This is a genomic window from Sorangium sp. So ce204 (genome assembly GCF_051526795.1).
GTDB classification, from domain to species: Bacteria; Myxococcota_A; Polyangia; order Polyangiales; family Polyangiaceae; genus Sorangium; species Sorangium cellulosum_B.
The window spans coordinates 9521703-9637045 of sequence record NZ_CP150317.1 but is presented as its reverse complement, the minus strand read 5'-3'; the positions used below and the strand labels follow the sequence as shown (position 1 = coordinate 9637045).

98 protein-coding genes and 3 pseudogenes (2 of these 101 cut by a window edge) are annotated in these 115343 nt (G+C 70.4%); 56 read left to right on the top strand and 45 right to left on the bottom strand.

Annotation, left to right across the window (positions count from 1 at the left end):
- On the top strand, positions 1-77 hold the 3' portion of the coding sequence (locus WMF22_RS36155) for a matrixin family metalloprotease (protein WP_438032701.1). The gene continues 913 nt to the left of window position 1, outside the view; only the last 77 of its 990 coding nucleotides appear in the window; the start codon falls outside the window, past its left edge; the stop codon is at positions 75-77.
- A 5-nt stretch (positions 78-82) separates the two neighbouring features.
- Here the strand turns inward: WMF22_RS36155 and WMF22_RS36150 are convergent, their stop codons facing one another.
- Positions 83-574 (bottom strand): hypothetical protein, encoded by a 492-nt coding sequence (locus WMF22_RS36150; protein ID WP_438032700.1) that lies wholly within the window; start codon positions 572-574, stop codon positions 83-85.
- The gene (locus tag WMF22_RS36145) at positions 571-705 is read right to left on the bottom strand and encodes a hypothetical protein (RefSeq protein WP_437294507.1); all 135 of its coding nucleotides are present in this window, start codon (positions 703-705) and stop codon (positions 571-573) included. The genes WMF22_RS36150 and WMF22_RS36145 overlap by 4 nt, the downstream gene beginning before the upstream one ends.
- A gap of 164 nt (positions 706-869) precedes the next feature.
- Here WMF22_RS36145 and WMF22_RS36140 point away from each other — a divergent pair, with 164 nt between their 5' ends.
- Positions 870-2132, top strand: coding sequence for a peptide-N-glycosidase F-related protein (locus tag WMF22_RS36140; protein ID WP_438032699.1), 1263 nt, complete (start codon positions 870-872; stop codon positions 2130-2132).
- Between the two features lie 43 nt (positions 2133-2175).
- Here the strand turns inward: WMF22_RS36140 and WMF22_RS36135 are convergent, their stop codons facing one another.
- The 7 genes from WMF22_RS36135 to WMF22_RS36105 form a co-directional block, all read right to left on the bottom strand.
- Positions 2176-3561, bottom strand: coding sequence for a WD40/YVTN/BNR-like repeat-containing protein (locus tag WMF22_RS36135; RefSeq protein WP_438032698.1), 1386 nt, complete (start codon positions 3559-3561; stop codon positions 2176-2178).
- Between the two features lie 14 nt (positions 3562-3575).
- Positions 3576-5348: an RICIN domain-containing protein gene (locus WMF22_RS36130; protein ID WP_438032697.1), complete on the bottom strand. Its 1773-nt coding sequence runs from the start codon at positions 5346-5348 to the stop codon at positions 3576-3578.
- A gap of 630 nt (positions 5349-5978) precedes the next feature.
- Entirely contained in the window at positions 5979-7124 is a 1146-nt protein-coding gene (locus WMF22_RS36125; protein WP_438032696.1) for a metallophosphoesterase, read from the bottom strand.
- Positions 7100-7378, bottom strand: a complete 279-nt coding sequence (locus WMF22_RS36120) for a hypothetical protein (RefSeq protein WP_438032695.1) — start codon at positions 7376-7378, stop codon at positions 7100-7102. Before WMF22_RS36120 ends, WMF22_RS36125 begins: the two co-directional genes overlap by 25 nt.
- Positions 7379-7511: 133 nt before the next feature.
- Positions 7512-8054: a barstar family protein gene (locus tag WMF22_RS36115; protein WP_438032694.1), complete on the bottom strand. Its 543-nt coding sequence runs from the start codon at positions 8052-8054 to the stop codon at positions 7512-7514.
- Positions 8023-8748, bottom strand: a complete 726-nt coding sequence (locus WMF22_RS36110; protein WP_438032693.1) for an SMI1/KNR4 family protein — start codon at positions 8746-8748, stop codon at positions 8023-8025. Before WMF22_RS36110 ends, WMF22_RS36115 begins: the two co-directional genes overlap by 32 nt.
- Positions 8749-8766: 18 nt before the next feature.
- Positions 8767-9594, bottom strand: a complete 828-nt coding sequence (locus tag WMF22_RS36105; RefSeq protein WP_437294499.1) for a hypothetical protein — start codon at positions 9592-9594, stop codon at positions 8767-8769.
- A gap of 637 nt (positions 9595-10231) precedes the next feature.
- Here WMF22_RS36105 and WMF22_RS36100 point away from each other — a divergent pair.
- The 9 genes from WMF22_RS36100 to WMF22_RS36060 all read left to right on the top strand — a co-directional run bounded on the left by WMF22_RS36100 (position 10232) and on the right by WMF22_RS36060 (position 20957).
- The gene (locus WMF22_RS36100) at positions 10232-11461 is read left to right on the top strand and encodes an efflux RND transporter periplasmic adaptor subunit (protein ID WP_437294498.1); all 1230 of its coding nucleotides are present in this window, start codon (positions 10232-10234) and stop codon (positions 11459-11461) included.
- Complete coding sequence (locus tag WMF22_RS36095) at positions 11458-12156, top strand: ABC transporter ATP-binding protein (RefSeq protein WP_438032692.1); 699 nt, start codon at positions 11458-11460, stop codon at positions 12154-12156. Before WMF22_RS36100 ends, WMF22_RS36095 begins: the two co-directional genes overlap by 4 nt.
- Complete coding sequence (locus WMF22_RS36090) at positions 12153-13319, top strand: ABC transporter permease (protein WP_437294496.1); 1167 nt, start codon at positions 12153-12155, stop codon at positions 13317-13319. The genes WMF22_RS36095 and WMF22_RS36090 overlap by 4 nt, the downstream gene beginning before the upstream one ends.
- 50 nt (positions 13320-13369) lie before the next feature.
- A complete protein-coding gene (locus WMF22_RS36085; protein WP_437294495.1) occupies positions 13370-14536 on the top strand; it encodes an ABC transporter permease in 1167 nt (388 codons plus the stop codon).
- A 199-nt stretch (positions 14537-14735) separates the two neighbouring features.
- Positions 14736-15623 carry a putative glycoside hydrolase gene (locus WMF22_RS36080; RefSeq protein WP_437294494.1) on the top strand — a complete coding sequence of 296 codons (888 nt, stop codon included), beginning with the start codon at positions 14736-14738 and terminating at the stop codon, positions 15621-15623.
- Positions 15624-16350: 727 nt separating this feature from the next.
- Positions 16351-16698, top strand: coding sequence for a hypothetical protein (locus WMF22_RS36075; RefSeq protein WP_438032691.1), 348 nt, complete (start codon positions 16351-16353; stop codon positions 16696-16698).
- Between the two features lie 1352 nt (positions 16699-18050).
- Positions 18051-18674: a hypothetical protein gene (locus WMF22_RS36070; protein ID WP_438032690.1), complete on the top strand. Its 624-nt coding sequence runs from the start codon at positions 18051-18053 to the stop codon at positions 18672-18674.
- A gap of 119 nt (positions 18675-18793) precedes the next feature.
- Positions 18794-20149: a DDE-type integrase/transposase/recombinase gene (locus WMF22_RS36065; RefSeq protein ID WP_438032689.1), complete on the top strand. Its 1356-nt coding sequence runs from the start codon at positions 18794-18796 to the stop codon at positions 20147-20149.
- Positions 20139-20957: an ExeA family protein gene (locus WMF22_RS36060; protein WP_438032688.1), complete on the top strand. Its 819-nt coding sequence runs from the start codon at positions 20139-20141 to the stop codon at positions 20955-20957. The genes WMF22_RS36065 and WMF22_RS36060 overlap by 11 nt, the downstream gene beginning before the upstream one ends.
- A gap of 341 nt (positions 20958-21298) precedes the next feature.
- Here WMF22_RS36060 and WMF22_RS36055 read toward each other — a convergent pair whose 3' ends face one another.
- Positions 21299-22777, bottom strand: coding sequence for an RICIN domain-containing protein (locus WMF22_RS36055; protein WP_437294486.1), 1479 nt, complete (start codon positions 22775-22777; stop codon positions 21299-21301).
- 140 nt (positions 22778-22917) lie between these two features.
- On the opposite strand from WMF22_RS36055, the pseudogene WMF22_RS36050 reads away from it, so the two are divergent.
- Both WMF22_RS36050 and WMF22_RS36045 read left to right on the top strand, forming a co-directional pair.
- Positions 22918-23034, top strand: a pseudogene (locus WMF22_RS36050) (hypothetical protein); the annotation flags it as partial.
- A 458-nt stretch (positions 23035-23492) separates the two neighbouring features.
- Positions 23493-23753, top strand: a complete 261-nt coding sequence (locus WMF22_RS36045; protein ID WP_437294485.1) for a hypothetical protein — start codon at positions 23493-23495, stop codon at positions 23751-23753.
- 153 nt (positions 23754-23906) lie between these two features.
- Here the strand turns inward: WMF22_RS36045 and WMF22_RS36040 are convergent, their stop codons facing one another.
- Positions 23907-24752, bottom strand: a complete 846-nt coding sequence (locus WMF22_RS36040; RefSeq protein WP_438032687.1) for a DDE-type integrase/transposase/recombinase — start codon at positions 24750-24752, stop codon at positions 23907-23909.
- A 185-nt stretch (positions 24753-24937) separates the two neighbouring features.
- On the opposite strand from WMF22_RS36040, the pseudogene WMF22_RS36035 reads away from it, so the two are divergent.
- A pseudogene (locus WMF22_RS36035) lies at positions 24938-25060 on the top strand (hypothetical protein); the annotation flags it as partial.
- Between the two features lie 41 nt (positions 25061-25101).
- Positions 25102-25368, top strand: a complete 267-nt coding sequence (locus WMF22_RS36030) for a hypothetical protein (RefSeq protein ID WP_437301704.1) — start codon at positions 25102-25104, stop codon at positions 25366-25368.
- 184 nt (positions 25369-25552) lie between these two features.
- Here the strand turns inward: WMF22_RS36030 and WMF22_RS36025 are convergent, their stop codons facing one another.
- Positions 25553-26548: a TetR/AcrR family transcriptional regulator gene (locus tag WMF22_RS36025; protein WP_438032686.1), complete on the bottom strand. Its 996-nt coding sequence runs from the start codon at positions 26546-26548 to the stop codon at positions 25553-25555.
- Positions 26549-26610: 62 nt separating this feature from the next.
- Between WMF22_RS36025 and WMF22_RS36020 the strand changes: the two genes are divergently transcribed.
- Positions 26611-28011 (top strand): hypothetical protein, encoded by a 1401-nt coding sequence (locus WMF22_RS36020; RefSeq protein ID WP_437294482.1) that lies wholly within the window; start codon positions 26611-26613, stop codon positions 28009-28011.
- Between the two features lie 134 nt (positions 28012-28145).
- On the opposite strand, the gene WMF22_RS36015 is transcribed toward WMF22_RS36020, so the two are convergent.
- The 6 genes from WMF22_RS36015 to WMF22_RS35990 form a co-directional block, all read right to left on the bottom strand.
- A complete protein-coding gene (locus tag WMF22_RS36015; protein ID WP_438032685.1) occupies positions 28146-29954 on the bottom strand; it encodes an FAD-dependent monooxygenase in 1809 nt (602 codons plus the stop codon).
- Complete coding sequence (locus WMF22_RS36010) at positions 29951-30403, bottom strand: hypothetical protein (protein WP_438032684.1); 453 nt, start codon at positions 30401-30403, stop codon at positions 29951-29953. Before WMF22_RS36010 ends, WMF22_RS36015 begins: the two co-directional genes overlap by 4 nt.
- A gap of 330 nt (positions 30404-30733) precedes the next feature.
- A complete protein-coding gene (locus WMF22_RS36005) occupies positions 30734-32104 on the bottom strand; it encodes an endo-1,4-beta-xylanase (RefSeq protein WP_438032683.1) in 1371 nt (456 codons plus the stop codon).
- 441 nt (positions 32105-32545) lie between these two features.
- Entirely contained in the window at positions 32546-33784 is a 1239-nt protein-coding gene (locus WMF22_RS36000; RefSeq protein ID WP_438032682.1) for a winged helix DNA-binding domain-containing protein, read from the bottom strand.
- A gap of 97 nt (positions 33785-33881) precedes the next feature.
- Complete coding sequence (locus WMF22_RS35995; protein ID WP_438032681.1) at positions 33882-37154, bottom strand: outer membrane protein assembly factor BamB family protein; 3273 nt, start codon at positions 37152-37154, stop codon at positions 33882-33884.
- A 71-nt stretch (positions 37155-37225) separates the two neighbouring features.
- Entirely contained in the window at positions 37226-38863 is a 1638-nt protein-coding gene (locus tag WMF22_RS35990; protein WP_438032680.1) for a hypothetical protein, read from the bottom strand.
- A gap of 349 nt (positions 38864-39212) precedes the next feature.
- Between WMF22_RS35990 and WMF22_RS35985 the strand changes: the two genes are divergently transcribed.
- The gene (locus WMF22_RS35985) at positions 39213-40160 is read left to right on the top strand and encodes a glycosyltransferase family 2 protein (protein WP_437294475.1); all 948 of its coding nucleotides are present in this window, start codon (positions 39213-39215) and stop codon (positions 40158-40160) included.
- Positions 40161-40192: 32 nt separating this feature from the next.
- On the opposite strand, the gene WMF22_RS35980 is transcribed toward WMF22_RS35985, so the two are convergent.
- Positions 40193-41131, bottom strand: a complete 939-nt coding sequence (locus WMF22_RS35980; protein ID WP_437294474.1) for a UDP-glucuronic acid decarboxylase family protein — start codon at positions 41129-41131, stop codon at positions 40193-40195.
- Between the two features lie 104 nt (positions 41132-41235).
- On the opposite strand from WMF22_RS35980, the gene WMF22_RS35975 reads away from it, so the two are divergent.
- The 3 genes from WMF22_RS35975 (at position 41236) to WMF22_RS35965 (ending at position 44064) form a co-directional block, all read left to right on the top strand.
- Positions 41236-42324, top strand: a complete 1089-nt coding sequence (locus tag WMF22_RS35975; protein ID WP_438032679.1) for a radical SAM protein — start codon at positions 41236-41238, stop codon at positions 42322-42324.
- Positions 42317-43114, top strand: a complete 798-nt coding sequence (locus tag WMF22_RS35970; protein WP_438032678.1) for an SDR family NAD(P)-dependent oxidoreductase — start codon at positions 42317-42319, stop codon at positions 43112-43114. The genes WMF22_RS35975 and WMF22_RS35970 overlap by 8 nt, the downstream gene beginning before the upstream one ends.
- A 62-nt stretch (positions 43115-43176) precedes the next feature.
- The gene (locus tag WMF22_RS35965) at positions 43177-44064 is read left to right on the top strand and encodes a sugar transferase (RefSeq protein WP_437294471.1); all 888 of its coding nucleotides are present in this window, start codon (positions 43177-43179) and stop codon (positions 44062-44064) included.
- Between the two features lie 58 nt (positions 44065-44122).
- On the opposite strand, the gene WMF22_RS35960 is transcribed toward WMF22_RS35965, so the two are convergent.
- A complete protein-coding gene (locus WMF22_RS35960; RefSeq protein ID WP_437294470.1) occupies positions 44123-45388 on the bottom strand; it encodes an oligosaccharide flippase family protein in 1266 nt (421 codons plus the stop codon).
- A gap of 152 nt (positions 45389-45540) precedes the next feature.
- Between WMF22_RS35960 and WMF22_RS35955 the strand changes: the two genes are divergently transcribed.
- From WMF22_RS35955 to WMF22_RS35930, 6 genes are read left to right on the top strand one after another with little or no spacing between them, the layout of a single operon-like run.
- Positions 45541-46956: a radical SAM protein gene (locus WMF22_RS35955; RefSeq protein ID WP_437294469.1), complete on the top strand. Its 1416-nt coding sequence runs from the start codon at positions 45541-45543 to the stop codon at positions 46954-46956.
- Positions 46953-47732 (top strand): WecB/TagA/CpsF family glycosyltransferase, encoded by a 780-nt coding sequence (locus WMF22_RS35950; protein WP_438032677.1) that lies wholly within the window; start codon positions 46953-46955, stop codon positions 47730-47732. The genes WMF22_RS35955 and WMF22_RS35950 overlap by 4 nt, the downstream gene beginning before the upstream one ends.
- Positions 47729-48895 (top strand): DegT/DnrJ/EryC1/StrS family aminotransferase, encoded by a 1167-nt coding sequence (locus tag WMF22_RS35945; protein WP_437294467.1) that lies wholly within the window; start codon positions 47729-47731, stop codon positions 48893-48895. Before WMF22_RS35950 ends, WMF22_RS35945 begins: the two co-directional genes overlap by 4 nt.
- A 24-nt stretch (positions 48896-48919) precedes the next feature.
- Positions 48920-49546: a YdcF family protein gene (locus WMF22_RS35940; protein ID WP_438032676.1), complete on the top strand. Its 627-nt coding sequence runs from the start codon at positions 48920-48922 to the stop codon at positions 49544-49546.
- Positions 49547-49548: 2 nt separating this feature from the next.
- Positions 49549-49956, top strand: coding sequence for a hypothetical protein (locus WMF22_RS35935; protein ID WP_437294465.1), 408 nt, complete (start codon positions 49549-49551; stop codon positions 49954-49956).
- A complete protein-coding gene (locus WMF22_RS35930) occupies positions 49956-51218 on the top strand; it encodes an MFS transporter (protein ID WP_437294464.1) in 1263 nt (420 codons plus the stop codon). The genes WMF22_RS35935 and WMF22_RS35930 overlap by 1 nt, the downstream gene beginning before the upstream one ends.
- Positions 51219-51233: 15 nt before the next feature.
- On the opposite strand, the gene WMF22_RS35925 is transcribed toward WMF22_RS35930, so the two are convergent.
- On the bottom strand, positions 51234-52115 hold the full coding sequence (locus tag WMF22_RS35925) for an NAD-dependent epimerase/dehydratase family protein (RefSeq protein WP_437294463.1): 882 nt from the start codon (positions 52113-52115) through the stop codon (positions 51234-51236).
- 92 nt (positions 52116-52207) lie between these two features.
- Between WMF22_RS35925 and WMF22_RS35920 the strand changes: the two genes are divergently transcribed.
- From WMF22_RS35920 to WMF22_RS35905, 4 genes are all read left to right on the top strand, one after another.
- Positions 52208-53143 carry an AraC family transcriptional regulator gene (locus WMF22_RS35920; RefSeq protein WP_438032675.1) on the top strand — a complete coding sequence of 312 codons (936 nt, stop codon included), beginning with the start codon at positions 52208-52210 and terminating at the stop codon, positions 53141-53143.
- A 389-nt stretch (positions 53144-53532) separates the two neighbouring features.
- Positions 53533-56328 (top strand): protein kinase domain-containing protein, encoded by a 2796-nt coding sequence (locus WMF22_RS35915; RefSeq protein ID WP_438032674.1) that lies wholly within the window; start codon positions 53533-53535, stop codon positions 56326-56328.
- 180 nt (positions 56329-56508) lie between these two features.
- Positions 56509-57216: a hypothetical protein gene (locus WMF22_RS35910; RefSeq protein ID WP_438032673.1), complete on the top strand. Its 708-nt coding sequence runs from the start codon at positions 56509-56511 to the stop codon at positions 57214-57216.
- On the top strand, positions 57213-57947 hold the full coding sequence (locus tag WMF22_RS35905) for a ferritin-like domain-containing protein (protein ID WP_438032672.1): 735 nt from the start codon (positions 57213-57215) through the stop codon (positions 57945-57947). The genes WMF22_RS35910 and WMF22_RS35905 overlap by 4 nt, the downstream gene beginning before the upstream one ends.
- 85 nt (positions 57948-58032) lie before the next feature.
- Here the strand turns inward: WMF22_RS35905 and WMF22_RS35900 are convergent, their stop codons facing one another.
- The gene (locus WMF22_RS35900) at positions 58033-58695 is read right to left on the bottom strand and encodes a TetR/AcrR family transcriptional regulator (RefSeq protein WP_438032671.1); all 663 of its coding nucleotides are present in this window, start codon (positions 58693-58695) and stop codon (positions 58033-58035) included.
- Positions 58696-58795: 100 nt separating this feature from the next.
- Here WMF22_RS35900 and WMF22_RS35895 point away from each other — a divergent pair, with 100 nt between their 5' ends.
- The 4 genes from WMF22_RS35895 to WMF22_RS35880 all read left to right on the top strand — a co-directional run bounded on the left by WMF22_RS35895 (position 58796) and on the right by WMF22_RS35880 (position 66833).
- Positions 58796-60148, top strand: a complete 1353-nt coding sequence (locus WMF22_RS35895) for an alpha/beta hydrolase family protein (RefSeq protein WP_438032670.1) — start codon at positions 58796-58798, stop codon at positions 60146-60148.
- Positions 60145-61191, top strand: a complete 1047-nt coding sequence (locus WMF22_RS35890; protein ID WP_438032669.1) for a DUF6268 family outer membrane beta-barrel protein — start codon at positions 60145-60147, stop codon at positions 61189-61191. The genes WMF22_RS35895 and WMF22_RS35890 overlap by 4 nt, the downstream gene beginning before the upstream one ends.
- A gap of 108 nt (positions 61192-61299) precedes the next feature.
- The gene (locus tag WMF22_RS35885; protein WP_438032668.1) at positions 61300-64125 is read left to right on the top strand and encodes a serine/threonine-protein kinase; all 2826 of its coding nucleotides are present in this window, start codon (positions 61300-61302) and stop codon (positions 64123-64125) included.
- A 503-nt stretch (positions 64126-64628) separates the two neighbouring features.
- Positions 64629-66833: a PKD domain-containing protein gene (locus WMF22_RS35880; RefSeq protein WP_438032667.1), complete on the top strand. Its 2205-nt coding sequence runs from the start codon at positions 64629-64631 to the stop codon at positions 66831-66833.
- Between the two features lie 127 nt (positions 66834-66960).
- Here the strand turns inward: WMF22_RS35880 and WMF22_RS35875 are convergent, their stop codons facing one another.
- A complete protein-coding gene (locus WMF22_RS35875) occupies positions 66961-68943 on the bottom strand; it encodes a thrombospondin type 3 repeat-containing protein (RefSeq protein ID WP_438032666.1) in 1983 nt (660 codons plus the stop codon).
- 259 nt (positions 68944-69202) lie between these two features.
- Positions 69203-69376: pseudogene (locus tag WMF22_RS35870) on the bottom strand (helix-turn-helix domain-containing protein); the annotation flags it as partial.
- Positions 69377-69503: 127 nt separating this feature from the next.
- Here WMF22_RS35870 and WMF22_RS35865 point away from each other — a divergent pair.
- Together WMF22_RS35865 and WMF22_RS35860 are read left to right on the top strand one after the other, a co-directional pair.
- Positions 69504-70859: a sigma 54-interacting transcriptional regulator gene (locus WMF22_RS35865; RefSeq protein ID WP_437974088.1), complete on the top strand. Its 1356-nt coding sequence runs from the start codon at positions 69504-69506 to the stop codon at positions 70857-70859.
- Positions 70840-72741 carry a serine/threonine-protein kinase gene (locus WMF22_RS35860; RefSeq protein WP_438032665.1) on the top strand — a complete coding sequence of 634 codons (1902 nt, stop codon included), beginning with the start codon at positions 70840-70842 and terminating at the stop codon, positions 72739-72741. The genes WMF22_RS35865 and WMF22_RS35860 overlap by 20 nt, the downstream gene beginning before the upstream one ends.
- 10 nt (positions 72742-72751) lie before the next feature.
- Here WMF22_RS35860 and WMF22_RS35855 read toward each other — a convergent pair whose 3' ends face one another.
- Genes WMF22_RS35855 through WMF22_RS35845 form a run of 3 tightly spaced genes read right to left on the bottom strand, consistent with a single transcriptional unit; the run spans position 72752 to position 75137 of the window.
- On the bottom strand, positions 72752-73861 hold the full coding sequence (locus tag WMF22_RS35855) for an Ig-like domain-containing protein (RefSeq protein WP_437294450.1): 1110 nt from the start codon (positions 73859-73861) through the stop codon (positions 72752-72754).
- A complete protein-coding gene (locus tag WMF22_RS35850) occupies positions 73858-74502 on the bottom strand; it encodes a hypothetical protein (RefSeq protein WP_437294449.1) in 645 nt (214 codons plus the stop codon). Before WMF22_RS35850 ends, WMF22_RS35855 begins: the two co-directional genes overlap by 4 nt.
- On the bottom strand, positions 74475-75137 hold the full coding sequence (locus tag WMF22_RS35845) for a hypothetical protein (RefSeq protein ID WP_438032664.1): 663 nt from the start codon (positions 75135-75137) through the stop codon (positions 74475-74477). Before WMF22_RS35845 ends, WMF22_RS35850 begins: the two co-directional genes overlap by 28 nt.
- A 1376-nt stretch (positions 75138-76513) precedes the next feature.
- Between WMF22_RS35845 and WMF22_RS35840 the strand changes: the two genes are divergently transcribed.
- On the top strand, positions 76514-76933 hold the full coding sequence (locus WMF22_RS35840) for an outer membrane protein assembly factor BamB family protein (protein WP_437294447.1): 420 nt from the start codon (positions 76514-76516) through the stop codon (positions 76931-76933).
- A 13-nt stretch (positions 76934-76946) separates the two neighbouring features.
- Here the strand turns inward: WMF22_RS35840 and WMF22_RS35835 are convergent, their stop codons facing one another.
- Entirely contained in the window at positions 76947-77186 is a 240-nt protein-coding gene (locus tag WMF22_RS35835; RefSeq protein ID WP_438032663.1) for a hypothetical protein, read from the bottom strand.
- Positions 77187-77295: 109 nt separating this feature from the next.
- Between WMF22_RS35835 and WMF22_RS35830 the strand changes: the two genes are divergently transcribed.
- Entirely contained in the window at positions 77296-78663 is a 1368-nt protein-coding gene (locus WMF22_RS35830) for a TAXI family TRAP transporter solute-binding subunit (RefSeq protein WP_438032662.1), read from the top strand.
- A 37-nt stretch (positions 78664-78700) separates the two neighbouring features.
- Here WMF22_RS35830 and WMF22_RS35825 read toward each other — a convergent pair whose 3' ends face one another.
- From WMF22_RS35825 to WMF22_RS35815, 3 genes are all read right to left on the bottom strand, one after another.
- On the bottom strand, positions 78701-79420 hold the full coding sequence (locus WMF22_RS35825) for a helix-turn-helix domain-containing protein (protein ID WP_438032661.1): 720 nt from the start codon (positions 79418-79420) through the stop codon (positions 78701-78703).
- A 166-nt stretch (positions 79421-79586) separates the two neighbouring features.
- Positions 79587-80270 carry an RDD family protein gene (locus WMF22_RS35820; protein ID WP_437301653.1) on the bottom strand — a complete coding sequence of 228 codons (684 nt, stop codon included), beginning with the start codon at positions 80268-80270 and terminating at the stop codon, positions 79587-79589.
- A gap of 271 nt (positions 80271-80541) precedes the next feature.
- Positions 80542-82128, bottom strand: a complete 1587-nt coding sequence (locus tag WMF22_RS35815) for a sigma 54-interacting transcriptional regulator (protein ID WP_437294444.1) — start codon at positions 82126-82128, stop codon at positions 80542-80544.
- Between the two features lie 414 nt (positions 82129-82542).
- Between WMF22_RS35815 and WMF22_RS35810 the strand changes: the two genes are divergently transcribed.
- Positions 82543-83772, top strand: a complete 1230-nt coding sequence (locus WMF22_RS35810; RefSeq protein WP_438032660.1) for a serine hydrolase domain-containing protein — start codon at positions 82543-82545, stop codon at positions 83770-83772.
- A 30-nt stretch (positions 83773-83802) separates the two neighbouring features.
- Here WMF22_RS35810 and WMF22_RS35805 read toward each other — a convergent pair whose 3' ends face one another.
- The 3 genes from WMF22_RS35805 to WMF22_RS35795 all read right to left on the bottom strand — a co-directional run bounded on the left by WMF22_RS35805 (position 83803) and on the right by WMF22_RS35795 (position 86659).
- On the bottom strand, positions 83803-84765 hold the full coding sequence (locus WMF22_RS35805) for an NAD(P)-dependent alcohol dehydrogenase (protein WP_438032659.1): 963 nt from the start codon (positions 84763-84765) through the stop codon (positions 83803-83805).
- A 60-nt stretch (positions 84766-84825) separates the two neighbouring features.
- Entirely contained in the window at positions 84826-85812 is a 987-nt protein-coding gene (locus WMF22_RS35800) for a hypothetical protein (RefSeq protein WP_437294441.1), read from the bottom strand.
- Between the two features lie 112 nt (positions 85813-85924).
- On the bottom strand, positions 85925-86659 hold the full coding sequence (locus WMF22_RS35795) for an iron-containing redox enzyme family protein (RefSeq protein ID WP_437294440.1): 735 nt from the start codon (positions 86657-86659) through the stop codon (positions 85925-85927).
- A 208-nt stretch (positions 86660-86867) separates the two neighbouring features.
- Here WMF22_RS35795 and WMF22_RS35790 point away from each other — a divergent pair, with 208 nt between their 5' ends.
- From WMF22_RS35790 to WMF22_RS35755, 8 genes are all read left to right on the top strand, one after another.
- The gene (locus tag WMF22_RS35790) at positions 86868-87632 is read left to right on the top strand and encodes a DUF1287 domain-containing protein (RefSeq protein WP_437294439.1); all 765 of its coding nucleotides are present in this window, start codon (positions 86868-86870) and stop codon (positions 87630-87632) included.
- A 773-nt stretch (positions 87633-88405) separates the two neighbouring features.
- Complete coding sequence (locus WMF22_RS35785; protein ID WP_438032658.1) at positions 88406-89296, top strand: hypothetical protein; 891 nt, start codon at positions 88406-88408, stop codon at positions 89294-89296.
- 233 nt (positions 89297-89529) lie between these two features.
- Positions 89530-90117 carry a dihydrofolate reductase family protein gene (locus WMF22_RS35780; protein WP_438032657.1) on the top strand — a complete coding sequence of 196 codons (588 nt, stop codon included), beginning with the start codon at positions 89530-89532 and terminating at the stop codon, positions 90115-90117.
- The gene (locus WMF22_RS35775) at positions 90114-91121 is read left to right on the top strand and encodes an RNA polymerase sigma factor (protein ID WP_437294436.1); all 1008 of its coding nucleotides are present in this window, start codon (positions 90114-90116) and stop codon (positions 91119-91121) included. Before WMF22_RS35780 ends, WMF22_RS35775 begins: the two co-directional genes overlap by 4 nt.
- 47 nt (positions 91122-91168) lie before the next feature.
- Positions 91169-92437: a hypothetical protein gene (locus tag WMF22_RS35770; RefSeq protein ID WP_438032656.1), complete on the top strand. Its 1269-nt coding sequence runs from the start codon at positions 91169-91171 to the stop codon at positions 92435-92437.
- A 169-nt stretch (positions 92438-92606) separates the two neighbouring features.
- On the top strand, positions 92607-93140 hold the full coding sequence (locus WMF22_RS35765) for a hypothetical protein (RefSeq protein WP_438032655.1): 534 nt from the start codon (positions 92607-92609) through the stop codon (positions 93138-93140).
- Between the two features lie 49 nt (positions 93141-93189).
- Positions 93190-94200, top strand: a complete 1011-nt coding sequence (locus WMF22_RS35760; RefSeq protein ID WP_438032654.1) for a cupin-like domain-containing protein — start codon at positions 93190-93192, stop codon at positions 94198-94200.
- Positions 94201-94344: 144 nt separating this feature from the next.
- Complete coding sequence (locus WMF22_RS35755; protein ID WP_437294432.1) at positions 94345-96444, top strand: ATP-binding protein; 2100 nt, start codon at positions 94345-94347, stop codon at positions 96442-96444.
- Between the two features lie 41 nt (positions 96445-96485).
- Here the strand turns inward: WMF22_RS35755 and WMF22_RS35750 are convergent, their stop codons facing one another.
- From WMF22_RS35750 to WMF22_RS35710, 9 genes are all read right to left on the bottom strand, one after another.
- On the bottom strand, positions 96486-98027 hold the full coding sequence (locus WMF22_RS35750) for a hypothetical protein (RefSeq protein WP_437294431.1): 1542 nt from the start codon (positions 98025-98027) through the stop codon (positions 96486-96488).
- A 39-nt stretch (positions 98028-98066) separates the two neighbouring features.
- Positions 98067-99695 carry a hypothetical protein gene (locus tag WMF22_RS35745; RefSeq protein ID WP_437294430.1) on the bottom strand — a complete coding sequence of 543 codons (1629 nt, stop codon included), beginning with the start codon at positions 99693-99695 and terminating at the stop codon, positions 98067-98069.
- 491 nt (positions 99696-100186) lie between these two features.
- A complete protein-coding gene (locus tag WMF22_RS35740; RefSeq protein WP_438032653.1) occupies positions 100187-101407 on the bottom strand; it encodes a cytochrome P450 in 1221 nt (406 codons plus the stop codon).
- 440 nt (positions 101408-101847) lie between these two features.
- A complete protein-coding gene (locus WMF22_RS35735) occupies positions 101848-103626 on the bottom strand; it encodes an RCC1 domain-containing protein (protein ID WP_438032652.1) in 1779 nt (592 codons plus the stop codon).
- 149 nt (positions 103627-103775) lie between these two features.
- Positions 103776-105440, bottom strand: a complete 1665-nt coding sequence (tnpC, locus tag WMF22_RS35730; RefSeq protein WP_438032196.1) for an IS66 family transposase — start codon at positions 105438-105440, stop codon at positions 103776-103778.
- A complete protein-coding gene (gene tnpB, locus WMF22_RS35725; RefSeq protein WP_437294488.1) occupies positions 105437-105859 on the bottom strand; it encodes an IS66 family insertion sequence element accessory protein TnpB in 423 nt (140 codons plus the stop codon). The genes tnpC and tnpB (WMF22_RS35725) overlap by 4 nt, the downstream gene beginning before the upstream one ends.
- Complete coding sequence (gene tnpA, locus WMF22_RS35720; protein ID WP_437294489.1) at positions 105853-106182, bottom strand: IS66 family insertion sequence element accessory protein TnpA; 330 nt, start codon at positions 106180-106182, stop codon at positions 105853-105855. The genes tnpB (WMF22_RS35725) and tnpA (WMF22_RS35720) overlap by 7 nt, the downstream gene beginning before the upstream one ends.
- 51 nt (positions 106183-106233) lie before the next feature.
- Complete coding sequence (locus WMF22_RS35715) at positions 106234-106512, bottom strand: hypothetical protein (RefSeq protein ID WP_438032651.1); 279 nt, start codon at positions 106510-106512, stop codon at positions 106234-106236.
- Between the two features lie 212 nt (positions 106513-106724).
- Entirely contained in the window at positions 106725-107366 is a 642-nt protein-coding gene (locus WMF22_RS35710) for a hypothetical protein (RefSeq protein ID WP_438032650.1), read from the bottom strand.
- A gap of 109 nt (positions 107367-107475) precedes the next feature.
- Between WMF22_RS35710 and WMF22_RS35705 the strand changes: the two genes are divergently transcribed.
- Positions 107476-107997, top strand: coding sequence for a hypothetical protein (locus tag WMF22_RS35705; RefSeq protein ID WP_438032649.1), 522 nt, complete (start codon positions 107476-107478; stop codon positions 107995-107997).
- Between the two features lie 91 nt (positions 107998-108088).
- On the opposite strand, the gene WMF22_RS35700 is transcribed toward WMF22_RS35705, so the two are convergent.
- Together WMF22_RS35700 and WMF22_RS35695 are read right to left on the bottom strand one after the other, a co-directional pair.
- Entirely contained in the window at positions 108089-108385 is a 297-nt protein-coding gene (locus WMF22_RS35700; protein WP_438032648.1) for a hypothetical protein, read from the bottom strand.
- Between the two features lie 104 nt (positions 108386-108489).
- Positions 108490-108897: a DUF6968 family protein gene (locus WMF22_RS35695; protein ID WP_438032647.1), complete on the bottom strand. Its 408-nt coding sequence runs from the start codon at positions 108895-108897 to the stop codon at positions 108490-108492.
- A 644-nt stretch (positions 108898-109541) separates the two neighbouring features.
- Between WMF22_RS35695 and WMF22_RS35690 the strand changes: the two genes are divergently transcribed.
- From WMF22_RS35690 to WMF22_RS35655, 8 genes are all read left to right on the top strand, one after another.
- The gene (locus tag WMF22_RS35690) at positions 109542-109943 is read left to right on the top strand and encodes a hypothetical protein (protein ID WP_438032646.1); all 402 of its coding nucleotides are present in this window, start codon (positions 109542-109544) and stop codon (positions 109941-109943) included.
- Positions 109944-110302: 359 nt separating this feature from the next.
- Entirely contained in the window at positions 110303-110614 is a 312-nt protein-coding gene (gene tnpA / locus WMF22_RS35685; RefSeq protein WP_437294422.1) for an IS66 family insertion sequence element accessory protein TnpA, read from the top strand.
- Positions 110611-110910: an IS66 family insertion sequence element accessory protein TnpB gene (gene tnpB, locus WMF22_RS35680; protein ID WP_437294421.1), complete on the top strand. Its 300-nt coding sequence runs from the start codon at positions 110611-110613 to the stop codon at positions 110908-110910. Before tnpA (WMF22_RS35685) ends, tnpB (WMF22_RS35680) begins: the two co-directional genes overlap by 4 nt.
- A gap of 102 nt (positions 110911-111012) precedes the next feature.
- Entirely contained in the window at positions 111013-111921 is a 909-nt protein-coding gene (locus WMF22_RS35675) for a pirin family protein (RefSeq protein ID WP_438032645.1), read from the top strand.
- 96 nt (positions 111922-112017) lie between these two features.
- Positions 112018-112413, top strand: a complete 396-nt coding sequence (locus WMF22_RS35670; protein WP_438032644.1) for a GFA family protein — start codon at positions 112018-112020, stop codon at positions 112411-112413.
- Between the two features lie 105 nt (positions 112414-112518).
- The gene (locus WMF22_RS35665) at positions 112519-112893 is read left to right on the top strand and encodes a BlaI/MecI/CopY family transcriptional regulator (RefSeq protein WP_012239228.1); all 375 of its coding nucleotides are present in this window, start codon (positions 112519-112521) and stop codon (positions 112891-112893) included.
- Positions 112890-114320, top strand: a complete 1431-nt coding sequence (locus tag WMF22_RS35660) for a M56 family metallopeptidase (RefSeq protein WP_438032643.1) — start codon at positions 112890-112892, stop codon at positions 114318-114320. Before WMF22_RS35665 ends, WMF22_RS35660 begins: the two co-directional genes overlap by 4 nt.
- Before the next feature lie 198 nt (positions 114321-114518).
- On the top strand, positions 114519-115343 hold the 5' portion of the coding sequence (locus WMF22_RS35655) for a hypothetical protein (RefSeq protein ID WP_438032642.1). Its footprint extends 243 nt past the window's final position; the window shows 825 of its 1068 coding nt (coding positions 1-825); the start codon lies at positions 114519-114521; its stop codon lies off the right edge, out of view.

The window sequence follows — 115343 nt, the reverse complement described above, 5'->3', positions numbered from 1 at the left end:
CGCGCCTCCGCGCCGGCGAGCGCGGCCGGCCGAGCCTCGGGCGGGATCGTCCCACGAACGGGAGAGCGAGGTCGTAGGCCAGCTACTGGTATGCCCTTCTCAATACATCAACCAGACCTTCGATCAGCGCCGCGGCGTCGATTGCACCAGCATTACTTGCGTATCGCGAGCGAATTCGCCGGGCCTCATCCACCAATTCCATGATGCGGCGGAACGCATGCTTTCGATCCTCCACGTCGCGGAGCATGTCATCCAGGGTCTTTTGCCACGCATCCAGACGCTCGGCGTCTGAACGGCGGTGCATCCTTGCGCTATCCGCGAGCGCACTATCACCGCTGGCCTCGTCAACCTCGGCATCCCGATCCCACTGCGCAATTTCATCGGTCAGAAGACCAATCGCGGCTTGCATCCGGCGTGAGCGTGCCAGGCGGATGGCAACATCTTCCTTGTAGTCTTCGGCGAACTTCTCGATAGCGACGACACACCGAGCCAAGATTTCTGCGTTCAAATTTGCCTTGTCGCTCTGATCCATCAGGCCCTCGCGAGTCTGGTCGTACCACCGCTCCACGTTCACGTCTGCTCGATGGGGACGAAGCGGTCAAAAAATCCTTCCTCGGCGAGATGCTTTATCGCGTTCTCCATGTTGGTGCGGGTCACCTCGTCGAGGACAATCATCCCGGGCTCGGCGACGTGAAGTTTATCCACGGGCATCGGCTTCGCCGGGAGGATCTCGACGTGAGCCGGGCGCTCGTCACGCTGGATAATTCCAGCCCCGGAGGGCGATGCTCGGCCTGGTACGCGCCCCCGACTCTCTACCTCCGCCGCCGCTCCAGCACGACATCGAGCCGGCGATCTGATAAATTCGACGAATGAACCTGCGTCGCGCGATCCCATACCTCTGTCCGCTGGCCCTGCTCGCCGCGTGCACGGATGAACAGCGCTCTGACGCGGGCACCGGCGGAGGCGCCGCGACCTCCGAGAGCAACGGGAGCACGACCGCAGCGACCGGGACCAGCGCAGGCAGCGGCGGCACGGGCGGCGGTGGCGTTGCGGCCAGCGGCAGCGGCAGCGGTGGTGGCAGCGGCGGCAGCGGCGACGAGCCGTCCGGGGAGCCCGAGGAGGTCCCGGTGCTGGAGGACATCACGTTCTACGACGGCTACGCCGAGACCGTCGACGAGCCGATCCCGGCCGGCGTGATCCGCCACAACAACTCGCTGGTTGCGACCAGGTTGACCGACGAGCTGCTCGCCAAGATCCAGACCACCCTGAAGGTCCGCGTGATCGTGGGAGCGCTGTGCGACAACTACGACCGGCTCGGCTCGGTCAACCTGGCGCTGGTCCCCAAGGGCGCTCAGACCTACGTTCCCGGCCAGGTCGACCGGATCGAGGTCGCACGGTTCGTCACGCCGTTCATGGACATGAACAAGCAGCCGAAGGCGGTCCCCTACGAATGGGAGGCCAGCAACCTCGTGCCGATCTTGAAGGACCCCGACCTCCTGGCCGAACACGATCTCTGGTTCGAACTGGGCATCTTCGGCGTGCCTTACGCCGCGAACGACGAGGTCCCCGGGTGCGCTGGTCGCAACGACACGCAGCTCGGATCGCTGCTGCTATACACCGACAGCACGCGGGAGGCCCAGGACTTCAACGTCCTGTTGCCGCTGGCGATCGGCGAAGAGTTCAACAACTATGCGACGGGCGCCAGCGACAAGGTCGGCACGACCCGCAAGACCGTCAGCTTCGAATTGCCCGCGGATACACAGGACGCACAGCTCGTCTTGATCACGTCGAATCACGGCGCCAACCAGGGCGGCGAGGAGTATGTTCGCCGCGAGCATTACGTGTACGCCGACGGCGAGCTGGCATTGCAGTACAAGCCCGGGCGCACCTCGTGCGAGCCGTTTCGCAAGTACAACACCCAGGGCAACGGCATCTACGGGGCGTCCCCGCGGTCGGACAAAGAGTGGCAGTCGTTCAGCAACTGGTGCCCTGGCGACGTGATCGACACCCGGATCGTCCCGTGGGGCGCCGCGAGCGCCGGCACGCACGAGTTCGTGATCGACGTCCCCGACGCGGCCTTCGCCGGCGGGGAGGGCAATATCCCGTTCTCGCTCTACGTGCAGGCGCGTTAGGGGCTCCAAACGCCAGCACCCGACGCGGGAACAGCCCGGGCCGTCACCGCGCTCCCGGCGCCTGAGCGCGGCGGCGTCCGTGTCGCCGCGCCCGCAGGAGCGCGCCGCCGGCCGCGGCGAGGCAGCTCAGCAGCGCCCCGGCGCGCCCCCCGCCCGACGCCCCGCAGGAGCAGCCGCCGCCGGCGCTCGGCTCGGCTGCGCCCGCCCCGGCCTCGCCCCCGCCGGCGCTCGCCGCGCCCCCGCCCGCGCCCGCGGCGCCGCCCGGGCCGGCGCCGGCCTCGCACGAGGCCCCGGCGCCGACGAAGCGCGCTGTCGCCCGCCAGAGCCCGGGGCAGGTCCGGCCGGTCGAGCTGTCGCCCCCGCAGGCCTCCGGCGGGCCGCAGAGCCGGTCGAGCGTCATGAGCGGCGAGAACGTCCTGCCCCCGTCCGTGGAAACGCCGGCGGAGAAGCCGTCCACGGGCTCGTCGGCGCAGGCGAAGAGGCCCCGCGCCGTCCAGGTCAGGCAGCGGACGCCGAGCTGCGCAACCTGGGTGAACTCCAGCGTATCCGTCGGCGCCACCCACAGGCCGTCCAGATCGCTGCCGGCCGCGATCTCGGTCCCGTCGGGCGAGAGGGCGAGGCCGAGCAGGCTCGCCGCCTGGAACACCTCGCGCCACGTGGCGCCCCCGTCCCGCGAGACAAGCAGGGCGTCCGCGCCGTCGCCGTCGCGGCGCACGTACACAACGTCAGGGTCTTCCGGGTCCACGGCGCCGAGGTACGGCAGGTTGCGATCGTCGCTGCCAGGGACGTCGAGCTCCTCCCACGTCGCGCCGCGATCGTCCGAGCGCCGCACGATCCCCTCGAACGTGGGGCCGTTGCGCCGCCCGCTCACGTAGATGCGCCGCGGATCGCTCGGCGCGCTGTCCAGGGTCACGCCGAGGAACGTGCTCGGGAAGTCGACCCCGGCCTGCGCCCAGGTCCGTCCGTCGTCCTTCGATTCCCAGACCTGCGTCAAGATCGCGTCGCTGGCCATGACGCTGGAGCCGAGCAGGAGGACGCTCGCGGGATCCGCGCGATCGATCGACAGATCGACGATGTTGCGCTCGGCGAGCGCGCCCTCGGCGATATGCCAGTCGCAGCCGCGGTCGTGCGTCGCGCTGAGCCCGTCGAAGAGCCCGGCGAGGATCGAGCCGTCGGCGGTGACGACGAGCATCGGGTCCTCGAAGCCGCTGTAGCCGATGGCCGCTTCACAGATCCACGACCAGCGCTCGCCGCCGTCGTGGGTGGTGAGGACGCCGTAGGTCGCGCGGACGACGATGTGCTCGGGATCGGCGGGATCGACGAGGATCTGGCCGGCGGTGGGGTATCGGCCGTTGGCGCGCGCGGGCGTGGCGGCGGAGAGGGCGAGGCCCGCGGCGGCGGCCGCGAGCCCGAGGGTGATGCGGTTCATCGAAGCGAGGTTCGCTACTGCCGCCGGAACTGCTGGTTCGTCCCGTTGTTGCACGTGTACTGGGCGAGCCTGGCGCCGTCCGCGGTGCTGGCGCTGTAGACGTCCACGCACTTTCCGCTGTTGACCGAGCGCAGCGAGACGACGCCGTTGCCGCGATCGATGAGATCCCACTTCTGGCTGTTCTTGCCGCTGTTGCAGTCCGCCTGCGTGATGTTCGCCCCGTTGTACCGGCTGGACCCCTGCACGTCGAGGCACTTTCCGCTGTTCACGTTCTTCACGGTCGCCGTGCTGCCGCTGATGATCTCGACTTGCCACTGCTGGTCGCCCGCCCCGGTGCACGGCCGCTGGACGACGCTGGCGCCGCTGTTCAGGCTCGCCGCGTTGACGCTCATGCATTTGCCGGAATGGAGGGCCGAAAGGGTCTGGCCAGTAGTTCCGCCGGTGCCGCCGCCGGGGTCGCCGCCCGGATCGCCGCCGGGGTCGGTCGTGCCGCCCCCCAGGCCGGAGATCTGGATCTGCGCGCCCGTGGCCGACACGGAGAGGAGCTTCAGCGTCGCGTTCGTCCCGAAGAGCTGATGAGAAGCGCCGACGGCGAGCGGCGCGTCCCTGAAGTTCCCGCCGGGGATCATGTCGAGCAGGTGCGCCCGGCCGCTCTCCCGCGACTGCGTGAAGAACGCATGGATGAGCACGCCCTTCGTGGAGAGGTTGCGCGAGTCGACGACGTTCGTCGCCGCCGGCTGGCGGAACTCGATCTGGTACATGATGTCGTTCGGGCCCTTGACGCGGAGGAGCTGGGTCCCGGTGCTCGCCTCGGTCATCGGGGCGAGCGTATACGTCCCGTCGGCGGTGACCGTCTGGGCCTGCGACGACGGGATCCACCCGAGGTTCACCTTGTAGTTGGCGTTGAAGTGCTGCTTCCCGCCGTTGCCCATCGGGTCGAACGGATCGCCGTACTCGTCGAAGGAGCAGTCGTTGCTCATCGTCACCGTCGCCCCGGCGTTGCGGCACGTCCGCGACGAGGCGTGCCACAGGCCGAAGTTGTGGCCGAGCTCGTGCACGACGACCTCGGGCCAGAGGCCGGCGATCCAGGTTGCGTTGCCGGGCTGCGCGCCCATGCCGGCGTACCCGCAATCCATCTTCCCCCAGATCATGTAGTGCTGGTACGCGTTCAGATCGAAGCCGGCGTTCCGCGCCGCGGTCCTGGCCTCGTTCTGCCATCGGTTGTAGTCGTCGCACTTGCCGAAGGTGATGTTGAACGGGCCGGCGACGTCGTACTCGAGCTGCATCTTGCCGAACGACGAGCCCGCCAGGTGGGTCGCCGCGCCGGCCATGGTGTTGCGCACGTCCTGCTCCGTGCCCAGCGTCTGGCCGCCGTCGAACTGCACGCGCAGCACCAGGACGCGCTTCGTCCCGGTCGTGACGAGCGCGTTCGTCAGCTCGCCGATGCCCTCGGCAGGCCGCATCGTGGCGACCACGATCGTGCCGTCGCCGGTCTCGGTGCCGAACACGTCCACGGGGGAGCCGCTCGCCGTGCGCCAGTCGATCGACGGCTCGGCGCCCGGCGCCGCGTCCGCCATCGAGCCCAGGTCGAGGCGCACGAACACCCCATCTTCCCGCTCCAGCATGTACCGCGCTTCGCCATTGGCGACGGCGACGGTCAGCGTCCCCGAGGCGGTCGGGGCCAGCCCCTCGCCCTCGTCACCGGCGTCGAGGATCAGACAGCCGGGCGCGAACGCGCACGCTGCGGTGAGGGCAGCCGTGGTGAGGTGTGACTTGAAGCGCTTCATTGGATCTTCCTTTCCTGGCTCGGTCCGATGCGCCCATCTCCCCCGGTGTCGGAGAGCGCCGCACCATCCCCCTCAGGAGCCAGGGCGCGGCGAGACGGAGCGCTGTCAAGGAGAGGCCGCAAGCGCCGCCAGCCTCTCCGCTGCTGATGTAACTTGACGGCCAATCCGCTCGCGGATCCGCGCGACGATCGCTCGCGATCGCCGCGCCGTGCTGCCGTCCTCGCACCCTCGCGAGTGTCTTTGCCTTCAGAGCAAATCCGCGGCCACAGTCGTGCTATCGGCTTGACACGGGCAGCGCGCCTCTCCGGGTGAAACAATCACGTGAGGACGGCCCGTGATCCAATCCGATATGATGTTTGCGCGACTGGCGTGGATCGCGAGGGATCCTGAATGGACATGAAAACACCACCCCAGTGAGACCACGTGAGTTGGTGGATGAGCTCTTGTGCTCGGCGGATCGAGCGAACTCGGCCGGCGTTCTGCGCGATTTGCCGCGAGGGTGGCAATCCGTGGTCGCGGGTGAGCGCGTGAGTTCTCCGGTGAGGGCGCGGGCGGCGATGTGGGTAGATTGGCGCGCTCGCGGCGCTCTCTGCCGGCCGTCGCTTCGTCCGGAGCTCCGCGGGGCGGGCTTCACGCGGGGACGATCAGCTCGGCGAGCGGGAGCAGAGCGTAATCGGCGGCCGCGGTAACCCGCATCTCCCCGTCGATCAGGTAGAGGTCGGCCGCTCCGGGTCGATCGTCCAGGATCCCGAGGTCATACACGACGACATCGCCGTCGACGCGCAGCGTGCGGATTCCTCCGACCTCCTTCTGGTGCGCTGCCGCCGTGAGCCAGTCATGACCGAGCTCCGCCTTGCACTTCCTGTGACCGGTGTGACCGGCGACCTGTCGCAGGCCGCGCGGGAGCGAACGCGGCTCGAAGCGCCGCGGTCGCGCCGGATCGAGCTCCCATGCCGGATCGCCACCCGCGCGATCGACGTGCGCAGGTCGATGGTAGAGGAGGCCGCCGCCTTCGTTGCCTGCGGCGCCCGCGACGTGGAGAGGCTCGAGCAAAAGTGGCGTGCGCGCGCCGCTCTGCCATTCCGTGCGCCGCGCGTCGACCGCGGCGCGCAACTGTCGATCGAGGGCCGCCGCCAGCCGGTGCGGGTCGCGCTCGTCCGGCATGCCCAGCATCGCGAGCTCGCGCGTGGTCACGCCCGCGTGGGTCAGGAGCACAGCGCGGCCGTCGGGCAGCACGCCTGAGAGCGCGAGATGAAAGCGGCCGCGGAGCAGCAGCTCGATGACGAGCTCGCGCTGGGACTCGCTGAACGACGCGTAATCGCGCGCCGCGAGCCCCGGGGTCGCCACATCGGGAAACCGCGCTGCGAACTCGTCGCGCTGGCGCCGGGCGGCGGCCTCGGCGCCTTCACGCCGCCTGGTCTCCTTGATCGAGCGCCCGAGCGCGCGCGCCGCAGCGAACCGGACGTCGTCGAGGCCGGCGAGCTCCATGACCCGCGCCGCGTCATGGTTGCCGAACAGGAGCCGCACCTGCGCGGGATCGTGGCTGGCCAGCCAGCGCAGCGTGCGGAGCCCCTCCGCGCCCGCGCCCACCGGATCATCGAGGTCATAGTCGAAGTGATCACCGATCGACACGAGCACGACGTCGTCGGCGAGCCGGCCGCCCGCGCCGAGCAACGCGTGCGACGCGAGCACGGCCATCACCTTGGCCATCGGCGCCTGCGGGTCGCCCATCACGAAGATGCGCCGGGGCGTCACCATTTGCTGAGGCGCGGCCATGGCGCGAATTTTAGCATGTTTTCAAGTTCGGGCAAACGCTCGTTGATTGTCACGCTGTACGGCCGCCTCCCGCTGCTGGCCTTGAGCATCCGGAGCTCAGCCGCCTCGGCCATGGCCTGGGTGAGGAGCCGCTCGTGCAGCGTCAGGCGCTCGGGCGTCGGCTCTCTCACCCGTCTGGTGCAGCGGGCGAAGGAGGGGAGAGCAGTGACCATCGGGTCAACGGATCTCTTGTGCGTCATCGGCTTAAACGCCATTGCGCGCCGCTTTCGTCACGCATGAGGACACCTTGGCCGTCGCGGGGCGGCGCGTCACCGGATTCTCTGCTCGGCGTGGACAACGGACTCCTTCACGCCTTCGCCGTCAGTCCCTGGCCTCGACGCGAAGGTCCTATTCGTCCGCCTCGGCTCGGCCCAGCAGCTGGCAGTCACGGCAGAAGTGTCGTTCCACCTTGAGGAGGGTCGCAAAGAATTCATGGCGGAAGCTCATCGGGCCGATGGCGATATGAAGCGGCACCTCGCGGCCTTCGGAGGGCTCGGCTCGCGTCCCGAGGAGATCGAGCAACGTTGCGAACGAGAGCGCATCGCCGGCGATGAGATGCGCCGGCTCGCAATATAACACGAGATGACCACGTTGGAGTTGGCTCGGCGACCGCGGCCGATGCGGCCAACGCATGTTCATGATATAATCTGCGGTGCCATCCCAGTTTCGCTTGAAGCCCGGGTCGTCATGGTGAGGCAACTCGAACGCTCGAGCGATCTCTGTCAATGCTTCCGCTTCATTCGTCATTCGATCGCCGCGAAGCGCAATGAAATGATACGCTAGATCGCGCGCGATCTGCCGCAGCGCTGTCTCCACGTACTCGAGCCGTGCGCCATCGCGGAATATATGAATGTCCCGCTCAGCGGAACCTTGAAAATGGGTGAGATCCATGGGCGTCGAATCGTCTCTCTACGCTGATGTTCATCAGTCGCCTGGAAACGTCGTTCACCGCAGCCTCGTCCATGCCAGCCACACGCACCCAGGCTGTCTCGCCGGCGATCTGACGGAAGGCGAGCGTCGCTGAAGAAGATTCCGCGCAGATCGTCACGGAGTCAGAGAAATCGAGCTCGAGGAGCCCGGCCGAGCGCACCACCGCGCGAACATCCTCTGACAGGTTCGTTTGATCGGTGCTGTTGTGCATGACCGCGTGAGGTAGCCAGCGCTGGCGATGCGCCATGTAGGCGTTTTGATAAAGGAGGTTCCTGAAGGATTTTGCCCAGAGCGAGGACTTCTCGCCCTCGCCCCCTTCGAAGACGCGGCCGAGCCCGTCATGCTCGAGATAGACCTGTTCAATGACGGCGCAGCCTACCGCGATGACGATGCAGTCCTCCGGTACTGAGTTCTCTCCAGTCGCCACGCTCTCTCGATAGAAGGAGAGGAGACTCGGGACGTCCGTGCTGATGCCCTTCTGGCCGAAGAGTTGACCGTCGTCGTGGCCCATGACGGAGAGAAAATACCTGTAATCGGGAGGCAGCGGATGGCCGGCGGTCTGCTCAAGGGAATCGATCTCGTCTGGCGTCGCGCCACGGATGCGTCGAGCAAATCCGGGGTTGTGCTGCTCGATGTAGGAAATGATCTTTTCCATCGGCGCGCGCAGCCTGAGCTAGGCCGCCCTGGAGCGATCCACGCGGAGCTCGATCCACGGAGAGGTCTGCTCGGCCAGGGTGCGGTAGGTGAGCGCCGCGGCGCCGACGAAGAAGAGCGCGAGCGCGGCCGGCCCGATGTCGATGCTCCCGGCCGAGTCGGCGGCGCCGAGCATGCTCGCGTGGAACGCGCGGAACAGGCCGAGGTGAAGCGCCGCGAGCGCCCCGCCGAGCGCGAGCGCCCAGGAGCGGTGGAACCGCGCGCGCTGGGCGTGGTGGGCGATGACCGTCTCGGAAGCGACGCAGAGGCTGCCGTGCGCGGGCGCCCGGAGCACCCAGGCCCGCGCGGCGTCGCGGTAGCCCGTGCCGGCGGCGCTCGCGTCGATCTCGCGGCGCACCGAGCCCGCGATGTAGATCGTGTCGCCGGGGCGGACCTCGGACACGTAGGCGGGCGCGCCACCACGTCTCGTCGGGACGAAGGTGGTGTCCAGGGTCAGCCTGCTGCTCGCCGGCTCGACCCGCACGGTGGCGCCCGAGGCGAGCCGGAGCGAGAACGCGCGCGCCCGCGTCTGCCACGCGCTCGGCGCGGCGCCCGCCTGGCCGCCGCACGGGATCTCGACCGCGATCACCGCGTCTCCCGGCGCGGCGTCCTCCGCGCTCACCTCGCCGCGCAGGAGCGCAAACCCCTCGCGTATCGCGCCGGGTGACGCCGAAGGGCTCCGCGCATACGCGGCGATCTGCGAGCGCCGCCGGTGGTGGAGGCAGCGCCCGATCGCGATGGCGACCGCGACACCCAGCACCACCCCGGCGACCCCGTAGACGATGAAAAGGCTCGCGACAAAACCCATCGTGACAGCGTAGACGTGCGGCGTCGGGGCGTCGAGACAGGGTGTTGGTCCCGGGAGCCCCTGGAGCGCAAGGCGCGCATCTCGCACCCTGGCCGCGGCCCCGCGCCCCGCGCCCCGCGCCGACACAGACAGCGCCGCACAGCGCCGCAGGCACCCATCCCACCCCGTGTGTGGCGCGGAGCCCACCTTCCGCCTGCTCCATCGCGCGGATCGGTGATTGGCACTTCCGCCGTCGCGCGGCGCCGTCGTTCGGGATCGCTAGTTCGATAAATGCTTATACTTTCGATATCTTGTGGCGGTTTCCCTCTGCTCGCTCCGCTCCGGGGCCATCGCTGGAGCGATGCGCCGGTGCGCCAGCCAACGGACGTGAGGCCCGCCGCGCGCTTCGAAGGCCCGAGCGCCGCTGCACGCCAGGGAGCGCACAGCCACGGGTGAGGCGCAGGGGGCACAGCCGCGCGGTGCATTGCGGTCTGGACGGGCGGATTGCCACGGCGGGAGGCGATTTCGATACGAAGCAAGCGCCGCTCCAGGGCCGGGCGCGAGGCCGCATCCTGCATGTCGGGCGCGGGTGGCGCCGCGCGTCAGAAATAGGCGATAGAACTTCAACGCGACGCCGGAAGCGTGTTAAGGAGACGCCGTGTCCGACCAGCTCAGCTCGGATCTCGCCTCGCTGCGGATCCAGCGGGACGTCGATCCCGATCGGCGGAGCCCGCTCCGCACCGTCCTCGTCGCCGTGGTCGTGCTCGCGGCGGTCGGCGGCGCCGCCGCGTTCGCCGTGCCGAAGGCGCAGAGCGCGCTCTTCAAGACCGAGGTCACCACCACGGAGGTCGCGCTGGTCTCGCCGGCGCAGGCGTCGATCTCCGTGACGTCGACCGGGTACGTGGTCCCGCAGGTGGTGTCCAAGGTCGGGGCCAAGTTCCCCGGCCGGATCGCGCGGGTGCACGTCAAGGAAGGCGATGTGGTGAAGCAGGGCGACCTGCTCGTGGAGCTCGACGACGCCGACCAGAAGAGCCTCGTGGCCGCGGCCCAGGCCAAGGTCGCGGCGGCGCGGGCGCGCGCCTCGGCCTCCCGGGCGAGCATCGGCGAGGTGGAGCAGCAGCTCGCGCGGGAGCGGCTGCTCGTCGAGCGCCAGGTGACCGGCCGCGCGTCGATGGATGACCTCACCGCGCGCATGCACTCGCTCACCCAGTCGGCGGCGGCGGCCGACGCCGAGGTCAAGGCCGCCGCGGCCGACGTCGAGAGCCTCCGGGTCACGCTGGCCGACCGGAAGATCGTCGCGCCGATCGGCGGCACGATCATGTCGAAGCCGCCGGAGGTGGGCGAGGTCGTCGGCCTCGAGCTGCCGCACCTCGTCGAGATCGCCGACTTCTCGTCGCTCGTCGTCGAGACCGATGTCCCGGAGACGCGCCTCTACCTCGTCGAGCCCGGCAAGCCGTGCGAGGTGGTCCTCGACGCGTACCCCTCGAAGCGGCACCGCTGCACGACGCTCGAGATCGGCAAGCGGGTGAACCGCGCCAAGGCGACCGTCCCGGTGAAGGTGAAGTTCGTCGGAGAGCCGAAGGAGGCGCTGCCGGAGATGAGCGCGCGGGTCAGCTTCCTCGCCGAGGCGCTGTCCGAGGAGGCGATGAAGGAGCCGCCGAAGCGGGTCGTCCCGGAGGCCGCGGTGGTCGAGCGGGGCGGCGCCAAGGTGGTGTTCGTGGTCAACGAGGGCCAGGTGAAGATGGTGCCCATCAAGGTGGGCGGCCCCGCGCCCGGCGGGCTGGAGCTGCTCGACGGCCCGACCCCGGGGGCGCGCCTCGTGGCGAGGCCGTCCCCCGAGCTCGCGGACGGTCAGAAGATCAAAGAGAAGGAAAAGGGGAGCGAATGACCGAGGGGTATCGCGACGGGAAGCCGAAGCCCATTGTCGAGCTGCAGGGGGTCGGCAAGAGCTATTTCCGCGACAAGGAGCCGATCGTGGTGCTCGGCAACATCACGCTCGACATCCCGGAGGGGTCGTACGAGGCGCTGATGGGGCCCTCGGGCTCGGGCAAGTCGACGCTGCTGAACCTGATCGCCGGGCTCGATCGCCCGACGCGCGGCTCGGCGCGCGTGGCGGGGCAGGACCTCACGCGGATGAGCGACGGCGAGCTGGCGCGCTTCCGCTCCAGGACGATGGGCTTCATCTTCCAGGCCTACAACCTGATGCCGGTGCTCACCGCGGTCGAGAACGTCGAGCTGCCGCTCCTGCTCACGAACCTGTCCTCGTCCGAGCGGCGGAAGCGCGCGCAGACGGCCCTGCGCGTCGTCGGGCTCGAGGAGCGGATGGGCCACTATCCCCGGCAGCTCTCCGGCGGCCAGGAGCAGCGGGTCGCGATCGCGCGGGCGATCGTGAACGACCCGACGATCATCGTGGCGGACGAGCCGACCGGCGATCTCGATCGCAAGAGCGCCGACGAGATCCTGGCGCTCCTGGAGAGGCTCAACAAGGAGTTCAAGAAGACCATCCTGATGGTCACGCACGATCCGCAGGCCGCCGAGCGCGCGACGGTGACGCGCCGGCTCGACAAGGGGAACCTGTCATGAACCTCGTCTCCGTCGCCGCCAGGAACGTCCTTCGCAACAAGTTCAGGACGCTGCTGACCGTGATCGGCGCGGTGGTGGCGGTGCTCGCGTTCGTGCTCCTCCGGACGGTGCTCTCGGCGTGGAACGTCGCCGCCGACCACGCCGCGAAGGACCGGATCGCGACGCGGCACAAGATCTCGTTCATCCTCCCCTTGCCGAAGCGCTACATGGACACGGTCCGCGAGGTCCCCGGCGTGACGGAGGGGTCCTTCATGAGCTGGTTCGGCGCCAAGGACCCGCGCGACGCCAACAACTTCTTCGCCTCGATGGCCGTCGAGTCGAAGACCTTCTTCAAGGTCTACGACGAGATGGTCGTCTCGCCCGAGGACATGGAGCGGTGGCTGGGCGACAGGAAGGGCGCCATCGTGGGCGACGTCCTCGCGACCCGGCTCAAGGTGAAGCCGGGCGACACGGTGACGCTGGAGGGGACGATCTACCCCGGAAACTGGCAGTTCACCGTCTCGGGGATCTACACGGCGACGCGCAAGTCGATCGACAGGTCGCAGTTCATCTTTCACTACGACTACCTGAACGAGTCGCTCCCCGAGCGGCAGCGTGACCAGATCGGCTGGATGACCGCCCGGATCGACGACCCGTCGCGGAGCGCGGACATCAGCGCGGCGATCGACAAGATCTTCGACGAGAAGGACGTCCAGACGGCGACGATGAGCGAGCGGGCGATGAACCTGTCGTTCATGGCGATGATGTCGGCCGTGCTGACGGCGCTCAACGTCGTGTCCATCATCATCCTTCTCATCATGATGATGATCCTCGGCAACACGATCGCCATGGGCGTCCGGGAGCGGACGCGGGAGTACGGCGTGCTGCGCGCGCTCGGGTTCGAGCCGAAGCACGTGAGGATCTTCATCATCGGGGAGGCGGCGACCATCGGGCTCCTGGCCGGGTTCCTCGGGCTCGTTGTCTCGTATCCGATCGTCGAGCTCGGGCTGGGCCGGTGGCTGGAGGAGGACATGGGCGCCTGGTTCCCTTACTTCCGGATCGAGCCTTCGACGATGGTCATGGCGGTGCTGCTCTCGATGGGGCTGTCGCTCGTCGCGTCGCTCATCCCGGCGTACAACGCATCGAAACTCTCGGTCACCGACGCGCTCCGGCGCGTGGCGTGAGCGACCCACGCAGCCTGTCTTCGACACCCTGAAAGCGGGAGAGAGCGCTCATGATCCCCGTCGCCTACAACGTTCGAAATCTGGTGGTGCGCAAGACGACGACCCTCGCGACGGCGTCCGGTCTCGGCCTCGTGGTGTTCGTGTTCGCTTCGGTGCTGATGCTCGCGAACAGCGTGGAGCGCACCCTGGGGCGCACCGCGCGGGACGACGTCGCGATCGTGATGCGGAAGGGCTCCGACGCCGAGATGGTGAGCAGCATCGAGGAGCAGCAGATCGGCGTGATCCTCGCGAGCGCCGAGGTGGCGAAGCGGCAGGACGGCAAGCCGGACGGGGTGGGGGAGGTGGTGGCGGTCATCCTCCTCGAGAAGCTCGGCACGGACGGCATCTCCAACGTGCAGGTGCGCGGGGTGCCCGACGACGTGCTCGCGTTCCGCTCGCAGGTGAAGATCATCGAGGGCCGGCCGGCGCAGCCGGGCACGGACGAGGTGATCGTGGGCAAGGCGATCAGCGGCCGCTTCAAGGGCCTGTCGATCGGCCAGTCGTTCGAGCTGCGAAAGAACCGGCCGGTGAAGGTCGTGGGGGTGTTCGAGGACGGCGGCTCCTCGTCGGAGTCCGAGGTCTGGGCCGACCTGCACACGACGCGCTCGGCGTTCGGCCGCGAGGGGGGCGTCTCCGCGGTGCGGGCGCGGCTCGCCTCGGCCAGCAAGTTCGACGCGTTCGAGGCGTCGATCGAGCAGAACCGGAACCTCGGGCTCGAGGTGATGCGCGAGAGCGTCTATTACGAGAAGCAGTCCGAGGGGACGAGCATGTTCATCAAGGTGATGGGCGTGCTCATCGCGGTGTTCTTCTCGATCGGCGCGATGATCGGCGCGATGATCACGATGCACTCGTCGATCGCCAACCGGCAGCGCGAGATAGGCACGCTGCGGGCGCTCGGCTTCTCGCGGTTCAGCATCCTCGTGTCGTTCCTCATCGAGTCGGTCCTCCTCGCGCTGGCGGGCGGGGCGCTCGGCGTGCTCGCCGCGCTCGGGATGAGGTTCGTGCGCTTCTCGACCGTCAATTTCGCGAGCTGGTCGGAGGTCGTGTTCACGTTCGAGCCGACGCCCGGGATCCTGCTGACGTCGGTGGCGATCGCGGCGGTGATGGGCCTGCTCGGCGGGTTTTTCCCGGCGCTCCGCGCTGCGCGGATCAGCCCGATCCAGGCGATGCGGGGGTGACCCGGGGCGCGGGGGGCGAGGCATCTCCCGCAAATTCTTCGGAAAGTTCACAGGGAGGCGGGGAGACGGGGAGGTAAATCCTCAAATACTCCCTGTCTCCCCGCCTCCCTGTTCAATTTCCCCGCTGAAAAGGGCTGCGAAGGGTGTTCCGGCGCTCCCTTGGCCGGGGACGTGCTCTCCCCTCGCCGGGGGGAACAGCATGCCCATGGTCACCAAGGCGATTTACGTGAACTTCGCGGCCGGGAGGAACGTGGAGCGGCTGAATCGGCTCTCCTCCCTGGTCCAGCGGACAGAGCTGAACTCCCTGGTGATCGACATCCGGTCGGAGGGGGGCGCGCTCCTCTTCGAGCGTGACGAGGTGACCAGGGCCCAGCTGGGCGCCCTCCGCGACGCCGGCATCTACCTCATCGCCCGGCTCGTCGCGTTCAAGGGCGGCCCGCGGGGCTGGTACGACCCGGGCTCGCAGCCGCGATGGCACGAGATCGCGGAGATCTCGCTCCGGGCGTACGACGCCGGCTTCGACGAGGTGAACTACGATTATGTGCGTTATGGCGCCGCGCGCGAGCCGCGGTCGCGGACGCCGATCGAGGAGAGGGCGCCGACGATCCGCGCTTTCTTCGAGTTCCTCCGCGCGGAGGTCGGCAATGCCGCGTCTCGCCCGATCTCCGCGGATGTCTTCGGGTTCACGCTGCTCGGGCCGCAGGACGGGATAGGCCAGCGGCTGGAGGACGCCGTGGAGCTCTTCGACTACGTGATGCCGATGCCGTACCCGTCGCACTGGGGCCCTGGCAGCTTCGGCTTCGCGAACCCCGCGCATCACCCCTACGAGACCCTGTATGCCTCGCTCTCGGCCGGCTGGCGCAGGGTGGCAGCGCTCCCCGGGCGCATCGGGCTGCTGCGCAGCTGGATCCAGGCGTTCGATCTGGACAGCTCGCGCCCCATGCAGCGGTACGAGTACACGCCGTGGCACATCCGGGAGCAGATCCGCGCGAACGACGACACCGGCTGCGCGGGCTACGCGGCGTGGAACCCCCGCAGCCACTACGACGAGAGCGCGTTCGTCGGCGCGCCGCGGGACACTGTGTGAGAGCGCGGCCGCGACCGCCCTCGCCACGCCCGCAGCGGGGCCATCCGGCGGCTTTGCCGCGGCTGGTCACGCGAACGGCTGGACGAGCTGCTGCCCGACGCGTGGGCGAGAGCGTCGCTCGCGGCTCCGGCCGCCGGCGACGCCGACGCGCCCTGAACGACGCGGACCTCAATCCTCGCCGCCGGGGTTCCGGGGGAGAGCACCTCGCCGGCCCTCTCGTGTCCGCCCGCGTCTGCCCGGACCATCGGTAGGCGCCGCCCCGCGCCCAGCATCGTCGACCCCGGTGAGAGCCGCAAGGGGTCGTGCCCATGGCGATGGCTGGGCGCTTACGGCGTGGCAGCGGCGGTGCCGGACCTCCACCGCGCCTTCGAGCGCGCTGTGCGTAGGCAAATCAAGCCGGATCGCAGCGCGAGGAAGTGTAGCGCAGCAAACCGAAAGGGTGGGACCGCGAGCGTCGTGATGGCTCGGTCCTGGGTCGAAAGAGCGTGGTCCGGGCGGCACCGAGCGTGCTACGGGGGCGCATCGGCGTGCTAACCCGATTGATATTCTAGAAGAAAATGCTAGCAAGTTCAAAGCAACTGATTCCATTGAGGATCAATTGACAAAATCGGACTTAATTGACAAAACGAAGGCAGAGGCATCGAGATGTAGAATCATAAAAATCCGCTAATATACGTACCCAAGCTGGACGCTCCGAAAGTTGTCCCTACATGTAAATCATTAAATTATGAGAATTTTCAGCGCAGCACCTGATGGCAATGAGTCGGCAGACTTGGAGCCCGCACGTTATTTTAATTTAGCAATTGAACAAATCAAGCAGATCACGGAGTGGATGAAAACGGCTGACAGGGCAGCTCAGCCGCTGTTAGTGCACCTGGACATATTCCTCTACCTTGCCAAGAAATACCCAGACATGGCAGAGCACCGTGTACTTAGCCTAAATATGCCCGATATCAAAACCACTTTTTACGATTGGTATGAACGCTGCCATAAAAAGATTCCAAAGCAATTCAGGGAAGAAATCAAGCTTTCCGCAGACGATCTTTTCAAAAGCATTGGAAGTCTCGCGGCCTAACGATGTGGGACACTAATCCCTGGGATAACGACAGGGCAGCAGATTGGTTCGCCAATCTAATGCATCTCACGCGCTTCCCCGACCAAATAAGAGCAACCCTGCTTCTTTGTGAACAGGAAGATGCTTGTGGCGAAAACACTGCATTGCTAAGGGCTGCGGTCTATTGTGTTTTGCAGTTTTGCCGCGTCTACATTTGGCCCATTGAACATCTTGATAATGATTTAGAGTTAGCTATAAAGGCTACTCATAAAATACTATCAGACGAAAGATATTGTTATTCTGAAAAGATTACTGTCCAGATCCAAGCAGAGCTCAAAGAGTTGGAGCTTCGAAGAAAAGTATAGCAGCTTTGCAGGGCGGGCTACGCTTCAAGCCAACCCGCACTATAATTACGATCTCGCGTGGTCCGGGCGGCGCCGAGCGCGCTAAGGGGCGCATCGGCGTGCCGTGCGCACACGTGTCCGTCCGAGCATTGGTCTGGCCCGGGAGGCGCGTCGCGAGACGCTATGCGGCGTCACCGGGCGCCTTGCGGCGCAGAACGGTGCTCTTCCAGTACGGCGGTCCTCGGTTGGGAGAGCGTGCTGGAACATCGGTCGGCTCGCCGAGCGCGGAGAGAAAGCGGGCGATCTTCCTTGGCTCGGTCACCACGGCGGTAGCCGCTCCGCAGACCGTGTCTTTCCCCTGGCCAGATTCGGTTACACGCTACGCGACGCCAGATGAGGGCCGTGCCCTCGCCGAGCGAAGAGGAGCGAGCGATGCCAGGAAGCAGGGAGCTGGTACAGCTGCGTGCAGAGCTGTCGAGGTATCGAGAGCAGAAGAGCCGTGGGAAATTCCCGAGCGAGCTGCGGGAGCGAGCCGAGGCGTACGCCAAGGCGCGCTCCCGCTCGGGGGCAACACCGACCGAGATCGCCACGGAGCTCGGTGTCCACAAGATGACTGCCTATTGCCGCGCACTCTCGTTGATGCCGAAGCTCCTCTCATCGAGCATGCTTCTTGATGGCGAGGAGCCCTGCCCGGCGAAGCTGGCCATCATGGATCGTGCTCGCTCCGCACGGGCAACGGGGGCGATGGCGTCCGGCGAGTCGCGGCGCCGTGCATTCCGTTCAGCTGCTCAAAATTCTCACCACGGACCCCTCCCAGCACACCTGCGTCGGCCGAAGACGCCACTGATGCCCGATCGCAGCCCCTTCCGTTCAGCCATCGAAGATTTCCAGCTATCGTTGCTCGCACGCCCGACTCACGACGGGGTAGGTCCACCCGAGGAGCGGAGCAGCGGCGCGGGGCCGGCCACAAAATAGGCGACGAGGAGACCTGATCTTGGCCGACAGTCTCCTCGTCGTGCTCCGGTTCCCGTGCCCAGGAATCGAAGCGGTCGCAGTGTCGTCCAGAGCGCCATCGACATCAAGCGCTGGCAGCAGCAAACGCCCACGGTCGTCGAAGCGCGACCTGCGCGGTGCCCAGCCTGCGGCGTCGCCAGCTGCCCCCTCGGCGGCGCCATCCGGCTCCAGGGCCACGGCAAGCGCGAGCGGCAGGTCTGGGGCCCGTCAGGGCCGGACCAGCGGCCCGAGATGCTCACGGTGACCGCCCGCCGCTATCGCTGCGTCTCGTGCGGCGCCGTGCTCCTCGTCGTTCCTCGCGGCGTGCTCGGCCGGCGCCTGTACAGCGCCTCCGCCATCGGCTTCGCCCTCGCGCTCTGGGGCCTTGTACTCGCGACCGCGGCCGAGGTCCGGCGCCGCGTGGCCCCCGCGGGGATCGTCGGCGACAGCGCGGTCACCGGCTGGACCACGCTGCGCAGATGGGTGCGCGATGTCGCGCAACGACGCATCTTTGCTGAAGCCCCCGACCCCGTTCCACGCGCTTCGCTCCGCCAGCGCGCAGCCAGCGCCGCGGTAGCGCTCGCGGCGAGCGCGGACCCGACGACCCGGGCGCTGCCGATCGAGCACCGCGCCTTCCTCGGCGCCGCGCACGCGGCGTGACGGCATCTGCCCCTTCGGAGCCCGAATCGTAGCGCCCACCTGAGAGGATCGCTGCCGAAAACGCGGCGGATCCCGGACAAGGACCGCGCGCCGGCAAGGCGCAGAAAGGACCCCTTGCAATGGCCCTCGGCCCCACCGATCACGCCGAGACCGTGGCGATCTATCGCGCCACGGTCATCGGCCCTCTCATGCACCGCGTGCTCACCCACGGCCAGCTCGCCGTCGAGCTGCGCGCCCTGAGCGAGCAGCGGTTTCGACCGCCGGGCGCGCACAGCACGCGCACCTACGCCGTGCCCACGCTCGAGCGCTGGCTGTACGCGTATCGCTCCGCTGGCCTCGACGGGTTGCGCCCGCAGCCACGCAGCGATCGCGGCTTCGCGCAGGAGCTGTCGGAGGAGCTTCGCAGTCTGCTGCTCGACATCCGGCGCGAGCACCCCGACGCCTCGGTGCCGCTCATCCTCAAGACACTCGTCGACGAGGGGCGGCTTGAAGCGGGCAAGGTCTCCGAGCCCACCGTGCGGCGATTGTATGCGGCGTACGGCCTTCGCCGCCGCGCCGCGCGCGCCGAGGGGGAGCCCAAGACGCGGCTTCGCTGGCAGGCCGAGCGTCCCGGCGCGCTCTGGCACGGCGACGTCTGCCACGTGACGGGCTGCACTGTTGGAGGCAAAGCGATGCCGATCCGCATCCATGGGCTGCTCGACGACGCCTCTCGCTACGTCATCGCCCTCGAGGCGCACACGACCGAGAAGGAGGTCGACATGCTCGGCATGACCGTCGACGCCCTGCGCCGCCACGGCAAGCCCGACGCGCTCTACCTCGATAACGGCTCCACCTACCGCGGCGATGTCCTCAAGACCGCATGCGCGAGGCTCGGCATCGCGCTGCTGCATGCAAAGCCCTACGACCCGCAGGCGCGCGGCAAGATGGAGCGTTTCTGGCGCACGCTGCGCGAAGGGTGTCTCAACTATCTCGGCGCCGTGGCGTCGCTCGTCGACATCAACACGACGCTCCGCGCCTTCCTCGACAGGCGCTATCACCCGGCGCCGCACGCGGGCCTGCTCGGCAAGACCCCGGCCAAGGTCTACGCGGCCCGCCCCGCCGCAGAGGGCGTCGTCGACGAAAAGGCGCTGCGCGTCGCGCTCACCGAGCGGACCAGGCGCCGCGTCTCAGGTGACAACATCGTCTCCGTCGACGGCGTCGCCTGGCAGCTCGACCAAGGCTACCTCGCCGGCCAGATCGTCTCCGTCGCCCGGTGCTTCGTCGCGCCCGGCGAGCCGCCGTGGGTCGAGCACGAGGGCAAGCGCCTGGTACTGCATCCGGTCGACCCGCAGCGCAATGCGCGGCGCAAGCGGCTGCCGTGCGGCGGGCCTGCGCTGGACAAGCCGACACGCCCGGTGGACTTCAACCCCGCGCGGACGCTCGGCCTGTCCACGGGCTCTGGCGAGGACACGAGCGAGCGCGGAGGTGCAACGTGAGCGAGTCCTACGTCCGCTTCTTCACCCTCTCCGCCGCCCCCTTCTCCAAGGAGATCCAGGACGGCGACCTGTGGCTGCCGCCCTCCAAGGAGCAGCTCGTCGAGGAGGTGTGCGAGGCCGTGCACGAGCCCAAGTGCTGCTGGTCGGCGAGCCCGGCGCCGGCAAGACGTGTGTGCTGCGGGCCGTGCGTCATCGGCTGCCTCAGGCAGGCTTCAGGCTGACCTACTGCCACAACGCTACGCTCGGCCGCCGCGACTTCTATCGCCAGCTCTGCCACGCCCTCGGCCTCAACCCCGCTGCGACCGCAGCGGCCGTCTTCTACGCGGTCAGCGCCCATATCGAGACTCTCGGTCGCGAGCGCATTCATCCGGTTTTCCTGCTGGATGAAGCGCACCTGCTCCACCAAGACACGCTCGATCATCTCCATATCTTGTTAAATTATGAATGGGACAGCCGCGCTCTATTGTCGCTGATCCTGGTAGGACTCTCTGACCTTCAAGACCGGCTCGAGCTGCGCAAAAATCGCTCGCTGTACTCGCGTATCGAGCGGCGTCTCTCGATCGGCGCGATGGTCCCCGACGATACCGGCGAGTACGTCCGGCTACGGATGAGCCGTGCCGGCGCCGACCGCGACGTCTTCACCGCGGACGCTCTGACGCTGCTCCACGAGGCGGCTGGCTCGAGCCTGCGCGAGATCGACCGCATGGCCACCGCCGCGCTGCGCGAGGCGGCGCGACGGAAGAAGAGACTCGTCGAGCGTGACGTGATGGCGCGCATCGTCGGCGACCTGGGGACGGACGGCAGCTGACGCTGACCGACACGACGGGCGCCCCCCTCGGCGCTGGCGAAGAAACACCTCGCCGGCGCCGACGGCCACCAACCATGATGGCCATTGCGAGCTGCCCTGCGGCGCGCGTCCGAACGATGGCCATCGCTCTCCTTGACCGCAACCGCGCACGCCCTCGATGGCCATCAAGCTGCCTGCTCGGCGGACCATCGGCCAGCCTGAGCGTCAACAACCGATGTGTAGCTGATTATCCGGATGTCTGACCTCAATTCAGCGGGGTACTGGGATCAAGGCCCCACTGAGGCATGGGATCGGTCTTCGCAGCTTCGGGCCGCCGGTTAGACGCGGCATTGGCTCTAGGGTTAGTCGGGGGCGCCGACTCGCTTCCACCGCTGGTTGGCGGTGTCCTTGCAGGTGTTCTGGATGGCCTTCGGGCCCTCGGTGGCCGGATCGTAGGCCATGGTCAGGCACTTGCCGCTGTGCCGGGCGGTGAGCCGGAAGTAGCCTCCGGGGAACTCGGTGATCTTCCACTGCTGGTTATCGCCGGTGCCGCAGGGCGCCTGTGTCACCCGTACGTCGTTGGCGGTGGACGACGACGGCACGGTGAGGCACTTGTGGCTGTGCCGGGCGACGATCCGGTGGTAGCCGGCTCCCAGGTGGAGCACTTGCCAGTGCTGGTTCGAGGCCGCGGCGGTGCCGCAGGCTCGCTGGATCACCCCTACCCCGTCGTCCCTCGAGCGGTCGTCCTTGAGTATGGGGCCATCGGTAAAGCGCCGCACAGCCAGGCACTGGTCGTTGTGCTGGGCTCGCAGCTGCTCGTACGCGTGTCCGGAGCCGACGCCGCTCACCTCGCCGGTTGTGGTGTTGATGGAGACCCGCGGGTGCCAGCGCATCGACAGCGACCTGTCGGTCGGGAACTGGAGCGGCAGCCAGACGTGCTCGCTGTCTTTGATGCTGCCGTCCCAGGCGTCCCCATGCCGGTCGCCCATGTAGAGATAGGAGGTCGTGTTGCTGCCCTGGATCGGCAGGATGTACGTGGGCTGCGAGCCGTAGGTGATGCTGTCGCCGAGGTTCGCCATGTCGCTCCAAGGGCCTTTGATGCTGGTCGCGGTGGCGTACTTGGCCTGGTTGGGCTGCCAGGCGGTGATGCCCGAGGTCACCAGGAAGTAGACATCGTTGCGCTTGAACATCGTCTGCGCTTCCCGTCTGACGTTGGGAAGAGTGAGCTCCCTGGCGTCGACATAGAGGTAGTCGGGTTTCAGGCGGTAGATGGTGAGGTCCTGCTGCTCTTTACCGGTCGTCGAGATCAGGTACGCCGTGCGGTCGCGATCATTGTCCTGGAACACGCTCACGTCGAAGGATCTCTCCCCGAGGGGTCGGAAGTGGCGCCGGTATGAGTAGTCCCCGTCCACCGTGGGCGACGTGGCGATCGCGACCTGGTTGTCGGTCAAGGGCGCTGGGTGGTTCTCCTTGCGCATGAAGAGTACGTATTGCCTGGTGCGGGGGTTGTATATGACCTTGGGCCGCTGGAGATTCTCCACTCCGGGGGCCGAGGTCTCGGTCAGCACGTGCCTGCGAAACTCCCAGCTATGCAGGTCAGTCGAGCGGTACACCGAGATGTACTTGAAGCGGTTCTTGGGGTAGGGGTTCGCGCCGAACCAGTAGTAGTAGCTGCCCACCTTGATCATGCCGCCGTCGTGCCCACGCACCACGTTGCCGGCCAGGTCGGTGAACTGCACGCCGTTGGTGACCGTGACCGGGGCGGCGACGGCCTCGCGGCCAGCGGCCTTTAAGAGAAATAACAGGCCGACGCAAGCTGCAACGGCCAATCGGACCATCATGTGCGGTGCTCTACGCATAGGTACGTCCCTTCATTAAGTCTCTTTGACAAGCGCGTGGCGCAGGGTTCCTTCGCATAGGATCTTCTTTTCTCCTTGCATGAGACGATAACCCGAACAGGTGACGTCCCGCCCGGGGGGAGTGGATGTGTCGGCTCGTCATCGAGGGGGTTCCGAGGGAGCGGCGCCGTCGCGTCATCGGAGTCGACGCCGTGCAAGCGCTGGGCCCGCCAGAGGAGGATGAGCGGGCTCAGGGCTGAACGCGCCGGACCCGCTCTGCGCGATCGGGGCCCTGCGTCCCCAGGAGACCCAGCGCTTGCTGGAGAGACCCACCTGTGGGCTCCGGAAAGGCGCTGGGTACCTGTACCCTGTTACAGCGCCCCGGGGCCTCGGCGCCTCGCGCGCCCTCTCCGCCGGGCGCCTTTGCGGAACGCAGGCATGCGCGATCCCGGGCCGCTGCGCCCCGCGGCTTGGCGAGGCAGGTCGCCCCTGCTTCGGCCTTCAAGGGGGGCCCGGTGCATGCCGAGGCGCAGGATCCGGCAGCGAACGATGGGCGTCCGGTGATGCCTCCACGCCTCATCCTGTTGCCCTCGACGACGACTTTAGTCCTCATCTGTGCGCCTCGAGACGTAGCTATCTCCCTGGTATGACCCCTCCGCAGCGTGCCCCGAGGCGACGGGGCGGCTGGAGGACGTCCCGACCACCAACGAGGGGACAAATGAGCTTCTTGAACAGGATCAGGCTGGCATTCTCCGGCACATTCCAGGCAGATGTATCGACGGTCAACAACGACGTCGGCCACTTCGACGACGCGAAGTTCAAGTCGTCCTACCAGAGCCAGCGGATCGTGAACCTGTCGGACCCGCAGGACGTGAAGCTCCACGCCAAGGTCCTGAAGCTCGCCTTCTCGCTCCCCGTCACGGACCCGAACTACATGCCGGTGACACAGGGTCATGGGGCCACCCAGGCCCCCTGGTAGGCTCTGGCGGAGAGGAGGGGCCACGACGTTCACGAACAGGTCCCGCGGCACCGGCGGTTACCTCGACGAGGGCGGGCCAGGCGCGCCGCGGGGAGCGAGGGGGTCAGAGGCGGCGCGGCCCCGGGTGCGACGTCTTCGCCGGGACCGCAGCGGTCATCGACGCTTGGTGCGTGGATGGGTGGGCGGCTTGCCGTAGGCGACGTGGTTCTCGACACGCGCCTTGTCTTTGGGCGACCTGACGCGTGCGGCATCGACGAACAGCCCGCGCGTCTGTGTGTAGTCGAGGAAGGCCGGCACGAGCACGACGGCGAGCTCGTCGGCGCGCAGCACGATGGCCTTCATGTTGTCCGGCAGGATCACTCGTGCCATCGCACCGAAGAACTTCCACGCCGTGTCCAGGCCCGCGCACACCGCCGTGGTGGTCTGCTCGAACGACGGCCACACGAACTGGTAGCGGCTGTACGCGAGCGTCACCACGAGCACCCACAGATTGCGAACCCGCTGCGTTGCTGGGTCGAACAGTCCACCCATCAGGCCGAAGTCGACCTGCGCGATCCCGCCGGACTCGGTGTCCGCGACGCGAACCGTCGGCGTCTTCTTGCGCCACGCGAGCTCCTCCATGGCAAAGCGCCGGAGCGTGCCGTAGCTCGCGCTGACGCCGTGATCGCGCTTGAGCAGCACGTGGATCTTCGTCAGCTTCAGCGGCCGGGGCTGGGCGAGCCAGGCCTCGATACGTGCGCGATGCGTGCCGTTCTCTTTCCACTCCTCGCTCGTGTCGGGCACGGGGCGCGCCTGCACGCGCTGGGCGATCGCGTGGATCTCCTCGTCCGTCGGCTCGCGGTCACACGGCAGTGGCAACGTCGTTGCAGCCTCGAAGTACCTGCCGACCGTCTTGCGATCGAACCCTGTCGCGCGCGCCACATGACGCGCGCTCTGCCCCGCCGCACGACGGCGGAACATTTCCTTGATGTCAACCATGATCAGCTCTCGGTAGGGCATCGGCCTCCTTCCGACGGCGACCCGCGCCGTCATCGGAAGGAGCCCGTCTCAGATCCCGACCTCGGCGTCCCGAGCTGGCCCCATGAGGCTGCAAAAAACCTCGGAAGCTGGCCCCATGACCCTGAAAAAAACTGGGTCACGCCCCCGCGCGGGTGGCCCCATCCTCCTGGATTTGGGGTGGCCCCATGACCCTGAAAAAAACGCCGGCAGGTGGCCCCATGAGGCTGAAAACTGGCAGGCTGAGGGTGATCATCGAGCAGGGCGAGGGAACGAGCACGTCGCCCGACGAGCCGGACAGGGGCCTCGCGCACTACTACCGTTCGAGGAGATCGTCTATGCGCGCAAGCTCGTGGCCGACCCTTCCGAGCCCGCCGGCTACTCGTACTCGGGCGCCCCCGTGCCGCTGGATCCGGCCGGAATCTGGGACATCTACCCCAGCTCACCCGTCCGGTGCGGCCGGCACCCCGAGCAGCAGTCCGATCGCCTCGTGAACGACCCGAGCCGCCACGTCATCCCCGAGGGTGACGGCACGGCTCAGGGTGCTGGCGAGCGAGGCGATCACCGCAGCCCGCCGCGACGACTCGGTCACGGCGAGCTCCCCATGCCCGGGGCTTGACACTTGGGCCCGGGTTGGGCCCACGCCTTCCGAGGGGCTGCGATCCGTCGTCACGCCCTCCCCAAATCCCGGGGCATCCGACGGATCGCGACGGTTCGCCCCCGCGGAATCGTCCCGCCAGAGAAACCGGTCGATGACGAGCGGTCGCCGGAAACCTCCGGCGGCAGGCGCACAGGGGCGGCGATCACCGCCCGTCGGACGCGTTGCGCGCCCGGTAAGCGCGCTGCTGGCACGCCCGCGAGCAGTAAGCCCGCGGCCGCCCCGTGGCAGGCTGGGCGATCTCGCGGCCGCACTGCGCGCACGTCGGCCCCTCGTCACGCCGGGGGGCGTCGCCGGGAGTTTCGTCACCAGCGCGCGCCGGGGGTCGTGACGTTTCGGGACTTTCGTCACACCGACCGGAGCGCGACCGGACGAGCGCCTCGATGCCGTCGAGCACGCGCTGGAGGCCGAACAGGAACACGTCCTCCGTGAACGGGTGGTCGTCGAACGCGCCCGAGCGCATCAGCTTCGCCATCGTCGGGTGGCGCCCCGGGTCGAAGAGCTTGTCCCAGAAGTACGCGCGCTCGGACCACCACTGCTCGTCGGTGACGCCGGTCTCCTGCTCGGCCTCGACCGCGTCCACCGAGAGCCTCGCCGCGCCTCGGACGTACCCGTCGACGAGGTGGACGGCGGCGAGCACCTCGCGGGGGGTGAGGCCGATCCCGCAGACCGCGCGGAGCTCCGCGTCGTACGCCGCCATCCCGTTCGGCCCCATCACGGGGCGCACCGGCGTCACGTGCAAGAACCACGGGTGGCGGTGGTAGAGCGCCCAGTCGGCGAGCGCCGCCGCCTCGAGCTTGGCCCGCCATCCCCCGGGGACGCTGTCCACGAGGGGCAGCTCCCCCGCCACGGTGTCCAGCATGAGATCCAGGAGCTCGGCCTTGCCCGGCACGTACCGGTACAGCGACATCGTGGTGAACCCGAGCTTCCCGGCGACCCGCTGCATCGACAGCGCCGAGAGCCCCTCGCCGTCGGCGAGCTCGACCGCGGCCCGCACGATCTGATCGAGGCTCAGGCCGGGCCTGGGCCCCCGGCTCGGCCGCTTCCTGACCCCCCAGAGGAGCTTGAGGCTGCGCACGGCGTCGCCGCCCCCGCTGTACTCCGTCGCAGTTTTTCGCCGTCTCTTTGGTTTGACAGCCATCCTTCAACTGCGTATACCACACACAGTACAGTGTACGACGTAAACAGTTGCTGGAGGTCCGCTTGAAGCAGCACGACGAGAGGCCATCGAGGCGAACGACGCGAACGACGCGAACGACGACCCTGCTCCTCCACGCGCGTGGCCTCGCGGCCTCCGTGCCGCTCCTCGCGCTTTCCCTCGGATGCGCGGCGCAGGAAGCGGAGACGGCGCAGGAGCCGACGTTCTGGCAGGACGTCGCGCCGATAACGGCGTCCAAGTGCACCGCGTGTCACCAGGAGGGCGGGCTCGCGCCCTTCCGCCTCGACGACTACATCTCGGCGAAGGCGCGCGCCGGCGCGATCGACGACGCGGTGCGGGGCGGCCATATGCCCCCTTTCCTTGTGAAGCACGACGGCTCGTGCGGCGACTTCAAGGACGACGAGACGCTCACGGACGAGGAGCTCGACGTCATCCATCGCTGGGCGACCGGGGCGCGCGCCGAGGGCGATCGCGCGGGCGCGCCGCCCACCCCGCCCGTGCCCACGCTCGAGGGCGGGGTCGACTACATGACGCCGCCGATCACCCCCGTGGTCGACCCCGCCGATCCCCTCGCGGCCCACGACGAGTGGAGGTGCTTCCCCGTGGACCCGAGCCTCGACGCGGACCGCTTCATCACCGGATATCAGGTGACGCCCGGGGTCCGGTCCATCGTTCATCACGTCACGGTCTATCGGGTGACCCCCTCGGAGGCGTCGCTGGCGGAGGGCAAGACGAACCAGGACGTGATGACGGAGCTCGACGAGGCCTCGCCGGACCGGCCCGGCTGGGAGTGCTTCGGCGGACCGGCCGACGAGTTGCCGTTCCAGCCGCTGTTCGCCTGGGCGCCCGGGCAGGACGTGGTCGAGTTCCCCGGCGGCACCGGGGCGCCGGTCTCCGCGAAGGACGTCTTCGTCGTCCAGGTGCATTACAACATCCATGACCACGCGGGCGCCTCCGCCGAGGACTCGACGCGCCTCCGGCTCCGCTACGAGGACACCGTGGAGCGGCGCGCCGTGTTCGTCGGGGACGACGGCTTCATGACGACCCTCTTCGAGCCGGACGGCCCGGACACGCTGCCGCCCGGCCAGCAGGACGCCGCCTACACATGGCGCAGGACGCGGGCGGAGCTCGCGCTCGACCCGGCGCTGCCCTCGATCGAGGTTCTCGGCGTGATGCCGCACATGCACGAGCGCGGGCGCACCTTCGACCTGCGCGTGGGGTCGGGGACGCAGGAGAGCTGCATCGCGCGCGTGGACGACTGGGACGTCCACTGGCAGAGCGTCTATTGGTATCGCAAGCGGCCGCTGCTCGACCCGAGCTCCTCGCTCGAGGTGACATGCACCTTCGACACGCGCGACGCCGAGGCCCCGGTGCTGCCGGGGTGGGGCACGCAGAACGAGATGTGCAACCTGAACCTCCTGGTCGCGCTGCCGATGACACCGTGACGTCGCGACCGCCCCTCGCCCGCGGTCTCCCGGAGGAGCGCAGGGCGCCACGACGCCCGCTTCCTTTCTGCGGCTTTGCGTCTTTGCGTTGAAATCTCTCTCCGGATCCCTGGCAGGACTCCTGGTGGGTGAAACTAGACCCCGTAGACTTGCTCCACGATCGACGCGATGAGCTCCACGGACAGCGTCACGCCGCGCTGCTGGCGCCACGCGACATGCCCGTCCGGCCGGATCAGGAGCGCGCCGTCCTGCTCGATCTGCGAGAGCGCGTGCACCGCGGCCTGGTGACAGGCAGGGATGTCGGCCGCGCCGAGCCTGAACAGCCGGACGCCGTGGCGCGCCTCGACCTCCTCCAGCGCTTCGAGATCAGCGGGCAGCGCCTCGACGGCCGCGCCGAGCAGCAGGATCGAAGCGCCGTAGTCGATCATGGAGCGGCTGCCGCGCTGTCTCCTGTTGCCGTCCAGCCAGAAATGGGGGAATCGCGCGCCCGGCCGCGTCGACGGGAGGTACGAGGACACCCGATCGTCGACCTCCGGCGGCCTCGTGCCGTCGCCGAGGAGCGCGCCCTCTTCGTACGTGTAGCCGAGGTCGAGCCCGATCCGGTCGAAATGGGACCGCTGCTGCGCGATGGCCGCGAGGACGCGCTCTCGCACCGAGGGATCGCGATGGTACCGCGAGAGGATGCTCTCGCCGTAGTGCTGGACCTGCCGCTCGGTCCAGGCGCGGAGCGGGGCAGGCAGCGCGCGCATCGTGGAGCTCGCCAGCTTCTCGTTGACCCACTGAGCTTCCTCGACCTCGATCCCGAACGCCTCCGCGACCTCGCTCATCCTCTCGAAGTTGAGCCGGCTCTCGTCGCAGTTCGTCTCGATGACCGGGCGGCGCTCGGCCTCGTAGCTGTCGAGCAGGCCGGGCGCGGCCCGCCGCTCGATCACCATGGCGAGCTTCCAGGCCAGGTTGTGCGCGTCGCCGATGCCGGAGTTCATGCCGAGCCCGCCCGTGGGCGGGAAGCGATGGGCGGCGTCGCCGACCAGGAAGACGCGCCCGCTGCGGAAGCGCTCCGCCACCTGCGCTGTCATGCGCCAGTGGCTCATCGAGGTGATCTCGATATCGACGTCGTCCCGCCCGAGCGCCGCCTTGATCTTCTTCTGCATCACCTCGGGCGTGTACTCCTCGATCTTCTCGTGCGGCGTCGCCACGGGGAGGTGAAAGACCCAGCGCTTCTCGACGTGGTGGGCGATGAACACGCTGCCCGGCGCCTTGGGGGAGAAGATGAAGTAGAGCTTGCCCCGGGTGCGGACCACGCGGCGCAGATCCGCCTGAAAATAGGCGTTGACGACGTCGAGCAGCTTGTCCGGGCCCTTCATCTCGATCCCGAGGGCCTTGCGGCTCCGGCTCCCCGCGCCGTCCGAGCAGATGACGTACTGGCTCCGGACAGCGAAGGTCTCGCCCGTCGTCCGGTCGGTGATCCGGCTCGTGACGCCGTCCGCGTCCTGCTCGAAGGACTCCCACTGGTGGTGATGGAGCGCCTGGATCCGCGGCGAGGCCGCGACGCGCTCGCGGAGGAGCTTCTCCAGCTCGACCTGCGAGAGGTTGAGGTAGGGCATGGGCGCCTCGAGGTGCTCTCGGTACTTGCGCCCGACGCCGTTGGCTCGCAGATCGATGCAGCCGAACTCCTCGCCGATCGTGCCGCAGAACAGGATCTTGGCGGCGTCCTCCTCCGGCGACGCCTCCGCGGACAGCTCGCGATGACCGAGCCCCAGCTCGTGGAGGATCTCGATCGAGCGCGCCGAGAGCTCGTGGGCCTTGGGGTGATTCTCGAGGCCCGGCCGGCGCTCGATGAGCACACAGTCGACGCCGCGCCTGGCGAGGCACAGGGCGCTCACCATCCCCGAGGGGCCAGCGCCGATGATGAGGACGGGAGCAGAGACGGTGCGATGGCTCATGTGGCGGCCCCTTTCTTGTGGCACAGGGAGACGCCGGCGAAGAGCAGGGCTGCGGACGTGCCCAGGTGCAGCATGTTCGGCGGGAGGAAGCCGAGCAGGACCCGGCCACCGGCGTCGAACTCGGCGCCGGCGGCGCTCGTGAAGGCGGCGGCCAGGATGAATCCGCCAATATGGAGGGCACCCAGGAAGGCGCCTGTCCGGACACGCTCCACGGTGCGCGGCGTGGCCGTCCAGAAGAGGTAGATGGAGGCGAGCGCGCCGAGGGCGCCGGCGCTGATCTGCCAGAGCAGGTGGAACCTCGCGTGTCCGGGCCAGTCAGGGTTCCCGAGGTGATGCGGGTCGAGGATGTCGATCAGCCCGGTCAACAGGCCGTAAGCGACGGCCGACACGATGCAGAGGGCCTTGCCCACGGCCCACGCCGTGGAGGATGGCGCGTGTTCGGAGCTCATGGCAGAGGGATAAAGCACGGGAATCACGTGCACAATGGCCATGAGTGGCCATGGGGTGGCCGGAAGTGGCCACGCCCGTAGAGCGACGGTCACCCGCTTCGGATACGGGCCCACCTCGGCGTTTTCGGTGCTCAGCGCACCGGAGTGCGCTTGCGCGCCGAAAACGCCGATCTGGGCCCGTCTCCTGTGCGGGTGACCGCCGCTCTGCTCGGCATTGTGCAGAGGTGGGGGGAAACCGCTGTAGGAGGGGGGAAGCTCAGGTCATCGTCGGCTGTGCGGGCGCGCCAGGGCGAGCCGTGAGAGGCCGGCTCGTCTGGCTTTCATGACCCCTCAGAAGCGCACCACGGCGTCGTAGGCGGGCTTGGGGTTGTGGTTGACGTCGAAGAGCAGGGGGAAGTCCTTGCGCCCCGAGCTGAACTCCGACAGCCATGTGTTGTCGTCCGCGATGCCCCAGAAGGTGACGCCCGTGATGACGGACTTGTACTTCCGGAACAGCTCGAAGAACTCCCGGTAGCGCGCGGCCTGCTTGGCCTTCAGCGCGTCGGTGAAGGTCGCGGTCGTGTAGAACGTGCTCTGGTTGTACGTCACGCCGGGGATGTACAGCGAGAGGTCGAGCTCCGTGACCTGCACGTCCAGGCCGAGCGACGAATAGAGCTTGATCGCCTCCTCCATGTTGGCCACGTTCTGGTGATACGCCTGGTTCGTGGTCACCGTGGAGGGCTCGATGTTGAGGTGGGCTTGCAGCCCGACGCCGTGGACCGGCACGCCCTGATCGAGCAGGCCCTTGAGCATGTTGTAGATGCCCTGCTGCTTCGCGGGGATGTAGTTGTAAAAGTCGTTGTAGAACAGCTTGGCGTCTGGATCGGCCTCGTGCGCGGCCTTGAAGGCCTCCGCGATGTAACTCTCGCCGAGGATCTCGTGCCAGCGGCTCCTCTGGCCATCGGCCAGGTTGCCCGTGCGGTACGAGCCGTCCTCCATCATGGCCTCGTTCACGACGTCCCACGCGTAGACCTTGCCCCGGAAGTGACGCACGACGTTGCTGATGTGGTTTTTCATGCGTGTCAGCAGGGTCTGCCTCGACACGGTGCCGCCAGAGCCGTTCGAGAACAGCCATGCCGGGTTCTGGCTGTGCCAGACCAGGGCGTGCCCGCGGACCTTCATCTTGTTCGTGACCGCGAAGTTCACGATGCGATCCGCCGCGTCGTAGGTGAAGCTGTTCTCGTTCCTCTGGAGCGACTCGAACTTCATCTCGTTCTCGGCGGTGATGCTGTTGAAGTGCGTCTTCAGCAGCGCGGCGTGCGTCATGTACGACTGCGAATCCACCGCTGCCCCGATCGGGAAGAGGCTCGCGTACTTCTCCGCGAGGTTCTTGGGGGGGCCTTCATCGGGCATGCCGCCCGTGCCCTCGCCGCCTGTCCCCGCGCCGCCCGTGCCTCCGGACGTAGCGCTGTCCGTGCCGCCGCCTCCACCCTCGTTCGTCTCACCCCCACCGGCCGACGTGCCGCCGCTGCCTCCAGCGTTGCTGCCGCCCGCGCCACCCCCGGCGCTCGCCGATGTTCCGCCCGTTTGAGCCGTGCTCGCGGTGCTGCTGGTGGTGGTGGTGGCGCCCGTGGTCGCATCGTCGTCCGGAGCCGACGTGGACGAGGTGCAGGACCAGAGCAGGCAGCTGAGCAAACCAATCGAAATCAGATTCTTGCGCATCGGTGCGATCCCTTGGACGCGCACCCTACCCGATTGATGCCGGCGACAGCGAGTCAGGGCGTCCAGTACCGTTTGTTTGGTAATTCTAATTACAAAGTGTCTTGGTGTAGGTGTTCTTTTCTCCTTCCGCGCGCGGGTGAACCCGGACGGGATCCAGCGTTCTCGTGAATGTGCTGTCGCGCTGGCACAACAGAGCGGGCTGGGTGGAGGAGGCACGCGCGCGAGGGATGAGTTGCGAGGACGATGGCGATCGGTCCGCGGCTCGCGCCTGCTGACAACGGCAGCCGTCGGCGGCCTGAAGCATCCCCTCGAATTTCGGGAGAGCTCACAGGGAGGCGGGGAGAAGGGGAGTGAAATCCCACAAATCTCCCCGTCTCCCCGCCTCCCTGTTCAATTTTTCGCAAAGTGCCAATAAAGTGAGGGATTTGTCAGCTGGCGACCTCATCTCCTGGCCTTCGCCCGCGCTGCAGGCGCCTTCGCGGCTCCACCGCTCTTCGCCTTCGCCCGCGCCGCAGGCGCCTTCGCGGCTCCACCGCTCTTCGCCTTCGCCCGCGCCGCAGGCGCCTTCGCGGCGCCCGCCTTCCCGAAGCGCACCTCGAACGTGCTGGCGTCCTCCTCCATGAATCGGAGGAGCGCCTCACCTTCCTCGGCGAGCTGCTCGCGCGCCGCCTTGCCGAGCGCCTCGAACGGCTCGAGCACGAGCGCGGCCGTGGCCTTCTTCCGCTCGATCGTCCATGTGCCGGCCACGAACCCGTCCACGAGGAACGTCGGCAGGATGCGCAGGTTGGCGGACAGGACGATCCGCGGGCGATGCTCGTCCGCGATGACCCGCGTGCGGTCGTCGTGCGCCAGCAGGAGGTTGTCGTAATCGGGGAGAAACCGGGCCGGCGCGGCGGTGTCCGCGGGCGGCCGCGGCGCGTCGGGCAGGTCGAAGAGCTCCCGGCCGCGCTCGTCGCGGAACACGCAGAGCTGCTCTCGCAGGGCGTGGAGCACCTCCTTGACGCGGGTCAGCCCGGACCACGTTTGCACGTCGGCCGCTGTCGCCGGGCCGAACGACGCGAGGTAACGGAGCACGAGCGCCTGCGGCGCGCCGCTGTCGCGGAGCGGTTTGCCGAGCCAGGACACCGCCGGGGCGAAGTCCGCCGTTCCCGGATATCCCCACGGGGTCTCGCCGGGCACCTGGACGACCGGCAGGTGCATGCGAACCGCGAGCGCCATGGCCCGCACGTCGCCGCCGGCGTGGAGCTCGGCCAGGTGATCGCGCAGCTCGTCCATGGTCCGCGGCTCCGCGTCGAAGTACGCGCGCGCCTCGGCGACCAGCCCGGCGATGTCGAGGGCGTCCGCGCGCTCGCGGAGGACCGACCGCATCCCGGCGTGGAGCACCGGCGCGATGACCGGGTGCAGAGCCAGGTAGTCCCTTGCGCTCACGAGGTGCAGCGTGCCGCGCAGGAACGGCGCCCGGACGACCTCGCGGCGCACGACGAGCTGGACGAGCTGCTCGCGCCGGAACGCCGCGATCCGGGACCAGAGCCCGATGAACGGCGGCCGAGCCAGCTGGGCCTGGAGGGCGATCAGCCGCTCGATCCCGTGGACGGCCGAGGTCTGCTCCCGCGCGAGCAGCATCTGTCGCGCGAGCGTGGCCCGGTTGAGGTCTCTTCGTGTCAGCGTCGGGGCGGGCATGCAGCCCGCGAGCTTACTCGAAACGAGGTTCGCGCTCCACGGGCCGCATGGGGCTATCCGCCACCTGGAGGACCTGGCCCGTGATGGAACGGTGTCGTCAGGGATTGAACGTGGCGACGAAGATATCGTCACGCCCCGCGTAAGGGATCGGGCCCGTGCCGAAGTCCACTGGCGTGTCCGTCGAGCCGACGATCGCGACCGTGCCGTTCGGAGACAGGACGATGTCCTCCACTGTAATGTGGGAGGTACTGCTCGAAATCGGCTCGAAGTCGACCGACCAGAGCTCTGTCCCGCTCTCGTCGAGCTTCGCGAGCCCGCCGGCCCCTGCGACGAACATTCCGCCGGAAGGATCGAGCAATATCCTTTCGTAGAAGGGAACCGAGCGGCTGAAGACAACCTCCCCTGCAGCGTCCAGCTTGAGCAGCACGGTTGTCAAACTCTCGCCGTCGCCAAAGTCGACGGTTCCATCCGTGATACCTGTCACGAGGACTTCGTCCGCCGCATTGACCGCCAGTGAGTAGGCCCACCGCACTGGGTCAAGCGAACTGGAAGCGAACTCCCGTCGCCACAGCAGAGCGCCCGTCGGATCAAGCTTGGACACGGTAAAATCCCCCCAGCCGAGGTTCATGCCGTTGTGGAATGTTCCGGTCGACACGAGCACATTGCCGGCGCTGTCGACCGCGAGGCCGCCCCCTCCCCGCCCGGTGTCGTAGTATCCTGGCAAGCCTGTTGTCCATAGGAGGGCGGCACCTCCGGCGCTCACCTTTGCCAGATGGTAGAACTCCTCGATGAGGTAGAGCATGTACACATTGCCCGCGCCATCGACGGCCGTCCGCTGCACTCTCCAAGGAGTGAATACGGGGACTCCGACAAAAAAGCCGTTGCTCCACACGTGATTGCCTTCGGGATCGAATTGGGCCGCGAACAGCGCGGAGCCTTCGGCTGGCGGAATCCGGCCCCCGCCGAAATCCGGGCCTGGCTTGAAGGGCATTAGATCGCCGCCGTAGACGCCGGTAAGAAAGATGTTTCCGCTTCCGTCGACGGTCATGGTTGCGCTTCCATCGAAAAACTCGGTCCCGAAGCGCCTGCTCCAGAGCGCCGCGCCAGCGGGATCGAGCTTGAGGAGGAAGATGTCCGATCCCCCTGCGCTCGTGAGAGGTCCGGCGCCGAAGTCGACCGTTCCTGCGAAGTCACCCGAAACGTAGTAGTTGCCCGAGGCGTCGCTCACGATGGACCTGCCATGATCGTAGCCAGGGCCGCCGTATCCCCGTGCCCACGGCGGGAGCCGAGGGCAATGAGGCACACCGTCGCAGCTCTCGTCCACGGGCGTGGCGCAGCGCTCTGCAGCGGGAGTCATGTCACCTGTGCAGGGGCCGTACCCGAGACCATCGGAGCGACAGGCCTGCGTCCCGGTAGCGCACTGGCCGATGCCAACGGTCCCGGCGGGGCCGGTGTAGCAGACGAGGACCGAGCCCGGCGTGCACGAGCCTGGCATGCCGCCGCCGCCGCCCTCACCGGAGCTGCCACCCGCGCCGCTGCCGCCCGCGCCGCCGCCGCCGCCCGCAGCTTCGCAATCGCCCTCGCCTTCGTCGCAGACATGGTTGAACGTGGCGACGAAGACATCGCGATCCGCCGTATAGGGGATCGGGCCGGTCCCGAGGTCCGCCGGTCCGAGCATGCTTCCGGTGATCGCGACCGTGCCATTCGGTGAGATCGCGACATCCTCCACGAGAGGATCGAAGTCGACCGACCACAGCTCCGTTCCGCTCGCGTCGAGCTTGGCAAGGCCGTGCCCGGCGGCGAACAATCCACCCGCGTGATCCAGGCTGATCTTGTCGCCGAAGCGAACCGAGCGGCTGAGGAGATGCTGGCCTGCAGCATCCAGCTTCACGAGCACGGGCCCTTCGGGAAGCACGCCGCCGCCGAAGTCGATGGTCCCGTCCGTGAAGGCCGTCACGACGATCTCGTCCGCCGCGTCGACCACCACCGAGGCGGCCGCTGCCACCGCGGATCCGCCGGTCGAGCTGGACGCGAACGATCGTCGCCACAACAGGACACCTGCCGGCGCGAACTTGGAGACGGTGAGCTCGAGCGGACCGGGGTGCAGCTCGGTCGTTGGGCTCTCGTTCGCCACGAGCACGTTGCCGGCGCTGTCGATCGCGAGGCTCGCTGCTCCATTGACGACGTCTCCTGACAGAGTCTCTCGCCAGGAGAGAGCGACACCTCCGGCGCTCACCTTCGCTAGATAGGTGGTATCGTGGAGAGTGTAGGTGTGATCGGTGAGGCTGTAGAGCACGTATGCATCGCCGGCGACATCGACGGCGACCTGCGCTACCTTCCCGGGGAAGGCGCCAAGTACGCCGGCCTGGAACCCGTTGCTCCAGATGTGGTTGCCTTCGGGATCGAATTGAACGATGAAGAGCGCGGCGCCCTCAGCGGCCGTGATGGGATTCCCTCCGAAGTCTGGGCCTGGTTCCCAAGGATATACATAGCCGCCGTAGAGGCCAGCGAGGAAGATGTTTCCGCTTGCATCGATGGTCATGGTGGCGCTCTCGTCTTCGAGCTCGGTCCCGAAGCGCCTGCTCCAGATCACCGAGCCAGAGGGATCGAGCTTGAGCAGGAAGATGTCCGACTCCCCTGCGCTGGTCAGAGGTCCGGCGCCGAAGTCGATGGTTCCTTCGAAGTCGCCCGAGACGTAATAGTTGCCCGAGGCGTCGCTCACGATGGACAGGCCGTTGTCCTGACCTGGACCGCCGTATCCCCGCGCCCACGGCGGGAGCCGAGGGCAATGGGGCACGCCGTCGCAGCTCTCGTCCACCGGCGTGACGCAACGCTCTGCGACGGGCGTCACGTCACCTGTACAGGGGCCGTAGCCGAGGCCATCGGAGCGACAGGTCTGCGTTCCGGTTTCACATGCCCCGATGCCAACGGTCCCGGTGGGGCCGGAGTAGCATGCGAGGACCGAGCCGGGGACGCACGTGCCTGGCACGCCGCCGCTGCCGCCGTCACCGATGCTGCCGCCCGCGCCGCCGCCGCCTACGCTGCCACCGCTCTCACCGGTGCTACCGCCCGCGCCGCCGCTGCCCGCCACGCTGCCGCCGCCGCCCGTACCGTCGCTTCCGCTGCCGCTCACGGAGTCGCAGCCGCCTGCGCTACCATCGCGGAGCGCGCCATGAGCGCTTTCCGCTCCAGCGCCGCCGTCGTCCACCGCGCCTCCACGCACAGCCGGCTCGCACGCCGTGGAGGCCATGACGGCCGCGATGATCGAGGCGGTCGAAGCGCCTCGGTTGGGCTTGAATGACACTGAAGCCATTCCCTCAAAGTCTCTTGTCATGCCCTCTTCGTTGCTCGGCGGAGGCCGCTCGTTCATGCTGGACGAGCGGCTCGCGCCGGAACGCCGCGAGCCGCGATCAGAGCCCGATGAAAGGCGGCCGCGCCACGTCAGAATCGATAAAGGACGTTGTCCTTGTCGCCAGCGACATAGATCGTCCCGGACGGGCCCACGGCGACGCCGCTCAACGCATAGGTCGGCACCGTCCCCGTGATCGCCTCGAGCCCCACCTTGAGGTGCTTCTTCACGATCCAGGTGTCCCCCGTCGACGGGTCGACGCGCAGCAGGCGGCGCTTCCCGACCTCCACGACGAGCAGGGTGCCGTCCAGATCGACCGCCATCCCCTCCGGCTGATCGAGGCCGTCGGCCACCACGAGCGGCGGAGAGAGCGTCACGCCCCCTGCCGCCACCTGGAGGATCTGGCCCGTGGCCCAGTCGGCGGCCCAGAGGTCGCCTCCCGACACCGCGAGCCCCGAGGGCACGGTCATCGGCGCGAGCGTCACGGGGCCGCCAGCCGTCTGGCGGGCGACGCGCGCGGCGCCCGGCCCCGCGCCGAGCTCGGCCACCACGAGATCTCCCTGGAACCGGACCGCGTTGAGCGGCGAGACGAAGTTGCTGTACGTCTCGAGGACCGTCGCCGTCGCCGGGTCGTAGGTCTGAACCACGCTGCTGAACCACGCTGTCAGGATCAAGTTCGAGCCGTCCGCCGACACCGTGGCAGGCGCGTGAAACTCCGACTGTCCGAGGAACGACCGCTCGACGCTCAGCAGAGCGCCTGTGTCTCCATCGAACTTCCGCAGCGACGCCAGATCGCCCACATAGACCGACTCGACTCCTCCTTCGGTCGTCACGGCCACGCCGCCGGGCATGATCATGCCGCCCGGCATGATCGTGCGCTCCTGGCCGTTCGGCCTGATCCGGACGATGAAGCCGTCGCTGGCGCTCGACACGTAAAGATTGCCCTGCGGGTCGAAGGCGAGGTTGTCGAGCCCGGGCGTGAGCTCCGCGATGACCTCCGTCTCGCCCGTCTCGATGTCGACCCGCACCACCTCGCCGTTCTGATCGACCACGTGGAGCCGGCCGAGGCCGTCGAACTTGGCCGCCGCGGGGATGAAGAAGCCGTCCGCGACCGTCTGGAGGTCGCACTCCACCTCCGGGTCGACAGCGCCGGTGCAGGAGTCCACATCGATGCTGATCACCCTGCCTTGCGTCCAGATCGGCCCGTACAGCCTGCCGTCGGGCCCCCAGTCCATGCCGTTCAGGAAGCCGAGGTTGCTCGCGATGTGGCGCGGCGGATCCGACAGCTCCGGATCGACCTCGTAGAGCCCGTCACCGAAGAAGTCGAGCGCCACGAAGAGCCGCCCCGTATCGGAGAACGTGATGGGGTTGACGCCCGGCGCGACGAACTGCTGGGTGATCTGGCCGGACGGCGCGTGGCGCACGACATTGCCAGGGATGAGCGACGTCCAGTAGAGCGAGCCATCCGGGCCGAACGTGAGGTCGTCCGGGCCATCGATCCGGTCCGACGCGTCGAGCCGATCCACGATGGCTCCGCTCTTGCGGTTCACGATGGCGATCTCATTGCCAAGGAAGCTCGCGACGTACAGCCGACCATCCGGCCCCACATTCATCCCATTGGTGCCGTGCATCGGCGACCCCTCGGCGAGGACCGGCCGCTTCGCATGCGCCGGCGGCGAGGCTCCCAGAAGCACCGTGCCAGCGAGCACGAACGCAAAAAGCCTGTGCATAAGCTCTCCCTTCAGCGCCGCACCTGGACCGGCACACCCAAGGATCACGATGACGTCGGGCGCGAACCCAGCGCGACGGCGCGAACCTCCGGCGGACTTTGTAGTCACGCGGGGTTGTTCTGACGCTAACATAATCAAGAGACTTCCCCAAGCATAAAATTCGAGCAATGGATGCGGGCGCGCCGGCATCGTCAGCGTCGTTGGCGTCGCCGGCGTCGCCGGCGTCGCCGGCGTCGCCGGCATCGCCGGCATCGTCGGCATCGTCGGCATCGTCGGTTCCCGGGCGGCCATCCCGCGCGGCGCGCGCCGCGTGACACCCGAGCCGGCGTGGTGGTATGCGTCGGAGTCGATGGCTGCCAGCATCTGCCTGCCGGCGTACAACGAAGTCCGCACCATCGAGGCGACCCTCACCGAGCTGTCGCGGCTCGGCCCCGAGGTGGACGAGATCCTCGTCTGTCTCAACGGGTGCACGGACGGCACCGAGCGCGTCGTCGAGGCGTTCCGGGGGCGGGAGCCACGGCTCGCCGTCATCGAGAGCGAGCTCGGAAAGAACAACGCATGGAACGCCCTCGTGGCCCGGGCGCGCAACCGTCGCCTCGTGTTCACGGACGCGGACGTGCGCCCCGCCGAGGGCTCCATCTCGGCCCTGCTGCGCGCCCTCGGGCGCTCGCCACACGCCGCCGTCGCCGCGGCCTTCGAGCAGCCGCGCGGGGCGCCGCCGCCGCCGCTCGGCACCGTCCTGCGCCTGCTGACGACCAGCCTCGGTCAGGACTACATCTCCGGTCGCCTCTATGCCATCGATCGCGATCGGCTGGGCGCGGTGATGGCCGATCGCGGGCTCCTGCCCGCCGGGGCGCTCCCTCGGCTGCCCGTCGACCTCGTGACCGAGGACTCGTGGCTCACGGCGCTCGTCGCCGGCGACGCGCTGGTCGTGGTCCCCGAGGCGCCCATCCACTTCGAGGTGGACAGCATGGCCGACGTGGTCCGCGCGCTGGCGCGCAATGCCGCGGCGAGAGAGCAGCTCCGCTCGAGCTACCCGGAGCTCTACCGGCGCGACGGCGCCCGCCTGCTCTCGGCGCAGTCGGCGCCAAGGATCCTCCTGGACCGGCTGAGAGCGGCGCCGGGGCCTTTCGCTGTCACGCGCGGGCTCGGAGGGATGGCCCTCAGGGCCGCGATCCACCGCGTGCTCGGAGAGCGGATCCGGGCGCAGCGCGATCGCATCCTGGCGGACGTCAGCGCCGGCCGCGGCGGGCGCGTCATGGCCACCTCCGGCCGCCTCCCGTCGAAGGGCGGCTGAGCGCCCGCCCCGGCAGGGCGCCCCACCGGGCGTCAGACGCGCGGGCGGAACCAGTCGATCGTGCGATCGAGGCCCGAGTCGAGATCCACCACAGGACGCCAGCCGAGCAGCTCGGTGGCCCGGGAGATGTCGGGCCTGCGCCGATGGGGATCGTCGATGAGGGCATCCGTCATCGTCAGCTTCGCGCGCCCGCCGGTCTTGCGGATGATGAGCTCGGCGAGGTCCTGCATCCTCGTCTCGGCGGGATTCCCGAGGTTGACCGGCCCGGTCAGGTCCTTGGCGTTCATCACGCGGACCAGGCCCTCGATGAGGTCGCTGACGAAGCAGAACGAGCGCGTGCGGTGGCCTCCGCCGTACAGCTCCAGCGCCTCGCCGCGCAGCGCCTTCACCACGAAGTTGGCGATGACCCGGCCGTCGTTCCGGTCCATGTTCGGACCATAGGTGTTGAAAATGCGCACGATGACGGTATCGACGTTGCGGGTCTGGCGGTACTCCCAGAAGTACGTCTCCGCGACCCGCTTGCTCTCGTCGTAACAGGCCCGAGGCCCGATGGGGTTGACGTTCCCCCAGTAGTCCTCGTGCTGCGGGTGGACGAGCGCGTCGCCATAGACCTCGGAGGTGGAGGCCTGCAGGACCCGGGCCCCCAGCTCCTGCGCCAGGCGGAGGACGTTGATCGCGCCGAACACGTTCGTGTTGAGCGTGTGCACCGGATCAGCCCGGTACTTCACGGGCGACGCCGCGCAGGCCATGTTGTAGATCTGGTCGACCTCGAAGCGGAGCGGCTCGCTCACGTCGCAGCGGTGCAGCTCGAACCGCGGGTTCTTCTGCAGCGGCCCGAGGTTCTCGTCACGGCCCGTCACCATGCTGTCGACGCAGATCACGTGGTGCCCGTCGGCCAGGAGCCGCGCGCAGAGGTGCGACCCGAGGAAACCAGCCCCACCCGTGACCAGGATTCGCTTGCTCGCACTCATCGGAAAAATACCTCCTTGACGCGCTGTTCGGTAAAGCTCTGGGCCGTGGCGCCGTGATTGGTCGAATTCCTCTTACCATAGGAAATAGGTATTACAAAGACCGGATGACATCTGGAGGCGAGTTCCTTATCATGCAGCCCGTGCACCGCTCACCTCGTTACCTGGGCTCGCTCGTCCGCGCAAAGCTCGCCCGCGAAGCGCGTCCCATCTGGGTGGATGTGTGCGTCACCAACCGATGCCACCTGAGCTGCGAGTACTGCTACGGCGACTACCACCACCGGCACGACGACATCGGACAGCTCAAGGTCGAGCAGCTGTTCGCGATCGTGGACGAGGCGGCGGCGCTGGGGACGGCGGTCCTGACGCTCACGGGCGGCGAGCCGATGCTGCACAAATCCATCGGCCGCATCGTCGAGCGGGCGGTGAGCCGAGGGATCTCGGTGGGAATGGTCACCAGCGGATTCCGCGTCAAGGAACGCGTGGATGAGCTCGCCAGCCTGAGCTCGATCGTCGTGAGCGTCGACGGTCCGGAGCCGATCAACGATCTGAACCGCGGTCAGGGGACCTTCGCCGTGGCCATGGGCGCGCTCGAGGCGTGCCAGGCGCGCGGCATTCCGCGCATCGTGAAGGCGGTGCTGAACCGCCGGAACAAGGACCAGGTGCCCTGGCTCCTCGATCTGGCGGGCCGCTTCGGCGCGCGGCTCGAGGTCGTCATGACCTACGCCCCGCAGTCCGATCGGCAGCTGCGCATGCACGGCGACAACTCCCTCGACGCGGGCGAGCGGCAGGCCCTGGCGGACGCGCTGCTCGAGCACAAGCGCCGGGGGGCGCCGATGGTCTTCCGCGAGCGCGTCTGGGAGAACATGGCGCGCTGGTGGCAGCACCACGGCGGGGATCGCGTCACCCTGGAGGAGCGGCGGGAGCGCTTCGAGTACCTGCCGTGCAGCGCGGGCCGGTACTACGCCTTCATCGACGGCGACGGCCGCATGTACCCGTGCAACCAGCGGCTCGCGGACTTCCCCGCCAGGAGCGTGCTCGAGGTCGGCGTCCGGGCCGCGTGGGAGCACCTGCGCGATCACGGCTGCTTCGCCTGCGCGGCGCCGTGGCTCAACCAGCAGCACCTCGTGAGCAGCGAGCGGCTCCTCGCGCGCAGCCTGGGGCGCGATCTGCTGGCGCGGGTCGCGCGTGCCTGAGCGGACGCTCGCCATCGTCGTGCTCGGCGGCTCGCGCGGGATCGGGCGGGCCATCGTCGCGCGCGCGCTCGCGGAGGGGCACCGGGTGTTCGCCGGCGCGCGGGACGAGCGCGCGCTGCTCGCGCTAGAGCAGAGCGCCGCGCCCGAGGGCGCTGGCCGGCTCGGCACGGGCGCGGTGGACGTCGGCGACGACGCCTCCCAGCGCGCCTTCTTCGGCGCGGCGCGCGCGTTCCTCGGCGGGATCGACGTCGTCGTCAACAACGCCGCCCGGGAGGGCTACGGGCGCCTCGACGAGATGGCGCTCGAGGAGGTCGAGGCGATCGTCCGCACCAACCTCCTCGGCGTGATCCTGGGATGCCGGCACGCGGCGCAGGTGATGGGGGGCGGCGGCGGCCACATCATCAACGTCGGCTCCGAGGTCTCGTTCCGCGCCGTGCCCATGAAGAGCGTCTACTGCGCCACGAAGTTCGCCGTCCGCGGGCTGAGCGACGCGCTCGAGCTCGAGCTCGCGCCCCGGGGGATCCGGGTCTCCCAGGTGCACCCCGGGTGGGTGGACACGGGCCTGCACGAGGACGAGCGGCGGCGCCGGGGCTCGGTGTCCCGGCCGCACGACGGCGGCGTCCCGGTGGAGCGGGTCGCCGAGAGCGTGGCCGCGCTCTGGCGCGCGCCGCGGGCGCAGGGCGGCGCTCCGCTGCGGCTCCGCCTCCGCAGCGTGGTGGGAGAGCTCTTTCCGGCGTGGGCGCGGTGGCGGACGCGCCGGGCGTTCGGGGAGCAGCTGAGAGAGGGCTGAGGCGAGACGGCAGGGCGGGGGAGCCGCCGCGACGCCGGACCGGAGACCACCAGGAGGTTTTCTTGACCTGTGCAACGACGTCCTTCCCTCGAGGTGCAACCGCGCCGCCTGCTCCGCTCGATCCGGGCGCGCCCGTCGTCGTCGAGGGCCTCGACGCCGTGGGGGAGGTGCTGCGGCAGGCGCGCGGGCGGGCGCAGGCGGTCGCGATCGCCTCGCGGGACCTCGAGTGGCTCGCGGCGCGCCTCGGCCTGTCGGAGCGGACGGCGGAGGGGCTCCCGGTGGTCCGGTTCGGCTCGGGCGAGCGGGGCGGCCTCGACGCCGCGGCCACCCGGGCCGTCGAGCGGCTCGTGGCCCTGTCGGTGCTGCTCGGGGGCGCGCCGCTGTGGCTGACGATCGCGCTGCTGATCCACCTCGAGTCCCCGGGCGGGCCGTTCCACATCGCCCCGCGCGCAGGGCTGCGCGGGAAGCCGTTCCGGTTCTTCAAGTACCGGACGATGCGGACGCAGCGCCGGGACGGCGAGGACCGGGGCGACGCCGCGCGGCTCTCGGTCATCCGCGGCGAGATCCCCGGCTTCGTGCGCGACGACGGGGTCGTCATCCCCAAGGACCCGAGGGATCCGCGCGTCACGCGGCTCGGCGGCGTCCTGCGCTGGCTGTGCCTCGACGAGATCCCCCAGCTCCTGCACGTCCTCACGGGCGACATGGCCCTCGTGGGGCCGAGGCCCTACCCGACGGCGGAGTTCGACGCGCTCAAGCCGTGGCACCGCCTCCGGACCGAGGGCCGGCCCGGGATCACCGGCCTGTGGCAGGTCGTGGCGCGCAACCAGGTGACCTTCGACCAGAGCGTCATCCTCGACATCTACTACCTGACCAACGCCAGCTTCTGGGGCGACCTGAAGATCATGGCGATCACGCCGCTGCGCATGCTCTTCGGCGTGGGGAGCTACTGACGCCGTGCGCCGGGCGATCGACGACGCCGTGGCCGTGAGAGGACCGCTCCCCGGCCGCTCAGGAGGCCCCGAGGTGGTCCCTGACGCGAAAGAGGACGATCACCTCGCCGGCCACGAGGCCGAGCGTGACGACGAGCTTCACCGCGGCCGCGCCGGCGGCGCCGTGCGCGGGCACCGCCCACAGGTCCCCGGCCGCGATGAGGAGCACGGTGGCCGTCCAGAGGGCCGCGTAGGGGCGCTGCTGGCCCGCGGCGAAGAGCATCGGGCCGATGGCGAGCTCCGGCACCATCCACACGAGCGCCGTGGTCAGGAGCTGCAGCGGCAGCACGGCGCTCGCGTAGTCGGGGCCGAACACGAGCCGGACGAGCGGCCCGCCCATCCACCACACAACGGCGCTCATGAGCGCGCCCGCGGCCATGAGCCCGACGAAGGTGAGCGTGGCGAGGCGCCTGCGGGCGCTCGCGGAGCGGCTGGCGACGAAGGCGGGGAAGACCGCCGCGCGCACGACGCCCGGCAGGATCATGGCGCCGCCGATCATGCGCTGGACCGCGCTCATGTCGCCGACCGCGTGGGGGGTGCTCATCCAGCCCAGCATCAGGAGATCGAGCTGGAAGTAGAGGGGGCTGGCGAGCATCACCACCGCGAGCGGCCCGGCCTCGCGGAGGAAGCCCTGCGGCAGCGCCGCGCCCTCGCTGGACCACTGCCGGCGCTCGAGGAGCTGGGCGGCGAGGGCCAGGGCCAGCGCGAGGGCGACCAGGTGGCCCGCGACGAGGGCCCACGCCAGGCCGAGCGCGCCGAGCCCCGAGAGCAGCGCGCCCGTCCCCAGGCCGAAGGACGTGACCGCCATGGTGATCGCCACCAGCACCTCGCGCTCCATCCGCTGGTGCCCGCGGAACACCTGGTTGAGCATCTCGACGAACGAGGCCATGAGCCACGCGGCCGTCAGCAGCCACACGAGCGTCCGGCGCGGCGAGGCCGCGCCCGCGACGAGGCCGACCACGAGGCCGACGGCGCCGGCGGCCAGCGTCACGGCGAGCTTGAGGCGCACGAGCGGGCCGATGGGAGCGCCGGGATCGCGGGCGACCTCGCGCGCGATGAACAGGTGAAGGCCGAGGTCCGCGAGCTCGCCGAGCAGGAAGCCCACGGCGAAGGCGTAGCTGTAGTCGCCGAAGCCCGCGGGCCCCAGGTGCCGCGCGGCGACGACGGCGAGGAGCATGCGGACGCCGCGCGAGACGAGATCGCTCGCGGTCTTCAGCGCCATGCTGCCCGAGACGCTTCGCCTCGCCGGCGGCGGGGCGTCCTCGCGGAGCGCCGACGACGTCATGGATGGAGGAGATCCTTCACCGGAGGTCGCCGCGCGCGCATGCCGCTCCCCTATCGCCCCGATCGCGGTGCGGTTCAACTTCCCGTCGGCGGTCACGTGGAGCGGCGGGGCGCCGCGCCGCGCGTGAAGGATCCAAGTCAGGAGAGGACCACGTGAAGACCAGCACGGATGGCAACGTTTCGTTGGTGCAGCTCAGGCGGAAGGAGTCGCTGATCTCGGCGGACATCGAGCCGCCGGAGATCCTGCTCGAGCGAGCCCGCGCCCTTTCGGTGCCGGCCGAGCGCCCGGCCGCCGCGCCGCGGCCCCACGGCCGGACCCGGGAGCTCACGCGCCGCGGCGTGCTGTGGCTCGGGCAGACGTGCAACCTGCGCTGCCACTTCTGCTACTTCCTCGACCGGATCGAGGACAAGGAGCACCCCGAGCACCCGTTCATGTCGCTGGAGAAGGCGCAGGAGATCTGCCGGACCCTCGTCGAGTTCTACGGGAACGACGCGATCGACATCCAGGGCGGCGAGCCGACCATCTGGCGCGACATCCACGCGCTGATCCGGTACTGCGCCGGGATCGGCCTCGCGCCGACGCTCATCACGAACGCGCTGGTGCTCGACAAGCGCGACAAGGCGCAGCAGTTCAAGGACTCCGGCGTCGCCGACTTCCTTGTCAGCGTCCAGGGGCTCGGCAAGGCGCACGACGTGGCCGTGGGCGTGAGCGGCGCGCACGTGCGCCAGATGCGCGCGCTGAACCACCTCATCGCGCTCGACGTGCCGTTCCGCGTGAACTGCGTGATGTCGAAGCTCGCGGTGCCGCAGCTCCCGGCGATCGCGAAGCTCTCGGTGGAGCTGGGGGCGCGCGCCGTCAACTTCCTCGCCTTCAACCCGTTCGCGGATCAGCGCAAGGAGGGCGCCCGCACCGCGGAGAACGTGCCTCGTTATGGCGATCTGCGGGGCCCGCTCGACGAGGCCCTGGACGTGCTCGCGCAGGCGGGCGTGGAGGCGAACGTCCGGTACCTGCCCCACTGCATCGTCCCCGAGCGCCACTGGCCGTCGGTGTACAACTACCAGCAGCTCTCGTACGACCCGCACGAGTGGGATTTCGCGAGCTGGACCTGGACCAACAAGGGCCCGCAGCGGATGCGGGCCGGCGCGGTGTCGCCGCCCGTCCCGCTCGGCGCGCGGCCGCGCCTCGGCCGGCTCCGGCAGCCCCTCCTCCGTCTGGCGGACGCGATCGACCTGCGGGGCCGGATGCTGCGCGCCGACACGGACCCGCGGCTCGGCCCCGTGATGAGGAAGCTGGAAGGGCTGTCCTACCAGCTCTTCCGCCGCCGCGGGGATCGCGACGCGGCCTACCGCCACGACGCGCTGAACCGCGTCGAGCACAACGGCTACCAGAAGGGCGCGGGGTGCCAGCGCTGCGCGCTCCGCGACATCTGCGACGGGTTCCACGGCGACTACGTCGCGATGTTCGGCACCGACGAGGCGCGGCCCGTCCTCGATCGCGAGCCGGTCAGCGATCCTCGCGCGTTCATCAGCGCGCAGGACAAGGTGGCGCCGGCCAGGGGCGACGCATGACCGTCGCTCCGCACTCGATCGCGCCCCGGGTCGACGTCCTCGGCGTCCCCGTCACGCGGCTCTCCTTCGAGCAGCTGCTGCGCCGCCTGGACGAGGCCTTGCGGGCGGAGCGCGAAAGGCCCGACTACTACACCTACGTCAACGCCTACTGCGCCACGCTGGCGGCGCGCGAGTCGCCGTACCGCGCGTCGGTCTCGCAGGCCGACGTCGTGTACGCCGACGGCATCGGGGTGGTCTGGGCGGCGCACCTGCTGGGCGGGCCGTGCCCGGAGCGGATCAACGTGGGCCCGATCGAGCTGGGCCGGATCGTCGACCTCTGCGCCGAGCGCGGGGCCTCGGTCTTCCTGCTCGGCGGCGCGCCCGGGATCGCCGACGAGGTCGCGCGCCGCCTCGTCGCGGAGCGCCCGGGGCTCCGGATCGCCGGCGTTCACCACGGGTACTTCGCCCCCGACGAGGAGGCGGCGGTGGTCCGGCAGATCAACGGGTCGGGCGCCGCGTTGCTCATCGTCGGCCTCGGCCCGCCCAAGCAGGAGCTCTGGGTGAGCCAGCACCTCGCGGCGCTCCAGGTGCGCGCCACCTGGTGTATGGGGGGGCTGCTGGATCAGGTGGCGGGCGCCGTCGCGTACCCGCCCGAGTGGGTGCGCCGGAGCCACGTCCAGTGGCTCTACCGCCTGGCGGTCGAGCCGCGGCGGCTCTGGCGGCGGTACCTGCTCGGCATCCCGGAGTTCATCGGCCGCGTCGTCCACCAGCGCCTTCGCCCGGAGAGACAAGCATGAGCGACCAGCGACCCTTCATCCCCATGGTCTCGCCGCAGGTGGACGAGCCGGACGCGATCGCGGCGCAGATCGCCGACGTCCTGCGCTCGGGGCGGCTGAGCAACACCGGCCCGCTCGCCGAGGGCTTCGAGCGGGCGATCGCGGCGTTCCTCGGCGTCGAGGAGGCCGTGGCCGTCTCGAACGGCGCCGTCGCGATCAGCCTCGCCATCGAGGCCGCGGCGGTGCGGCGGGGCAAGGCGATCCTGCCGGCCTTCACCTTCATCGCGACGCTCAACGCCGCGGTGCACGCCGGCTTCGAGCCGGTCTTCTGCGACATCGACCCGGAGACCTGGACGCTGGATCCGGGGCACCTGCGCCGCCTGCTCGCGGAGCACGGCGCGACGCTGGTCCTCCCGGTCAACGTGTTCGGCGTCCCGCCCGATCTGGCCGCCATCGCGCGCGAGGCCCGCGGCGCGGGCGCGGCCGTGATCTACGACAACGCGCACGGCATGGGCACCGAGACCGCGAGCCGGGAGGCCGAGGCGCTCCTCACCGCGACGACGTACTCGCTGCACGCCACCAAGGTCCTCGTGGCCGCGGAGGGCGGCGTTGTCGTCTCCCCGGACCGCGAGGTGAGCGCGGCGATGCGCCGGCTGCGCAACCACGGGCTCGCGCAGCCGCTCTCGGCGTCGGTCCCGGGGATGAACGCCAAGCTGGACGAGCTGCGCGCCGCCCTGGCGCTCTCGTCGCTCCGCCGGCTCCCGGAGGCGCTGGCCCGCAGGCGGACGTACCTCGAGCGGCTGCGCGCGGCCCTGTCCCGGCACCCGCAGCTGTACCGCACCCAGCGCATCCCGCCGGGCGTGAACCCCAACGGGCAGAACCTCGGCGTCGGGCTGATCGACGCCCCGATCGACGACGTCATCGCGGCCTTCGCGCGGCGCGGCGTCGAGGCGCGCCGGTACTTCTACCCGCCCCTGCACGCGCTGGACTGCTTCCCCGCGGGCGCCGCCCTCCCGAACACGGACCGGCTCTGCGCGGGCCAGGTCTGCTTGCCCCTGCACGGCCGGATGAGCGAGGAGACGCTCGAGCGCGTCGAGGCCGCCATCCACGGCGTCGCGGAGGAGCTGGAGGCGCGGCGGCTGTCCGCGCGCTCCTCGAGGCCCGCGCTCCTGGGCGCCACGTAGGGGCTCTTCCTGGGATCCGACGCCATGCGCAGGGAAGGAGCGTGGGACCGCGTGAGCACCGCGGCCGGCGTGATCGGGCTCATGGCCTTCGCCGTCGCCGCGTTCACCCCGGCCGCCGCGCCGCTCGATCGCTGGATGGCGTCGGCGGCCGACGCTGGGCAGGCCGACGCCGTGGTCGCCCTCGGCGCGGACGTCGATCCCGACGGGCGGCTCCCGGAGGATTCGCTCCGGCGCGCCGTCGAGGCCGTCGCGCTGTACCGTGAGGGGCGAGCGCCGCTCGTGCTGATGCTCGGCAGCCGCAACGGGCCGGCCAGCGAGGCCGAGTCGCGCGCCCGCCTCGCGCAGGGCCTCGGCGTCCCCGCGTCGGCCCTGCTCACGGAGCCGCGCGGGCTGACGACCGCGGTGGAAGCCCAGCGCAGCGCGGAGCTCCTGCTGCCGAGGGGCGCAAGGAGGATCCTGCTCGTCACCGGCGCGCACCGCATCGCGCGCGCGCGCCGGCTCTTCGAGCGCGCGGGCTTCGAGGTCCTCGCCGCGCCCGTCCCGGAGGGGTCGCCGGCGTCGAACACCCCGGGGGAGCGCCTCTCGGCGATCGGCCGGCTGCTCCAGGAGCTCGCGGCGCGCGCGCTGTCGCGGCTCCGCGGGGAGGTGTAGCGGTGCCCGACACGCTCTACATCCTGGGCGTCGTCGCCGCCACGTCCTGCGCTGTCTATGCGGCGGGGCGCCGCCGGGGGATGCGCGCCGGGCTCCTCCCGCCCGCGCTCCGGCGCGCGATCCGCTGCGTGGGCGTGTGCCTCCTGTTCTGGGGCGGCAACGTCGCCGTCGGGGCGGCGGTGGCCCTGCTCGTGCGCGGCCTCGGGCTCGGGTTCATCTGGCTCTACGTCAACACCGACGTCTCCGTCCTCGTCCTCTCCGCGCTCCAGGCGCTGGCCTTCGAGTCGTGGCGCATCGAGCACGAGCGGGAGCGCGCGGCCAGCGCCTCGCGCGCAGACGATCTCCCCGGATCCCCTGCCGCGCCGGGGCCGGCACATGAGTCCCCGCATCGGGTAAAAGGAGCGAAGTGATGAGCACTGCAGCCGTGGAGGAGCGTCCGGTCTCGAGCCGGTGGAGCGACAGGGCGCTGCGCCAGACGGCCGGCTACTACGGGCTCTTCATCTGCCTGGGCCTCATCACGGCGATCACCGGGCCGACCCTGCCGGACCTGGCGCGGCAGACGGGCTCCAGCGTCGGGGACATGGGCTCGCTGTTCCTCGGCGGGGGGGTCGGTTACACGCTCGGTACGCTCTGGGGAGGCAAGCTGTTCGATCGCGTGCACGGGCACACCCTGCTCGGGGGAGCGCACCTGATCGCCGCGGCGTGCCTCGCTGTCATCCCGGCCGTCCCGTGGTTATGGCTGCTCGTGGTCGTGGCGTTCTGCCGGGGGCTCGCGGAGGGGCTCGTCAACACGGGCGCGAACGCGCTGCTCCTCTGGACGCACGGGGAGAAGGTCAGCCCTTACATGAACGGGCTTCACTTCTGCTTCGGGCTGGGCGCGTTCGTGTCGCCGCTCCTTGTCGCGCGCGTCCCGGGCGCCTGGGGCGGTTACCACGCGGCGTACTGGGCCGTGGCCGCCTTCTCGGCGCTCGTCGCCCTGGGCGTGCTCTCGATGCGACACTGTCCCGAGCCTCAGGAAAAGGCCGGGAAGGACGCCGCGGCGAAGGGCGCGGATCGCGCGTTGCCCCTCCTTCCGGTGCTCGTCGCGGTGCTGTACCTGTTCGCCTACGTCGGCGGGGAGATCTCGTTCGGGAGCTGGATCTACACCTATGCCCTCACGCTGGGCGTCGTCTCGGCGACCGGGGCCGCGTACCTCACCTCGGGGTTCTGGCTCTCGTTCACGATCGGGAGGCTGCTCTCGATCCCTGTGGCGATCCGCTTCACGCCGCGCCAGGTCATCCCTGTGGGGCTGGGCGGCTGTCTCGTGCTGTCCGCGATGATGCTGCTCCTGCCGCCCTCGAGCGCGCTCCTGTGGGTTGTCGCGCTCGGGCTCGGGCTCTTCATGGCGCCGCTCTGGCCCAGCGGCTTCACGCTCACGGGGCAGATCGTGCCCATGACGGCGCTCGTGACAGGGCTCGTGCTGGTCGGCGACAGCCTCGGCGGCATGGTCCTCCCGGCCCTCACCGGCAAGCTGATCGAGGGGGTGGGCCTGGAGCAACTGGCGTACTCGCTGCCGATGCTCGTGTTCGGGAGCCTCGTCGTCTGTGCCTTTTCTTATCTCGTGCTGCTCGCCCTCGACAACAAGCGAGGAGCGGAGGCGGCGAGCGCCGCGCGCGACGGCGCTTTGCCCTGAAGCCTGCGGCGCGGCTCATGGCGCGCGGTATCCCTGCGCGGGGTCGCGCAGGGCGCCGCAGATGCCTCCGAGCGCCTCTCCGACCTCCGGCGACCAGCCCAGGCCGCGCAGCCTCGTCGCGTCGAGGGCGGCGTCCATGGCCAGGAAGCCGGCGATGGGGCCGTGTGCAGCGAGGGCTTCCGTGAGGCTCCACGAGCCCACGGGGACGCCGGCGGCGTCGCCTATCGCGGCGAAGAGCGCCGCCATGGGCTCGGGCGACGCCTCGGCGGCGTGGAACACGCCCCTCGCGTCCGACTCCAGCAGCATCGCGTAGGCCACCGCCAGATCCCGCACGTGGACGGTGGACCAGCGGTTCTCGCCATCGTCGATATAACGTGCGACCCCCGCGGCGCGCGCGCCCTGCACCAGGCCCGCCACAGGACCTCCGCCGTCGCCATAGACGATGGGCGGCCGCACGACCAGGCCGCGGACGCCCTTCGCGCCGAGCACGCGCGACTCGGCCGCCACGAGCCACTCGAGCGCTCCGCCGGGGTTGACGCTCTCCTCCTCCGGCACGGGCACCCGCGAGGAGCGCGCGCGCGGCGCCCCGGTCGTCGTGATGAAGACGCCGCCGCTCATGGCCGAGAGCATGGCCGTGACCGCCGCCTCGTCGGTGGCCGGGCGATCCTCTCCTGTCGTCGCCGCGGTGTGCACAACCCCGTCGCCGGCCGCCGCCGCGCGCGCGAGCACGTCGACCTGCGACAGATTCCCCCGGATCGGCTCCGCGCCAGCGGCCCGCACCTTCGCCGCCGACGCGTCGCTGCGCGCGAGCCCGCGCACCCGGTGGCCGCGCGCGACAAGGGCGCGGGCGACCGCAGATCCGATGAAGCCGCTCGCGCCGGTGATGAAAACGTCCATGGTTGCCTCCTCGTGACTCGGTGGCGGAACCATGGCGACGGACCGGGGGACCCTCCATGTGATAGCGTCCAGCGCTCTTTTGTGATCGTCCAATGCCCGATGTCCTGACAGCGCTGCTCCGCCACGTGCGCATCGAGACCAGCCTCTTCGGCCGCGTCGAGCTCGGCGCGCCTTGGGGGGCCCGTATCGGTCCCCGAGAGATCGTCCTGCTCCACCACCTCCTCGAAGGCGAGATGTGGCTGGAGCTCGGCGGCCGAGAGATCCGCGTCGGCCAGGGCGATCTGCTGCTCATGCCGCACGGCGTCCCCCATTGCCTGAGGCACCGGCCGGGGGCGGCCGTCGTCGATGAGGAGCGCTGGCTCTCGCCGCCTCGGCCGGGCGCGCAGACGGTGCGGCGCCGGCTGGGCGGCGACGGCGCGAGGACGGTGGTGCTCTGCGCCGCCATGCACGTCGCGGGCGCCGGGCGGTCGCTGCTGCTCCGCGCGCTGCCCTCCGTGGTGCTCCTCGACGGCGGGGCCGGTGAGCCGGTGCCCGGCCTCGGCCGGCTCCTGGATGGCATCCGCGACGAGGTGAGCGGTCGGCGGCCGGGCGCGCCGGTCATGGCCGCTCGCTTCGCGGAGCTGCTCCTCCTGCAGGCCATCCGCGCGGAGCTCGAGCGCCCCGCGCCTCCTGGCTCCTTCCGCGCGGCGCTCGCGGACGAGCGCGTCGCCCGCGCCCTGGACGCGCTCTACAAGGCCCCGGCCCGCGCGTGGACCGTGGCCTCGCTCGCGCGGGAGGCCGGCATGAGCCGCTCGGGCTTCGCGCTCGCCTTCCGCGAGCACGTGGGAGAGGGCCCGCTCCGTCACCTGACGCGCTGGCGCATGGAGCTCGCGAAGGAGACGCTGCGAGAGCGCCCCGGGCTCGCGCTCGCCGAGGTGGCGTCGTCCGTGGGGTACCAGGACGAGGCGGCCTTCAACGTCGCGTTTCGCCGGGAGGTCGGGGTCCCGCCGGGGGCGTACCGATCCGGAGGCGGAGAGCCGGGATACTGAGCTTCAGAGAGCGCTGCGTCTCTTTGGTCGACCACGCTATCTGGTGAGCCGATGTCCTTGGAGCCACGGCGTCATGGCTCGGCAGCCGTGGAGCGAGCGGATGGATCGGGACGCACACGCGATGAGCTGTGGAGAGACGGAGAAATTCCCTCACTTGCAGCCCTCTTCAGCGGGCAAATTGAACGAGAAAACGAGAAGGGCGGGGGCGATTTGCCGTCGAGCGCATTGTGGTGCTGTTCGCTGCCCAAAGATATTTGCAGGGATGTGGGAAGATCCTTGCACTTGCAAACGTGTCCTCGCTTTACCGCCTTCCTGTCGAGCGGACAGCACGTCGGGCGCGTTCGTTTCCGATCTGGACAGGGGGGGCCGGTCGGGTAGTGTAGGGTGTCGTGCGTATCGCATCGAGAGCGGACCTGACGCAGGGCCTCGAGGCGACCCAACCCGCTGCGGGAAAAGACGCTCCGCCGGGTGAGGGCGACGAGCGCGGCGAGCGCGACGAGCGCGGCGAGGGCGACGAGCGCGGCGAGGGCGACGAGCGCGCACGGCCTACGTGGCGTCCAGGCGCCGTCGTCGCCGGCCGGTACCGGCTCGATCGGCTGCTCGGTGAAGGGGGCATGGGCGTGATCTGGGCCGCGAGCCACACGCTGACTGGCAAGCCGTTCGCGCTCAAGTTCGTGAAGGGCGGGGCCGTGCGCGGCGCGGTTGGCATGCGCCTGATGCGCGAGGCGAAGCTCGCGAGCAGCGTCCGCCACCCCAACGTCGTCGAGGTTCACGACCTCGAGATCGAGAGCGGGGCGCCCGTGATGGTCATGGAGCTCCTGTCCGGCGAGTCGCTCGCGAGCAGGCTGCGTCGCGAGCCGAGGCTGCCCCTCGGCGAGGTAGCCTCCATCTTCCTGCCGGTCATCTCCGCCGTCGGGACGGCGCACGCGCTGGGCATCGTCCACCGCGACCTGAAGCCGGAGAACATCTTCCTTGTCGACGGATCGAGCGAGCGGGTCAAGGTCCTCGACTTCGGCATCGCGAAGCTGACGGCCACGAGCGGACAGGACGCCCAGACAACGGGGCTCACCGAGAGCGGGACGAGGCTTGGCACGCCCTGCTACATGTCCCCGGAGCAGACGTTCGGAGACCGACAGATCGATCACCGTACCGACAACTGGTCGCTCGGCCTCATTCTTTACGAATGCCTCTCGGGCGTGCTCCCGACCCGGGCCGACAACGCCGGCCAGGTGTTCAAGATCATCGTGACAGGCGCGATTCCCCCGCTGGAGAAGGTCGCGCCCGACGTGCCCCGGGAGCTCGCCAGGGTGGTCGGCCGGTTGCTGTCGACGGACCGCCAGGCTCGGCTCTCCGACCTGGGCGAGGTCGCTCGCGCGCTCGCGCCGTTCGCGCAGGGCGCGGCGCCGAGCTTCGGCGCGCTGGAGCCGCCCGCATTAAGCATCTCCGAGCCGCCCAGGGCGCCGGGCGGCGAGGCGGCGGATGGAGACGTGGTGGACCCCCTGGCCGCGACCGAGCGCCTCGGCGCCGCGGCGCGCCGCGATGAGCTCCGCTCGACCGGAAGACGCCTTGGCCTGCGGGCGGCCTGGAAGATCGGCCTCGCCATGGCGCTCGCGGCCGTCATCGCTGGGGCGCTCGCGCTGCGCGGAGGGCCTCGTCCGGTCGCGGCGACCACCGTTCCCGGGCCGCGCTCCAGCTCTACTTCGGCGCTCGCCCTGTACAGCGCGGCGCTCCAGGCCGCTCGCGGTGCCAACGAGGGCAAGGCGGTGGACGGCCTGCGGCAGGCGATCTCCATCGATGACTCCTTTGCCGATGCGCACCTTCGCCTCGCGATCTACGCGCCGGAGCTCACCGAAGCTCGGGATCACTATCGGCGCGCAGAGGAGCTGAGCGCCGCGCTCGACCCCCGCGATCGAGCGCTCCTTGCGGCCATGGAGCCCGCGCTCGGCCGCGACCCCGCGGATACGGCGCGCTGCGCGGAGCGGCTGACCGCGCTCACGGCGCAGCACCCGTATGATCGCGACGCGGAGCTGCTGGCCCTCCTCGCGCGCTGCGCGCTGCGATCGGACGTCCATACGAGCGTCGCTGCGGCGAGGCGGGTCATCGGGATCGACCCCGAGTACGCGCAGGGATGGGCCACGCTGGCGCAGTCGTTGTGGCAGCTCGGGAGCTTCAACGACTCCGCTGCCGCCATCGACCGGTGCCTCGCGATCTCGCCCACGGCGGCCAGCTGTTACGAGATCCGGAGCGAGCACCACAGCGCGCTCGGCCGCTGCGCGGACGTCGAGGAGGACCTGTGGCTCACGCGGCCCATGACGAGCGGAAGGAGCCGGCTGATCTTTCGCAGGCTTGCGTGGTCGAGCTATGCGCAGGGGCGCTCTCTCGACGCGGTCCGCGAGGCGATGCGGCAGAGCCGGGTCTCGCTGCCGCACAAGGAGCGGCGCTTCACCGCGCTGCTCGACGAGTCGAACCTGAACGCGATCCTGGGCAATTTCTCGCAGGCCGAGGGACAGCTACGGCAGGCGCGCATGTACATCAGCGCGGAGTCCACGGGGCACGCCGATGTCGTCCGCGCGCTCATCGATGTCTGCCTCGAGACCGATCGCAGGCGCGAGGCGGCGGACATCGCCAAGACGTGTCTTGACAATTATAGCGCCTGCGCCGGCGGCTCGCCGGACCTCTTGCGGGTCATGCTGCATGCCGGCCTCATCACCAGGGCCGAGTTCCAGGAGAAGGTGGCCGAGCTCCTGTCGCGGCCCCGCGTGCAGGGGGCGGCCGACCCTGCGCGCTCTGCCGTGGTGCAGGCCTACGCGCGGTGGATCGAGCACCCCGAGGAGGCGGCGGAGGCCGTCCCGGTGCTGCCGCTGACCGCGCTGATGAGCAATCAAGTCGGGCAAGAGGTCCAGGCGGACGTCGGCGCGGTCTTTTACCTCGCGGGCATGCCTCTCCATGCGATCCCCACGCTTCGCAAGGCGGTCACGACGTGCGATATGCTGGGCTGGCCCGTGAGGTACGTCCGCTCGTTCTGGTTTCTCGGCCAGGCCCTCGAGCAGATGGGCGAGATCTCCGGCGCGTGCGACGCCTACGCGAGCGTGATCGCGCGCTGGGGGAACGCCAGCCCGCGCTCGGTGACCGCCGAGCAGGCGCGGGCGAGGATGAAGGCGATCGCCTGCGGACCGGTCGAGTGACCGGGCGCCATTGTTCTGAATTTCGGTTCAATGGTGTGCGGAAAATGCAGATTCTCTTCGCTGTGCCGCGCGCCTACACTGGTCCACATGGGCCGAGTGCTCGGCCCGCGCCGCGCCGTGCGGCAAACAGCCTATTTTACTGGAGGAGAGCTTATGCGTGAGGAGACGAGACGGGCAGCATTGCGTGCAGCAGCGAGGGTCGCGCTGGGAGCGCTGGCCTGTGGCGCCCTGGCGGGCTGCAGCGGACGTTACGTCTCTGGCGGGCAGTCGTCTCCGCTGGATCCCGACGAGGAGATCCCGGCGGAGGAGCCGGACGCCCCGGCTCCGGCCGGCGGCGGGGCGACGGCCGGAGTCGGCGTGACGGCCGGAGTCGGCGCGACGACCGGAGTCGGCGCGACGACCGGCGGCGGTGGGGAACCTTCGACGGGGAGCGGGGTCATTCCGACGCCCGATGAGGGCGGCGCGGGCGGCGCGGGTGGCGCCGGCGGCGCCGCCGGCGCGGGCGGCGCGCCGCCCACGCCGACCGGGCTCGCGTGCGCCGAGCAGGTGAGCCTCGACGACACGGCGGCTCGCCCTCGCGCGGAGCTCGACTGCTGCGTCGACTACACGGCGCAGCGCGCGCCTGCCCCCGGAACGGGGATCTCCGAGGAGCAGTGGGCGGCCCTCGCTGGAGACGTCTCCTTCGTGAACTGCTGCACGGCGCTGATCGTGGGCGTGGACGCCGACGCGATCTCCTACAGAGAGGCCGAGCCCGTCCGGCACGGCTGCTGTTTCGGCGACGTCGTCGCTCCCGAGGCGGAGCTCTATACGCGGACGCTCTGCACGCCCTGGGGCCCCCCGGTCCCGCCGGCGCTCGACGCCTATGATGCCCCGTCGGAGGTCGCATGAACGCCGCGACGCTCGATCTCCGCGGCGAGGCGCGCGCGCGCGCCTTCGACGTGAGCGGGTATCCCGCGGCGCTGTTCCCGTCGGCGATCGGCACCTGGCACGCGCGCATGGTGAACGAACACACGTCGTCGGCCGTGTTCGAGGCGCTCGCGAGCCAGCTCGCCTCGGCGAGCTTCCCGCCGGAGCTCGCCGAGGCGTGCCGGGGCTTCGCCGACGAGGAGCGCCGCCACGGGATCCTCTGCGGCGCCGTGGTCGAGGCCCTCGGCGGGACGGCGACCGCGAGCGTCCCGGAGCGCCCGGAGTTCCCCCTGCACCGCGACGCGCCCCCCCGCGCGGCCGCGCTCCGCAACGTGATCCACATCTGCTGCATGAGCGAGACGGTGGCCGTGGCCCTCATCGGCGCGGAGCGGCTGGAGATGCCGCCCGGGCCGCTGCTCGATCTGCTGACGCGCATCTACGCCGACGAGGTCGGGCACGCCCGCTTCGGCTGGCGCCTCCTCGAGCAGGTCGCGCCGGAGCTCTCCTCGGCGGAGCGGCGAGCGATCGAGCGCTACCTGCCCGTCGCGTTCCGGCACCTCGTGGAGCACGAGCACGCGCACCTGCCGGCCCACGACGCCCCGCCGCACGGGGAGCAGCTCGGGCTGTGCAGCGGCCTGAAAGCCCGGGTGTTGCTCGATGAGACCATCGAGGAGGTCATCCGCCCCGGGCTTCGCCGCTTCTTCGATTGCTGATCTCCCGCGCGCCCGCCCGCGCCGCCGGGACACCCCCGCCGCCGACGGCCCGCTCCTCCAGCGGGTTCCCGCGACCCCCCGCGGGTCATCCGCGCTTCTGCGGCCTGCCGCGGGGCGCGGGCGGCGCCGGCTCCGGGACCGCGGCGGGCGCCAGCGTCTGCCGCGCCAGCTCTCGCGCGTAGACGAGGCGGTCGGCCGGCGAGCCGAGCGCGTTCAGCCCCTCGTAAAGCCCCGCGAAGAACGTCGGGAAGAAGACCGCCGAGAGCGCCGCCACCACCCGGCGCGCCGCCGCCCGCTCCTCGAGCCCGGGCACCGCCGCCCGGACGAGATCGCGCAGGCGCTCCATCACCGGCGCGAAGAGCTTCGGGAAAGGACCGCTGTAGTCGTCCGCGTGAAACGCGTCGTGCAGGAGCGCCCTGCCCACGTTCGGGTACCGCATCCCGCCCTCGAGGTAGTAGCCGAGCAGCCCGCTCAGCGCCTCCAGGGGATCGCCCGGCATCCGGGCGAGGAAATCGTCGCTGTCCGACAGCATGTTCCGGATCGACCCCTCGAGCGCCGCCGCGACGAGCGCCTCCTTCGACCGGAAATAGTAGTTCACCGCGGCGATGTTGACGCCGGCCGCCGCCGCGAGCTTCCGCACCGTCAGCTGCCCGATGCCGTGCTTCTCGATCTGATCGATCGCCGCGACGACGAGCCGCTGCCGTGGATCGAGATCGTCCGCAGGGGCGAGGGGGTCACGGTCGTTCATACGATTGTTTGAAACACACCTTGACGACGCGCCTACCAGGCGTCAACTGTTAAAACATATGTTTAAATCACTTGTTTTATCTGGCGCTGGAGGTGCACCGATGCTCGATCGGCGGAGGTTTCTCGCCCACACGGCGGTCGCGGGGGGCGCGGCGGCGCTCGGGTTCGCGTCGGGCCGCCGCGGGGTCGATCAGGAGGTCGCGTCCGCCCGGTTCCACGGCGACGACACGCTCGGGCAGGGCCAGGCGGCGCCCGTCTGGCACCGGTTCAAGTTCATCGGCCAGCCGGTGATGGACGCGCAGATCGTGTTCTGGCTCGGCCTCGCGTCGATGGGGCTGACCGACGTCGGCGAGGTGCTCGACACGGCGATCCGCATCCGCCCGGGCGACGAGCGCTCGTGGTTCGAGCAGTGGCTGGCCACCGCGAAGCGGGTGCAGGGCTACGGCGAGGAGGCGGAGGCCCGCGGCCACGCGCGCAGCGCCGCGTCGCACTTCCTGCGCGCGGGCGCGTACTACCGGGCCGGGCTGATGCGCTACGCGGATCGCTCCGACCCGCGCCTCGTCGAGGCGACGATCGCGGGGCTCGACCTGCATGACCGGGCGCTCCGCATGCGGGGCTACGACTCCCGGCAGGTCGAGATCCCCTACGAGAGCGGCGTGCTCCACGGCCGCGTCCACTACGCGCCCGGGGTGGCGCGCGCGCCCGCGATCGTGCTGCAGCAGGGCCTCCACGCGTGGCCCGAGGACACCATGTGGGTCATCGACGGCGCGCTCGAGCGGGGCTACCACGTCCTCTCGTTCCACGGCCCGGGCCAGGGCGCCTCGCTGCGCCTCCACGGGCACCCCTTCCGGCCCGACTGGGAGGTCCCCGTGGGGCGCGTGCTCGACTTCGCCGAGCGCGACGAGCGGCTCGACGCCGGCAAGCTCGTCCTGATGGGCCTCTCGTTCGGCGGCTACCTCGCGCCGCGGGCGGCCTCGCGCGAGCGCCGCCTGCGCGCCCTCGTCGCCAACCCGGGCGTCGTCAGCTGGCGGGACGCGATGCTGCGCCACTTCGCGTCGATGCCCGGCCTGCTCGAGCTGCACGCGCGCGGCCCCGCGGCCTTCGACCGCGCCATCGACGCCGCCTCGGTTGTGCTGCCCGACGCGCGCTGGTACTTCGACGACGTGACATGGAAGCACGGCGTCTCGACGCCGCACGAGGTGATCGACGAGCTCCGCAAGTACGACAACGCTTCTGGCGTCGCGAGCATCCGCTGCGAGACGCTGATCATGGAGGGCAGCGCCGAGGACGCGTCTCCAGGCGAGTCGGCGCGCCTCTACGGCGCGCTCACGTGCCCGAAGCACATGATGGTGTTCGACGCGGGCACGGCGTCGCAGGTCCACTGCCAGGGCGGCAACCAGCTCCTCGCCCAGGCGCGGCTGTTCGACTGGCTCGACGAGCGGGTGGCGCGATGAGGCCCGCCGATCGCGCCGCCGCGCGCGCCACGGACGAGCGCCGAGGCGCAGGCCGATCGCGCCGCCGCGCGCGCCCCCCGCGGCTCCTCGCCCTGGCGCCGCTGCTCGCGGTCGTCGCGGTCCTCGCGCCGGGCGCGGCGTGGGCCCAGCTCCCCGATCTCGTGGACCTGAGCGCGCAGTACATGCCGGGCGCGGCGATCGAGGACCCGCGCCCCGTGCGGGCGCAGATCTCGTCGTACGAGCTCAACGCCAACGCGCCGATCCCCCTCGGGGAGAGCACGTTCCTCATCCCGGGGGCGACGTACCACGTCGAGGCGATCTCGTACGCCGGCGCCCCGCCCGGCTTCGACGAGCTCCGGGCCTTCCACGCCGTCGACGTCCCGGTGCTGTTCGTCCAGCTGCTGCCCCACGACTGGTCGCTCTCGCTGCGCGTCGCGCCGGGGCTCGCGGGCGACTTCGAGGCCTTCGACGGCGGGCTCGTCCGCGTCAGCGCGCTCGGGCTCGTGACCCGCACGCTCTCGGAGAAGCTCGTCCTCGGCGGCGGCGCGCTCGCGTCGTACAGCTTCGGCTCGTTCCTCCCGCTGCCGGCCGCGTACGTCGAGTGGACGCCGAGCCCCCACTTCCGCGTCGAGGCCTTCCTGCCGGGCTTCGCGTCGGCGAAGCTCCTGTTCTCGGATCGCGTCGAGGTCGGCCTGCGCGCGGACGTGGCGGGGAACGCCTACGCCGTGCGCGACCCGCGCGTCACCGGGGCGTGGCCGTGCGCGGCCCAGCCGGCAGACGACCCGGCGACCGAGCAGGACGAGCGGGCGGCGCGGCCCGAGCAGTGCCTCGATCACGTCGCCTACTCGGTCGTGACCGCGGGCGTGACGCTCGGCGTGCGCGCCTTCTCGTCGGTGTGGGTCACCGCCCAGGCGGGACACAGCCTGTTCCGTCGCTACGAGCCGATGAACGACGAGGACGATGCCATCCCCGGAGGCGGGCAGAGCATCCCGAACGTGCTCTTCTTCCGCGCCGGCGTGACATGGCGCATCCCGAAGAGCTGAAGCGCGACTCACCGCCTGGCGCGCCGCGCGAGCGTATAGCCCCACACCGACGGGCGGGTGCCCGCCGGACCGTTGAAGACGGCTCGACGCCGGTGCATCCTCCGCCTTATGCGCCCGGGAGAGGTCATCGACAGCCGCTTCCAGCTCGAGCGCGTCGCGGCCTCCGGTGGGATGGGGACGGTCTACCGCGCCGTCGATCGGGCCACGGGGGCGCAGGTCGCGCTCAAGCTCCTCGGCCAGCCCGACCGGAGCGCCGCGCACCGCTTCGAGCACGAGGCGCGGATCCTCGCCGAGCTCGATCACCCGCGGATCGTCCGGCACGTGGCCCACGGCATCACCCCCGACGGGGTGCCCTACCTCGCCATGGAATGGCTCGAAGGGGAGAGCCTGGCGCAGCGCCTCGCCCGGCAGAAGCTCGACCTCGAGGAGAGCCTCGCCCTGCTCCGCGCGGCCGCCGAGGCGCTCGGGGCGGCGCACGCGCGGGGCATCGTCCACCGCGACGTCAAGCCGAGCAACCTGCTGCTCGTCGGCGGCGAGGTCACCGGCCTCAAGGTGCTCGATTTCGGCATCGCCCGGATGAAGCGCACCATCGGCGCGCTCACGCAGACCGGCTCGGTGATGGGGACCCCGGGCTACATGGCCCCGGAGCAGGCCACCGGCGAGCGCGATCGCCTCGACGCGCGGGCCGACATCTTCTCGCTCGGCGCCGTGCTCTTCGAGTGCCTCACGGGCAGGCCCGCGTTCCAGGGCCAGCACGTGATGGCCCTGCTCGCGAAGCTCCTCATGGAAGACCCGCCGCGCGTGCGGAACCTCCGGCCCGAGCTGCCGCAGGAGCTCGACGAGTTCGTCGCCCGCATGCTCGCGAAGGACCCGGAGCAGCGGCCGCGTGACGGCTCGGCCGTCGTCGAGGCGCTCGACGCCCTCGAGCGCGATCCGACGAGCGGCCTGGCCGCGCCCCCCGTCCTGTACGAGGCGATCACGGCGTGCGAGCTCCGGCTGCTCTCGCTGGTGGCCGCGCGGGAGCCGCGCTTCTCGGCCTGCGACAGCGCGGCCAGCACGCTCGTCGCCGCGGAGCCGAGCGACCTCACGAGGAAGCTCTACACGAGCGCGCAGCCGTTCGGGGCGCGCGTGGACGCGCTCGCCGACGGGACGATCGTGCTCTCGATCGCCGGCGTGGGCGACGCCGCCCTGCAGGCCGCGCGCGCGGCGCGGTGCGCCCTCACGCTCGTCGAGCTCGTGCCGGAGGCCTCCGTCGTGCTCACGACCGGCCGCGCCGAGCATACAGGCAGCCTCCCTGTCGGCCCGGTCATGGACCGCGCGGCCGCGCTCCTCGCCCTCGCGGAGCGCGACGCGCGCCCGGAGCGGAGGCCCGCCCCCGTGTGGATCGACGACGTGACGCGGGCGCTGCTCGACGCGCGGTTCGAGATCGAGCCGGCGCGGCACGGCACGTTCTTCCTGCTGCATGAGCGCGAGGTCGGCCGGTCGGCGCGGACGCTCCTCGGGAAGCCGAGCCCCTACGTCGGCCGCGACAGGGAGCTCCGGAACCTGCGCGAGCTCCTCGAGGACAGCTTCGGCGGGCCCGAGCCCCGCGCCATCCTGATCACCGGGCCGCCCGGGATCGGCAAATCCCGCCTGCGGTACGAGCTCATCGAGATCCTGCGGGAGCGGCACCCCGAGCTCACCGTCGCGGTCGGCCGCGGCGACTCGCTGAGCGCGGGCTCGCCGTTCTCGCTCCTCGGCTCCGCGCTCCGGGGCGCGGCCGGCATCACCGGCGGCGAGCCCGCCCCGGCGCAGCGGGAGCGGCTCCTCTCGCTGGTCGCCCGCGCCCAGGCGCTGACGCCGGGCGAGAGGACGCGGATCGCCGCGTTCCTCGGCGAGATCGTCGGCACGCCGTTCCCGGGCGAGGCGGATCCGAGGTTCCTCGAGGCGCGGCAGAGCCCGGCCCTGATGGCCGACCAGATCCCGCTCGCCTACCTCGACTTCATGGAGGCGGCGTGCGCGGCGGGGCCCTACCTGCTCGTGCTCGAGGACATCCAGTGGGGCGACGCGGCGTCGCTCAAGCTCATCGCGCGGGCCCTCCGGGAGCTCCACGACAGGCCCTTCGCGGTGCTCTACCTGGCGCGGGTCGAGGTGCGGAAGGTCTTCCCCGTCCTCTGGGAGGGCAGCGAGGTCCACGAGATGACGCTCGGCGCGCTGCCGCGCCGCGCGGCCGAGGAGCTCGTGCGGCAGATGCTCGGCGACGGGCTGCCGCCCTCCGAGGTAGCGCGCCTCGTCGAGCGCGCGAGCGGCAACGCCTTCTACCTGGAGGAGCTCATCCGGGCGGTCGCGGAGGGGCGCGCGGACAGGCTGCCGGAGACGATCCTGGGCATGGTCGAGGCGCGGCTCGAGGCCATCCCCGCGGAGGCGCGGCGGCTGCTGCGGGCGGCGAGCATCTTCGGCGAGGCGTTCTGGAAGACCGGGGCGCTCGCCCTGCTCGGCGACGCCGGCGGGTCGACGCTCGCGGTGGACTGGCTGCCCTGGATGCTCCAGCGCGAGCTGCTCGAGCGCCGCGAGCAGAGCCGCTTCTCGGACGAGGAGGAGTACGCGTTCCGGCACGCGCTCATCCGCGACGGCTGCTACGCGATGCTGCCGGACCACGATCGCGCGCTCGGGCACCGGCTCGCCGCCGAGTGGCTGCTGCAGGCGGGAGAGCACGACGCCAAGGTGCTGGCCGAGCACTTCGAGCGGGGCGGCGAGCCGCGGCTCGCGGTGGAGTTCTACCTGCACGCGGCGGAGCAGGCGCTCGCCGGGAGCGACCCGGCCGCCGCGCGCGCGCTCGCGGACCGGGGGCTCGCCCTGGGCGCGGAGCGGGACGTCGAGGCGGTGCTCCGCGGGATCCGGGAAGGGGCGTCCCGCGCGCTGGGCGCGGCGGACGAGCGCGCCGCGCGCTCGTGAGCGCTCGTGAGCGCTCAGGGAGGCCGCTTGATCTCTGGGGCAGCCCCCTCGAGCGCCGCGATGCGGAACGGATGGAACTCCATCGAGCTTGAGGCTTGACGCAGCTCGCGGACGGGCGCGCAGGGATCGAGCGCGCCGCGGCCGCGTCCCCGCTGGCCACCCGCCCTGGCTCCGGAGAGGCATTCTGCCACAGCCCGCGAACGAGCTTCCCGGGATCGAGGGAGGCGACCGCGCCGCCCCATATCCACGGCCGCAGGCCATGGCACGTGCGCGAGGTTGAATGCGAGCAGACCTGCAAGCATCCCAGTCCCCGTAAGGACTTACGTTTCGGTGGGGCTCCTGTCCATGCAGGGAACGACGACGATGAAGGCGACTCACGCGCTGACATCGCCGGAATGACGTGCACGAACGGCGAAATCCTCGAGCGACCTCGATCTCCGGATCGCCGGCGCTCGAGCGTCGAGACCACACCACCCAAGAGAAGAACGCAGGAAGGTGATAGGATGACAAGGGGACGAAGAGACTTCGCGCAAGGATCGACGGCCATCGCGCTCGCGCTCGCGTTGCCGGCGTGCGGCCAACAGGGGATCGACGGAGGTGACGATGCGGAGACCGGGGTTATCCGTGCCGCCCTCGCGATCCGGGGCGATCGGCACGACGTGACGGCGGTCCACTACAAGGTCGTCGGCGCCAGCAGCACCTGCAGGGACACGGCGATCGCGGAGGCGACCAGCGCCCTCGACATCGACGTGCCTCTCGCCGGCGACGTGCCCTACGACGACCACCTCGTCACGGGCTCCGGGACGCACGCGGCCGCCGAGGGCACGTTCGTGCTGCCTCGCGGCAATTACCGCGTCTGCGCGACGCCGATGCACGACGCTTCGCCGTCGGAAGAGTGCGCTCCCGCCGAGACGGTGGTGGATGTCCCTGGGCAGTGGACGAGGGAAGTCATGCTCGTGTCCCAGTGCCGCGGGGACACCGACGGCCTCCTCGACGCGGTGGTCGCTCTGAACTCCCCGCCAAAGATCAAGAGCCTCGACATCGCGCCCAGCAAGTTCATCACCCTGTGCGAGACGGCCACGATCACCGTGGACGCAGACGATCCCGATGGCGACGCGATCTCGGTCACCTGGCAGATCGGCTCGAAGGTGAGCGGGTCCTCCCCGGTCCTCGGCCTTCCTGGTCCCGTCGGCACGTTCTCGACGGACACGCCGGGCGTCTACACCCTTCAGGTCAAGGCCACCGACGTGCACGGCGCGTCGACATGGCTGTACTTTTACATCCACGTATCGGCCGAGCGCTGCGACTGCACCTGCCCCGACGGCTCCATCCAGCTCCCCGACGGGGAATGCGCGACGAGCTACGACATCGATGCGGACCGCCTCATCAACCAGGAGGAGCGCTGCGATGACACGGACACCCACCGCTACGGGTGCGGCGACTACGGGTTCCAGTGGCACGATCTCGGGCGCGGGCTCTCCTCCGTGCGCCGGGTCGACGTCGCGCTCGAGAGCGGCATCGACTGCTCCTTCGAGGCCGGCGTCCGCGCCGTGTCGCTCAATGGCGCCGCGATTGGCGACTTCGACCCTGTCGGATCGTGCACCTGTGACTCGGAACACGGGCTCGCCTCGTTCCCCGACGTGAACTTCAGCTCGTACGTGCTCGGCGGGGTGAACTCCGTGACTATTTCCGCGCCGAGCTGCGACGGGCTGAGCCGGAGCGCGGAGCTCGGCGGGGCGTTCGCGCGCGTCACGGTCGTCTACAGCTGCGAGCCGAGCCTCTGCGCCGGCGTGACCTGCGCGCCGCCGGACGCGTGCCACGTCGCGGGCGCGTGCGACCCCAGGACGGGGCTCTGCACGAACCCGAACGCGCCCGACGACACGGCGTGCGACGACGGCGACCCGGCCACCGCGGAGTCGAGTTGCATCAGCGGCGCGTGCGTCCCCGAGTCCCCCTGCGGCAACGGCAGGGTCGGTCCGGGCGAGGAGTGCGACGATGGCGGCCATGTCAACGGCGACGGCTGCTCGGCAACCTGCCAGATCGAGGGCACGCGCCGGTTCCTCTACACCGTGCGCGAGGAGGACGACATGCTTCGCCGGTTCGACCTGCGGACGCGGAAATTCGAGGACGTCGGTCCGCTCGGCGTGAGCTTCGATATCGGCGAGCTCGCCTGGGAGGCGGCGACCGGCACCCTGTGGATGATCGACGGGCGCGCCAGCAATGGACTCTACACGGTCGATATCGCCACCGGGGCCGCCAGCCTGGTGGGCATCCACGGCGTCGACAAGATGTTCGGGCTCGGCCTCGATCCGAGGACTGGCAACCTGTATGGCAGCGCGCGCGGGAGCCAACCCGGGTTCTACCAGCTGGACAGGGCGACCGGAGCCGCGACCCTCCTCGGGACGCCCCCCAGAAACTACGACGGCATGGCCTACGACACCACCCGCGACCAGCTCGTCGGGTTCGTCGCCGGTTATGGAGCCCTCCTCGCCGTCGACGTCGCGAACGGCGCCGCGTCGTTGCTGGCATATCAGGAGCCCACCAACGCCGGCGGCTTCGCGTACGATCCGATCGCCGACCAGTTCTGGGAGATCGATCAGGACGGGTTCCTGTACACCTACGACCCGACGTATGACTATATGCAGACCATCATCACGTCGCAGCTCGGCGCGCACGATGGGCTGACCCTGGTCATGCCCGCGCCGTGACGTTCGAGCGTCCGAGGGAGACGCATGGGGCCTCCGGGGCCAGCACGCGGCTCTGATGCCGCCGCGGTTCGCCCCGTTCGACCGGCGGGCCCGCGACGCGGCGGAAGCGGCCGGGGTCAGGAGGCGGTCAGTGGAAGCACACCTCGAGCGAGGGGCGGTCGGTGAGAATGCCGTGCTCGCTCGAACGGTAGCTGGTGAGCGCCGTCAGGTCCTCCTCCAGGAGGAAACCGTGGTTCGGGTGCACGCCGTCGACCCACGCCTGGACGAGCGCGGTCAGGTCGACGGTCGCGACGCCGTACGACGCCCCGAGGAACGTCGCCTCGACGGCCGGCTCGAAGCTGTCGGCGAAGCTGCTCCAGGTCACCGTGGACTCCGCCCAGGAGGCGTTGATGCGGTGCACCCGGATCTCGCCCGTGCCGGAGCTGTAGAGCGCGGTGCTGAACGTGGCCGACGCGACGGTGGCCCCGTACGGGATGGAGTCGAGCTCGAAGCGGTACAGCGCGTTCTTCTCCGCGCCGTTGCTCAGGCCCGTGTGGACATAGGAAGAGCTGCCCTCGTTGTAGCTCGGGTACAGCGCCCAGATCGCCGTGTCCGCCACCTGGCCGAAGGTGCCCCGCTGGATCGTCACGCAGGGGTCGCACGCGTCGCCGGCGCCGTCACCGTCGCTGTCGGCCTGGCCGGGGTTCGGGGCGGCCGCGCAGTTGTCGCAGGCGTCTCCGACGCCATCACCGTCGCTGTCGGCCTGGCTGGGGTTCGGCGTGGCCGCGCAGTTGTCGCAGGCGTCGCCCGCACGGTCACCGTCGCTGTCGGCCTGGCTGGGGCTCGGCGTGGCCGCGCAGTTGTCGCAGGCGTCGCCCCGGCCGTCGCCATCGGCGTCGGCCTGGTCGTAGTTCCGCGTGGCCATGCAGTTGTCCGCTCCGTCGCAAACCCCATCATAGTCGTAGTCGTACCACCCTGGGCCTCTGCATTCGTCGCAGAAATCGCCGTACCCGTCGCCGTCGCTGTCGTCCTGCCTGGGGTTGGGGAGGCCCGGGCAGTTGTCCACCGAGTCGCAGGCCCAGTCGGCGTCGAAGTCGGTGTCCCCGGACGCGTAGCAGGGGTCGCACGCGTCGCCGAGGCCGTTCGGGTCGTAGTCTTCCTGGCCGGGGTTCGGCGTGTCCACGCAGTTGTCGCAGGCGTCGCCCACGCCGTCGCCGTCTGCGTCGCGCTGATCCGGGTTGTAGGCGTAGTCGCAGTTGTCCGCCCCTTCGCAGAGCCCATCCCAGTCGAAGTCGTCCGATCCTGGGCCTGCGCAGTACTCGCATGCGTCGCCGAGCCCGTCACCGTCGCTGTCTTCCTGGCCGGAGTTCGGCGCGGCCGCGCAGTTGTCGCAGGCGTTGCCGAACCCGTCGCCGTCGACGTCGCTTTGGTCCGGGTTGGCGGTCGCGATGCAGTTGTCCGCCCCATCGCAGAGGCCATCACCGTCGCTGTCGGCGTCGCCTTGGTCCGGGTTGACGGTCGCGATGCAGTTGTCCGCCCCATCGCAGAGGCCATCACCGTCGCTGTCGTCCGACCCCGGGCCCACGCAGCGATCGCAGGCATCACCAATCCCGTCGCCGTCGGCGTCGCTCTGGTCCGGGTTGTAGGCGACAAAGCAGTTGTCGCACCCCGAGCCCGCTCCCGCCGTGACGCCGTCGCCATCTCGGTCCCCGCTCCCCATGACGGGGGTGTAGGACACGGAGCCGTCGCAACTATTCCGGTCGCCGCAGCTCACGCCGGTGCGGGTCGGGTTGGCGTCGAACAGACACGCTGACGCCGCCCCCTCGTCCGACGCGACGTCGACGCGCACGTAGCCCCACGAAACGAGCTTATCACCGACCAACGCGACCTGGAAGTCGTTACAGCTCGCGGGGTTGTAGAGCTCGAGCAACGCCGGATCGGTGATGCTCACCCGGAGCGGCGAGGCGTTGCACGCGCAGCCGTTCGAGCTTGGCACGGTGTCGAGCAGCGTGCCGTTCATGTACAGCGCGAAGCTGCTCTTCGCGCCGCAATCGGCGTGGCCGATGGTGTACGTGATCGCGGTGGTGGCCGCGTGCGCCGCATCGGGCAGCAGCGCGAAGCCGAACAACAAGCCAAGCGTACGGAATAGCAAAAAGCCGATTTTGCCTGGAAGGCGCATCGTTCCTCCTCGGTTTCGGGGCGCTCGCACCGGAGTGCACGGGGCAGGGAGCACATCCGATCTGCCCGGAGACCCGCCGGGCCGCGCTGCACCCGTCGAGCTGCACGGTCCAGAGCTCGTCGCTTCCCCCCTAGATGCGACAGCGCTTGCCAAAATTCACCGTCCGGTGAGGATCGTCGCGGCGGGGTCGCTGGAGGCTCGAGCGCCACCGTCATGACGATGGCGGCCTCGACTCCTTCCGCAGCCGCGCGCGGACAGACGACGGTGTCGCCCCGGTCTCGCGCCGAAACGCCTGCACCGTGGCGAACCCGACGGCATGGACGATCTGCTGGTTCGACAGCGTCGTCTCGCGGAGCAGGCGGCGCGCGTGCTGGGTGCGCAGCGTCGCCCGGTACGTCGGTCGCCCACGCTGCTCACCGGCCTCACGCTGTGCTTCATCGGCGGCCGGCGGGCCTCGCCAGGCACAACGATCGAGCGCCGATGGGCCTGTGGTACGCTACGGTCAGGCCCTTGTGTCGAAGCGCAGCGTACAACCGGAGGCCCGCGGCACCCGTGTGATCGAGGTGGCAGGCGGTCCGCGGCTCGTCGTCCCCCGCGGCCGCCTCACGGCCGTGGACGGGCCGAGCGCGGGCCACACGATCGCCGTCGAGGCTGCTCCGGTGGTCGTCGGCGCGGGCGATGACGTCGATTTCACGCTCGCGGATCCTGCGGTGAGCGCGCGCCACCTCGAGATCGCTGCCACGCCCCTCGGCTTCCGCTTGCGCGATCTCGGGAGCACGAACGGGACGTTCGTCGACGGCCGGCGCACCGGCGAAGTCTGGATCGACGAGGCCACGGAGATCCGCGCCGGAGAGACGCGCCTTTCCTTCACCCTCGAGGAGGGGGCGCGGGAGCTCCCGCTCTCGCGTGCCATGAACTTCGGCGCTCTCCTCGGCCACAGCCCGCCGATGCGCGCCGCCTTCGCGATCCTCGAGGGCGCGGCCCGCAGCGACGCGACGGTGCTCGTGCTCGGCGATTCGGGCACGGGCAAGGAGCTCGCCGCGCGCGCCATCCACGAGCGTTCTCCGCGGCGCGATGGGCCGTTCGTGATCCTCGACTGCGGCGCGGCCAGCCCGACGCTGCTGGAGGCGCAGCTCTTCGGCCACGCGCGCGGGGCGTTCACCGGCGCCACCGAGGCCCGTGAGGGCCTCTTCGAGGCGGCGCACGGCGGCACGCTCGTCCTCGACGAGATCGGCGAGCTCCCGCTCGAGCTCCAGCCGAAGCTGCTCCGCGCGCTCGAGGGGCGCACCGTCTGCCGCCTCGGCGAGCCGAGGCCGCGGCACATCGACGTCCGGTACATCGCCTGCACGCACCGGCTCCTCGAGGCCGAGGTCCGCGCCGGGCGCTTCCGGCAAGATCTCTATTTCCGGCTCTCTGTCGTGACGGTCCGCCTCCCGCCGCTCCGAGAGCGAAAGGAAGAGATCCCGCGGCTCGTCAGCCACTTCCTCGGCAAGCTCGCGCCGGGCGCCCCGATCGATCTGCCCAGGTCCATGCTCGAGCTGCTCGCGAGCCACACATGGCCGGGCAACGTGCGCGAGCTGCGCAACGTCGTCGAGCGGTTCCTGACGCTCCCAGGGGTCCCGGCGGCGTCGTTGCTCGGCACCTCGAGCGGGGCTCCGGGCGGCGCCGAGCTCGGCGGCCTGCCGATCCCCGTCGGCGAGCCGTTCCACGAGGCGAAGCGCACATGGACCGAGCGCTTCGAGCAAGCTTACCTCGAGCACCTCCTCGCGCGGGCGCAGGGCAATGTCTCCGAGGCCGCGCGGCTCGCCGGGCTCTCCCGCCAGTCGTGTTATCGGCTGATGCAGAAGCATGGCCTCCGGGTCGAGTGAGCCGGCCGCCGAGGGCGACCTCCATGTCCCCGCCGCCCCCGGCTGGCTCGTCGTGCGCCGCATCGCCGTGGGCGGGATGGCCGAGGTGTTCCTCGTGCGCGGCGAGCGGGCCCCCCGCGCGGTGCTGAAGCGGATGCTGCCTCAGCACCGGGGCGATCCCGAGCTCGTCCGCGCCTTCGTGCACGAGGCAGAGCTCGGGCGCGCGCTCGCGACGCCGGTCCATCCGGCCCTCGTCCGTACGCTGGAGCACGGCGAGGACGCGATGGGCGGATGGATCGTCCTCGAGCACGTCGAAGGGGCAACGCTCGCCGAGATCCTCGCCGCCGCCCGCCGCGCCGGGGAGGCCGTGCCGCTCGGCGTCGCGCTGCATGTCACCGCGACGCTCCTCGACGTGCTCGCGTTCGTGCACGGCGCCACGGACGCCGCGGGCCGCCCGCTCGGGATCGTGCACCGCGACGTCACGCCGGAGAACCTCCTCGTCTCGCGCGATGGGGCCGTCAAGCTCGGCGACTTCGGCATCGCGCGCTCGCGCCTCCGGGACGCGCGCACGCGGACCGGTGTCATCAAGGGCAAGCTCGCGTATCTCGCGCCCGAGCAGGTGACCGGATCGAGCGTGGACGCGCGCGCGGATCTGTATGCCGCTGGGATCCTCCTCTGGGAGCTCGTGACCGGCCGGCCCTGGCTCGACGCAGCCGACGAGCTCTCGCTGCTGCGCGCAGCGGAGGATCCGCCGCGCCGGTCGCCCTCGTCGCTCGGCGGCGACCCGCGCCTCGACCCTGTGCTCGCCCGCGCGCTGGCGCGCTTCCCCGAGGAGCGATTCCCAACCGCCGCCGCCTTCCGCGGCGCGCTCGCCCCGCTGCTCGAGACCGAGCTCCGGGGCGGCGAGCGGGCCTGGCTGGCCCGCGGCGCGCAGGCCCTTGCCCTGCCCGGACCGGCGCCCTGCGCGCCCGACCCTGCCCCGGCGCCGCCGCCGGAGCCGCCGCGCGCCGCGCCCTCCTCCGAGACGGGGCAGCCCCGCGCCGGGAGCCCGCAGCCCGCCCGCGCGGCGTGGTCCGCCGTCGCCGCGCTCGCCGCGACGCTGCTCGCCGGCGCGCTGGCCGGAGAGCGCATGCTGCGCGCAGGCGGAGCGGCGTCGCGTGCGATCCCGATGCGGGTCGCGCCGGTCGCGACGGCGGCGAGCGGAGGCACGGCCGCCGAGGTCCCGTCCGCGCCCGCGGCAGGGACCGCTCCGGTCGCCACGGCGGCGAGCGGGGGCAGCGTTGCCGGCGTCCCGTCTGCGCCCGCGGCCGGGGAGGTCGCGGCGAAAGCGTCCTTTCCGAGCGCGTCATGGCCCCTCGGCGGCGTCGCGCCGGCCCGAGGGGCAGCCGCGGCAGCCGCCTCCGCGCCTTCCGGCGGCGCCTCCGCGCCGTCTGCCGCCGACGGTGGCTTGCCCGCCCGCGCTGAAGCCGGCGAAGCCCTCGCTGCGCCACCGGCCAGGCTGGAGGGCGCGCCGGTCGACGAGCGCGCGGCCGCGCTGCGCGCTCGGCTCGACGCCGCCCGCGCCTCGCTCGCGAAGCGCGGGATCGAGGCCGCGGACCTCCCTCCCGGCCTGCGCGCCGCCGCGGCGCGCGCCGAGGCTGCCCTCGCCGAGGGGGACGTCGCCGCGGCGGCCTCCGAGGTCGACACGTTCGTCGCGACCACCGCCGGGCTGCGGCTCGACCAGGAGATCCTGCGCCGAAAGCTCGATCGGGTGGGGGCCCTGCTTCGCGCCGCGCGCGCGCGCGGCGCCGACACGCGCGCCGCCGAGGGCCGCGCCGCCGCGGCGCTGCAGTCGTTCCTCGACAGGCGTTACGAGGCGACGAACGCCGAGCTCGACGCCCTCCTCGCGGAGCTCGCGCGATGAGGGTGCGCCGTCAGCGGCAGAGCCCGCTCGTGGCGTCGCAGCGGTGCTCCGGAGCGCACGGCGAGAAGAGCGCGTCGGCGCGACAGTCGTCGACGCACAGGGCGCGCAGCCGATCGCACACGCGCCCTCCCGGGCACGGCACGGGGCAGTCTCTGGGGAGGCAGACCCCGCCGACGCACGCGGCGCCCAGGGGACACGCGTAGTCCAGCGCGCACGGGGGCTCGGTCGGCTCCATCGGGGGCGGCTCGCAGGACAGGGAGAAGTCGCCGAGATACCCCTGCGCGCCCGCTTCTGCCGCGACCTGATCGAGCGGCTGCCCTGCCAGATCGCGTACCGCGCTGGCGATGGCGACGCGATACGCGAGCCCGCCGACCCCCACGAGCCTCGGCGTGGCGACGTTTGCGACGAGCCCTGACGGATCCATGGCCACCGAGATCGGCCCTGGATCTGGCGTGATCGCGACGGCGCCCGGCGCGCGCAGGCTCGCCTCGTCGATGGGGCGCGAGAAGGAGATGACGAGCGAAGGCACGGCACATCGGAGCGCGACGCCTCCATCGTCGGGCAAGACGCGCTCGACGCGAGGCGGCCTCACCTCCGGCCGCAGGTTGAAGGGCACCGTCATCCTCGGCGGCGGCGCCGCGAGGCGCGCCCCCATCAGCTCGCCGCGCGCGACGAAGCTGCCCGGCGCCGGGCTCGCCTGCAGGCCGAGCACCCGGATAGTGAGCGAGACGTCGGGTAGACCGCCCTGCTCGATGCGGATGATCGGGAGCCGCTCCCGCTCGATCGAGAGGGTGAATACGAGCTCGAGCGCCGCATCCACGTCGGCGTTCTTCACCTGCACGCCGCCCTGCGACCGCTCCTCGCCCGGGGCGTAAAGGCCCTCCTCGGCGTCGACGACGAGCACGGCCTGCTGGACGTGCGCGAGGAGCTGCTCGGTCGTGTTCACGTTCGGATCGGGCACGAGCATCAGGTCGAGCGCGGGCGGCTCCGCGCACCCTGCCGCGCCGAGCGCGAGCCCGGCGGCGCCGAGCGCGAGCGCGCGCCGGGGGGCGGGAGAGGCTCCCCTCGCGGCGTCCTGCCCAGGCTCGCGCGCCGGAGGATCGCGCCGGCGCCGGCTCATGGCGGGGTGAGCACCACGTCGGGGTCGCCCTCGCCGCTGCTCAGCGCGACGCCGATCCCGGCCGCGGCGCCGGCCGTCGCCGCGGCGGCTACGCCGACCCAGAGCCACGGCTCCTCGTACCAGGCGCGGCGCGGCCCCGGCGGGAGGGGCGCCCAGGGCTTGGCGAGCCGCTCGCCCAGCCGCTCGATCGCGGCGCGGACCCGCGCCGGATCCGCGTCGTGCACGACCTCCTGCATGAGCTGCTCCCTCATCTGAGTCTCCACGTCGACGATCGCGCCGCGCACGAGCACGGTCGCGCCGAGCCCCGCGAGCTCGGTCCGGACGATCTTCGAGGCGCCGAGCGCGCGGGCCGCCTCCCGCACGCACGCGGCGTCGTCGGCGCAGCCGGGGCTGCGCGACAGCCGCGCCGAGAGCAGCGAGACCCGCGCGCCCCCGCGCCGCGCGAGCGCAGACGCCATCGCGCTGTCGCCGTCGACGCCCTCGACGCTCGCCTCGGTGGCCCATGCGGCGGGCATGAGCGCGACGTGGACGCCGGGCCGCGGCGTGCGGGGCGCCTCGCCGGTCGCCCCGGCGCACCCCGCGACGAGCGCTGGAGCGCCGGCGAGCAGCGCGATCAGCGCGAGCTCACGTCCGGAGGGCACGCCGGGAAAACCCAGCTGCAGGAGTCCCCGTCCGTCGGCGTGCATGCAGGGTAGATGCGGGTTCCGTCCGGGCATGTCCAGTATTCCGCGGGCGGCGGCTCACCACACGCGTCGACGCCGCAGACGTCGCTCACGTCCGGAGTGCACGCCGGGAAAACCCAGCTGCAGGAGTCCCCGTCCGTCGGCGTGCATGCAGGGTAGATGCGGGTTCCGTCCGGGCATGTCCAGTATTCCGCGGGCGGCGGCTCACCACACGCGTCGACGCCGCAGACGGGCTGCCGGCACTCGCGGACTTCCCAGCCGCAGGTGCCATCCGGGTGAGGGATGCACCGGCCCGTGTTCCCGCCGATCGAGCCGTCGGCGCACTCCCAGGACGGCGTCCCGAGCGCGGGCCCGCACGCGTCGACATCGCACGTGAGGGCGCCGTCCGCGCACCTGACGAACGTGGTGTCCGAGCCCGCGCCGTAGAGCGGAGCGCAGTCGTCGCGCAGGAGACAGGCGGCTTCGTCGAGCCCATCGCACGCGATCCACGATGGGGTTGCGCCTGTCGTGGCGCCGCCGTTGACAGAGGTGCAGTTCACCATCGCAGCGAGCGCGGTGAGCGAGAGGAATGCGGTGGCGAGTCGATTTCTCATGATCGTGTTCTCCTCGTCCTTTCAGGGTTGCTGGTCCCTGTACGCTTTACGCTTTGCCTTGTAGCAATGGCCATTCCACCCCTTCCGACGCGCATTCCTCGGGCGATCGCGCCGCTGGATCCGGCGCCGATCGTCACGCGCCGTTGACACCTGTCCACCGCCCGTGACAGGGGGCCCGTTGCGGCGTGCGCGAACAGGGGCTCCCGGACGGGCCATGTCCACTTCTCCACCATGGATGGCAACTGCACTGGTGTCGGGATCGGGCTCGACCTCGGTCAAGTCACGGTCTCGGAGGCGACGCTCTCTCGTTCCAGCACGCTCTCCCAGCGTCCACGCGGCGAGGAGCGGCGTGACGAAGATCTGCGTGAGCAGCGCCCCGCCGGCCCTCCTGGACAAGCCCCGGCGCTCCTGCGCAGCGCCTCGGCCGTCCTGCGCAGCGCCGCCGGCCGTCCTGCGCAGCCCATTGGCCCTCCTGGACAAGCCCCGGCGCCCTCCTGCGCAGCGCCGCCGGCCGTCCTGCGCAGCCCATTGGCCCTCCTGGACAAGCCCCGGCGCCCTCCTGCGCAGCGCCGCCGGCCGTCCTGCGCAGCCCATTGACCCTCCTGGACAAGCCCCGGCGCGCTCCTGCGCGGCCCCGGTGGGTCTCCTGCGCAGCCCCGCAGGCCCTCCTGCGCGGCCTGGGCGCTCTCCTGTGCACCCACGTTGGTGTCCTGCATTGCACTTGTCCTCGTCCTGAGGGGCCCTGGCGCCCCTCCTGCGCGCCCACGTTGGTGTCCTTCGTCACCATCGTCTGGCTCCTGCGCAGGCCCGATGGGTCTCCTGTGCAGCCCCGGCGTCGTCTCGCGCGCCACTTGTGGTTGCAGCGCGCTTCTTTTTCTTTCGCTCACCTCTTCCGGGCCCGCTGCCCGCGGCGCCGGGGCTCCCCGCGCCGTAGGGCCGGCCCGCCGCCCCCTCGATTCGATGCGCGGCACACCGCCTCTCCCCGCCCTCCGCCCGAGCGCTTCTTCGCGGCGCGACCGACTCGCGCTCTCCTCTGGCCAAACCCTTGTTCGCCGATACCCTCGTCGATCCTCCGGCCCCTCATTCCGAGGGGCGCTGGCCCCGACAAGGAGGCGTATCTTTGCCATGGCGAAGGCGTCCACCACCACGTCGTCCAGGACCTACGAGGCCGCAACGAGGCGCGCGTCGCGCGAGACACGGGGCGCGCCTCGCTCCTCGTCTTCGAGGACGACCCCCGCATCACCTTTCCGCCAGCCGCCCATGCGAGCTCGCATCTTCGCCGTGCGCGCGGCTCGCGACCCCGCACGTGCTCGCAGCTTGCCGCGCCGCCCCCCCGCTGATAGCTCGCTGGGCGCAATCAGGAAGCGAGGGGACGTATGAGCGAATACCGAACAATCGCGGCGGCGCCGGTGCTGGTGGCGGCGTTCCGGGATCAGATCTTCGGCGTCGACCCGGCCACCGGGCGCGTGCTCTGGGAGTACAAGCAGGCCGGGGTCGGTTTCTCTTCCACGGCGCTCCTGATCACGCCCGCGGCGATCTACGCGGCGAGCTTCAGCCACGTCGCCTGTCTGCATTACCCGACGGGCGAGCTGCTCTGGGAGGTGAAGGCCGCCACGCAGGGCCGCGCCACGCTCCTCCTGGAGGGAGACCGGCTCTTCGTCGCCAAGCAGGGCGAGGTGGAGTGTTTCTCGCTCACCGGCAAGAGCCTCTGGCACAACCAGTTCAAGAGCAAGGGGATGGGCCCGGTCGCCCTGGGCGTGCCGGACAATGTGGCGCAGCCGGACGACAAGGACTGACGCCCCCCCGGCGCTACGCCGCCCGCGCCTCCCGGTCGATCCGGTACGCGTGCACGCGCGCCTGCGCCGCCGCGCCGAGCCGCAGGAACAGCGGCAGCGCCCGGTCGCGGAACCACTCGGCCACCGGACCGGCGAGCGCCTTGCGGCTGCCGTGCCGCCGCGCCTGGCGGACGATCGCCTCGACGCGCGGCCGCCGCCTGAGACACCGCGCGATCCCCGGCGTCCGTCGAACAACGGCATTGTCCGGGGGCATCGGCCGGGGCATCATCCGCCCCCGGACACCCTCCGGCCGCGTGGGCGCCCCCTGCGCTCCATGCGAGCGCGGGGCCGTGCCCGGACGGGGATCTCCGGCCGATCCGCTCATGATCAGGCTCCTCTTCCGCCGCAGGATCGCCGAAGGCTACCGCAGGGAGCTCCTGCGCGTCTGGACCCCGTTCCTGCTCGTCGGCCTCACCGCCCTCGTCGCGACGTACCTGCTGTTCGTAGAGCCCCCGCCTCCCCGCCGGCTGACGATCGCCACCGGCCAGTCCACGGGCCGCTATCACGCCTTCGCCGAGCGGTACCGCGCGTACCTGGCCGGGTTCGACATCGCGCTCGAGATCCGCGAGACGGCGGGCTCGGCCGAGAACGTCGCGCTCCTGCTCGATCCGGCGAGCGGGGTCTCGGTCGCCTTCGTGCAGGGCGGCGCCATGCCGCCCGACGCGCGCGACCGCCTGAGCAGCCTCGCCAGCGTCTACCGCGAGCCGCTCTGGATCTTCCACCGCGGCGACCGGCCCTACGACCGCCTCACGGATCTGGCGGGCAAGCGGCTCTCGATCGGCCCCGAGGGGAGCGGCACGCGCGTGGTCGCGCAGCGGCTGCTCGCGGACAGCGGCGTCACCGCGGCCGGTCAGGCCGCGGCCGGCGCGCCCTTCGAGGGGCTGCCGGACCGGCAGGCGGCCGAGGCGCTCCAGGCCGGCCGCATCGACGCGGCCTTCTTCATCGTCGGCCCCGGCTCCGAGCAGGTGCAGCAGCTGATCCGCGCCGATGGCGTGCGCCTCATGACGCTGCGCCAGCACCAGAGCTACGCGCGCCGCTACCCCTATCTGACGAGCGTCGTGCTCAGCGAGGGGCTGCTCGACCTCGAGCGCAACATCCCGCCCGCGCCGAGCCCGTTGCTCGCCCCGCCGGCCGCGCTGGTCGCCAACGCGACGCTCCACCCCGCGCTGGTCCCGCTCCTGATCGAGGCGGCGCGCGCCGCGCACGAGCCGGGCAACCTCCTCGACGCGCCCGGCGAGTTCCCGTCCGCGCGGTTCGTGGAGGCGCCGCTCCGCCCCGAGGCGCGGCGTTACCTCGAGGAGGGGCCCTCGCTCCTGCAGCGCGTCCTGCCGTTCTGGCCTGCGTCGATGGTGAGCCGGCTGAAGCTCATGCTGCTGCCGCTGGCGACGGTGATCTTCTCCATCTTCAAGATCGCGCAGCCCCTGTACAACTGGCGGATCAGCGCGCGGATCTACCGCCATTACGAGATCTTGCGCCGCGCGCAGCGGGAGCTCGCCGGCCCGCCGGATCCGGCGCGGCGCGCGGAGATGATCGCGACGCTCCGTCAGCTGGAGGAGAAGCTCGCCACCGTATCGGTCCCGCTCGGGGCGATGGCGGCTCTCTACCAGCTTTACCTGCACCTCGGGTACGTGCGCCGGCGCCTCGAGGGCGAACAGCCCTCGCTACCGCCGCCGCCGCCGCCCGTCGCGTGATGTGTGACGCGTCACGCCGACGTTCCTGCGCGGTGATTCAGCCGTGCGCGGCGCGCGGCTTCGCGCGGACAGCCGACGGTGTCGCCCCGGTCTCTCGCCGAAACGCGCGCTGAAACGCCTGCACCGTGGCGAACCCGACCGCGTGGGCGATCTGCTGGTTCGACAGCGCCGTCTCGCGGAGCAGGCGGCGCGCGTGCTCGGTGCGCAGCGTCGCCCGGTACGCCATGGGCGGCGCGCCGGTGGCCTCGAGGAACCGCCGGGCGAGCGTGGCGCGCGAGACGCCCACCGTTCGCGCCAGGGTGTCGACGTCCCAGGCGCGCGCCGGGTCGTGCACGAGCTCGGCGATCGCGCGGGCGACGACGGCGTCCTGCGTGGCGCCGAGCGCGGCGAGCTTCGCGGGCTCGCGGTCGGCGAGCAGCCGCACGAGCTCGATGAGGATGAGCTCGAGCCAGCGACAGCGAGCCAGCCCCGCTCCCGGGCGCGCCTCGCGCAGCTCGCTCCGGAGGCGCGCCAGCGCGCCGGCAAACGAGGGCCGCGCCTCGATGGCCCGCGCGCCGGCGTGGATCACCGTCGGCAGGACCTGCAGCAAGGGGGCGAGCGCGTCGTGCTCGAACCGGAACACGCCGCACAGCGCGCGCGCCGTGGTGGCGCCGCGGCCGAGCACGCGCTCGCCGTCCTCCTCTCGCGCGACCTCGAGCCACCGGTCGAGGAGCACGGGCTTCGCCCTCGCGTCGCCGTGGTCGACGCGGTGCCCCACGTTCGGTAAAGGGGTTGAAGCCGCACGCAAACAGCGAGAAGTTGAGACGCCAAAAGACGCCAAGAGACACCAAAAGACGCCAAATTTTATTCTTTCTTGGCGTCTCCTGGCGCCTCTTGGCGTCTTTTGGCGTCTCATTTCTCTGGTTTCCAAGCTGATCGGTGCGCTAGGAGCGCCGATGGCGGACGCGTCCTCTGCGCCTCGCGGGCGAGTCCGGCCGCGCCCCATCGTCGTCCTCGTCCTCGTCCTCGTCTGCGTCAGCCGACTCGCGCTGCTTGGGCTGCTTGCGGATCACCTTCGTCCCGGCGATCATGTCGTGCAGGCAGCGGCGATCGCCCCGGAAGATAAAAAGAGCATCGATGATGGCGACAAGCCCAGCCAGCTGCCTCAGGCCCGGCACGTAGCCGAGCAGCCCGACCAGCCAGGTGCGCAGGAGGACCCCGTCGGCGAAGCCAGGCAGGCTGCCATTCTTCTTCACGATCTGGATGCCCGTCAGCCGCTTGCCGATGGACTGACCGCTGGTGCAGATAAGATAGGCCTGCACCGCCATGAGCGAGATCCATGCCGCTGTCGAGACGAGCTGCGCGGGGCTCGTGCCGAACATCCAGTACGGCGAGATCTCTTTGCCCTGCTTTGCCTGCTGCAGGAGGCCGCTGCTCGCAGCCTCCACGAGCGCCGGGAGAATCGCAATCATGGCGAGCACGCCGTCCACCATCGCGGATGCGAATCGCGTGCTTCGATTCGCCAGCTGCTCTGTGACCTCCGCCTCTCCTCCCGCTCGGATATCGGCGCTCGCGGTGGGAGGAGCGTAGGGATTGAGCGCCCTTCCGGGGACGTTCCTGCTGGCCATATAGCATGGGAGCACGCGCCAGACGCGCATGTCAACTCCGCGCGGCGCGAGCCATACGTGCGGAGCAGGGGCACCGATCACGTTGACCTGGCGTGAATAAGCCGTCTCGGACGTCCCAATTCGTGTCCGCTGCTTGGCGTCCGCGGCGCGCTTGGCGGTCCGAAATTCTGCTCGTGTCAGGTGGGGTCAACGCGTCTGTCGCTCTGGCTGCTTGATTCGTCCCCAGGAGTCGTCCGGCACCAGCATCGTCTCGCGGCCAGCGTCCCGCCGCTCAGGGCGACCGCTTCCGCGGCCGCGGGATGCCGTACTCGTCGATTCGGTTGATCAGCGTGCGCAGCGAGACGCCGAGGAGCTTGGCGGCGCGCGTCTGGTTGCCCGCGGACCGCTCGAGGGCCTCGACGACGCGCTGCCGGTCGGCGGCCTTCATCTCGAGCCGGAGCCTCGCCAGGGCGTCACCGCTCGGCGGCGGCGCGTCGGCCGGCGGCAGCCCGGCGCCGCTGGGCGGAGGCGGCGGCAGCGCGGCGCGGCCCGACGGGGGGGCGTCGCCGCTCGACGGGGGCGCGGCGCCGGCGGGCGGCAACGCGGCGCCGCTCGGCGGCAACGCGGCGCCGCTCGGCGGCAATGGCGGCGGCGGCGGCATGGTGCCGCTCGGCCGCGACGCGGCGCCGCTCGACGGGGGCGTGGCGCCGTTCATCAGGTGCGGCGGCAGATCGGCGGGCAGGACCGACTCTCCCGCGCACAGGACCGCCGCGCGCTCGATCACGTTGCGCAGCTCGCGCACGTTCCCCGGCCAGGCGTACGCCTCGAGGGCGGCGAGCGCCTCCGGCGAGATGCGCGGCGCGCCGCGCTGGTCGAGCTGCCGGCACGCCTCCTCGAGGAACCTGCCGGCGAGCGGGCCGATCTCGGCGACCCGCTCGCGGAGCGGCGGGACGACGAGGGAGATGCCGTTCAGCCGGAAGTAGAGGTCCTGGCGGAAGGCGCCGCGCGCGATCTCCGCCTCGATATCGCGGTTGGTCGCCGCCACGAAGCGGAGATCGAGCCGGCGGGGGGTGCGGCCCCCGATGCGGAGCACCTTCCGGTCCTCGAGGACGCGGAGCAGCTTCGCCTGGAAGGCCAGGGGCAGCTCGCCGATCTCGTCGAGGAACAGCGTGCCGCCGTGGGCCGCCTCGAGCAGGCCGGGGCGCGCGTGGCTGGCGCCCGTGAAGGCGCTCTTCTCGTGGCCGAAGAGCTCGCCCTCGAGGAGCGACGGCGGCAGCGCGGCGCAGTTCAGCTCGACGTAAGGCCCGCTCGACCGCGGCGAACGCGCGTGGAGCGTCCGGGCGAGCACCTCCTTGCCCACCCCCGTCTCGCCCAGGATGAGCACGCTGATGGGGCTCCGCGCGGCGCGGGCGGCCTGCTCGTAGAGCGCCAGCATCGCCGGGGCCAGCAGCACGATGTCCGCGGGCGGCTTTCCGCGGTCGGGCTCCTCGGCCGCCCCCGCGGGCGCGCGGCCGACGACGACGGTCGTCGCGCCGAGGTTGAAGCGCTCGCCGACGCCGATCTCGGCGCTCTCCCGCGAGAGGCGCCGCAGGCGGTGCGTGCGCGCCGTCAGGGCGCGGGCCTGCGGCTCGCCGACGAAGGTGCCGTTGGCGCTCCCGAGGTCCTCGATCCGGAGCGGCGGGCCGACGTGGAGGGCCGCGTGCCGGCGCGACACCGAGCGATCGTCGATCCGCACGTCGCACCCCTCGTCGCGCCCGAGGACGACGCGGCCGTGGGGCGGCAGCGGGGCGAAGGTGATCGCGCTGCCGGCCACGATCGCGAGCCGGAGCGTCGTCGCGCAGGAGCCCCGCACATCGCTGCCGGGAAAGCCTTCGTCCACGAGCACATCCTACGCGGCGCCGCGCGCCGCCGTGCGCTGGTTTGGCGTTGATCTGCACGAAGATTTGCACGAATCGTGCAAGACCGTGCAGAGCGCCGGGACCGCGCGGGCGATCGCGCGGCCGATCGTGCAGGCGGGTGCACGATCGGCGCACCGGTGCGCCGGCGCTCTCGCGCGGCGGCGCCGCGAATCGCTGGGTCCGCTGCCCGGCACGCCTCCTGCTGTCCCAGGAATTCGGGCGCTCGCGAGCGTCGATGGCGACCCCGGCGACGGCGCGCGAAAGCGCGCACGAGCGGGCTCTGCAGCGGCGCGACCCGGCCCCCCACGGATCACGGATCAGGAGCGAGCATGTGCACCGAGCATGGATTTTTTAATCGCAGGCGCCTTCTCCAGGGGCTGGGCCATACGGCGGCGGTGGCCGCGTTGGCGCCGGCGGTCCTGTCGGCCAGGGTGGCTGAGGCGCACGTCCAGACGACGTACGAGCGGCTCGTCCCTGGGCTGCCCGAGCGCGTCGGCCTGTGCTCGGAGCGCCTCGAGGACGTCTTTGCGCGCATCCAGCGACGGGTGACCGACGGCCTGTTCCCGGGCGCGGTCGCCCTGGTGGCGCGGCGGGGGAGGATCGTCGGGCACCGGGCGTTCGGCTCCCGGGTCCGCGGCGCGGACGAGCCGATGACGCTCGACACGCTGTTCGATCTGCTCTCCATCACCAAGGTCCTCGCGACGTCGACGTCGGCGGTGATCCTCGTGGAGGACGGCGTGCTTCGGCTGAACGATCGGGTGGCCGATTTCATCCCGGAGTTCGCGGCCAACGGCAAGCAGGCCATCACGGTGCGCGACATGCTCCGGTACACGGCCGGCTTGCCGCTGGACACCCCGTTCCTGGACGACCCGGACGCCGAGAGCGTCTGGCAGCGCATGGCGGAGGCGCCGCTCGAGTACGTCCCTGGCGCGCAGGTGCTCTACAGCGATCTCACCTACCGCCTCCTCGGGCGGGTGATCGAGGTCGCCTCGGGCATGGATCTCGACGCCTTCGCGAAGGCGCGCATCTGGGGCCCGCTCGGCATGAGCGACACGACCTTCAACCCGTCGGCGGCGCTCATCTCGCGGACCGCGGCCACGGGCTACTCCGAGCTCCGGGGGAGGGAGCTGCGCGGGGAGGTGCAGGACGAGCAGGATCACGCGCTCGGCGGGATCGTCGGCTGTGACGGCGTCTTCTCGACGGCGCGGGACATCGCGGTGTTCTGCCAGATGATCCTGAACGGCGGCAGGTACGGCGGCGCCCGCGTCCTGAGCCGCCAGGCCGCCGCCGCGATGGTGAGCAACCAGACGCCCCACGTGAAGGCGTCGGAGACCGACGTATCGCCGATAACGAACCTGCTGATGACGCCCAAGGGCTATGGCTGGGAGCTCGCGACCCACCGCTTCTCCAACGGCGGGTCGCGCCTCTCGAGCGGCTCTTACGGCAAGGCGGGCGGCACCGGGTGCTTCCTGTGGATCGATCGCCGCCGCGAGCTGATCGGGGTGATCTTGACGAACCACGGCCTGCCGACGCCGTTCGACGAGATCGGCTGGAACCGGATGCTCGACGCGGTCGGGAACGGGGAGTTCTTCGACGGGATCGTCAACGCCGTCATCGACGACTGATCCCGGCGCCGGTCGGTACGGGGGGCGCCGTCACACGGTGATGACGATCTTCCCGCGCGCTCTCCCCTCGCCGAAGTAGCGGAACGCGTCGGGGACCTCGTCGAGCCGAAAACAGCGATCGATGACGGGGCTCAGCTTGCCCGCCTGGAACAGCTCCCCCAGGGCGGCGAGGTCGTGGTTCGCCTTCGCTGCCAGGAGGCGCATCTTCTTTTGCTCGCTCCTCGATATCCACGGCCCGACGAGCAAGAGCTGAACGATTCGACCGATGGAGCCCCCGAGCATCACGTAGGTCCCCCCTCGGTTCAGCGCGCGCGCGTAATCGAACATCGAGCGGTGCGCCGCGGCGTCGAGGATCAGATCGTAGGTCTTCCCGCCGGCCGTGAAGTCCTCTCTCGTGTAGTCGATGACCTCGGCCGCGCCGGCCGAGCGCATCGTCTCCAGCTTCTCCGTCCGGTCCACGCCGGTGACCTCGGCGCCGAGCGACGTGGCGATCTGGATGGCGAAGGTGCCGACGCCGCCGCCTGCGCCGTTGATCAAGACCTTCTGCGCGGGCCGGAGCCCTCCCTCGTCGCGGAGCCCCTGGAGGGCCATCGCGCCTGCCTGAGGGAGGGCCGCGGCTTGCTCGAACGTCATCCCGGCCGGCTTGGGCGCCAGCGCGCTCTCGCGGGCGCGCGCGTACTCGGCGAAGCCGCCCCAGCCACACTGGCAGAGATCCCCGAACACCTCGTCGCCGGGCCGGAGCCGGGTCACGTTCTTGCCGACCGCCTCCACCCGACCCGCGATGTCCGCGCCCGGGACCTGGTGCCTGGGCCTGAGCAGCCCCCAGAAGCGAAACAGCACCGGCGTCCCGGTCACGAGATCCCAGTCCCACGAGTTCACGGAGGCCGCGTGGACCCTCACGAGGACGTCGTCGTCGCCGAGCTCGGGTTTCGGGATCTCCTCGAGCCGCAGGACGTCGGGTGAGCCGTATCGGTCGTAGACAATCGCCTTCATCTCGTCTCCGCGGCGTCCCCGCGGCCCCTCAGGCTCACCCGAGCGCCGCGCGGCGCGGCCTCACTTGCCGCAGCCGACGCGCTCGGAGTGGAGCGCGAGGTCGTCGTACCACATCGTCTTGGCTCCGCCGTGGTACTTCTCGAACCCGAACTTGAAGAGCTTGTAGTCGTACGGGCCCCAGTCCGTGACGTGCAGCGCGTTGACCTCGGCGCCGTCCACGAACACGCTCACCGAGCGGCCCGGCCCGTCGTAGTGGAACTCGAGGCAGTACCAGGTGTTCGCGACGAGCTTCACGCCGCCGCTGCACATGTACATTCCGCCGTTCGAGAGCATCTCCTTGTCGTCGCTCCTGCGGTTCAGCTCGAGCTGACACTGGTGCTCGCCGATGCGGATCTGCTCCCCGTTGTTGGGATCCCCGTTGCCTTCCGCGGCCGCGACATACGTGTTGTGGCCCATCTGGATGTCGGTGGCGCTCTTGAGGTAGATCCTGCCCCAGAAGTTGCTCGGCACGGCCACGCCGAGCATCTGGCTGAAGTCCGTGCCCGTGACCTTGACGGAGCGCGTGCCGCTGTGACCGGTGCTGTCCAGCGTCACGAACTCGCCCATCCTCTCGCGCAGGTACTCCGGGAAGAACTGGACCTCGGAGGGCAGCGAGCCGCCCTCGAAGTCGGAGCAGAAGATGCTGCACCCGCCGGGATCCGTGCCGCCGGTCGCCGCCGTGCTGGTCGTCGTGTCGCCGGCCCCGGTGCTCGTGGCGGTCGTGGTGACGTCGCCTGAGCCGCTGCTCGTGGCGCTGCTGCTGGCGGCGCCGCCCGAGCCGTTGCTCGTCGTCGCGCTGCCGCTGCCGCTCGTGGCGCCGCCGCCGCTCGTGGCGCCGCCGCTTGTCGCGCCGGGGCCGGCGGAGGTGCTCCCGGGGCCCGGGCCCGCGGCGTCGTCGCTCGACCCGCCGGCGCCGCCGGCCCCGGAGCTGGATTCGCCGCCGCACGCGGCCACGGACGCGAGCGTGTACATGGCAAAGAAGGCAAAGGAACGAGCCGAGAAGGACATACGGGGAGATCTCCTCAAGAAACGGGCGCAGAACGGCCCAAGCGATGCGCGCGATTCTATCAGTGAACGCCGCGCGTGTCAGGCAGAACCGGAGGAGTGCGCCGAGGCCAGCTCAGGCCTGCCGGAGCCCCATGGCGCGCGCGACTCCATCCCGGTACGAAAGCCAGGCCGCGTGCGCCGCGGCCACCGCCGACGCGACAGCGTCCGCCGTCGGGCCCTCGTCCGGCGCGTGCCCCAGCACCATCTCCCACGCGTCCCGCCGGTGCCCTCCTTCGACCGCCCGGTGCGCCCTCGCGAGGCGCATGCGCTCGGGCGGACACCCGTAGTGCCGCACCATCGGGTGCGCGCGCAGCGCCTCCTCGATCGGCGGCGCCTCGCGCTGCCCGAGGAGCTCCGCGCGCTCGTGCACGCTGCCCTCCACGAAGATCGTCAGCACCGCCGCGCCCACGACCCACGGCGGCGCCGCGCTCGCGCGGTCGAGCAGCGCCCGGTAGGCGTGGGCCTCGGGCTCGAGCGGGATCGACTCGTCCTCGATGGCCGCGCGCGGGATGCCCAGGCCGTCGATCATCTCCAGGAAGAGCGCCGGGTGCGACACGCCCAGCGAGAGCTTGCCCGTCTGCTCTTCGAAGAGGTTCTCGGCGAGGGCGCTGCGCACCGCGGCCGGCGGCGACTGGCCGAGCACGCGCGCGAGCAGCACCGGGAAGTCGCGCACGTAGACCCGGAATTCGTGCCTGAAGTGAACCGCGAGCTGGTCTCGCGTGAGGCCGGGGCCGGTGAGGTGCGCCCAGGCCCAGTGGTTCTTGCGGTCCATGATCGCGAGCAGGCGTTCCTGAAGACGACGCGTCATGCGGCAGCTCCTCGGCAAGGGGTGAGCCTTGGTTGTACAGCACCGACGGCGTCTGCCCAGCGCCGTCGTCGCAGGTCGCGCGGAGGGCGGCGCGCCGCCAGGGCGGGGTGGGGTGGGGCGGGGCGGGGAGGGGAGGGAGAGATCGAGAGCCTGGCGCGCTCGTGCGCCGTCCTTGTCACAGATCGCCGGCTCCGGCCGATGACGCGCCATGAGCTCACGTTCCTGGGGATTCGTCGCCGCGGTCACCCTCCTGGCCTGTGGCTCGCAAGGGCCTGCTCCGCGCGAGAGCCGCCACGCGTCGGCCGCTGGGCCTGGACGCGCGGAGTCGCCCGCGCCGCTCCCCGCGCCCGCGCCTGAGCCTGCTCCGGCGCCTCCTGCCGAGCCCGCCATCGCACCCGCGTCCGCCGATTCGATCGTTGCCCGCGCGCGCCTCGAGGTCGCCCGTGGCGTCACCTACGATCCAGCGTGGGTCGCGATCGGCTACCCCAACGGCGATCCGGCCCCCGATCGCGGCGTCTGCACCGATGTCGTCGTCCGCGCCGTGCGCGCCGCGGGCGTCGATCTCCAGGAGAAGATCCACCAAGACATCCTCGCGCGCCGGGCGGTTTACACGACGGTCGAGCGTCCCGATCGCAACATCGATCATCGCCGCGTCGGTCCGATGCTTACCTACCTGCGCGCCCACGCCACGTCGCTCCCCAGGACGTTCGACAAGGCCGCGATGAGCACCTGGGAGCCTGGCGATATCGTGGTCTGGGCCCTCAAGCCGTGCCCTTCGTGCGCGCCGGATCACGTGGGCATCGTCAGCGATCGCAAGGGGCCGCGCGGCCTCCCGCTCGTCCTCCACAACATCGGGCCGACGCCGAGCGAGGATGATGTGCTCGACGCCTGGACCGTGCTCGGCCACTTCCGGATCCGCGGGGCGGCGACGCGGGAGGGGGTCGAGCAAGCTCGTCTCGGCTCCGGCCCGTGAGCGGTGCACGGCGGGCCGAACCTGGGTTGGCTAGCTCAACATGGGGTCGGGTCGCTCCGCCGTTGTGTACGCCTGTGCCGGATGCGTTGGCTTCTCCGGGTACAGCTGCCGCATCTTTCCGCCCGCTACTAGCCTTGTTAAGTAGTGGATCCGGAGCGTATCCGCCGTTCGTCCCGCGAGGTCTGCTAGTTCTTCCAGGGTCAGTGATCGTCCACGGCAGAGTTCAAGCAGTACGGCCTCCATCTGGGAAGGCTCGACGCGCCGCTTCGTACGTATTGGCATGGCAATTTTCTGTAGGTCCTGGAATTCAGTGGCGCTACGTTCGGAGCTCGTGGCGCTATGTACGGAGCTGGCGTCGCTATGTACAGAGCTAGCGTCGCTATGTACGGAGCTGGCTTTGCGGAGCGATCCGAACCTGGGTCCGGTCGCCCCGCCCAACCTGGGTCGGGTCACCTGACACATCGAGCCTCGTCCCTGCCGACGATCCCGAGGCGTGAGTTCACGTTGTTATCGGTGAAGGGGGGCGGATTCGATGGATTGCCGCTCGAGGGCTTCGCTCCGTACCCCCGGCGAGGCATCCTCACCTGGAGCAACAGCGATTGTCCGTGCGGCGTGACGCTGCCTGACGGGAGTATCGTTGGGCGGGCGCGCCATGGATCGGGGCATGGCAGCGGCCGCCGTCCGCCATGGCGCCGCCACCCCCTGAGGTGGATCTCTCCTCGCGTTTTCCCGTCGTTTCGTGTCGGCACGGGGTGTGCTCGAGACCGAGCGTCATGCCGACGCTCGAGCACAACGCCCTCGTCGAGATGTTCCGTGAGCACCCCGAGCTCGCGCCCCACTGGCTCGCGACGCTCTTCCGCCTCGAGGTGCCGCCACACACCTCGGTCGGAGTCGTCGAATCGTCGCTCGACCAGCTCCTCCCGGTGGAGTTCCGCGCTGATCTGGTGCTCGAGCTTCGAGACGCGAGCGGCGCGCTCGCGCTGGCGATCGTCATCGAGGTCCAGCGCGACATGGATCCAGACAAGAAGTTCTCGTGGCCGACGTACGTCACGGTCGTGCGTGCCAGGAAGCGCTGCGGCACGGTCGTCCTCGTGATCGCGCCGGGCGCCGGGGTGGCCGCCTGGGCGGCGGAGGACATCGACCTCGGCCTGGGCCTCGGCCACGTCGAGCCGCTGGTGCTCGGTCCGGCCGTCGTCCCCGAGATCACCGACCCAGCCGACGCGGAGAAGGACGCCGAGCTGGCCGTGCTCTCGGCGGTGGCGCACGGCAATGGGCCGAGCGGGCTCACCGTGGTCAAGGCCGCGCTCGTTGCGCTTGGGCGGCTCGACCAGGAGCACGCGATGGTCTACTTTCAGGTCATCTGGAGCGGGTTGCGTGAGCCCATGCGGCGGGCTCTGGAGGCGTTGGTCATGGAACGGCAGATCGAAGACGAGGCGAGGTTTCCGTTCGTGCGGGAGCTGATGGATCGCAGCAAGCTCGCGGGCCTGCGTGAGGGCGAGCTCAAGGGCAAGAGGGACACGCTGCTGCGGCTGCTGGCGCGTGCAGACATCGCGCTCACCGAGAGCGAGAGCGCTCGCATCCAGGCGTGTACGGACATTGCGACCCTCGACCGCTGGATTGATAACGTCCTCGGGGCGAAGACTGCCACCGAAGTGCTCTCCTGACCGTTGACGGATGCGGCCCAAACAAGGCGATGCGTCCGACGGGCTCTGCACGCTGACGATTGCCAGGCTGTGAGGGGCCTATCGTACCGGGCGCGGCTCTCCTCGATGGGATGGCGCACCCGCGAGGTCATGCCCGTTCGGGTCGGGTCGCCCCGGGTCGGGTCGACTCGGGTCGGCGCGATCATTTTCGCCGTCCCCCGTATCCTTCCGGCCGCGCCGTTCGTCGGTGGGCCATGACGACGACAACCCCGACCGAACGACGCCTCTACGTCTCCATGATCACGTCCCTCGACGGCTACATCGAGGGCCCGGGCCGCGAGCTCGACTGGTTCCAGGACGGCAACCCGCAGTTCGAGCGGTACTGCGACGAGATGATCGACTCCGTCGGCCTCGCGGTCTACGGGCGCACCTCCTACGAGCTCATGCTCCAGTACTGGCCCGACGCCGAGGCCCACCCGCGCTCGCCCCAGGACCTCGCGTTCGCGCGCAAGATGAACGCCCTGCCCAAGGTGGTGCTGTCCCGGACCCTGACGCACGCCGCGTGGGCCAACACCCGCGTGGCCCGCGGCCCCGAGGAGATCGCCGCGCTCAAGCGGCAGCCCGGCAAGCCGATCGTCGCCTGGGCCGGCGCCGCCCTGGTGTCGACGCTGATCGAGCACCGCCTCGTCGACGAATTCCGCCTGATCGTGCACCCCGTGGTGCTCGGCGGCGGGACGCCGCTGTTCGCGCGCCGCGACACGCGCCTTTCGCTGCGGCAGATCCGGACCCAGAACCTGGGCGGCGGGCTGTCGGTCCTGTGCTACGAGCCTGTCTGGTCATGAGCGACGAGCCGCGCGACCTCGGCGAGCTGAGCAATGACGTGAAGGCGTCATGGCAGCGGTTCCTCGACGTGTTCGAGCCGCTCCGGCCCGAGCTGTACCGCTACTGCCGCTACCTGACCCGGAGCCCGTGGGACGCCGAGGACCTGGTGCAGGACACCATGGCCCGCGGCTTCGTCACGCTCGGCACCCTGTTCCACGAGCTGCCCAACCCGCGCGCGTGGCTGTTCCGGGTGGCGTCGAACCTCTGGATCGACCGCGCCCGGCGGCAGCGGCTCGAGCGCGACGCGCTCGGCGAGCCCGCGGCAGCACACCCAGCGCCAGGGCACGCGCCCGATGAGCGGGCGTCGCGCGAGGCCGCCGGCACCCTGGTCGCGCACCTGTCGCCCCAGGAGCGCGCGGCGGTGGTGCTCAAGGACGTGTTCGATTTCTCGCTCGAAGAGGTCGCCGCGTCGCTCTCGACCTCGGTCGGCGCGGTCAAGGCGGCGCTGCACCGCGGCCGCGGCAAGCTCGTGGCGCCCGAGGCCGACGAGCCCCGGGCGCCCGCGCCGGGTGTGCTCGACGCCTTCTGCGCCGCCTTCAACGCCCGCGACCTGCCGGCCCTGACGTCGCTGCTCCTCGACAGCTCGATCACCGAGATCGTCGGCGTGGTGACCGAGTACGGACGCGAGCCCCCGGCCGATCCGCGCACCGGGTCGTTCGTCGGCAGCCTCTCGCCGATCACGACCACCGACGCCGGCGGGGTCGATGCCCGTCACCTGGTCGGCTACCTCGGCGGCCCGCCGCGCTGCGAGGTGCGCGCGCACCGCGGCGAGCTCTTGCTGCTCTTCTGGTTCGATCACGACACAGGACCGGCGGTGCGCACCGTCTGGACCGTCGAGACCGACGGCGAGCACCTCGCCCGCATCCGCAACTACTTCTTCACCCCCGATGTGATCGCCGAGATCTGCCGCGAGCTCGACGTGCCTTTCCGCACGAACGGCTACCGCTACTGGATCCACGGTTAGCGACCTCGCCGTAACGTGCTGGAGATCGCCCCGACAAAGGGCGCAGAATGGCCCTGGCGATGGGGGCGACCTCCGGACCTGCTTTCGAGTTCACGAGCTGCCGGCTCGCGGCGCGCCACGAGGGCCTCGGCCGCATCTTCGCGGGCCTCGCGCTGCTCGCGATCGCGGGGCCTTTCCTGGCCAGCGTGCTCGCCGTGATCCTCGCAAGCGCGCTGGGCGAGCCGAGCCTCCGCGGGTTCGCGCTCAGCGCCCTCGCCATGACCGTGCCCGGCGTGGTCGCCGCGCTGGGCCTCTCCCTCGCGAGCGCCCTGGCCCTCACCACCGGCATCCGCTGGAAGCGGCCGGTCCGCGTGACCGCGGACGCGGCCGGGCTGCGCTTCGCCTTCGGCTCCGTGGAGCGCTCGATCCCGCGCGCCGAGATCCGCTCCGGCATGGTCCTGTCGGATCTGCGCGTCCGCGTCGAGCTCCGCCTGAGCCGCGGGCGGGTGATCGATGTGCAGGTCGCGCGGGAGGAGGAGGGCGCGCGCCTGCTCGCGGCCCTCGGGATGGGCCCGACGGAGCGGCGCGTCGCTGTCTCGCTCGGCAGCGTCCACCGCGAGCTCGCGGCCGGCTGCGTCGGTCTGCCGGTCTTCATGATCCTCTGGCTCATCGTGATCGCGGCGATCGCCCTGCCGCTGCAGGCCTCTCGCAGCGCCGGGCCGATCGTGGCGTGGTTTGCCCTCGCCCTGGCGTCGACGTGGCTCCTCCGTCGCGCAGCGCGCCGCACCCAGGTCGTGGTGGGCACCGACGGCGTGCGCATCGATCGGCCCTTCTCGTCCGTCTGGGTCCCTTACGCCGAGCTCAACTCGGTCGGGATGCGCGGTGATCGGCTCGTTCTCTCTCGCCGAGGCGGCGGCATCCCGCTCGTGCTCCGGACGGGGGAAGCCCTGACCGAGGCGCTCGCGCAGCGCATCCGCGATGCGCACGAGGGGGCCGCCGCCGCCGGCGCGGCGCCGCGCGGCGCCGAGGCGCTGGAGCGGCGCGGCCGCGACCTCGCGGCCTGGCGCGAGGACCTCCGCAAGCTGCTCGCCGCCGGCGACTACCGCGCCGCCAGCCTGACCCCCGAGGACGCGCTCCTCGCCCTCGACGACGTGAGCGCCCCGCGGGATCGCCGGGTGGGCGCCGCCCTGCTCCTTCGCGTCGCCGGGCACCCCGAGGCGCAGGAGCGCATCCGCGTCGCCGCCGGGGCCACCGCGGACGATGCGCTGCGCGCGGCGCTCGAGCGCGCCGCCGAGGACGAGGTCGACGAGGCGGCGCTCGCGCGGGCCTTGCGGTGAGCCGCGCGCTGCTGAGCCACTCTGGGCCACGCGCGACGGGTGCGTCGGTGGGCGCTGTAGAAGGCGAGATCTTCAGGGAGTTCCGGCGGTAGCGAGATGGCACATGTCCTGCACGCTGCGCTGAGCGGAGGTGTTCATGTCACGTGACTTTCTTTCGGACGATGCAGCCTTGTTATCGCCGTTGCCCACGCCGCCGCCTCGGACGGCGGCCCTGGTGCAGCGGGTGTCTCGAGCGGCTGTAGCGGCGGCTGCCGTCTTCGTTGTCGCCTGTGGTCCTCCGGGCGTCGACGAGGGCCACGACCCGGGCGATCAAGGCGAGATCATCCCGCCGATGCCGCCGCCGCCTCCGGACGAGGAGATCATCCCGCCGATGCCGCCGCCGCCTCCGGACGAGGAGATCATCCCGCCGATGCCGCCGCCGCCTCCGGACTGCGAGGGCGGCGAGATTGTCCCGCCGATGCCGCCGCCGGACGGGGAAGAGGGGGAGATCATCCCGCCGATGCCGCCGCCGGACGGGGAAGAGGGGGAGATCATCCCGCCGATGCCGCCGCCGCCGGACGGGGAAGAGGGGGAGATCATCCCGCCGATGCCGCCGCCGCCGCCGCCTCCGGGCGAGGAGATCATCCCGCCGATGCCGCCGCCGCCGCCTCCGGGCGAGGAGATCATCCCGCCGATGCCGCCGCCTCCTCCGCCGTGCAAGTGAGGCGTTCGATCGTCGCACCGTTGCGCTCCCCAACATCGTGAGGTCGAAGATGGGCGAACAGGAACGTGAGCTGGAGGTTGCGCCCGAGTGGTGGCGCTGGGCCACGGAGAACCTGCTGCGCGGCGTGCCCGAGGGCCAGATCTCGGAGCAGCTCCAGGCGGCCGGCGTCAGCCGCGCGCAGGCCGGAGAGCTGCTCTCGGCCATCGTCCGTTCGCCCATCTTCGTCGCCGCTCGGCCCTTCGCCAGGTCGGCGCGGCGGCACGAGATGCTGGCGCGGCTCCAGCAGAGAATGGCGTCGGTCGCCTGCGATCCGACGGGGATCCCGCGGCGCTCCGGCGTGTCTGGCGAGGAGCTCCGCGACGTCTATGTCGCCGGCAACATCCCGGTCGTCCTGACCGACATTGTGACCCGCTGGCCCGCCTTCGGCCGGTGGACCCCGGCGTACCTCTCCGAGCGCTTCGGCGATGTCGTCGTCGACGTCACGACAGGACGCCAGAGCGATCCCGACTACGACATGCACGCGGCGCGGCACACCGAGAGCACGCCGCTGCGCGACTTCGTCGCGCGCATCGCCGGCGCCGCGCGCGAGGAGACGAACGACTTTTACATGGTCGCCAACAACCGCGTCCTCGAGCGGACGAGGCTCGGCGCGCTGCTGGACGACGTGGTGCTCCCGGACGGGTACTGCGCCGCGCAGCGGCTGCTGGGCGCCTCGGCGCTGTGGCTCGGCCCTGCCGGGACCGTCACGCCGCTGCACTACGACACGTCCAACATCCTGTTCGGGCAGGTGTACGGCAGGAAGCGTTACCGCATGATCGCGCCGTTCGAGACGTCGCTGTTCGACGGCGCACGCGCGATGTACGCCGATCGGGATCCGGAGAAGGACCCGATGGCCCCGGTGCTCGTGAAGGACGTCGTGCTCGAGCCGGGCGACGCGCTCTTCATCCCGGTGGGCTGGTGGCACCACGTCCGCGCGCTCGACGCCAGCATCAGCCTGGGGATCAACAGCTTTCCGTTCCACAACAACTTCGACTGGTACCGGCCGAGCAACATCGGTTAGCGAAACGCTCGGAAATTCTGCGAAATGTGGATGCTCGAGCTCGGCGAGCGTCGCCGTGGCGCCGTGCCTGCCGAGCAGTACACTGCACGGTGAAGGCAAAGGGGGGTGGCTCGAGGAAGCCCTCGGCGCCGCCGATGGGTACACGTGCCGCCCAACGCGAAATTCGCTCTTGCGGCCGAGACGCCCGGGCAGGCGCGAGCCGGACACGCGCACCTGAGGATCCTGGCAAAAGCCGCGAGTCGGCTCGTCCTCTGCGACGAGCCTTCGGCGCTCCTCGGATCCCTCTTCGAGGAGCTGGCGAGCGACCTCGGCGTCGAGCTCTACTTCAATTACATGATCGGCGACGAGCCGAACACCCTCGTCCTCGAGTCGGCCGCGGGCATCTCGCCCGAGGACGAGCAGCGATATCGGACGATCAGGTTCGGCCAGTTCATGTGCGGGACCGTGGCGGCGACCCGGATGCCCCTCATCGCCTTCGATCTCCAGCGCTCGACCCTCGAATGCGGGTCGGAGCTGAAGAAGGCGGGCGTGCAGGCCTATGCGGGATATCCGCTCATCTCGCACGACCGGCTGCTCGGGACCCTGGCCTTCGCCACCAGCAAGCGCTCGCACATGAACGCCGACGAGCTCTCGCTCATGCAGACGCTGAGCGTGCAGGTGGCGGCCGTCCTCGAACGCAATCGCCTCTGCCGGAGCTTGCGGGCGAGCGAGCAGGCCGCGCAGCGCCACCTCGCGCTCCTGCAGAACGTGTACTCGACGGCCCCCGTCGGCCTCTGCTTCCTCGACCGGGATCTCCGGTACGTGAGCGTCAACGAGACGCTCGCGCGCATCACCGGCCGGCCCATCTCCGAGCACCTCGGCCGCGCGCTCGGCGAGTTCATCCCCGAGGCGACGCCTTTCAAGGACCTCTGCGAGCGTGCCCTCGAGACGGGGCAGGAGGTGACGAACTGCGAGCTCCGGGTCGCGCGGCCCGAGGGGGACCACGATTGGCTGGTCAGCGTCCACCCCGTGCGCGACGAGGCGGGTACGATGCTCGGCATCAACGTCGTGGTGCAGGAGGTGACCGAACGAAAGCGGGCCGAGCAGGCGCTGCTCGAGAGCGAGCGGGCCCTCCGGGAGGCCGATCGCCGCAAGGACGAGTTCCTGGTGATGCTCGCCCACGAGCTGCGCAATCCGCTCGCGCCCATTCGCACGGCCATTCAGGTCCTCGACATCACCGGCAGCGACGCGCCCGAGGCCGCCCGGACGCGCGAGATGATCGCGCGCCAGGTGGCGCACATGGCCCGGATGATCGACGATCTGCTCGACGTGTCGCGGGTCGCCCAGGGCAAGATCGAGCTGCGAAGAGAGCCCTGTGATCTCGCGCGGATCGTCCGTCAGGTCACGGACGACTATGCGCCGGTCTTCGGGGGCAACGGCATCGAGCTTCTGGTCTCCCTGCCGGACGAGCCGGTCTGGACGTCAGGCGATCAAACGCGCCTCGCGCAGGTCATCGGCAACCTCCTGCACAACGCGCTCAAATTCACGGACGCGGGGGGCCGCGTGGTCGCCTCCCTGGAGACGGATCCGGCGACGAACATCGCGGTGATCGTGGTGGACGATTCGGGGATCGGCATGGATCCATCGATGATCCCGCGCGTCTTCGAGACCTTCAGCCAGGCCGACAGCAGCCTCGATCGACGGCGCGGCGGCCTCGGCCTCGGGCTCTCGCTCGTGCACAGCCTGATCGCGATGCACGGCGGATCCGTCGAGGCCCACAGCGAGGGCCCAGGGCGCGGATCGACCTTCCGCGTCCGGTTGCCGCTCTGCACCGCGCCAGCTCGTTCCACCCGGCGGCAGGAGCCCGTCCGGCCCGCGACCGCGTCGCGGGAGGGGTCGCTCCGGGTGCTCGTGGTCGAGGACAACCACGACACGGCGGACATCCTCAAGCAGTTGCTGGCCCTCCTCGGGTATCAGGCCGAGGTCGCGTACACGGGCCCCGCGGGGCTCGCCATGGGGCGCACGCTCGCGCCCGACGTGGTGCTCTGCGACCTCGGATTGCCGGGGATGGATGGGTATGCCCTCGCGCGGGCGCTGCGCGCCGATCCCGCCACGGCGCGGGCCTACCTCATCGCTCAGACCGGGTACGGCCACGCGGACGATCGCCGCCGCGCGCGGGAGGCGGGGTTCGATCTGCACATGACGAAGCCGATCGATCCCATCGAGCTCGAGCGGGTCCTGTCCTCCGTCGGCGCCCGCGCTTAGCCAAGACGTCTGCAAGCCAGTCGTGACGCCGGGCGCTGTTCCTACTCCGGAAACCGAAGCGTCTTGACGGAGTTCCCGTCCTCCCCCGTGATCTCGTCGCCAGACCAATCCCAGCTCACGCCGCCCTTTCCCGGCGGTCCGAGGGCGTACGTGACCCCCTCGAGTGTGAGCTGGTCCTCGTCGAGGTAGGCGATGCCGATCGAGTCGCCGCCGCGCCCGGGGCCGCCGTAGCCGCCGTCGCCTCCTCGGCCGCCGTTGCCCCCTTCACAGGACCACGTGCCGTCCCCCACGGCGCCGCCCGGCGCTCCTCGACCGCCTTCGCCTCCTTGCTCGGGCGGCCCACCGTCGCCGCCAGGCCCCCCGGCCTCCGTCGTGATCATGCTGTCGCGCACCGTCAGCTTGGCGTGGAGCGCAACGATCCCGATCGTCGGGTAACCGTTCTCGCCCCCTCGGCCGCCTCGACCGCCACACCCGCCGGCGGCTCCAGAGCCGCCGGCGGCGCCTCCCTTGGAGGCCTTGCCGCACGCGGAGAGCCCCCCTCGACGGCCGCCCCCTCCGCCGCCGCCTTGGCCCGGCATGCCCCTGCTGCCGTCGCCTGCCCAATCGCCCTCCCATCCCGTCTCGCCTATGCGCCCGATGCCCTCGCCGGCTGCTCCGACCGTACCCGAGGCGCCGTAGATCCCGTAGAACCCCGGCTCGCAGTTGATCCCTGGGACATCCCCGTCGCCTCCACGTCCGTCGATCGGGTCTGATGTCGCGTTCGGTTGCCCGTCGTCCCCGTCGCCAGCGCCGTCGGGAAGCCCGTCCCCTCCCTTCCCGCCGATGCTCGGGATTCCGCCGTCGCACGGATTCACCACCGCCGGGCCGCCGGCGACGGTGGTCGCCGAGCAGGCGTCTCGCCCATACTGCCCATCAGGTCCTGCCGCTGCCTCATTCAGCCCGGACCATTGCTTGCCATCTTGGCCTTCCCCTCCACCAGACGAGCTAAGCTCGCTCCGGAGGAGCTCCACGGCCGTGTTGGAGCGGAGAAGCATCCCGATCCGCCTGCTCGCCCACAGACGCATGTCGATGATCGTCGATACCCCGTCCGCGGCGCCCGTGTCTCCGTCGCTCGCCGGTACGACGGTCAGGAGGATGTCGCTCTCACCCGAACGCTGAAGGACGGAGCGCGTGTCGGGCTGACGCCTCCAGCTCACGCAACCGAACCCACCGATGAGATCCACGCCGGAAGGCAGCGTCAGGGGCCCGAAGAACCCATCGGCGCATGCGAACACACGCCCTCGGCCGGTACGCGCGAGCTCAACGCCGCGCTGCAGCGTGCGGACCGGCTTGTCTTTCGTCGTTCCGGGGTTCGCGTCGTCGCCGCTGCCCCAGACACCGCCCACGAACACGCCGCAGCCATCTTCCCAGACATCGGCGGCGAGACGCTCGAGACAGAACGACTCTGACGGCGGTTCGTCTTGACACGATGAGCTGCCGTCGCACGCCGTTCCGCCAGGCTCGTTGGGGCCCGGTGCGGTGCCGCAGCCGGCCACGACGAGCAGCAGCGCAGGGGACAGATAGGTCACTCGTGTGGTTCGCATCGTTCTTCCTCGATGGTTTGTCGGACGTGGGGCGGCCATTCAACGGGGCGGTTCGGGATTGGGCACATCGAATTGACGATAAGGCATGGAGTCGCCGTTCTCGCCCTTCCCCACGTCGAAACCAGGTACTGCATTGCCTGCGAGGCCACCCTTGCCGTAGCCTCCGAACTGTACAGGGACGTCCGGCCCGAAGGCCACGTAGGCGCTGTGAGCTGCGATGCCATAGGAGGACCCCCCGAGGCCGCCGCCGGCATCACCGCCGCGTCCGCCGTCGCCTCCTGCTCCCCCGTCGCACGCGGGCCACATCTCACTGTCACCCGGAGGGCGCTTTCCACCATTGCCACCCGCTCCACCGCCGCCGCCAGGTTGGCCCGTTCCGCCGACCCCGCCGTTGCCGCCGTTGCCGGTAGTCACCCGAGTCGCCCCGAGCGTCACCGCGCTCCCCTGCAGCGCAACAACGCCGATGCTCGACCCGCCGTAGCCGCCGCCTTTGCCCCCAAGGCCACCGCAGCCGCCACTGCCCCCTGAGCCGCCAGCCGCACCGGCCTGAGGGCGGTCAGCTGGACACGCCGCCATCGGGCCGAGCGAGCTACTGCCGCCGCCACCGCCACCTCCTTGACCTATGCCGCCCTTCTTCCCGTCCTCTCCGCGAATGCCAATCCAACCGTCTTCGGTGAGGTACCCTATGCCAGCCGCTCCGCCAGCGCGACCACCGTCAGCACCCGTTGCGCCACGTTTCCCTTCGCTGCATCTCGTCATGTCCGCGCCGAGCCCTGCGCGGCCCCAATCGTCATCATTCCCCATGGGCGCCGGCTGCCCCGGAGCGCCATCGGCCCCCGACTCTAGCCCACCGTCGCCCCCGTAGCCTCCAGTGGACTCGATGCCGTCGTCGCACGCGGTCACGACTGGCAGCGCCCCCGTCGCGGAGTCCGCAGTGCAGGCGGACGCGCCGTCGTTCCCCTCCAGGCCGTCCTTTGCCCGGACGCTAAGAGCGTCATCTCCTGGCTCCCCGTCCTTGCCGTTGCCTGCGACGAGCGCGCTCGCCCGCACTGTCGCCCTAGCCCCAGGGCTCACGATCATCGCGATCGACGACTTGCCATCGTCCGCGGACGCATCCGCTGCCTCGACGTGCACGCCGAAGACCGTTGACGTCGCGCCCTGTGCTTCTCCCGTGATCACCCGCAGCGGGATCCCCATCGGCGGAGCGATGATCGTCGGGTGATTCGGTCCGCCGAACGACCCATCATACGACCAATCGTCGCCAAGTTCGCAGAGACGCCCGCCCCACAGGTCGACACCCGAGGGCAGCGTGATCGCCTCCTCGAACGCGCCACCGCACGCGTATACGCGTCGGGTCGGCGGCTCGCCGTGGCCTCGTCCGTGTGTGGCGAGGCCGATCGCATGTTGCAAGGTCTTCACCGGCGCGCCCTTCGTACCGGCGCTGTTGTCGTCGCCCTGCTCGCTGACGAACACCCCGCATTCCTCGAGCGCCATCGCCGTGGCTGGGTCGCCGTCACAGAGAGACTTCGGTGGTGTGAGGCAGAGGCGTTCGTCGTAGCAGCTATCGTCGTAAGCGCACCCGGAGAGGGCGCCCGCGCCGACGGTGGAGAGGATGCCTACGGTGAGAAGCAGCCGCATTCGTCGCGGACCGTCGCCGTGCTTGAACATCGTCCGCGCTGGCCGGGCGCGTGGGTGCTGTCGCGACCCCGAGCGCAAGAACAATCGAGAGTGAATCGCGATGCGACGCATCCAGTCACGCTAGTGATGCCGTCCGCTTGGCGTCAACCGACAGAAATCGCCAGATTCGATTCGTTTTGGTGAGAATTTTCGGTCGGTCGATTGAATGTACTCAGCCGTTTGGTAGGCCTGGCCAAATGTGGCCAATAGTCCTACTTTTGGTTATGGTGTCCGACCGAAATTGCGCGTCGGCTCATTTCTGTGAAGCGTTTCGACCCGCTCAAGTGTGCTGCGTACCGTGGACAAGTCAGCGACCGTCTCCCCCGGCTTCGAGCTCTTCTGGCGCCTCGATCAGCGCCGCGGGGTGCCGGCGCGAAACGCCGAGGATGTCGCGATCCGATGCCCAATGAGCGCGGATATCGCCGGGCAGAGCGGCAGCTCGGTCCCGCGGGGATCGTGGAGACGGGTCGAGTCCGCCCGCTTCAGGCTGCGGGGAAGCGAACGCGCAGCGAGCTCGGCCCGCGGTCCTGCAGGTTCGAGCCGGCGTAGCTCAACGTCGGTTCGGCGAGCTCCCAGCGCGGCAGCGAGAGCAGGGCGCGCACCGACTCCTCCACTTCCATCCGGATGAGCGGGGCGCCCGGGCAGTAATGAGCGCCGCTCCCGAAGGTCAAATGCCGGCTCTGCTGCCGGGTGATATCGAAGCGGTCCGGCTCGGCGAACAGCCCGGGATCGCGGTTCGCCGCGGCGATCATCGCGAAGACGAACTGCCCCTCGGAGACCCTGGTGCCCCGGATCTCCGTGTCCCTCGCGCACATGCGGCTGAGGGAGAGCACGGACGGCTCGAAGCGCAGGCTCTCCTCGACCGCGCCGCGGACGAGGCCTGGCGCCTCCCGGAGCTTCGCGAGCTCGGCGGGGTGGTTGAGGAGCGCGAGCACGGTGTTCGCGATCTGGTTCACGGAGGTCACGAACCCCGCGGCGACCATCTGGAAGCATTGCAGGGCCGCCTCGCCCGCGAGCTCGGTGTCTCCGCCTTCTGCCTCGATGAACCTGCTCGCGACGTCTTCGCCCGGCGCCTTCCGGCGCTCCTCGACGAGCCGCATCATGTAGTCGACCATGTCGCAGCAGCTCTGCTTCACCGCCCGCTTCTGCTCGTCGGAGGTGACCCCGCCGCCGGCGAGCTTCAGGAGGTCCGTCGACCATCTCATGAACTGCGGCCGATCGGCCTCGGGTATCACGAACATCTCGGCGAGCGTGTTGAGCGCGACCGCCTCGGAGAACGCCGAGACGACATCCATCTCGCCGTCGCGCCGCGCCTTCTCGGCGGCGCGCTGCACGAGCCCCACGACCCGCGGGCGCATCCACTCGACGGCCGACGGCGAGAACCCTTTCATGATGAGCTGTCGAAGCTTCGTGTGGCGCGGCGGGTCCTGAAAGAAGGCGAGCCGCGACAAGGAGTCGAATGTTTTCTTCGAGAGATCGTCCTCGCCGAGCATGCCCAGGCTGCCGAGGATCGCCGTCGCCCGCCGCGCGGTGAAGCTCGGGTCCTTCACGAGCCCCTCGATATCGGCAGGAGCGGTGATGAGGAAGCACTGGAGCGGCTCGAAGAAGTAGACAGGCGCCTCGGTGCGGAGCCGATCGAGCGTCGGGAAGGGATCGGCGAAGAAGCGCTCGCTCGTGAGGTCGAAGCCAGAGGTGACGGCCATGGTCCTTCTTTCCTTAGTGGCGCTCGTGGCGCGGCGGACATCCACGGCCAGGCTAGGGTATCGCCACGCCGCCGTGAAGCGCCCCGCCCGCGCGTCGATCGCCGCGCCACGGCGGCCGAGGTGGGCGCGCGAGGCTCCGTGCAGAGCGCCCTGCCAGGCGTTACCGGTGGCAACGCTGCCGACACGGCGCGCAGAGCCATCGCCGAGCTGAGCAGGGAGCTCGGCGCGGATCACCCGACCACGGTGGACGCCACTTTCAAGCTCCAGGCCCTCCTCGAGCGGCCGAGCTGACGCAGAGCGGCCGAGCCTCGACGAGGACCAGCACACGCTGGCGGGCCTCCCGTTCGACGTTTGGCGCGCTGGGGATCAGGCGCAGAATAGGCCTGAAGCGGTCGATTACGCGCCCGCGCGCAGCGCCGGGAACGGAACGGCGGCCGCGCTCACCAGTACGGCCACACCTCCACCGGGACCCCCACGGACGACCCGGTGTGGTGGTCGCCGAGCTGCCCGCTGTCGTTGTCGCCCCAGGCCCAGCGGGTCCCGTCCGCGCGCAGCGCCAGCGCGTGCGCGTCGCCCGCGGCGATGGCGGTGATCTGGTCGAGGAGCACGGGCACCGGGGCGGCCTGCGGCTGCGACCACGGAGGATACGTCGGGTTGCCGAGCTGCCCGCTCGCGTTGCTCCCCCAGGCCCGGGCGGTGCCGTCCGAGCGCAGCGCCAGCGAGTGCCACCTCCCCGCGGCGATCGCGGTCACGCCGTCGAGGCTCGCGACGGGCACCGGCACCGGGCTGCTGGCCTTGGCGCCCTGGCCGAGCTGCCCCTCGGAGCCCTCGCCCCAGGCCCGCACGGTGCCGTCCGACCGCAGCGCCAGCGAGTGCCAGGTCCCCGCGGCCACCGCGATCGCCCCGTCGAGCCCGGAGACGGGCACCGGGACCGCGCTGTCGGCCGACGCGCCGTCGCCGAGCTGCCCCTCGGAGCCCTCGCCCCAGGCCCACACCGTGCCGTCGGCGAGCACGGCCAGCGAGTGGAGGTCGCCCGCCGCAATGGCGACCACGCCGCTCAGGCCGGGCACGGGCGCCGGGGTCGCGCGCCAGCCCAGCAAGCCGTCCCCGAGCTGGCCGACGGAGCTATCGCCCCAGGCCCACACGGTGCCGTCCGACCGCAGCGCCAGCGAGTGATATTGCCCCGCCGCCACGTCGATCACCTGGTCGAGGCCGGGCACCACGACGAGATCGGGAAGGGTCGTCATGGTCCCGAGCTGGCCGCTGGTGTTGGTGCCCCAGGCCCGGACGGTGCCGTCCGCGAGCAGGGCCAGCGAGTGCGCCAGGCCCGCAGCCACGTCGGTCACGCCGCTCAGCCCGTCGACGAAGAACGGATCCGGATACAGCCCGGCGCTCTGGTAGGCGCTGATCTGGTAATCGGCGTTGTCGCCCCAGCCCCAGACCGTGCCGTCGGAGCGCAGGGCCAGCGAGTGCGCGCTCCCCGCCGCCAGCGTCACCGGCGCGCAGGCGGGGTTGACCAGCCCGTCGCAGTTCTCGTCCTGGGGGCTCGTGCACCACTCCACCTCGTCAGGCACCTGCTGGCCGGTGCACCAGCCATAGCTCGTGCCTTGCGCGTTGCAGGTGCGCACGCCCGCCTGGCAGACGCCCACGCCCTCGGTCCCCGCCGGGCCCTGGTAGCACGGCACGGTCGACCCCGGGACGCAGACGCACCCCGCGCCCTCCTCGTTCGCCCGGCCGTCGCAATCGTCGTCCGCGGCGCTCGTGCACGCCTCGGCCGAGGGCAGCACCTCGCCCGTGCAGGCCCCATAGCCCGTCCCCAGCGCGTTGCAGGTCTGCGTGCCCGCGTGGCAAGCGCCCACGCCCTCGGTGCCCGCGGGGCCGCCATAACACGGCGCGGTCGAGCCCGGGACGCAGACGCACCCCGCGCCCTCCTCGTTGACCTGCCCGTCGCAATCGTCGTCCGTGACCGTGTCGCACGACTCGGCGGCGGGGAGGACCTCGCCGGTGCACGGGCCATAGCCCGAGCCCAGCGCGTCGCAGATCATGGTGCCCGCCGCGCAGGCGCCCACGCCCTCGGTGCCGGCCGGGCCGGTGTAGCAAGGCGCCGGGGCGCCCGGCTGGCAGAAGGTGCTGGGCCCTCCGCCGCCCCCCTGCCCGCCGGCCCCATCGCCGCCTTGCGCGCCGGCGCCGCCTTGCGGTAACCACCCGGCCATCGCCATGGGCACGGCCCCTTGCGGCTCTCACCGGGGTCGACGATGCTGGGCGCGGGGCGGCGTCGGTCCACGACTCGGCGCGGGCACAGGCGGTTCTGCACGGGGGGCCCGCCGAGGTGGCCTCCGCCTGCGTCGCCGGCCGAAGTTCGCGTTGTTCAGGTCGCGCCGGCGTCGCCGGCGCTCGGAGCAGCGCGCGACGATCTCGCCCATGCGTCGGGCAGCAACTCGTCCAGCCGGTCGCGCGGCCAGCCCGCCTGCAGCTTGCCGATGACGTCTGTCGCCCAGGCGAGCGGGTTGACTCCGTGCATTCGACACGAGCCGAAGATCGTGTAGCCGATGGCCAGGCGCTGAGCGCCCTTATCGGAGCCCGCGAACAAGTAGTTCTTTCTTCCGAGGGCTACACGTCTTAGCTGCCGCTCGACCTCGCCGTTGTCTATCTCAAAGCGTCCATCCGTGAAGCAGCGCCGCCACGCTGCCTCCTGGTTGATGGCATACTGGGTAGCCATGTAGAGCGGTGTGCCTGGCACGAGCCGCAGGTGCAGCTCGTGAATCCACTGATACAGCTCGTCCACAACGAGGAGCGACCGCTCCTGCCGGTGCGCCAGGCGCGCCTCCGTGGACAGCGCCTCATCTTTGCAGGTCGCCTCGATTCGGTAGATGGCCTTGAAGTACGAGAGCGCTACCGCCGCTCGCGCGTCGCCGCCCTTGGCCGCCTTCTCGAACTTGGCGCGGATGTGCATCCCGCAGCCGAGCCGACGCTCCTCGGGCACGATCATCTCGCCGTCGTCGCCTCCGCGGAGCATCGCGCCATAGCCCGCGTATCCATCGCCCTGCAAGTAGCCGGTGAAGCCCTGCAGCAGCGCGGCTGGATGCTTCGCCTTCCAGTCCGGTGCGTACAGGAACGCGACGAGATCCGCGCCGACAAAGGCCCAGATATGGCCTCGCTTCACCCCCGACGGATGATCTCGATCCAGCACCCGCATCCCCGTGTCGTCGGCGCGCAGATAGAACGAGTCCAGCACCCGCTCCCCGAGCCTCTCGGCCACGGGAGCGAGCACATCGAGCGCGAACGCGGACCAGTCTCCCAGCGTCGACGGCGACAGCGACACGCCGAAGCGCGCGTACTGCTGCGTCTGCCGGTACAGCGGCATCGAGTCCTCGAACTTCTCGACAAGGATGCTGGCGAGCAGCCCCGGTCCTGGGCGCCCTCGGTCCATCACCTTCTCGCTGTCCGCCGTCGTTACGCCCTGCTCGGGGCAACGCGGGCAGGCGAGCTTCTCCCGCTTCTCCTCGATGATCTTGAACTGCGCCGGCACGAACTCGAGCACTTCGCTCGTGCGATGGCCAATGCACTTCTTGTCCGCGCCGCACTGTGGGCACGTCCGCTCCGCCTCGGGGACGGGCACCATGCGCGTCTCACGCGGCAGGTGCTCGGGAAGTGGCGCGCGCCCGCCCCGTCCTCGCGGCGGCTTCGGCGGCTCAGGGGGTTGCGGCACCAGCCCCTGCTCCGGCTGCGGCGGAGCGTCCGCGCCGGGCTCCGAGCCCGCCGCCCCCGGCGGCGCTTCCGCCCCGAGCTCGGCGAACATCAGCATCAGCTGCTCGGTCGAGACCTGCTGGCTCTTGCGGCCGTACAGCTCGCGCAGCGCGCTCGCGAGCCTCGCCGAGAGCGCGGTGTTCTTGTCGCGTAGCTGGACCAGCAGCCCGAGCACCAGGTCGATGAGCTCCGGAAGCTGCCCGGCGGCCGCCAGCTGCTCGAGCTTGCGCCGCACATCCGCCAGATCGGCGGGCAGTTGTGCCTGGGACTGAAGAGGACTGGTCACGTGGCGCGGGGGATAGCTATCCCCCGCGCATCCATCAAGCTTTGCTTCGACGGAGCAATTTTTCTCACGCTGGGCCTCCAGCGCTTGCGCCGCACGGCCTCGGACAGGTCGAACCCTTCGAGCATCAGCGACAGCTCGGCCGCATCGACCTCAACGTGGGTGGTCCCCTTGGGCAGGTCGCGGGCGAGATGGAATCGCCCGCGGGCCAATTTCTTCGCCACGATCATGTAGCCAGTGCGGTCCCAGAACAAGACGCGCATCTGGTCACCTCGCCGATTCCTGAACACGAACAGATGCCCACAGATCGGATCGGCTCCGAAGCGCTGAGAGACCAAGGCCGACAGCCCATCAAAGCTCTTGCGCAGGTCCGTGGGCTCGGCTGCGATGTACACGCGCACCGACGGCGGCAGCGTCAGCACGGCGTCTCCTCGGCCGCGAGCGCCAGGACCCGCTCGAGCGTGGCCGGGTCGAAGCCCGGCCGGACCCGCACCACCCGCCCGTTGGGCAGCGCAATCTCGATCGGCTCCGGCGCGACGACCGATGCGTCCGTCACCACGTGGACCGGCAGAAAGCGCGGCGCTTCGGTCAACGACGACGGCGAGGGCTGGTCAGCTCGCAGCTTCCAGCGCCACCAGTACAGCTGCTTCGGCTTGTACCCTTCGCGCCGCGCGAACTTCTCGGCGCTCAGCCCGCTGCGCTCCCATCGCTCCACCCGCTCGGCCCACTCCACCCTCGTCGCCATCGCTTCCTCCTTCGTCGCGATGGGAACTGGTAACCGGCCCCGACGGGCTGATCACGATGGCGTTGGTCGGGCGGTTACGCCTTGCGCGCCGGCGCCGCCCTGGCCGCCGTCGCCGCCCTGACCGCCGCCCCCGGCGCCGTCGCCGCCCCCGGCGCCGTCGCCGCCCCCGGCGCCGTCGCCGCCCTGGCCCTCGCCGCCGTGCCCACCGCCGCTCGTGGTGCTCGGGTCCGTGGGCCCAGGCTTCGGCTCCTCGGCGCCGTTCTCGCAGCCCGCGCTGGCCGCGGCCAGCCAGGTGCCGAGCATCACCGCCGGGATCTTCAACGTTCGCATGAATTTGCTCTCTCGCTTCAGGTGGGCGCGGACAGAGCAAGACGGGAGCCTGCGCTCGAGGCCTCCTGGAGAGGCGTGAGATTCCGGGGAAAGTGCCCGGCAAGCCAGGTGTTGCTTGCGCCGAACCTGCTCAACTTGAGCAGACTCGGACCAATCCGCCATAGCCCGGGGGCCTCGTCCACGTAGCCCGGGGGCCTCGTCCACGTAGCCCCTCACGGGCGCCACGCTCCCTTGTACCATCTGTGCATGAGCGCGTCGGCCGGGCCACGGGCGAAGACATCGATGCGGCCGTCGCCCCAGGACACGGCCCCAGGGCCGGACGCCATGCCCCCGCCGAGTGACTTCCAGGCGCGAGGCCGTACCTCTTCGAGCCGCTCCAGGGACCTGCTCTCGACTGGCGTGTGAATTACGCGAGCCTTTTTCAAGAAATATGCCCAGCGCTCCGCATCGTGGCCCGCATGCGCGAGCGCCATATCCAGATAGGGGTTGGCGACCTGCGAGAACTCGTGATTTGCTCGCTCGAGGAGCACATCACGGCTCGGGACATCGAGAGGCAATAGCTCAGGCCGATGTGCAGGAAATGTCATGTTGATAGAACCAAGTTTCGCTATCTGGCCGACGAGCAGCGGAAACCCGATGTTCAGTGTTTCCTGCAGCCGCCGCGCCATCTCGCGGATGCGCGCCTCCGCGGGGGCACAGGTGTTGACGCTCAGGCTGGCCGATGGTCCGCCGAGCAGGCAGCTTGATGGCCATCGAGGGCGTGCGCGGTTGCGGTCAAGGAGAGCGATGGCCATCGTTCGGTGTTGAAAGTCAAACTGGTTGATGCTCTCTCGCTCGGGCTGGCTGATGGCCATCGCGACGGTGAGCGGGTGTCGGTCACGGGCGTGATGGTCGGCTCATCGCGTCCTGAGCGCGAGCTTCACGGGCCTCCTGGAGCTCGTTCGCGAGGCCGACCCCGAGAAGGTGATCGCGAAGGTGACCGCCCCCAGGGCTGTCGCCGACGCCGTCGAGACGAGCCCGCTGTTCGAACGGGCCGAGCGGGACCCCGCGCTCGAGGCCGTCCTCGAAAGCTTCCACGATCCCAAACGTCTTGGGGGCCTCGGTGCCAAGGTTCAGACCCCGCCCGACCTGGTGGAGCGCATCCCCGAGCTGTCGCGCTACGCCACCGTGGGAGAGGTTCGCGACGCCATCGAGCAGGAGAAGGTCTGGGCCAAGCGGTCGGCGCTGCGGAAGCAGGACCCCCTCGAAAGCGGCGTTGGGCTCGTGCGGCTCGGCGTCAGGATCCATCCGGGCGAGTGGACCAAACTTGAGCTGATGCATGGCCGGAAGAGGTGCCGTCACCAGATCCGTGTCCTGAGCATCCGCGTACCGCGTGCTGCGCTGGAGGAGGCGCTCAAGTCCACGGAGGACAAGGGTGACGACGAGGGGGCCAGCCACGGATATCTCCAGGTGCTCGATGGGATTGTCTACTTCATGATCCAGTGATCCCGGCCCTCATCCGAGACCCGACGATCGACATCCGCGGTCACACCGACCGCACCGAGCACTGGCTCTCCCATGGGACCCGTCAGTGAGCTCAGTCGCCAGCGTGCTGGGCGCAATAGTCGTGTTTGCCGGGTCCGGCATTTACACACCCCAGAAGACATACCTGCTCGGAAATGACCTTACAGCCACCATTTGTTTTCTGCTGCCACGTCAGAAGAACCTTGCCGACACAGTAATATCCGGAACCATGTTCGCATAGCGCCTGCGCCGTCTCCTCGTACATTTCGACGTCACCGTTCACGTTGGTGTCATCCACAGGTGCACCAACGCACGCTGCGAACGTAAGGAAGGTGCCCAGACTGAGCGCAACGATTGACGTCAGCTTCATAGCTATCTCCCGGCTGTTTCGGAGAGCGTAGCTCCCCCTTGTGCACGTGGAGCTGCAAGCGGGCGTGAGCAATCAGGGGATGCCGGGGCCGTTCGAGCAGGCCGTCAGCCCGCAGGTCCCTGCCCCCCGCTCGCCTTCCTCTCATCCACGAGCGTCTGGATCTCCTCGTCGATGAGCTGCTCCATCCTCTGGGAGAACGCGAACCCGAAAGCGTAGTGCATCAGCTTCGGGAAGCCCGTATCCCCCGGCTCCCCTCCCTCCCAAGAAACGCGAACCCCAGAAGCTTCGAGCGCATACCGGATGGCATGGAGGGCGTTGAGCACGGCTGAAACGCCATCGACGCCGAGACCTCGATCCGACCGAGGCTCGGGGATGCCGACGATGGTGAACGGGCACGCCCATTCTCCGGGCTGCGCCTCCACAGGCCGGCCGATCGTCACAGTTACGGAGCGGCCGGGGTCGTCAACGACGGTGAGGCGACGTTCCGCGATGGGGTCATCTATGGGGACCATGGGACGCAGCTTGCCGCTGGTTCCTGGGACTGGTCAAGCGGCAGCCCTCCGCTAATCCCCGAAATGCCAGTTGCACCAGTTGATGCAGGCGATCATGCCCCCTTTTGCAGCCAACCAGCATGTCGCTCTCATGCGTGGGTCAGGTAACCCCCGGCAAAACTGCTCCATCGCGAGCTGGCCGTTCCTACAGGCAGCAACTCACTCGCTGTAGGACGCGGCCATCTCAGCTTCCTCAACCGGCTCTCCAGGCTCATCCACCTCTGGCGATGCTCCACATCCCATCGTCGTCGCCATCCCCGCAACTCCCAGCAGACCCAGCACGCACCGCAGCCGCCTCATGTGCTCCCCCCGAGGAGCACACGTGGAGTCCGGCCCCTGGCCACGTCAAGGACGAGCCTGCCAGGCTGTTCAACGCCCTTCTTCTCGTCTCTTCTGCGTGAAATCTTGACGCAGGTACGCTGTAATTGCCTGGTTGTTCGATTTCATACGTCATACATCTTGACGTACATGGCTTGTGCTATTTGCAGTCACCCCGATCGCCTTGAGATCGAGCGGACGATTCGCAACGGGCTTTCCTACCGGCGTACTGCCCGGAAGTATGGCTTTCGGACCATAACATCGTCGGCAAGCACAAGCATGTCTGCATGCCGGGTGCCCCCGTCGTCCCCATCTCCCAGTACGAGGGCGAGGAGGACGAGACGCCCATCGTACGGAAGAAGCGTGCTCCCCTGACGTCCACGCCTATCAACCTTGAGGGCCTGACAGCCAGGCAGCGTCTTGAGGTGCTCCTGGGGGTCACCGTCGCGGTGATCAACGAGGGCCCGACGTTCGTCCGCCTCCAGGCCATCAAGGACGCCAAGGCCCTCATCTCGGACATCGACCAGTTGGACAAGGTCGAGCAGCCTGCGGCCCAAAAGGGTCCTGACGCCTCGGCCCTAACCGCTTCGATCCTGGACAAGCTCGACAAGCTTCAAGGTTCGGCGTCCCAGACCGACGCCGAACCGACTTCACTTCCTTCAGAGAGCGCCGCCCCCGCGGTTCATTGAGGTCCTTGGCCTATGTCGTTCATGTAACTACCCCAGCGGCACGAGCAACCTGGTCGACAGCCAGGGGCGGCAGCAGGTGATGCCAGCCGTCGCGGCTGACCGGTCCCTTCGAGTCACGGTCCAGCAGCCGACCGCATCCCCGAAGCCCGCTCGGATCGCTAAATAGCCGATCCTGATTCGGGAACGCCAGCAATTCCAAGTACTTGAACGTAAAGCTTGCAGGTCGGCCTCTCCGTGCGCTCGTGGGCGTTGTGAACGAACCCACTACGAGGAGGAGAGGCCGATGGGGAGAATGTTCGTAAGCGCTGCACGAAGCGCCGTCTCCCCCTGGCCGCGCTGTCCAGTTCATGATGGCGTGCATGACAAGGACGAAGGCGACCGAAGTGATGTGGTCCGAGCGCGTTCGGGCGTGGCGCGAGAGCGGTGAAACGGCGGAGGCGTTCGCACGGAGCCGCGGATTTGCGGCCTCGACGCTGCACGGCTGGTCGAGCCGGCTGTCGCGGACCGAGCGGCCGCGCTTTCTGCGGCTGGTGCCGAAGGCGCCCGCCGTGACGAGCAGCGCTTCGGAGCTCGTCGTCGAGGTCGGTGGCGCGCGCGTGCGCGTGGCAGCGGGCTTCGACGCCGCGCTGCTGGCCGACGTGGTCCGGGCCCTCGGCGGAGGCGCGCGATGATCCCGGCCGGCGTGCAGGTGTTCGTCGCGCTGGAGCCGGTGGACATGCGCTACGGCTTCGAGCGGCTCTCGGGGCTGATTCGCGAGCGTGTGGGGTATGAGGCGCGCTGCGGAGCGCTGTTCGCGTTCATCGGCAAGCGGCGGACCAGCATCAAGATTCTCTTCTTCGACGGCAGCGGACTCTGCCTGTTTTCAAACCTGCACAAGCGCGGCGTAGCACTCGAGCAGCGCGACGGCGGCCGAGGTGGGCGCGCGGTGCGGCCTGCCAGGCGCTGGCCCGGGGTGACGCGTGGGTGACGAGCCGCTACACATCCGGAGCTCGTCTTGGGTTAGGGTAGCGATCGCTGGACCGAGGCGACGCCCCGCGCACCCCCGCCCAGCGCCGCGAAGGAGCCCCCGATGAGCCGTTACGCCGACCATGAACCCGCCTGCGTGGACTCGCCCGCGAACGCGATCGAGCTCGTCATCGACGCGCGCGCCCGCGATCTGGGCGGCTTCTCCGTGCGGCGCGTGCTGCCGTCGGTCCGCCGCCGGCTCGTCGGCCCGTTCGTCTTCTTCGACCACATGGGCCCTGCGCGCTTCGCCGTGGGACAGGGCATCTCGGTGCGCCCGCACCCGCACATCGGGCTCGCGACGCTGACGTACCTGTTCGAGGGGGAGATCCACCACCGCGACAGCCTCGGCACGGCGCAGCCGATCCGGCCGGGCGACGTCAACTGGATGGTCGCCGGGCGCGGCATCGTCCACTCCGAGCGCGGCGACCTGGCGCGCGAGACGCGCCTCCACGGCGTCCAATGCTGGCTCGCGCTGCCGATCGAGCACGAGGAGGACGCGCCCCGCTTCGAGCACCACCCGGCGGCGACGATCCCCGTCGTCACCCGGGAAGGCGCCGTGCTGCGCGTGATCGCGGGGGAGGCCTACGGCGCGCGCTCGCCGGTCGGCGTCCTGTCGCCGACGCTCTACGTCCACGCGGAGCTCGACCCGGGCGCGACGCTCCCGCTGCCCGAGGAGCACGCGGCGCGCGCGGCCTACGTGATCGACGGGTCGGTCGGCTGCGAGGGCCAGCGCTTCGGCGAGGGGACGATGCTCGTGTTCCGTGCGGGAGCGCAGCCGGAGCTCCACGCGCTCTCGCAGAGCCGCGTGATGCTCCTCGGCGGCGCCGCGCTCGAAGGCGACCGTCACATCCTGTGGAACTTCGTCTCGAGCTCGCCGGAGCGCATCGAGCGCGCGAAGCAGGACTGGAAGGCAGGGCTCTTTCCCAAGGTGCCGGGCGACGACATCGAGTTCATCCCGTTCCCCGACGGGTGAGGGGGCGCGAGGGCCGGAGCGGCGCTCCCAGGCGCTGCGTTCGAGGGAGGCCGGAGCGGCGCTCCGAGGCGCCGCGCTCGAGGGAGAAGACGGGCCATGTTGAACGGAGCTTGTTACTGCGGTGCCGTGCGCTTCGAGGTCGACGACGCGTTCGGCTACGCCTTTTACTGCCATTGCTCGAGGTGCCGGAGGCGCACCGGCGCCGCCTGCGCCGCCATCGGCGGGATCGAGATCGACAGGCTCCGCGTCACCGCGGGGCGGGAGCACTTGCTCCGGGTCGGCGAGTCCGAGGACGGGTACCGCTGCGTCTGCAAGCAATGCTTCTCGCCCGTGTACGACGTCGTCCGCGAGCAGCGGTTCGCGCACGTGCAGCTCGGCACGCTCGACGGCGCGCCGGCGAAGAAGCCCGATCACCACATCTACGTCGGCTCGAAGGCGCCCTGGCATCAGATCACCGACGCCCTCCCTCAGTTCGAGGAGCTGCCGGCGTAGCCCGCGGCCCGACCCGGCCCCGGGATCCCGCCGGCCGCCGCCCCGGAGCTCACGCGACTACATTTGTAGTTGACGGGCGGCCGCTCATGAACGACACTTGTCGTCGTGGGAACCGAAGCGCTGACCGATCTGCAGCTCGCGGTGATGAAGGCCCTCTGGGCCGTCGGGGAAGGCTCCGTCGGGGACGTCGTCTCGGCGATGGCGGAGGACGGGCGGGAGCTCGCTCCCACGACGGTGGCGACCTTGCTGCAGCGGCTCAGCCAGCAGGGGTGGGTGGAGCGCAAGAGGTCTGGCAGGCAGTTCGTGTACCGCGCGTCGGTCGATCAGAAGGAGGCGGCCAGGGGCGTTCTCCACCGCGTGCTGCGCTCGTTCTTCGGCGGCAGGGCCTCGGCCCTCACCGCGCAGCTCCTGGAGTCGGAGCAGCTCAGCCCTGAAGAGCTCGAGGAGATGCAGCGGCTGATCAAGGAGAAAGGCGCGTGATCCTGGCGCTCCACCTGCTCGCGGGGCCGGGCGCCTGGCCCGGCATGGCGGCCCTCTGGCTGGCGCTGCTGCTCACCTGTTCGGTCCATGTCGCGGTGTGGACCGGGGCGGCGGCGCTCGTGGCTCGCAGGAGATCCCTCTCGTCCTCCACGCGACACCTGCTCTGGAAGATGGCGCTGTTCGGTCCGCTCGCGACACTGCTGCTCGCGGCGGCGATGTCATGGGCCTTCGAGCGCGCGCCCGGAGACACGGCATCTCCTGGAGAGATCGCCGTCCTGTCGCTCGAGGACGCCCCCGCGCCGGCGGTCCTCGATGCCGCACGAGAGATCAGCGGCTCAACCAGGGAGAGCGCCGGCGCCGGCTCACCGGCGTGGCCCGCCGGGGGAGGCCACGTGTGGAACCTGCTCGCCGCGTGTACGGCCGGAGCGGCCGCGCTGGGGCTGCTGCGGTTCGCCTCGTCGGCGCTGCTGCTGTGGCGTGGGCTCCGCGGGCGCAGGTCGGTGCAGGACGCGCGGCTGCTCCAGCGGCTCGATCGGCTGCGCGCCCGGATCGGAATGCGCCCGGTCGCGCTGACCGAGAGCGCCGGTGTCGGCAGCCCGCTCGTCATCGGAGCCTCCGAGATCTGCATTCCGCTGGCGAGGCTCGCCGCCCTCACCGACGCCGAGGTCGACGCCGTATTCGCGCACGAGCTGGCGCATATCGAGCGCCGCGACGGGCTGTGGTTTCCGGCCGCTGGCCTCGTGCAGTCGGTCCTGTGGGTGCATCCGCTCGTCCACTTGGCGTCGTCCCGCTTCCGCCAGACAGCGGAGCTCGCCTGCGACGATCGCGCCGTCGAGCTCACGGGGGATCCCCTTGGTCTGGCGCGCGCGCTGGTCCAGGTCGCGTCGGGCGCGTCGCTCGCCCCGCGGCGCGCGCTGGTCCCGGCCATGGCGCGTTCGGCGGGCGCGCTCCTTCCGCGCGTCAGGCGCCTCCTGGATGCGGGGAGCCGGGCGCGCTCCACGCCGAGCCCTCGGGGCCGGCGGCGGGCCATCGCCAGCCTCGCCGCGGCCGGCATTGCGGCTGCAAGCCTGAGCGTCCAGGTGGCGCGCGCGCGGCCGCCGCTGCTCGCGACAGGCGCGGGCGGTGCGCTCGCCCGGGATCGCGGCGCTGCCCTCGACGCGACAACATCGCCGCCCGACGCAGCCGCGGCGAGCGAGCAGATGGCCGAGCTCGCGCGCCGTGAGCGGGAGATCGAGGCGCGGCTCGAGGAAGCGCTGCTCCTCCCCGACGCGCAGCGCGCGGACACCCAGGCTGCCGTGCGGGTGCTCGAGCTGCGCCAGGAGCTGAGGCACGCGCGCGCCGCGAAGGCCTGGATCGAAGAGCGATTCGTCGACGATTGGACAACGTGGGAGAGGCGCCCGCGGGCGTCCGGCAGCGCGCCTCGGTAGCGCGCTCCGCACACCGCACGGGCCTGTCCAGAACAGGCCAAGGAATCCCCCTCATTTGCCGCCGTTTTTCGGCGGGGAAATTGAACAGAAAGGCGGGGAGACAGGGAGTATTTGAGAATTTTTCCTCCCCGTCTCCCCGCCTCCCTGTGAATTTCCCGAAATAAACTGAGGCGATGCCTCGGCAGAACAGGAGCTGACATGTCGATCATGAACAGGACGCCTCGCGCGCGGCGCACGGCTGCGCGCGCGGCGCGTGCGGGGTTGACCGCCCGGGCGCTGTGCGCGGTTGCGACGATCGGGCTGACGGCCGCCGGCTGCGCGCGCGCGGAGGTCGTCACCCTGGAGCGCACGGGACAGCCCATCACCGTCCACAGGCCAGCGCTGTATCCGGAGACGATCGAATTCGACAGCAGCAGAGGCAAATTCCTTGTGAGCTCGTTCAGGGAGGGCGCGATCTACGCGGTGGACGGCGATGGCGGCGTCTCCCGTGTCGTCGACGATCCACGCCTCTGCTCGGTGCTCGGCATCGCCGTGGACGTCGAGCGGGGGCGGCTCTGGGCGGTGAGCTCCGATCTCGGCGCGAGCATCAAGCCGTCTTCCGCGGGGCCAAAGAACCTGGCCGCCGTGGGCGTCTACGATCTCTCCACGGGCAAGGCCATCCACTACGTGGATCTCGCGCCGCTGTCCCCCGGCGCTCACCTCGTGAACGGCATCGCCCTGGACTCGGCCGGCAACGCCTACGTGACCGACAGCTTCTCGCCGACCCTCTACAAGGTCGATCCGCAGGGGAACGCGGCCGTTTTCCTGCGAGACGAGCAATTCACCGGCGAGGGGATCAACCTCAACGGGGTGGTCGTCCACCCCGATGGCTATCTGCTGGTCGTCAAGAAGAGCGATGGCACCTTGTTCAAGGTGCCCCTCGCGAACCCCTCGCGGTTCGCCAGGGTCGATGTCGCCGAGCGGTTCGTGGGCGGAGACGGGCTGACCCTGGTGGGGAAAAAAGATCTCGTGGTCGTCGCGAAC

Bases quoted from the DNA above. Each gene is read 5' to 3' on its own strand.
- WMF22_RS35775 (WP_437294436.1), top strand. From the start codon at position 90,114: ATGAGCGACGAGCCGCGCGACCTCGGCGAGCTGAGCAATGACGTGAAG.
- WMF22_RS35920 (WP_438032675.1), top strand. From the start codon at position 52,208: ATGCCCGATGTCCTGACAGCGCTGCTCCGCCACGTGCGCATCGAGACC.
- WMF22_RS35780 (WP_438032657.1), top strand. From the start codon at position 89,530: ATGACGACGACAACCCCGACCGAACGACGCCTCTACGTCTCCATGATC.
- WMF22_RS35890 (WP_438032669.1), top strand. From the start codon at position 60,145: ATGAGGCCCGCCGATCGCGCCGCCGCGCGCGCCACGGACGAGCGCCGA.
- WMF22_RS35975 (WP_438032679.1), top strand. From the start codon at position 41,236: ATGACATCTGGAGGCGAGTTCCTTATCATGCAGCCCGTGCACCGCTCA.
- WMF22_RS35675 (WP_438032645.1), top strand. From the start codon at position 111,013: ATGAGCCGTTACGCCGACCATGAACCCGCCTGCGTGGACTCGCCCGCG.
- WMF22_RS36085 (WP_437294495.1), top strand. From the start codon at position 13,370: ATGATCCCCGTCGCCTACAACGTTCGAAATCTGGTGGTGCGCAAGACG.
- WMF22_RS35760 (WP_438032654.1), top strand. From the start codon at position 93,190: ATGGGCGAACAGGAACGTGAGCTGGAGGTTGCGCCCGAGTGGTGGCGC.
- WMF22_RS35735 (WP_438032652.1), bottom strand. From the start codon at position 103,626: ATGGCGATGGCCGGGTGGTTACCGCAAGGCGGCGCCGGCGCGCAAGGC.
- WMF22_RS36120 (WP_438032695.1), bottom strand. From the start codon at position 7,378: ATGGCGTTTAAGCCGATGACGCACAAGAGATCCGTTGACCCGATGGTC.
- tnpB (WP_437294421.1), top strand. From the start codon at position 110,611: ATGATCCCGGCCGGCGTGCAGGTGTTCGTCGCGCTGGAGCCGGTGGAC.
- WMF22_RS35690 (WP_438032646.1), top strand. From the start codon at position 109,542: ATGCCGGGTGCCCCCGTCGTCCCCATCTCCCAGTACGAGGGCGAGGAG.
- WMF22_RS35745 (WP_437294430.1), bottom strand. From the start codon at position 99,695: ATGTTCAAGCACGGCGACGGTCCGCGACGAATGCGGCTGCTTCTCACC.
- WMF22_RS35885 (WP_438032668.1), top strand. From the start codon at position 61,300: ATGCGCCCGGGAGAGGTCATCGACAGCCGCTTCCAGCTCGAGCGCGTC.
- WMF22_RS36055 (WP_437294486.1), bottom strand. From the start codon at position 22,777: ATGATGGTCCGATTGGCCGTTGCAGCTTGCGTCGGCCTGTTATTTCTC.
- WMF22_RS36130 (WP_438032697.1), bottom strand. From the start codon at position 5,348: ATGAAGCGCTTCAAGTCACACCTCACCACGGCTGCCCTCACCGCAGCG.
- WMF22_RS35785 (WP_438032658.1), top strand. From the start codon at position 88,406: ATGCCGACGCTCGAGCACAACGCCCTCGTCGAGATGTTCCGTGAGCAC.
- WMF22_RS36110 (WP_438032693.1), bottom strand. From the start codon at position 8,748: ATGGAAAAGATCATTTCCTACATCGAGCAGCACAACCCCGGATTTGCT.
- WMF22_RS35670 (WP_438032644.1), top strand. From the start codon at position 112,018: ATGTTGAACGGAGCTTGTTACTGCGGTGCCGTGCGCTTCGAGGTCGAC.
- WMF22_RS36015 (WP_438032685.1), bottom strand. From the start codon at position 29,954: ATGAGCCATCGCACCGTCTCTGCTCCCGTCCTCATCATCGGCGCTGGC.
- WMF22_RS35820 (WP_437301653.1), bottom strand. From the start codon at position 80,270: ATGGCCAGCAGGAACGTCCCCGGAAGGGCGCTCAATCCCTACGCTCCT.
- WMF22_RS35945 (WP_437294467.1), top strand. From the start codon at position 47,729: ATGAGCGACCAGCGACCCTTCATCCCCATGGTCTCGCCGCAGGTGGAC.
- WMF22_RS36090 (WP_437294496.1), top strand. From the start codon at position 12,153: ATGAACCTCGTCTCCGTCGCCGCCAGGAACGTCCTTCGCAACAAGTTC.
- WMF22_RS35695 (WP_438032647.1), bottom strand. From the start codon at position 108,897: ATGGTCCCCATAGATGACCCCATCGCGGAACGTCGCCTCACCGTCGTT.
- WMF22_RS36075 (WP_438032691.1), top strand. From the start codon at position 16,351: ATGAGAATTTTCAGCGCAGCACCTGATGGCAATGAGTCGGCAGACTTG.
- WMF22_RS36000 (WP_438032682.1), bottom strand. From the start codon at position 33,784: ATGCCCGCCCCGACGCTGACACGAAGAGACCTCAACCGGGCCACGCTC.
- WMF22_RS36045 (WP_437294485.1), top strand. From the start codon at position 23,493: ATGAGCTTCTTGAACAGGATCAGGCTGGCATTCTCCGGCACATTCCAG.
- WMF22_RS35940 (WP_438032676.1), top strand. From the start codon at position 48,920: ATGCGCAGGGAAGGAGCGTGGGACCGCGTGAGCACCGCGGCCGGCGTG.
- WMF22_RS35905 (WP_438032672.1), top strand. From the start codon at position 57,213: ATGAACGCCGCGACGCTCGATCTCCGCGGCGAGGCGCGCGCGCGCGCC.
- WMF22_RS35700 (WP_438032648.1), bottom strand. From the start codon at position 108,385: ATGAAGCTGACGTCAATCGTTGCGCTCAGTCTGGGCACCTTCCTTACG.
- WMF22_RS35880 (WP_438032667.1), top strand. From the start codon at position 64,629: ATGACAAGGGGACGAAGAGACTTCGCGCAAGGATCGACGGCCATCGCG.
- WMF22_RS35895 (WP_438032670.1), top strand. From the start codon at position 58,796: ATGCTCGATCGGCGGAGGTTTCTCGCCCACACGGCGGTCGCGGGGGGC.
- WMF22_RS36010 (WP_438032684.1), bottom strand. From the start codon at position 30,403: ATGAGCTCCGAACACGCGCCATCCTCCACGGCGTGGGCCGTGGGCAAG.
- WMF22_RS35950 (WP_438032677.1), top strand. From the start codon at position 46,953: ATGACCGTCGCTCCGCACTCGATCGCGCCCCGGGTCGACGTCCTCGGC.
- WMF22_RS35900 (WP_438032671.1), bottom strand. From the start codon at position 58,695: ATGAACGACCGTGACCCCCTCGCCCCTGCGGACGATCTCGATCCACGG.
- WMF22_RS36080 (WP_437294494.1), top strand. From the start codon at position 14,736: ATGCCCATGGTCACCAAGGCGATTTACGTGAACTTCGCGGCCGGGAGG.
- tnpA (WP_437294422.1), top strand. From the start codon at position 110,303: ATGACAAGGACGAAGGCGACCGAAGTGATGTGGTCCGAGCGCGTTCGG.
- WMF22_RS35740 (WP_438032653.1), bottom strand. From the start codon at position 101,407: ATGGCCGTCACCTCTGGCTTCGACCTCACGAGCGAGCGCTTCTTCGCC.
- WMF22_RS36140 (WP_438032699.1), top strand. From the start codon at position 870: ATGAACCTGCGTCGCGCGATCCCATACCTCTGTCCGCTGGCCCTGCTC.
- WMF22_RS35990 (WP_438032680.1), bottom strand. From the start codon at position 38,863: ATGCACAGGCTTTTTGCGTTCGTGCTCGCTGGCACGGTGCTTCTGGGA.
- WMF22_RS35845 (WP_438032664.1), bottom strand. From the start codon at position 75,137: ATGAGAAATCGACTCGCCACCGCATTCCTCTCGCTCACCGCGCTCGCT.
- WMF22_RS35960 (WP_437294470.1), bottom strand. From the start codon at position 45,388: ATGACGTCGTCGGCGCTCCGCGAGGACGCCCCGCCGCCGGCGAGGCGA.
- WMF22_RS36040 (WP_438032687.1), bottom strand. From the start codon at position 24,752: ATGCCCTACCGAGAGCTGATCATGGTTGACATCAAGGAAATGTTCCGC.
- WMF22_RS36105 (WP_437294499.1), bottom strand. From the start codon at position 9,594: ATGGGTTTTGTCGCGAGCCTTTTCATCGTCTACGGGGTCGCCGGGGTG.
- WMF22_RS36135 (WP_438032698.1), bottom strand. From the start codon at position 3,561: ATGAACCGCATCACCCTCGGGCTCGCGGCCGCCGCCGCGGGCCTCGCC.
- WMF22_RS35715 (WP_438032651.1), bottom strand. From the start codon at position 106,512: ATGCGAACGTTGAAGATCCCGGCGGTGATGCTCGGCACCTGGCTGGCC.
- WMF22_RS36095 (WP_438032692.1), top strand. From the start codon at position 11,458: ATGACCGAGGGGTATCGCGACGGGAAGCCGAAGCCCATTGTCGAGCTG.
- WMF22_RS35995 (WP_438032681.1), bottom strand. From the start codon at position 37,154: ATGAACGAGCGGCCTCCGCCGAGCAACGAAGAGGGCATGACAAGAGAC.
- WMF22_RS35985 (WP_437294475.1), top strand. From the start codon at position 39,213: ATGGCTGCCAGCATCTGCCTGCCGGCGTACAACGAAGTCCGCACCATC.
- WMF22_RS35855 (WP_437294450.1), bottom strand. From the start codon at position 73,861: ATGAGCCGGCGCCGGCGCGATCCTCCGGCGCGCGAGCCTGGGCAGGAC.
- WMF22_RS35710 (WP_438032650.1), bottom strand. From the start codon at position 107,366: ATGGCCATCAGCCAGCCCGAGCGAGAGAGCATCAACCAGTTTGACTTT.
- WMF22_RS35795 (WP_437294440.1), bottom strand. From the start codon at position 86,659: ATGACGCGTCGTCTTCAGGAACGCCTGCTCGCGATCATGGACCGCAAG.
- WMF22_RS35790 (WP_437294439.1), top strand. From the start codon at position 86,868: ATGAGCTCACGTTCCTGGGGATTCGTCGCCGCGGTCACCCTCCTGGCC.
- WMF22_RS35860 (WP_438032665.1), top strand. From the start codon at position 70,840: ATGGCCTCCGGGTCGAGTGAGCCGGCCGCCGAGGGCGACCTCCATGTC.
- WMF22_RS35830 (WP_438032662.1), top strand. From the start codon at position 77,296: ATGATCAGGCTCCTCTTCCGCCGCAGGATCGCCGAAGGCTACCGCAGG.
- WMF22_RS36115 (WP_438032694.1), bottom strand. From the start codon at position 8,054: ATGGATCTCACCCATTTTCAAGGTTCCGCTGAGCGGGACATTCATATA.
- tnpA (WP_437294489.1), bottom strand. From the start codon at position 106,182: ATGGCGACGAGGGTGGAGTGGGCCGAGCGGGTGGAGCGATGGGAGCGC.
- WMF22_RS36025 (WP_438032686.1), bottom strand. From the start codon at position 26,548: ATGGCTGTCAAACCAAAGAGACGGCGAAAAACTGCGACGGAGTACAGC.
- WMF22_RS35930 (WP_437294464.1), top strand. From the start codon at position 49,956: ATGAGCACTGCAGCCGTGGAGGAGCGTCCGGTCTCGAGCCGGTGGAGC.
- WMF22_RS35800 (WP_437294441.1), bottom strand. From the start codon at position 85,812: ATGTCCTTCTCGGCTCGTTCCTTTGCCTTCTTTGCCATGTACACGCTC.
- WMF22_RS35750 (WP_437294431.1), bottom strand. From the start codon at position 98,027: ATGCGAACCACACGAGTGACCTATCTGTCCCCTGCGCTGCTGCTCGTC.
- WMF22_RS35840 (WP_437294447.1), top strand. From the start codon at position 76,514: ATGAGCGAATACCGAACAATCGCGGCGGCGCCGGTGCTGGTGGCGGCG.
- WMF22_RS36065 (WP_438032689.1), top strand. From the start codon at position 18,794: ATGGCCCTCGGCCCCACCGATCACGCCGAGACCGTGGCGATCTATCGC.
- WMF22_RS35835 (WP_438032663.1), bottom strand. From the start codon at position 77,186: ATGCCCCCGGACAATGCCGTTGTTCGACGGACGCCGGGGATCGCGCGG.
- WMF22_RS35770 (WP_438032656.1), top strand. From the start codon at position 91,169: ATGGCCCTGGCGATGGGGGCGACCTCCGGACCTGCTTTCGAGTTCACG.
- WMF22_RS35805 (WP_438032659.1), bottom strand. From the start codon at position 84,765: ATGAAGGCGATTGTCTACGACCGATACGGCTCACCCGACGTCCTGCGG.
- WMF22_RS35925 (WP_437294463.1), bottom strand. From the start codon at position 52,115: ATGGACGTTTTCATCACCGGCGCGAGCGGCTTCATCGGATCTGCGGTC.
- WMF22_RS36125 (WP_438032696.1), bottom strand. From the start codon at position 7,124: ATGGCCGCGCCTCAGCAAATGGTGACGCCCCGGCGCATCTTCGTGATG.
- WMF22_RS35980 (WP_437294474.1), bottom strand. From the start codon at position 41,131: ATGAGTGCGAGCAAGCGAATCCTGGTCACGGGTGGGGCTGGTTTCCTC.
- WMF22_RS36005 (WP_438032683.1), bottom strand. From the start codon at position 32,104: ATGCGCAAGAATCTGATTTCGATTGGTTTGCTCAGCTGCCTGCTCTGG.